We start from the raw sequence: 87,754 nt of genomic DNA, 5'->3' as shown, positions 1-87,754 counted from the left end.
CGCCCGTACCGGCGCTCACCGCCGTCGGCCCGCCCGGCGTCCCGACAGGAAGGTGACGCTGAGGACCGAGGCGCCCGGGGCCCGCCGGGCCGGCCCGATGCGCGCGGCCTCCGGCCACCGCCGCCGCCCCGGCAACAGCCCCAGGAGGAGCGGGCCGACGGCCGGGGCCAGGAGTTCGGCCCGCAACGCGACGGCGCGACCGGTGGACCGGATGTGCGGGAAGCCCTTCCGGACCGCCGGCACGACCGGGCGCCGGGCCGGGACCTCCGGACCGGTCCTGCGCCGCCCCCGTCACCGGCTGAGCGCCGCCCGCATCATCTTCTGGGCGACCGGGGCCGCCAGGCCGTTGCCGCTGACCTCCGAGCGCTCCGCGCCCGAGTCCTCCACGAGGACCGCGACCGCCACCTCCTTGCCGGTCGACGCGTCCTTCGCGTACGACGTGAACCAGGCGTACGGCGTCTCGCTGTTGTCGAGGCCGTGCTGCGCGGTGCCCGTCCTGCCGCCCACCTCGGCGCCGCCGATCCGCGCGTTCGTGCCCGTGCCGTCCTCGACGACCGTGACCATCGCGCTCCGCAGCTGCTCGGCGGTGGAGGACGAGACGATCCGCCCGCCCCCGTCGCCTCGCCGCGATCTTCGGCCTGTCGGAACTCACGGCCATCCGCTACGCGGAAGCCGCCCGAGCCCCCATGGCCGGACGCCTGGAAGACGCTCCACCGGCGCACGATGGCCTCCGACGGACCCCGAGGGACATCGGCGAAATCGGTCGGCCGCCGGCCTGACCTGCCACGGGCAAATGCCAAGGTAAGAGTACGTTTCACCTGCTTGTGACATGACGGGATGGCGCGGATCAGCGTCCCTTGCCCCATGGCAACCTTCACTCCAGCACCAGGACTTGGAACCGGAGGTACAGCGCGCGTGGCGGCGAAACCCAACCCCACCATCAGGAGACGCCGTCTTGGGGCCGAGCTCCGCCAGCTCCGCCTGGCGAGCGGGCTGAAGAGCAAAGAAGTGGCCGAGCGGCTCATGGTCTCGCAACCCAAGATCAGCCATCTGGAGAACGGCAACCGTGCCACCAGCCCCCGTGATGTGCGCGACCTGTGCGCCATCTACGGAGTCACGGACCAGCAGGTCATCGACTCGCTGATGGAGATGGCCAGGGAATCCGGCGAGCGGGGCTGGTGGCACCCGTACGGCGGCCACGCCGACAGCGCCTACATCGGCCTGGAGACGGACGCCGCCTCCCTCCACACCTACGCGCCGATGATGGTTCCCGAACTGCTGCAGACACCCGCATACGCCCAGGCGGTCATCGAGGAAACAATCCCCCTGCCTACCGCCGAACAGGCCGCAACGCGCCTCAAGGTGCGGCTACGTCGTCAGCACCGGATCTACGACCCGGCCCGTCCGCTGCACCTGCAGGTCGTCCTGGACGAATCGGCACTGCGCCGCGTCATCGGTAGCCCGGCCATCATGCGTGGACAACTGGAGCACCTGAACGCACTCAGCGCCGAGCCGCACATCACGATGCGGGTCCTTCCCTACACCGCAGGCGCCCACCCGGGCCTGCCAGGACAGTTCTCCATCCTGCAGTTCGCCGAAAACCCCCAGGTGGGAGTGGTGCACCTGGAACGGTTCGCCAACGGTCTCTACCTCGAGAAACCCTCCGACGTGCAGTACTACAGCGCGATGCATGACCACCTTCAGACCCGGGCTCTCGACCCGGCCGGCACCCGCGACTTCATCGCCGACGCCACCAAGACATACGCGGCGCTTCAGCCCTGAGTGCCCATGTGCCGGCGTACGGCCTCAAGCTCTGCAGCCGCGCCAGCCGAGACCGGCCTGAAGGTGCGAGTTCGCCACGGGGAGCCCTTCGGGATACCTGAACTCGCAGCGGACGCGCGGTGGCCTGTTCGGCTCCGTCCGTCACGGGCAGCGCCGAGGCGACGAGCAGCCAGCCGCCCCAGCAGCCGAGCACGCCCGAGCCGGTCCAGGCGAGCGCCGGCGGCGTGCGCAGGGGCAGGCTCCGGCCGCGGCGCAGGGCGAGGGCCAGTACGACGACGGTGGCGTCCATCAGGAGCGTGACGCTGTTGGCGGCCGCCATCAGGCCGGGGTGGTCGAGGAGCGTGCTGCCGTCGGGGATGCCGACGCTGCTGCCGGCGATCCAGGCGGCCTTGAGCGCCACGTAAGGGACGCAGGAGACGACGGCGGCGGTGCGCGCCGCCGTGCGCAGCCGGCCGGCGGGGGCGGGGCGAAGGCCCCGGGGCGTGGGGGCGGGCCTGGTCCGGGTCATGACACCCACGCTCCCGGGCCGGCCGCCGCCGCGCCTCCCGCCCGGCGGTGATCCGCCTCCCCCGTCCGGGGGAGAGGGCTACCGGGCGGGGAGGACGAGGACCAGCTCGTCGACCTCCGTCCCGCGGGCGCCGGCGAACCCCCGGTCGTGCCCGGTGACGGTGAACCCGCACTTCTCCAGCACCCGGAGCGACCCGGTGTTGTCCGCGGCGGCGCGGGCGAACAGCGGCCGCTCGGGGACGAGTTCGAGCAGGGCGCGCAGGGCGGCGGTGGCCACGCCCCGGCCCCAGTGGGCGCGGTCGATCCAGTACGTCACCTGGAGGTCGCCCGGCTCTCCGTACACGCAGACGCTGCCCGCGACTTCGCCGTCGGCGAGCACGGTCCGTACGACGTACTCGGCGATGTTGCGCTTCCAGTGCGCGTCGAACCGGGCCCGGTCCACGGGGTCCGCCGGACCGAAGGCCGCCATCCGCTTCGCCTCGGGGTCCTGGAACTGGGTGGAGAACAGGTCGAGGTCGGACGGTCCCACTTCGCGCAGCATGACCGGCATCAGAGCCTCCGGGTGGCGAGCGTGAGGCGGTCCCGGGCGTCGAACAGCGCGTCCTTGACCGTCTGTTCGTGCGCCGGGGTGAGCCGGGCGACGGGCACCGAGCAGCTGATGGCGTCGCGGGCGGGGGTCCGGTAGGGGATCGCGACACCGAAGCAGCGCAGGCCCAGCGTGTTCTCCTCGCGGTCCACCGCGTAGCCCTGCTCGCGGACGAGACGCAGCTCGTCGATGAGCTTCTCGCGGTCGGTGATGGTGTGCTCGGTCAGCGCCGGCAGGGTCTCCGGCAGCAGCTTGCGGACCTGTTCGTCGGTGTGCGTGGCGAGCAGCGCCTTGCCGAGGGACGTCGAGTGCGCGGGCAGCCGGCGCCCGACGCGGGTGAAGGGGCGCAGGTAGTGCTGGGACTGGCGGGTCGCGAGGTACACGACGTTCGTACCGTCGAGGCGGGCCAGGTGGATCGTCTCCGTCGTGTCGTCGGAGAGCCGGTCGAGGGTGGGGCGGGCGGAGGCCACGACCTCGTCGCCGTCGATGTACGACGTGCCGACGAGCAGGGCCCGCACGCCGATGCCGTACCGCGTGCCCGTCGCGTCCGTCTCCACCCAGCCGAGCTCGACGAGCGTGCGCAGCAGCATGTAGAGGCTGGACTTGGGATATCCCACGGCCTCCTGGACGGCGGCCAGCGAGTGCATGCCGGGGCGGCCGGCGAAATATTCGAGCAACTCCACGGTCCGCACCGCGGATTTGACCTGCGCACCACCCGTATCGGCAGTCGACATCGCGTATCGCCCCTCCTTGACCCCACAGAACGCCCGTTATTAGAGTCCCAGCATATTCAGAAACAGGAACCCTGTTCAGAATACCGAACAGCTGGAAGGACGCCACGGTGGCAGCAGCACCAGTCTGGAGTGTCGACCCCCGAACCGGGAACCCGCGCGAGCAGGTCGCGGTGGAGGCCACGGCGGAAGACGTCGACCGCGCGGTACGGGCCGCGCACGCCGCTCGCCCCGCCCTCGCCGACCGTGCGGTACGGGCCGCCCTGCTCCGTACCGCGGCCGGACTCCTCGACGAGGCGGAGCAGCAGGTCGTCGAGGCCGCCGACGCGGAGACCGCGCTCGGCCCGGTCCGGCTGACCGGCGAACTCGCCCGTACGACCGCCCAGCTCAGGGCGTTCGCGGACGTCGTCGACGAGGGCGCGTTCCTCGACATCAGGATCGACCACGAGGACGGCGCCAGGACGCCGCCCTGGCCCGACCTGCGCCGCTACAGGATCCCGCTGGGCGTCGTCGCCGTCTACGCCGCCAGCAACTTCCCGCTCGCCTTCTCGGTGCCCGGCGGCGACACCGCGAGCGCGCTCGCCGCGGGCTGCCCGGTCGTCGTCAAGGCACACCCCGGCCACCCCGCCACCTCCGAGCTCTGCGTGTCCGTGCTGCGCCGGGCGGCGGCTCGAATCGGCCTGCCGGAGGACGTGGTGATCCTGCTGCACGGCTTCGACGCGGGCGTCGAGCTGGTGAAGCACCCGCTGGTGGCGGCCGCGGGCTTCACCGGTTCGGTGCGCGGCGGACGGGCGCTCTTCGACGCCGCGGCGTCCCGCCCCGCCCCGATCCCCTTCCACGGCGAACTCGGCTCCCTCAACCCGGTCGTGGTCACGCCGGCGGCCGCCGAGGAGCGGGCCGAGCAGATCGGCGCCGGCCTCGCGGGCTCCCTGACGCTGGGCACGGGGCAGTTCTGCACCAAGCCCGGTTTCGTCCTGGCCCCGGCCGGCGAGGCCGGCGACCGGATGCTGAAGTCCCTGGTCGAGGCCGTCGGCGCCGCCGGTCCCGGCGTGATGCTCGACCACCGGATGCGGGACGCGTTCGTCTCCGGCGTACGGGAGCGGGCCGCGCTGGCGGACACCGAAGCCCCGGTGGCCCCGGGCGAGGGCGGCGAGCACGCGGTGAGCGCGGGGTTCCTGACCGTACCGGCGCGGCTGCTGGCCGCCGAAGGCGCGCACGACCTGCTCCTGGAGGAGTGCTTCGGACCGGTCACCGTCGTCGCGCGCTACGACGACCCCGCCGAGGTCACCGCCGTACTCTCCCGGCTGCCCGGCAACCTCACCGCCACCCTCCAGCTCTCCACGGAGGAACTCGCGGGTGACGGGGGCACCGGGGCGGGCCTGCTCGCGGAGCTGACCCCGCTCGCGGGCCGCGTGCTGGTCAACGGGTGGCCGACGGGGGTCGCGGTCGCCCCCGCCCAGCACCACGGCGGCCCGTACCCGGCGACGACGTCCACGTCCACGTCGGTGGGCGCGACGGCCGTGGAGCGCTGGCTGCGGCCGGTCACCTACCAGTCGACGCCGCAGGCGCTGCTCCCGCCGGAGCTGCGCGACGGCAACCCGCAGGGGCTGCCGCGGCGGGTGGACGGCCGGCTGGAGTAACCGGGGCTCCGCCCGTCGCCCGTCGCCCGTCGCCCGTCGCCCGTCGCCGGGCGGGTCGGAAGCTGTCCAGGAGCGGCAGTTCCAGCCCGTCCGGCGATGGAGGGCCGGGCCCCGGGGCAGACCCCCGCACCCGCCGGCGCCGGCCGCGGCCGGGTGGGCGTCGCCGACGTCCCCACCGCCAGCAGCCCCGAGCTGATCAGCGGCGACGGACCCGGGCCGGCCGCGAAGTCCCCGGCGGCCGGTGCGTCCCCGTACGCCGCGCCGGCCAGACCCAGCTCACCGAAATCCCGCTGCCGCCCGAACGCGGAGCCCCCTTCGCCCGCACGCGCGCCTGGGCGATGCGCCACCTCGACGAGCCGCTCACCGTCGCCGACCTCGCCCGCCACGCGGGAGTCTCCGTGCGCACCCTCTCGCGCCGCTTCCACGACGAGACCGGGGCCGGCCCTCTCCAGTGGCTGCTGCGTCGGCGCGTCGAGCGCGCCCGCGCACTGCTCGAAACCACCACGCTCCCCATGGACCAGGTGGCCCGAGCCCGCGGACTCGGTACGGCCCACTCGCTCCGCCTCCACCTGCTGCGCAGGACCGGCCTGCCGCCCGGCGCCTACCGGTCGGCCTCCAGCCGCCTGACCGCGACCGCCGCCCACTGAACTCCGCTCTCCCGCGGCCTCCCGCGGCCTCCTGCGAGGTAATGAGCGGTTCCGGCCGAGCCCCCTGCTCGTCGGACAGGTCACGCCGGCTCGTCACCGCCAGGGGTGGCCACGAGGTCTCCGGTGTTCAGGTTCTTCTCGGCCGGTGAACCCCCTGCCGGAAACCTCGTGCCGGAGACCTCGTGCCGGGGCGTGACCGATGAGCATCAGAGGGGGTTGAGGCGGGCCTTGAGCAGGCAGAACTCATTTCCTTCGGGGTCGGCCAGGACATGCCACTGCTCCTCCCCCGTCTGGCCGATGTCGGCCGGGCGCGCACCGAGCTCCAGCAGGCGTTCGAGCTCGGCGTCCTGATCGCGGTCGGTGGCGTTGACGTCGATGTGCAGCCGGGTTTTCCCCGGCTCCGGCTCGTCCCTGCGGCTGAGGATGATCGTCGGCTGCGGGCCGCCGAACCCTTCGCGCGGCCCGATCTCGAAGCAGTCGTCCCCTTCGCGATCGAGCACCACGAAGTCCAGGACCTCGCACCAGAACCGCGCCAGTACCTCGGGGTCGCGGCAATCGAGCACGAGTTCACTGATACGGCATGCCATGACGAAACCTGCTTTCAGCCCGGGAACCGCCGGAGGGGCCACACGCGAACCCCATGGGCTCACAGCAGCGTGAACAATTCCGTGACCGTACCGGGCGAGACGAGGGCGGGCGAATGATTTCAGGGCCGACCCTGTCCGGGCGGCCGGGCAACCGGGCAGCCGCGCAAGGCCGTTGCGCGGCCTGGAGGCCCTGGAGGGCGTTGCCCAGGCGCCGGAACAGGTGCGGGCGGACCGCCTCGCTGGTAGCGGGAGCAACGCATAAGCATTGCTTGGGGGTACTGGGCAAACATAGGTAATGGACGGGGAGTTGCTGAGGCAGCAGAGTGGAGGGCATGGAACCCCTTACTCTCACCGAAGCCGTAGGCGCCGAGTTCGCGCCGGAGACGACGTACCTCAACACCTCCACCTGCGGGCTGCTGCCCCGTCGCGGCGTCGAGGCCGTCAAGGCCGCGGCCGAGCTGAACGCGACCGGCAGCCCCGACGGCGGGAACAGCTTCGACGCCGTGACCGCCGCCCGCGCGTCCTTCGCGCGGCTCGTCGAGGTTCCCGGCGAGCGGGTCGCCCTCGGCAGTGCGGTGGCCGTCCATGTCGGGCTGATCGCGGCCTCGCTGCCCCCCGGTTCAGAAGTCCTGTGCGCCGAGGGGGATTTCGCCTCGGTGATCAATCCGTTCGTGGTCCGCGGGGACCTCAAGGTGCGGTACGTGCCGCTGGAGGCCCTGGCCGGATCGGTGCGCCCGGAAACCGCACTGGTGGCCTTCTCCGCGGTGCAGTCCGCCGACGGGCGCGTCGCCGACCTGGCCGCCGTACGGGCCGCCGCCGCCGCCCACGGCGCCCGTACGCTCGTCGACGCGACCCAGGCGGCGGGCTGGCTGCCCTTCGACGCGGGGAGCTTCGACTACACCGTCACCGGTGGTTACAAGTACCTGATGGCGCCGCGCGGCGCGTCGTTCCTCACCGTCACCGAGGAGGCGCAGGAATCCCTCACACCGTTCCACGCGGGATGGATCGCCGGCGAGGACATCTGGGACAGTACGTACGGCCCCGTCGCGGAGCTCGCCCGCAGCGCCCGCCGGTTCGACGAGCCGCCGCCCTTCCTGCCGTACGTCGGCGCCGAGCAGTCCCTCGCGCTCCTGGAGGAGATCGGCGTCGAGAACGTACGGGCCCACACCACCGCGCTCGCCGCCCGCTTCCGGGAAGGGCTCGTCTCCCTCGGCCACGAGCCCGTTCCCGCCGACTCCGTGGTCGTCGCCACCCCGGGGCTCGCCCACCGGCTCGACGCGCTGACGGAGGCGGACATCGTCGTCTCCGTGCGCGCGGGGAAGCTGCGCGCGTCCTTCCACCTCTACAACACCGCCGCCGATGTGGACCGGGCGCTGGACGTGCTCGCCGGCTGAGGCGCCGCCGGGGTGCTGTCCCGGAGTCCCGGAGTCCCGGAGTCCCGGAGTCCCGGAGTCCCGGAGTTCCGGAGTTCCGGAGCCCGGTGCTCGGACTCGGTGGCCCCGGGCGCGGTGCTCGGGCCCGGTGCTCGGACTCCGGGGGCCCGGGGTCCGGGGCGCGGGGGCTCGGGCCCGGTGGCCCGTTGCTCGGGGCCCGGCACTCAGGTCGGGCCCCGGAACTCAGGCCCCGGGCTCCGCTCCTCGATCACCGGGCGGGGCGGAGCCGTCAGGGGCACGGTCCGTCGCGCACGCCTGCGCCGCGGACTGCGCCTCCTCCCGCGCCTGCGGGCAGAGGTTGACCTCCACGCGGTCCAGCAGCCGCAGCAGTTCCTTGCGCTCGGGCTCGTCGAGTCCGGCCAGGGTGATCTCCTCCAGCCGCTGCCAGGCCTGCTCCACCTGCGCCTTCAGGCCGCAGCTCCGGCCGGTCGCCTCGACGAGGGCGGCCCGCCGGTCCGCGGGGTCGGGGCGGCGGCGCACATGGCCCGACTGCTCCAGGCGCTGGAGCGTCTTCGTCACCGTCGACGGGTCCAGGCCGACCGCCTTGATCAGCTCCGACTGGCGCACCGGCCCCGCATCCCACAGGTGCATCATCACGAACTCCTGGCCGGGGTAGAGGCCGAGATCGCGCAGGAGCCGGCCCGCGGCGATGCGGTGGAGCCGGGCGGTCCGGGAGATGGAGTGGCTGACCGGGCCGCCGCTCGCGGTGCTCGGAGGCTCGGGGCAGGCGGGTTCGGCGCTCATGGGAACTCCTTCTCGGAACTGTGGGGACAACTTTAGCTTGGTCGGCCAACTAATACGTTACAGTGGCTTCGGCCGGGTTTCATTGGTCGACCACATATCCATGTTTCTCCTTTGGGGGCTTCTGCCGTGACCACCGCATTCGACCCGTTCGACCTGTCGGGCACCCCGCTCGCCAACCGCATCGTGATGGCCCCGATGACCCGCAGCCGTGCCGCCGAGGGCGGCGTACCGACCGGGCTCACCGCCGAGTACTACACCCAGCGTGCCTCCGCCGGTCTGATCGTCACCGAAGGAGTCCAGCCCTCCGTCGTCGGCCAGGGCTACCCCTTCACCCCCGGCCTGCACAGCAAGGAGCAGACCGCGGGCTGGCGCGAGGTCACCGACGCCGTGCACGCCGCGGGCGGCCGGATCTACGCCCAGCTCATGCACGCGGGCCGCATCGGCCACCCCGTCCTCCTCCCCGACGGGCTGGTCCCGGTCGCCCCCTCCGCGGTGGCCGCCGCCGGGCAGCTCTACACCCCCGAGGGCATGAAGGACTTCGTCACCCCGCGCGAGCTGACCGGCGCCGAGGTGCTGGAGACCATCGCCGACTTCGTGAGCGCCGCCCGCAACGCCGTCGACGCCGGCTTCGACGGCGTCGAACTGCACGGTGCCAACGGCTACCTCATCCAGCAGTTCCTCGCGACCAACACCAACCTGCGCACCGACGAGTGGGGCGGTTCCGTCGAGAACCGCGTCCGCTTCGCCGTCGAGGTCACCAAGGCGGTCGCGGCGGCCGTCGGCGCCGACCGGACCGGCCTGCGGATCTCGCCCGCCAACCCGTACAACGACATCGCCGAGACCGACACCGACGCGGTGTACCCGGCGCTCGTCGAGGCCATAGCGCCGCTCGGCCTCGCCTACCTGCACGCCGTCGAGGTCTCCCCCGAGCAGCGTGGACTGCTGCTGGAACTGCGCGCGAAGTTCTCCGGCACCTTCGTCCTCAACCCGGCGACCGAGGGCCCCACGGACCACGGTTCGCTCGGACTCGTCGAGGAGGGCGTCGCCGACCTCGTCGCGTACGGAGCGCTCTTCCTCGCCAACCCGGACCTGCCGGCCCGGCTGAAGACCGGGGGACCGTACAACACCCCGGACCCGGCCACCTTCTTCGCCGGCGAGGCCAAGGGCTACACCGACTATCCGGCGCTGACGGTCTGAAGCGCCTGAAGCACCGACGTGCTTGAAGCGCCTGGGGCATGCGCGAGGCGGGCGGGACCGGTTCCACCGAACCGGTCCCGCCCGCCTGTCCGGGGGCTCGCGCCGCCCGGCCGCCGCCTACTTCACCGGCGTGAAGTCCCTCGCCCCGATGAACTCCGGCCGCGGCACGGGCGCCGCGAACGGTTCGACGGCCGTGTTCTCCACGCTGTTGAAGACGATGAAGACGTTGCTGCGCGCGTACGGCGTGATGTTGTCGCCCGAGCCGTGCATGCAGTTGCAGTCGAACCAGGTCGCCGAGCCGGCCCTGCCCGTGAAGAGCCTGATGCCGTGCCGGTCCGCCATGCGCGTCAGCGCGGCGTCCGACGGCGTGCCGGCGTCCTGCATCTGGAGCGACTTCTTGTAGTTGTCCTTGGGCGTCTCGCCCGCGCAGCCCAGGAACTCCTTGTGCGACCCCGGCATGATCATCAGACCGCCGTTGGTGTCGTAGTTCTCGGTCAGCGCGATCGAGACGGACACGGTCCGCATGTTCGGCAGACCGTCCTCGGCGTGCCAGGTCTCGAAGTCCGAGTGCCAGTAGAAGCCCGAGGCCCCGAAGCCCGGCTTGACGTTGATCCGCGACTGGTGGACGTACACGTCCGAGCCGAGGATCTGACGCGCCCTGCCGACCACCCGCGGGTCGCGCACCAGCTGTGCGAAGACCTCACTGATGCGGTGCACCTCGAAGACCGACCGTACGTCCTGGGACGTGGGCTCGATGATCGAGCGCTCGTCCGCCCGCACCTGCGGGTCGGCGACCAGCCGGTCCAGCTCGGCCCGGTAGAGCGACACCTCGTCCGGGGTGATGAGCTGGTCGACGGTGAGGAAGCCGTCCCGCTCGAAGCTCATGAGTTCGGCGGGCTCGACGGGACCCGGCGCGCCGGGCGCGGACCAGACGACCGGGTCCTGGCGGGGGGTGGTCACCTCGGCGGCGCCGCGCGTCGGGTAGAGGTCGGCGCGGGGGGTCTCGATGCGCGGGGTCAGTACGTCGGTCATGGTTCAGACCTCCTCGGTCAGCAGCGGGTAGACACCGTTCTCGTCGTGGTCCTCCCGTCCGGTGACGGGAGGGTTGAAGACGCACACGCAGCGGAAGTCGGTCTTGGGGCGCATGGTGTGGCGCTCGTGGCCGTCCAGCAGGTACATCGTGCCCGGCGTGATCCAGTGGGTCTCGCCGGTCTCGTCGTTGGTGAGTTCGGCCTCGCCCTCCGTGCACAGGACGGCCTCGATGTGGTTCGCGTACCACATCGACGTCTCCGTACCCGCGTACAGCACGGTCTCGTGGAGCGAGAAGCCGACCTTCTCCTTGGCGAGCACGATGCGCTTGCTCTCCCAGGTGCCGGAGGCGGCCTTCACATGGCGGTCGGTGCCTTCAATGTCCTTGAACGATCGGACGATCACGGTGAGTCGAGCCCTTCTGTGTTACTGCGATGAAACGGTGGGACGGTCGGGCGGCCTCGCCGTCAGGCGGTCTCGCGGACGGAACGGGCCAGGATGCGCAGCCCCTCGTCCAGTTCGTCGGGGGAGATGGTGAGCGCCGGCAGCAGCTTCACGACCTCGCTCTGGGGACCCGAGGTCTCCAGCAGCATGCCGAGCTCGAAGGCGCGGCGGCAGACCGCCGTGGCGCGCTCCTTGTCGGCGAACTCCAGGCCCCAGACCAGGCCCCGGCCCCGGAAGCCGACCCCGGCCCCGTCGTTCTCGTCGGCGATGGCCAGCAGCGCGCGCTCGACCTGCTCGCCGCGGGCGATGGTCTGCTTCTCCATCTGGCCGTCGGCCCAGTAGGCGTTGAGCGCGGCGGTGGCGGTGACGAACGCGGGGTTGTTGCCGCGGAAGGTGCCGTTGTGCTCGCCCGGCTCCCAGACGTCCAGCTCGGGCTTGAACAGGCACAGCGACATCGGCAGGCCGTACCCGCTGATGGACTTCGACAGGGTGACGATGTCCGGCGTGATGCCGGCCTCCTCGAAGGAGAAGAAACCGCCGGTGCGGCCGCAGCCCATCTGGATGTCGTCGACGATCAGCAGCATGTCCTGGCGGTGGCACAGGTCCTGGAGCGCGCGCAGCCACTCGGCGCGGGCGACGTTGATGCCGCCCTCGCCCTGCACCGTCTCGACGATCACCGCGGCGGGCTTGTTGAGGCCGGACCCCTGGTCCTCCAGCAGCCGCTCGAACCACAGGAAGTCCGGGACCGTGCCGTCGAAGTAGTTGTCGAACGGCATCGGCGTGCCGTGCACCAGCGGTATACCGGCGCCGGCCCGCTTGAACGCGTTGCCGGTGACGGCGAGCGAGCCCAGCGACATGCCGTGGAAGGCGTTGGTGAAGGACACGACCGACTCGCGGCCCTTGACCTTGCGGGCCAGCTTCAGCGCGGCCTCGACGGCGTTGGTGCCGGTCGGGCCCGGGAACATCACCTTGTACGGCAGGTCGCGCGGCCGCAGCACCACGTTCTGGAAGGTCTCCAGGAAGGCGCGTTTCGCGGACGTCGCCATGTCGAGGCCGTGGGTGATGCCGTCGCGCTCGATGTAGTCGATCAGCGCCCGTTTCAGTACCGGGTTGTTGTGACCGTAGTTGAGTGACCCGGCGCCCGCGAAGAAGTCGAGGTAGGTGTGGCCGTCCTCGTCGTGGAGGTGGCTGCCCTGCGCGCGGTCGAACACGGCCGGCCAGCCGCGGCAGTAGCTGCGTACCTCGGATTCCAGGGTCTCGAAGACGCTCAGGGCGGGAGGGGTGATGGTCACAGCGGTCTCCTGGGAAAAGAACTGGGGAAAGAAGGGGGAGGAAAGTCGGCAGGGGGCGGATCAGGCGGCGAGAGGGCCGATGCGGTACAGCACCTCGGGCAGGTGCGTCTCCTCGGGGAACAGCTCACCGTCGAAGAGCACTTCGCGCTCCAGGGGCGCACCGTGGCGCTCGGCGTACGAGGTGAACAGCCGGTTGGAGGCGGTGTTGTCCGGGGTCACGGTCGTCTCGATCACCTTCACCCCCTGGCGCGCGGTGACCTTCTCGGTCAGCGCCTCCAGGAGCGTGCCGGCCAGCCCGCGCCCGCGGTGGGCGTGGTCGACGGCGACCTGCCAGACGACGAGGGTCTCGGGGCGCTCGGGGCGGATGTAGCCCGTGATGAACGCGATCGGCTCGCCCCCGGGGCTGTCCCGGGCCACGACCGAAGTCGCCGCGAAGTCGCGGCACCACAGCAGATAGCTGTACGAGGAGTTGAGGTCCAGGACCTCGGAGTCGCGGGCGATGCGCCAGATCGCGGCTCCGTCCTCTGCTTGCGGAGCTTCGATCTGCAGGAATTCGCTTCGGGTCCGTGCAAGGTCTGCTTGTGCGGCGGTCATGCGGATGCAATTTACCCAGCGAATTCAAAAAATGCATCGCGGGAAGGGGTTGGGTGGAAGGAGAATCTGTGTTATCGCGCGGGCGCACACTTCGCGCGAGCAGACTGCAAATCTGGGGGATTTGGCGGTAAATTACCGCTCAAATCACCCATGATGTGGGGTCGGTCACACCCCCGAAACCGCCCAGATCTTTGCTTGAAACCTCCACGTTTGAGCTCGGGGCAAGCGGGCATAAGAAAACGGGAAGCTGCCCTGATAAAAGCAGCTTCCCGTTATCCGGAGTTCATTGAATTCAGAGAATTTATTCGCCGGGCCAGGTTTCCGCAACGGCCTTTCGGGCAGCTTCGAAGTCGACCTGCTTTCCCGATTCGCTCAGCGCCGCGCCCAGCGCGCCGAGCGACGACTGGACCACGCCCCGTGTGGCGTCGATGCCGTAGTGGTTGACCCGGATCATCTCCTTGGACAGCGACCCGCCGCCCGCGATCAACGGCAGCGACGGGTCGGCGGCCAGCGCCTTCGCGACCACCTCGGACGCGTCCACCCCGGCGGGAACGCGCAGCGTCGTGGCCACCGGCGCGGCGTCGCGCGCCGCGTGGACGTACGGCTCCAGGCCGCCGCCCAGCGCGATCGCACCCGCGCGCGTGGCCGAGGCCGCGGCCCGGTGCCTGGCCATCAGTACGTCGAGTCCTTCCGCCTCGATGCGCTCCACACACGCCTCCAGCGCCAGCATCTCCAGCTGCGCGGGCGCGTGCAGCAGCGCCTTGCGGCCGCCGTCGATCCACCGCTCCTTCCAGTCCAGGAGGGAGAGGTACGAACGGCGCGGGGCGGCCGGGTTGGCGGCCATCCGCTCCCAGGCGCGCTCGCTCACCGACACCGCGGAGACGCCGGCCGGGCCGCCCATCGCCTTCTGCGCGCCGATCACGCACAGGTCCACGCCCCACGCGTCGGGCAGCAGCGGCTCGGCGCCCACCGAGGCGACCGCGTCGAGCATGAAGAGGGCGCCGTGGGCCCGTACGGCCTCACCGATTTCGGCCACCGGGTTGGTGTTGCCGGTCGCCGCCTCCGCGTGCACCAGCGAGACGAAGTCGATCTCGGGGTGCTCGTCGAGGGCCTGCCCGATCTGCTCGGCGGTGACCGCCGTGTGGAACGGGACGGTCAGGTCGAAGACCGCCGCGCCGCAGTCGCGCAGCCAGTTCCCGAAGGTCTGCCCGTACGGCCCGGTCACCACGTTCAGCGCGGCCGAGCCGGGGCGGGCGCCGCCGCGGATGCAGCCTTCGAGGGGAAGCAGCGCCTCGCCCTGCATGATGACCACGTCCTGCTCGGTGGAGAGCAGCGAGGCGACCCGGCGTTCGATGGCCGCGAAGTGCGCGGCGGTCAGCGGGGCCAGGTCCAGAAGCGGATGTGTCACGGCGGAGCTCTCTTCGGATCAGTGTTCGGTCTCTCCGGGCCGAGCGTAGTCGCCCCCTCGTAGAGTGCTGCGCATGAGTGATCACACGGTGCTGCGGGTGAGGGGACGGGTGCTCGCGGGGCCCGACGACGTACGGGACGGGCTGTGGGCCGTGGACGGCAGGGTCACGTACGAACGGCCCGCCGGCGTACGCGACGCGCAGGTCGTCGAGGGGTGGGCGCTGCCCGGACTGGTCGACGCGCACTGCCACGTCGGGCTCGACCGGCACGGCCCGGTCGACGAGGCCACCAGCGAGAAGCAGGCGATCACCGACCGGGATGCGGGCACGCTGCTGATCCGCGACGCCGGGTCGCCGTCCGACACCCGCTGGATCGACGACCGCGCCGACCTCCCGAAGATCATCAGGGCGGGCCGGCACATCGCCCGTACCCGTCGCTACATCCGTAATTTCGCCCATGAGATCGAGCCCGGCGACCTCGTCGCGTACGTCGCGGGGGAGGCCCGGCGCAGCGACGGCTGGGTCAAGCTCGTCGGCGACTGGATCGACCGGGAGACCGGGGACCTGGGGGCGTGCTGGCCGCGCGGCGAGGTCGGGGCGGCCATCGCCGAGGCGCACCGGCTCGGGGCCCGGGTCACCGCGCACTGCTTCGCCGAGGACTCGCTGCGCGACCTCGTCGAGGCGGGCATCGACTGCATCGAGCACGCCACGGGCCTGACCGAGGACACCATTCCGCTCTTCGCCGAACGCGGGGTCGCGATCGTGCCGACCCTGGTCAACATCGCGACGTTCCCGATCCTCGCGTACGGCGGCGAGGCGAAGTTCCCGCGCTGGTCGGCGCACATGCGGCAGCTGTACGAGCGCCGGTACGACACGGTGCGCGCGGCGTACGACGCGGGCGTGCCCGTCTTCGTGGGCACGGACGCGGGCGGTTCGCTCGCCCACGGCCTGGTGGCGGACGAGGTCGCCGAACTCATGAAGGCGGGCATCCCGGCCCTGGACGCGCTGTCGGCGACGACATGGAGGGCGCGCGAATGGCTCGGGCGCCCGCTGCTGGAGGAGGGCGCCCCCGCCGACCTGGTGGTGTACGACGAGGACCCGCGCGCGGACGTGCGCGTACTGGCGGCGCCCCGGCGGATCGTCCTGAACGGGCGGATCGTCGGCTGACGGGAGCGGGCGGGTACGGAGGGGAACGGGCGGGTGCTGAGGGGCGCCGACGGGAACGTCCGTGCCCGGAGACCCGGCAGATTCGAATGCGAGATCGGAAACCCCCCTTTGGAGTGAACTGACTGCGGGTAGCTGACCGTTCACTCGAAGTGCGTAAGGATTCCCGTGTCTCAGCCGCCGGCGCCCGCGTGTCCCCGTGGAGTGCGCCGGGCGGCGCCGTGTCACTCGTGGGGGTTCCACCACCTTGAACAGCACCATCTTCAGCATGCCCGCACGCCGGTCCGCAGCCCGGTCCGAGCGCCGGTCCACGCGCCGGTCCGCAGCCACCGCGGCCGCCCTCGCGCTGGCTGCGGGCCCCGCCGCCCTGCTCGCCGCCGCTCCGGCGGCGCACGCCACCGAGGGCGACGGCGGGGGGAAGGCGAGCGCCGTCGTGCTCCGTACCGGACTCGACGTGTCCCTGCTCAACAAGAGCGTCAACGTGCCGCTCACGACCACCCTCAACGAGGTGAACGCCCCGGCGAGCGCGGAGAAGACCGCGCTGACGGTCCGGTTGGACGGCGTGGAACAGGGCAGGCCGGTCAGTGTGCTGCGCGCCGACGTGGCCACGGCGAAGGCGACGGCCGACGCGCACAAGGCCGAGGGCTACACCGACCTCGCACACGCCCAGGTGCATGTGCCGGGGCTGCCGCTGCTCTCGCTCATCGAGGTGGAGAAGGTCACGTCGAAGGCGCTGTGCGAGGCGGGCAGGCAGCCCGTGGCCGAGTCGAACGTGCTCGGTGCGGTGACCGTGCTCGGCAGGAAGGTCACGCTGTCGGCGGGCGGGCAGACGCGGGTCGACGTGCCCGCGGTGGGCGTGGTGACGCTCGACCTGTCGAAGACGCACACCACCTCGCGCACGGCCGCGGCCACGGCGCTCGAACTGAAGGTGTCGGTGAATCCGCTGAAGCTGAACGTCGCCGAGGTCGAGGGCACGGTGACGCTGGCGGGAGCGACGTGCGAGTCGCCGAAGCCGCCGAAGACACCGGTGGCGGTGGAGAGCCCGGCGGAGGAGAAGCCTGCGGAGGAGCCGAAGGAGGCTCCGGCCCCGGACGTGAAGCCCCAGACGGAGGCCGAGGCGAGCCTCGCCGAGACCGGCGGCAACTCCACGACACCGTACCTGGCGGGTGGTGCGGGCCTGCTGCTGGTGGCCGGCGCCGGAGCCCTGGCGGTGGCCCGCACCCGCCGCGCCCGTAACCGGGCCTGACGGCAGGGGCCGGCGAACCGGGCCTGACGGCAGGGGCGTTCACCCCTGACCCCGGATCCCCGGCCCCTGTTTCCCGGCCCCCGTCCGCGGGGCGTCGGATCCCGGGTAAACGAGGAAACGGGGAAAGGCCGGTCAGCGCGCGACCAGCGTCAGCGCCTGGTCCAGCGCCTGGAGGAAGCGGCCGGTCGTGACCCGGTCGCGCACCGCGAGCCGCAGCCACCGCGGCCCGAGCCCCGGGAAGGTGTCCCCCCGCCGCACCGCGAAGCCCAGCCCCCGCAGGCGCATTCGTACCTCGTCGGCCCGTTCCATCCGTACGAGGACGAAGGGGCCCTCGGCCGCCTCCACCACCCGCACCTCATCGAACTCCGCCAGTCCGGCCAGCAGGTGCGCCCGGTCGGCGGCCACCTGCCGCGCGGCGAGCGCCGCCTCCGCGAGCGCCGCCGGCGCCATGCACGCCTCCGCGGCGGTCAGCGCCGGCGTCGACACCGGCCACAGCGGCTGCGCCCGCTCCAGCGCCGCGACCGTCTCCGGGCCGGCCAGGACGTATCCGATGCGCAGTCCGGCGAGGCCCCACGTCTTGGTGAGGCTGCGCAGCACCACCAGACCGGGTACGTCCGTACGTCCGGCCAGCGCCTGCGGCTCGTCCGGCACCGCGTCCATGAACGCCTCGTCGACCACCAGCGTCCGCCCCGGGCGCGCGAGCCGGGCGACGGCCTCCGCCGGGTGGAGCACGGACGTGGGGTTGGTCGGGTTGCCGATCACCACCAGATCGGCGTCCTCGGGAACGGCCGCCGGATCCAGCCGGAAACCGTCCTCCTCGCGCAGCAGCACCCGCCCGACCTCGTGCCCCGCGTCCCGCAGCGCCGCCTCGGGCTCCGTGAACTGCGGGTGTACGACGACGGGCCGGCGCACCGCGAGCGCGCGCGCGAGCAGCACGAACGCCTCCGCGGAGCCCGCCGTCAGCAGTACCCGCTCCACCGGCAGCCCGTGCCGCCGCGCCACCGCCGCGCGCGCGGCCCGCCCGTCCGGGTAGGCCGCGAGCGTGTCCAGGGACGCGGCGACGCGGGCCTTGAGCCAGGCCGGGGGAGTGTCCGCCCGTACGTTGACCGCGAGGTCGGTCAGACCGCCCTCGCGGACCTCGGCGTCTCCGTGGTGGCGCAGATCGTGAGCGGTGTCAGTGGGCGTGCGCATGGTGGTGCCCGTGCCCGTGTCCATGTCCATGTCCGTGTCCATGTCCGTGCCCGTCGTCGTCGGGGTGGAAGTGCGGCTGCTGCGGCGCCCCCACCTTGTCCTCGAAGCCGGGCAGGGCGATGCGGTAGACGCAGGAGTCGCAGTTCATGCGCAGGTCGCCCTTGACGGCTTCCTGGTAACGCTCCATCACGAGGTCCATCAACTCCTCGGTGGGGCCGATCACATCGGCCGAACGCACCCCGGTCTCCGGGTGCGCGGCGGCCCAGTCCCGCGTCTGCCGCCGCACCCGGTCCGGCAGGATCCCGGTGAAGAGGAAGTACGGCAGGACCACGATGTGCCCGGCCCCCAGCTTCGTGCAGCGGTCGAGCCCGCTCGGCACGTCGGGCGCGGCGAGCGAGACGAACGCGGTTTCCACACCCGCATACCCACGTCCCTCCCAGAACAGTCGTGCCGCCTTGTGCACCTCGGCGTTGGCGTCCGGGTCGGTGGAGCCGCGCCCCACGAGCAGCACGGTCACCTCGGACCGGTCCAGGTCGCCGAGCACCTCGTCGACCCGCCGCTCCAGCACGGCCAGCAGACCCGGGTGCGGGCCGAGCGGACGGCCGTAGGTGTACGAGATCCCGGGGTGGCGCTCCTTCTCGCGGGTCAGCGCCGCCGGGATGTCGCCCTTGGCGTGACCGGCGGACACCAGCATCAGGGGAACGGCCGCGAAGCGCGTGACGCCCCGCTCGACCAGACCGGCGACGGCGTCGCCGAGCGGCGGCGGGGACAGCTCGATGAAGCCGCCCGCGACGGGCAGTTCGGGGTGGCGCCTGCCCAGTTCCCCGACGAAGTCGCGGAACGCTCCGGCTCCGGCGTCGTCGCGGGTGCCGTGGCCGGCGATGAGCAGTGCGGGCGCGGTGGTCACGCTTTCTCCTTGGTGAGGGGGGTGTAGAGCAGGGCGTTCAGCGCGGCCGCTGCGACCGCCGAACCGCCCTTCTCCGAAACATTGCTGACGGCCGGCAGCCCGCTCTCACGCAGCGCCGCCTTGGACTCGGCCGCCCCGACGAAGCCGACGGGCAGCCCGATGACGAGCGCGGGTTCGGCGTCCAGGAGCAGCAGTTCCTCCAGCGCGGTGGGCGCGCAGCCGATCACCCACAGGGCGCCGGGCCCGACCTGCTCGTACGCCAGCCTGATCGCGTGGGCGCTGCGGGTCAGTTCCGGTCCGGCCTGGGCTTCCCTCAGCCGGCACACGGTCTCGCGCCGGGTGATCCCCGCCGCGACCATCTCCACGTCCACGACGACCGGCGCACCTGCGTGCAGCGCGGCGTGCGCGGTTTCGAGCGCGCGCTCGTCGCAGACCAGATCGCCGGCGTACTCCAGATCCGCCGCGGAGTGGATGACCCGCTCCACGACGGCCCGCGTCAGCGGTGCGAAGTGCGACGTGTCGAGGCGGGAGCGCAGCCGCCGGAAGGACTCCTGCTCGATGGGGTGGACGATCCTGTCCGTGGCCTTCGCCGTGTTCGTCATGTCCGTGGTGTCTGTCGTGTCCGTCGTCATCACGAACCCTCCGTCTGCCAGCGGTAACCGCGCGGGGTCACCATGCGGCCCGCGATCTCGCGGGCGGCGGTGTTGCCGACGACCACGACGGTCATCATGTCGACGGTCGCCGGGTCGAGCGCGGCGAGCGTGGTGAGGCGGCTCGTGCCGTCCGGGCGCGAGGCGTTGCGTACGACACCGACGGGCGTCGTGGGCTCGCGGTGCTCCGCGAGGATCGACAGCGCCTTGGGGAGCTGCCAGTCACGGCCCCGGCTGCGGGGGTTGTAGAACGTCACGACGATGTCGGCCTCCGCCGCGGCCCGTACGCGCCGCTCGATGACCTCCCACGGCGTGTGCAGGTCGGAGAGGCTGATCGAGACGTGGTCGTGGCCGAGCGGGGCGCCCAGGATCGCGGCGGCGGCGAGCGCCGCCGTCACCCCCGGTACGCCGACGACGTCGATGTCGTCGCTCGCCTCGGCCAGCGCGGGCGACGCCATGGCGTACACGCCCGCGTCCCCCGACCCGATCAGCGCGACCGCGTGCCCGGCGCGGGCCTCGGCGACGGCGGTACGGGCCCGCTCCTCCTCGGCGCCCAGCCCCGACTCCAGGACGCGCGTGCCCGGCCGCAGCAGGTCGCGGATCTGGTCGACGTACTGGTCGAGCCCGACGAGCACCGAGGCCCGCCGGATCTCCTCACGGGCGCGCGGTGTCAGCAGATCGCGCGCGCCGGGCCCGAGCCCGACGACCGCGAGCCGCCCGCGCGGCCGCCTGCGCACGACGGCGCAGGTGGCCATCGCCGCCCGCCCCCCGGGAGCCGACTTCCGCTTCGGTACGAGGAGTTCGCCCCCGCCGGCGAGCGCCGCGGCCTCCGCCACGGACGGCGTCCCGACGGCGGCGAGCGGAGCCCCCGAGGGGTTCGGCACGTCGATACGGGCCAGCTCCCCGGCGGTGTACGTCTCCAGCGGCACTCCGAGCCGGGCCGCCGCCTCCACGATCCCGGCCTCGTCGGCCTTGGCGTCGACGGTCGCGAGCGCGGCGACGGACCGCACCGAGAGCCCGGCGTCCGCCAGCGCCTCCTCGATCAGTCCGGACACCTCGTCGGCGCGGGCGCCCCTGCTGGCCCCCACGCCGACCACCAGCGACGGCGGCCGCAGGACGACCTCCCGGTCCCCGATGCCGACGAGCCGGTCGGTGACGCGCAGCACGGCGGGCCCGGCCGGCACCCGCCCTTCCCCGGACCCGGCGGCGGCCGAGGCCGCCTCCGCGAGGACACCGGCCGCGACGGTCGCGGCCATGGCACCGGGCAGCCCTCCCACGGGCACGGCGGCGGCAGCGGCCGCCTCGGCCAGGCCGCCCCCCGCCCCGGCCCCGGCGCGCTCCGTGTCCCCGGCGGTCCGCCGCGCGTCGTCCGCGCCCGGCGCCCGGCCGCCCTCCACCGCCGCGTCCGTCCCCGGGACCGCCGCCGTGTCCGCCGGTGCCACATTCGCCGGCAGCGGCGGCAGCGGCCACACCGCGTCCGCCACCAGCGTGACCGGGTCGCCGTCCAGGACCGCGCGGGTCACGGCGGCCGTCGCGCCCTCGACGGGCCAGCCCAGCGTGTCCAGGCCCGGCACGTCCGTGGCGTCCGTCGCCGTCGTGATCACCGGGGCGCAGCCCAGCACCCCCGACACCGCGAGCGCCAGCTCGTTCGCGCCGCCGCCGTGGCCGCCCAGGAGCGACACCGCGTGGCGCTGCGCCTCGTCGACGCAGACGACGCCCGGGTCGGACGCCTTGCCCGCGAGGAGCGGGGCGACCAGCCGTACGACCGCGCCCGTGGCGAGGAAGCACACCAACTGCTCGCACTCCGCGAAGGCGCGTCCGACCGCCTCCCGCACCGGGCCGTCGTACACCCGCGTACGACCGGGCCAGGCCGCGGCCAGCCGGTCTCGGGCCACGGCGCCTGCCGCCGTGGCGGAGATGAGGCCGATCACTGAACTGCTCCTTCACTTGCCGGTTCCGCGGGGCGGTGGCCCCACAGCAGAAAGACAGGGTTGGCGGCCGCGAGCCGGGTCACGTCCCCGGGCAGCGGCGCGAGCCGCGACGACTGCAGCAGCACGCCCTCGGGCGCGAACCCGGCGGACGCCAGGGCCGCCCGTACCGCCGGCACCCGGTCCAGCGCCGCCAGCGCGACCACGACCGTGCGCCGCGCGCCGCGCGCGCACGCCGCGACGATGGCGGGCAGCTCGCCCCCGCCGCCCCCGACGAACACCGCGTCGGGTTCGGGCAGTCGGGACAGCACGGTCGGCGCGGATCCGTGGACGGCCTGTACGTCGACCCCGTGCGCGGCGGCGTTGGCCCGCACGCGCTCCACGCCGTCGCAGGTCTTCTCCACCGCGATCGCCGCCGCCCCCAGCCGCGCGCACTCCACGGCCATGGACCCCGACCCCGCCCCGATGTCCCACACCAGGTCGCCCGGGCGCGGACCGAGCCGGGCGAGCGCCAGCGCCCGTACCTCGAACTTCGTGATCATCGAGTCGCGGTGCTCGAACGCGGCCTCGGGCAGCGCCCACTGGGCGGGACCACTGCCCCGCCCGGCGACCGTCCGCTGCGCCGGCGCCAGCGCCCGCGACTCGTCCAGGCACACGACGACGCTGACCGCCGCCGGCCAGTCCCGCGCCGCCGCCTCGCCGGGGGAGAGGCGCTCGACGCTCTCGCCCCCGGCGGGATCGCCGAGCGCGGACGCGACGACGAGGGTGCGCGGAATACCGGTACGGGCCAGGGCGGCGCCCAGTTCGGCGGGCCCGGCGCCGGGCCCGGTCAGGACGGCCGTCTTCGGGTGCGCGCGGCACACGTTCACGGCGGTCCGCAGCGCCCGCCCGTGCGCGCTGACGACGACCGCGTCGTCCCACGGCAGCCCGAGCCGCGCGAACGCGACCGCGACGGAGGGCGCCCCCGGGCGTACGTCCAGCGCGTCCGCCCCGAACCGCTCCGCCAGCGCCCGTACGATCCCGAAGAACCCGGGATCCCCGGAGGCCAGCACCACGACCCCGGCATCCGTGCGGTCCGCCCGCTCGGCCAGATGCCCCGCGACCGCGTCCAGCGCGGGCGCGAGCGGCCCGAGCACCACCCGGGCCACGCCCTCGGGAATCCCGGCGGCGTCCAGGTGGCGCCGGCCCCCGACGACGAGCCCGGCGGCGTCCAGCGCCGTACGGGCGTCGGGGGCCAGGGGCGCGCCCGTCCCCGTACCGACAACAGTGATCATGACCCGGACTTCTCCGCTCTCACCTCTGCGGAGCCGCGCTCCGCGCGCAGCGCCGCCCGCGCGGTGCGGTCGGCCCGCCGGAAGCCGTGGAAGTGGCCGGGGTGGTAGAGGTGCGAGCGCGTACCGGAAGCGGAGAGCGCCGGGCCGACCAGGAAGAGCGTGTGCTTCCAGAGCTTGTGCTCCTTCACCGTTTCCTCCAGCGTCGCGACGGTGCACCGCAGCACCAACTCCTCGGGCCAGGTGACCTGGTACGCGATGACGACCGGCGTGTCCGTCGGGTAACCGCCCTCCAGCAGCTCCGCCGTCAGCTGCCCGGACCTGGCCGCCGACAGGAAGACCGCCATCGTCGTGCCGTGCCGCGCGAACTCCCGCACCTCCTCACCGGGCGGCATCGGCGTCTTGCCGCCGCCGAGCCTGGTCAGGATCACGGACTGCGCGACCTCGGGAATCGTCAGCTCGCGCTGCGCGATCGCGGCGACCGCCGAGAACGACGAGACGCCCGGCACGATCTCGACGTCCAGACCGAGTTCCGCACACCGGTCGACCTGCTCCTGCGTACCGCCCCACAGGGCGGGATCGCCGGAGTGCACACGGGCCACCTTCAGCCCGTCCCGCAGCGCCCGCTCGTACACCGCGACGACGTCCTCCAGGGACATCGCGGCGGAGTCGAGGATCTCGGCGCCCTCGCGCGCGTGCTCCAGGACCTCGGCCTGTACGAGGCTCGCCGCCCAGATCACGACGTCGGCGTCGGCGATGGCGCGCGCGGCACGGAAGGTCAGCAGGTCGGCGGCGCCGGGCCCGGCGCCGACGAAGGTCACCTTGCCGGTGGGGGCATCGGCCATGAGTGGGGGTCCTCTCGGGATTCACGGGATTCACGGGATCCACGAGTTCGGGGAACTCGGGAACTCGGGGAATTCAGGCAGTTCAGGGGTGAAGCGGGTGCGGTCACGGATGTGCGCGGCAGGGGGTCGATCGACTAGCAAGAGCACATGGCGGTCTTCGTCGCGCTCGGCGCGTTCCTCATGACGCTCTTCGGTGGCTGGGTGGCGCAGCGCGTCACCGACCGCCGCCACCTGGTGCTGGGCCTGGCGGGCGGGCTGATGCTCGGCGTCGTCGGCCTGGAGCTGCTGCCGGAGGCGCTGGAGGCCGCGGGGGACGAACGGTTCGGCGTACCGCAGGCACTCCTGCTGTTCGTCGGAGGCTTTCTGACAGCCCATGTGGTGGAGCGCCTGCTGGCCGTACGCCGGGCGGCGCACGGCGCGCACGAGGGGCGCGCACCCCAGGTCGGGCTGACGGCGGCGGCGGCGATGGTCGGTCACAGCCTGATGGACGGCATCGCGATCGGCGCGGCCTTCCAGGTCGGCGGCGGCATGGGCACGACCGTCGCGCTCGCCGTCGTCACCCATGACTTCGCGGACGGGTTCAACACGTACACGCTCACCAGCCTGTACGGGAACGCGCGCCGCAAGGCCGTGGCGATGCTGTTCGCGGACGCGCTGGCCCCGGTGGCGGGCGCGGCGTCCACTCTCCTCTTCACCCTTCCGGAGGAACTTCTCGGAAGCTATCTGGGCTTCTTCGGCGGCGCCCTGCTCTACCTCGCGGCCGCCGAGATCCTGCCCGAGGCCCACCACGACCACCCGGCGCGCTCCACGCTGCTGTGCACGGCAGCCGGTGTGGCCTTCATCTGGCTGGTGGTGGGCATCGCGCACTGAACCGCGCACCGGACTCACAACTTGCCCCCGCGACGGCCGTCGCGCCGCGCGGGCGCGATGAGCGTGGAGAGGTACGGCAGAGCCCCGTCCTCCCCCAGCTCGGCGGCGGGCCGGATCGATTCGCCGGGCAGCCCGAGCGCCGATCCCCACACCGCGTCCCCGGTACGTCCCGTCTCGCGCAGCGCGGTCGCCACCTCGCCCGCCAGCCGCCCGAACTTGTACGCCACGACCGTCCCGGGTCCCTCCAGGGCCTCCTTGAGCACAGCGGCCCCGGCGGTCACGGGAACGAGCGTCAGCGGCTCGGTCCCCTCCGTCAGCACGGCCCCGCTGCGGGCGGCCAGGTCCTGCATGGCGGTGATGCCCGGCACGGTCACCACGCCGGTCCCCGGCACCAGCTCCGCGATCGTCTGCGCGAGGTACGTGAACGTCGAGTAGACGTTGGGGTCACCGATCGTCGCGAACGCCACCGAGCCGTGCTCCCGCAGCAGTTCGGCGACCCGCGCCCCGGCCGCGTCCCAGGCGGCTTCGCGCCGTGCCCGGTCCTCGCGCTCGTTGAGAGCGAAGACGACCCGGACGACCTTCGCCGCGTCGACGTAGTGCAGCACGGTCGCCTCGGCCCGCCCGCGTTCGCCGCTGTCCATCACGGGAACGACCACGACCGCCGCGTCCCGCAGGGCGTTGACGCCCTTCACGGTCACCAGCTCGGGGTCGCCGGGCCCGACACCGACACCGGTCAGTTTCGTGCGCGTCCCACTCATCCCGCTCGCCCCGTCCATCCCGCTCGCCCCGCTCATTCCACCGGTCCCGCTCATCCCGCACACCTCTCGACGAATCTCCTGGCCATGCCCGGCTCGGCGGCCCAGTGGGTGTGCAGGTAACTCGCGTGCACACCCTGTTGTACGAACCCCTCGACCCGCCGCTCGGGCAGACGCATCCCCCAGGCGGGAGCCGGACCCGCCGCGGGCTCGATCACCGTCCGGTGGAACTCGTGTCCCCGCAGCCGGGTCCCGACGGCGGCCAGCGGGCTTTCGGAGACCGCGACCGCCTCGCGGTACCCCAGCGTCAGCCGTTCCGACATCCGCGCCTCTGCGTCGAGCACACCGCACATGGGCTGCCCGTCGAGAGACCGCGAGAGGTAGAGCAGCCCGGCGCACTCGGCGGCGACCGGCGCCCCGGACCACGCCAGCTCGGCGACTGCCGTGCGCAGCGGCTCATTACCGGACAGCTCGGGCGCGTACACCTCGGGAAACCCGCCGCCGACAACGAGACCGCGCGTCCCCTCGGGCAGCCGCTCGTCCCGGAGCGGATCGAACGGCACGACCTCGGCTCCGGCGGCGGAGAGCAGCTCGCCGTGCTCGGCGTACGAGAACGTGAACGCGGCCCCGGCCGCGACGGCGACCACCGGCCGCCCGCCCACTTTCCCCGCGACCTGCGCCGCGGCGCCCCCCGCGACCTGCGCCACCATGTCCCCCGCGCCCGCGACCTGCGCCACCGCGTCCCACGCGTCCACACCGAGCTCCGGCGCGCTGCGCGCCAGAGCCAGCAGGGCCTCCAGGTCGCAGCCCGCCCGCACCTGCTCCGCCAGCGCCGCCACCGCGTCGACCGCCTCGGCCCGCCGCTCGGCCACCGGCACCAGACCCAGGTGCCGCGAAGGCGTCCGCACCTGCCGTTCGCGCCGCAGCGCGCCCAGCACCGGCACCCCCGACTCGTCCAGCGCCTCCCGCAGCAACTCCTCGTGCCGCGCGGACCCCACCTTGTTCAGGATCACGCCCCCGATCCGCACCTGCGGATCCCAGGACGCGAACCCGTGCACCAGCGCCGCCACCGACCGCGACTGGGACGACGCGTCGACGACGAGCACCACCGGAGCCCGCAGCAGCTTCGCGATCTGCGCGGTGGACGCCAGCTCGCCGTGCCCGGAAGCCCCGTCGTACATCCCCATCACGCCCTCGACGACGGCGACGTCGCACCCGGCCGCACCGTGGGCGAAGAGCGGCGCGATCAGCTCCGTACCGCACAGGTACGCGTCGAGGTTGCGCCCCGGCCGGCCGGTGGCCAGCGCGTGGTACCCGGGATCGATGTAGTCGGGCCCGGCCTTGTGCGGCGACACGGCGAGCCCGGCCGCCGCGAAGGCGGCCATCAGCCCGGTGGCGACCGTGGTCTTCCCGCTCCCCGAGGACGGCGCGGCGACGACAAGACGTGCTACCACTCGATGCCCCGCTGCCCCTTCTGGCCCGCGTCCATCGGGTGCTTGACCTTGGACATGTCCGTCACCAGATCAGCGGCTTCGACGAGCTTGCCGGGGGCATTGCGACCGGTGATCACGACGTGCTGGGTCCCGGGCCGGTCCCGCAGCACCTCGACCACCTCGTCGGTGTCCACCCACCCCCAGTGCATCGGGTAGGCGAACTCGTCCAGCACGTACAGCTGGTACGTCTCTGCGGCCAGATCCCGCTTGACCTGCTCCCACCCCTCGCGCGCCGCCGCCTCGTTGTCGAGCTGCGCGTCGCGCTGGACCCAGGACCAGCCCTCGCCCATCTTGTGCCAGGCGACGGACCCGCCCTCGCCGCTCGCGCCCAGCACCTTCAGCGCGTTCTCCTCGCCGACCTTCCACTTCGCCGACTTGACGAACTGGAACACCCCGATCGGCCACCCCTGGTTCCACGCGCGCAGCGCGAGCCCGAAGGCGGCGGTCGACTTGCCCTTGCCCACCCCCGTGTGCACGACGACGAGCGGCCGGTTGCGCCGCTGACGCGTGGTGAGACCGTCGTCCGGTACGACGCTCGGCTGTCCCTGCGGCATCAGGCTGCCCTCCTGTTGTTCGTTCCCTGTACGTCCTTGACGAGCCCGGCGATGCTGTCGGCCCGCAGCTCGTCGAGCGTGACGGCCGTGCCGCCCAGATCCCGCGCCAGCTCACCGGCCAGCCCGAGCCGCACCGGCCCGGACTCGCAGTCGACGACCACCGAGGCGACGCCCTCCACCTCGTGCAGCCGGGCCGCGCGCGCCGCCAGAGCCAGCGGCTCGGGGCCGCCCGTCGCCCGCCCGTCGGTCACGACCACGAGCAGCGGACGCCGCGAGGGGTCCCGCAACCGCTCCACCCGCAGCACGTCATGCGCCTTCAGCAGCCCCGCGGACAGCGGCGTACGCCCACCGGTCGGCAGCGTCTCCAGCCGGACGGCGGCCGCGTCGACGGACGACGTGGGCGGAAGCACCAGCTCCGCGTCCTTCCCCCGGAACGTCACCATCCCGACCTTGTCCCGCCGCTGGTAGGCGTCGAGCAGCAGCGACAGCACGGCGCCCTTCACCGCGCCCATCCGCTGCCGGGCGGCCATCGACCCGGAGGCGTCCACGACGAAAAGAACGAGGTTCCCCTCGCGCCCCTCCCGCGTCGCCTGCCGCAGGTCGTCCCGCCGTACGACCAGCCCGCGCCCACTGCGTCCGCGCGCCCGCTGGTGCGGCGCGGCGGCCTGCACGGTCGCCGCCAAGTGCAGCTTGGTGAGCGTCCCCCGCGGCCGCCGGGCCCCGGTCGTACGACCGTGCTCGGTACGCGCACGGGACCGACGCCCCGCAGCCCCCTCGCCCAGCCCCGGCACGCTCAGCATCCTGGTACGGAACGGCTCCCCGGCCCGCGCGGCCGCCTGTTCGCCCCCGGCCCCCGCGGGGGCCCGTCGCCCCTCACCGGCCTCGGGCTCGGCTTCACCGGCCTCGGGCTCGGCTTCACCGGCCTCGGGCTCGGCCTCACCGGGCCGGTCCTGGTCCGGCGCCTCCGGGGAACCGTCGCCCTCACCCCGCGGCGGCTGCCCGCCCCCACCGGGCCCGTCCGGATCAGGGTCGGGATCGTCGTCGTCGGACCCGCTGTTCTGCTCCAGCGTGTCGTCGAGCTTGTCCTCGTCCAGCCCCGGCGCGTCGAACGGATTGCGCCGGCGCCGGTGCGGCAGGGCGAGCAGCGCGGCCTGCCGCACATCCTCGGCGAGTACGTCGCCGCGCCCCGCCCAGGCGGCCAGCGCGGTAGCGGTCCGGGCCATCACGATGTCGGCCCGCATCCCGTCGACCTCGAAGGCCGCACAGGTGGCGGCGATCTGCCGCAGGGCCCCGTCCCCGAGCCGTACGTGGGGCAGCAGCGCCCGCGCGGCCACGATCCGGGCCCGCAGCGCGGCCTCCTCGCCGGCCCACCGCGCGGCGAAGGCGGCGGGATCGTCGTCGTACGCGAGCCTGCGCCGTACGACCTCCACCCGCTGATCGGTCTCCCGGGACGCGGACACCTCCACGGTCAGCCCGAACCGGTCCAGCAACTGCGGCCGCAGCTCGCCCTCTTCGGGGTTCATGGTCCCGACCAGCAGGAACCGGGCGGCGTGCCGCACGGACACGCCTTCCCGCTCGACGTACGACGCGCCCATGGCGGCGGCGTCCAGCAGGAGGTCGACCAGGTGGTCGTGCAGCAGGTTCACTTCATCGACGTACAGGATGCCGCGGTGGGCGTCGGCCAGCAGACCCGGCTCGAACGCCTTCACGCCCTCGGCCAGCGCCCGCTCGATGTCGAGCGCGCCGACCAGCCGGTCCTCGGAGGCCCCGACCGGCAGCTCGACCGTCCGCGCGGGACGCGACATGCCCCCGGCCGCCTCGTGCGGCCCGTCGGGGCACGCCGGGTCCGGGGAGCCCGGGTCGCAGGAGAACCGGCACCCGGCGACCACGGCCACCTCCGGCATCAGCGCCGCCAGGGCGCGCACGGCGGTCGACTTGGCGGTGCCCTTCTCGCCCCGCACGAGCACACCGCCGACGGCGGGCGAGACGGCGTTCAGCAGCAGTCCGAGCCGCAGGTCGTCCTGGCCGACGATCGCGGTAAAGGGGTACGGCGTACTCACGAGGAAGCCTCCACTTCAAGCTGGTCCAGGACAACCGGAACGCACTTCGGCCCGCTCACGCGTCGCCCCCTTCCAGGTCGCCCTCGAGCTCCAGGTACGTGGCCCGCAGCTGCTCCAGCGTCCGGGCGTCCGGCTCCGCCCACAGCCCGCGCTCGGCCGCCTCCAGAAGCCGCTCCGTGATCCCGCGCAGGGCCCACGGGTTGGACTTCCGCATGAAGTCCCGGTTCTCCGGATCGAAGACGTACTCGGAGCTGAGTTTTTCGTACATCCAGTCGTCGACCACGCCCGCCGTCGCGTCGTACCCGAACAGGTAGTCCACCGTGGCGGCCATCTCGAAGGCGCCCTTGTAGCCGTGCCTGCGCATGGCCGCCATCCACCGGGGGTTGACCACCCGCGCCCGGAACACGCGATGCGTCTCCTCGCCCAGCGTCCGCGTCTTCACCTGGTCCGGCGTCGCGCTGTCACCCACGTACGCCTCGGGCGACTCACCCGTCAGGTGCCGCACCATGGCGACCATGCCGCCGTGGTACTGGAAGTAATCATCCGCATCGACAAGATCGTGTTCCCGGGTGTCCACGTTCTTCGCGGCCACGGCGATCCGCCGGAACGCCGTCTCCATGTCCCCGCGAGCGGCCTTCCCCTCCAGACCGCGCCCGTACGCGTATCCGCCCCACACCGCGTACACCTCGGCCAGATCCGCGTCCGAGCGCCAGTTGCGCGCGTCGATCAGCGGCAGCAGACCGGCGCCGTAGGCCCCGGGCTTGGAGCCGAAGATGCGGGCCGTCGCGCGCCGCCGGTCGCCGTGCTCGGCGGTGTCCTCGTCGGCGTGCGCGCGTACGAAGTTGCGGTCGGCGGGCTCGTCCAGCTCGGCGACGGCCCGTACCGCGTCGTCGATGAGCCCCACCACGTGCGGGAAAGCGTCGCGGAAGAACCCCGAGATCCGCACGGTCACGTCGATGCGCGGCCGCCCCAGCTCGTCGAGCGGCACGATCTCGAAGCCGGTCACCCGGCGCGACGCGTCGTCCCACACCGGCCGGCAACCCAGCAGCGCCAGGATCTCCGCGATGTCGTCGCCCTGGGTGCGCATGGCGGACGTACCCCAGACCGTGAGGCCCACCGACTTCGGGTAGTCGCCGGTGTCCGTCAGGTACCGCGCCACCAGCGAGTCGGCGAGCGCCTGCCCGACCTCCCACGACAGCCGCGACGGAATCGCCTTCGGGTCCACCGAGTAGAAGTTGCGCCCGGTCGGCAGGACGTTGACCAGACCGCGCGTCGGCGACCCGGACGGCCCGGCCGGCACGTAACCGCCGTCCAGCGCGTGCAGGATGTTGTCGATCTCGTCCGTCGTACGGGCCAGCCTCGGCACCACCTCGTCGCACGCGAACCGCAGCACGGCCACCGCGTCCGGCAGTTCGGCGCCCAGCACCTCCGTCACCAGGCCGGCCGCCTCAGCGGCGTCCCAGCGCCGCTCCTCCATGCCCTCGGCGAGCCGCCGGCACAGCTGCTCGAGGAGGTCGATCGCGTCCGCGCCCGTACGCGCCGGGCCGTCCACCAGCGAGGTCAGCCCGTCCGTCACCTTCACCGGCGCGCCCGGCTCGCCCAGCAGCTCCTTCTCGACCAGTCCGAAGTGCTCGGCCAGGCAGGCGCGCAGTCCCGGCAGGGCGTTGGCCTTGCCGCCCCACACCTGCGAGGCGCGCAGCACGGCCAGCACCAGGTTGACCCGCGCCTCGGCCTCCGGCCCGCCGCCCAGGATGTGCAGGCCGTCACGGATCTGCACGTCCTTGATCTCGCACAGGTAGCCGTCGATGTGCATGACGAACTCGTCGAAGTCGTCGTCGTCCGGCTGCGCGTCGAGATGCAGGTCGTGGTGGAGCTGGGCCGCCGTCACCAGCGTCCAGATCTGAGCCCGTACTGCGGGTGCCTTCGCCGGGTCGAGGTCGCTCACCAGCGCGTACTCGTCCAGCAGCTGCTCCAGCTTCGCCAGGTCCCCGTACGTGTCCGCACGCGCCATCGGCGGCACCAGGTGGTCCACGACCGTGGCGTGCCCGCGCCGCTTGGCCTGCGTGCCCTCACCGGGGTCGTTGACGATGAACGGGTAGACCAGCGGCAGTTCGCCCAGTACGGCGTCCGGCCCGCAGCCCGCCGACAGGCCGAGGCCCTTGCCCGGCAGCCACTCCATCGTCCCGTGCTTGCCCATGTGCACGATCGCGTCCGCGCCGAAGCTGTTCTCCAGCCAGCGGTACGCGGCCATGTAGTGGTGCGACGGCGGCATGTCCGGGTCGTGGTAGATCGCGATCGGGTTCTCGCCGAAGCCGCGCGGCGGCTGGATCATCACGACGACGTTGCCGAACTGGAGCGACGCCAGCACGATCTCGTCCCCGTCGACGTACAGCTGACCGGGCGCCTCGCCCCAGTGCTCCAGCATCCCGTCGCGCAGCTCGGGCTCGAGCTGGTCGAACCACGCCTGGTAGTCCGCGAGCGGCACGCGCGCGGGCGCCGCCGCCAGCTGCTCCTCGGTCAGCCACTCCACGTCGTGTCCACCGGCGTTGATGAGCCGGTGGATCAGCTCGTCGCCGTTGTCCGGGTGGCCCTCCACGCCGTAGCCCGCGTCGCGCAGGGCGTCGAGCACCCGGATCGCGGAGGCGGGCGTGTCGAGACCCACCGCGTTGCCGACGCGCGAGTGCTTCGTCGGGTACGCCGTGAAGACGAGCGCGAGGCGCTTGTCCTTGTTCGGCTTGTGGGCCAGCCGCGCGTGCCGCACGGCGATACCCGCGACGCGCTCGGCCCGCTCGGGATCGGCGACGTACACCGGTACGTCGCCCTCGCCCTGCTCCTTGAAGGAGAACGGCACGGTGATGAGCCGCCCGTCGAACTCGGGGATGGCCACCTGCATCGCCGCGTCCATCGGCGACAGCGCCGCGTCGGACGCCTCCCAGGCGGCGCGCGACGAGGTGAGGCACAGACCTTGCAGGACGGGCACGTCGAGGTCGGCGAGCGCGCCGATGTCCCACGCCTCGTCGTCACCGCCGGCCGAGGCGTCGCCGGCGCGGGTGCCGCCCGCCGCGAGGACCGTCGCGATCAGCGCGTCGGCCCGGCCGAGCTCCCGGTACAGCTCCGGGTCGGCGCCGCGCAGCGAACCGCAGTACACGGGAAGGGCGTTGGCGCCCTTCGCCTCGATCCGGTCGCACAGCACGTCGACGAAGGACGTGTTCCCGGACAGCTCGTGGGCGCGGTAGAAGAGCACGCCGACCGTCGGACGCCCCTCGTCGTACGTACGCGAGCCGTTGTCGTGGACACCCCACTCGGGCATCTTCTGCGGTTCGGCGAAGCCCACGCCCGTCAGCAGCACCGTGTCGGACAGGAACCTGGCCAGCTCGACGAGGTTCCCCGGCCCGCCCTCGACGAGGTAGCGCAGCGCCTCGGCGACCACACCGGCCGGTACGGACGACTCGGCCATCAGCTCCGCGTCGGGCACGGCCTCACCGCCCAGCAGGACGGTCGGTACCCCCGACGCCTTGAGCACGGCGAGCCCGTCCTCCCAGGCGCGCTTGCCGCCGAGCAGCCGTACGACGGCGACGGACGCACCCTCGATCAGTGCCGGCAGTTCGGCCGCCGCGTCGATACGGGTCGGGTTGCCGATGCGGTACGGGGCGCCGGAGGCGCGGGCCGCCAGCAGGTCGGTGTCGGCGGTGGACAGCAACAGCACGGTGTTCTCAATGCTCATGCGGGCGCTCCAGGTGCGATGAAGGGAAGTCCTGAGGGCGCGCCCGACTCGATGAGCCGCAGCAGCGCGTCCGTATCCGCGTGTTCTTCGATCAGGTCGCCGAGGCGGTCGAGCTGCTCCTCGCGCAGCGCCCCGAACGAGGTGTCCGGCGCCGGTACGAAGCGACGGCCCGCGGCGGCGGCCACCTCGCGCAGGAACGCGCGCCGGAACGCGTCGCTCTCCAGCGAGCCGTGCCAGTGGGTGCCCCAGACCGACCCCACCCGGCACCCGTCCAGAAACGAAGCGCCCCCCAGCACTTCGGCGACCCCGTGATGGATCTCGTACCCCTCGACGGGTTCGCCCAGCGCGCTGCCGACGGGCCGCGCCAGCGTCTTCCCGACGGCGAACCGCACGCGCACCGGCAGCAGCCCGAGCCCGTCCACGGTCCCGGCCCTCGACTCGACGTCGTCCTCGATGCGCTCGCCCAGCACCTGGAAGCCGCCGCAGATGCCCAGCACGGGGCGGCCCTCCGCCGCCCGCCGCGCCAGCGCGTCCGCCAGCCCGCGCTCGCGCAGCCACTCCAGTGCCCTCACGGTCCCGCGCGTCCCCGGCACGATGACGAGATCGGCGTCGACGAGCTCCTCGGCCCGGTCCACGAACCGCACCACGACCCCCGGTTCGGCGGCGAGCGCGTCGACATCCGTGAAGTTCGACATCAGCGGCACGGCGCACACGGCGACCCGCAGCACGTCCTCCCCGGCCGGCGGCGCGACCACGGACTCCCGTACGGCTCCCCGCAAGGAGACGCGCAGCCCGTCCTCCTCGTCGATCCCGAGTCCGTGCGCGAAGGGCAGCACACCGTACGTACGCCGCCCGGTCAGCCCTTCCAGCATGTCCAGCCCGGGTTCGAGCAGCGACACGTCCCCCCGGAACTTGTTGACCAGATAGCCCGCCACCAGCGCCTGGTCCTCCCGGCTCAGCAGCGCGGTCGTACCGAAGAAGGACGCGAAGACCCCGCCCCGGTCGATGTCGCCGACCACGACCACCGGGAACCGGGCCGCTCGCGCGATGCCCATGTTCACGATGTCGGTACGCCGCAGGTTGATCTCGGCCGGACTGCCCGCCCCCTCGCAGATCACGGCGTCATACGTGCCCCGCAACTCCCGCAGACAGTCCGTCACGGTCCCGAGCAGCGCTTCCTGCCTGCCGCCGTGCAGCGTTTTCCCGGGGGACACAGCGCCTGATTGCGGCTGCGCCGCGGGCCCGGATCCCCCGAAGAACCCGCGCGCGCTCATCTCGCCCACCGGCTTCCCCATCAGCACCACCTGGCTGCTGCGGTCACTGCCCGGCTTGAGCAGCACGGGGTTCATGAGCGCCGTCGGCTCCACCCGCGCGGCCTGCGCCTGCATGGCCTGGGCCCGCCCGATCTCCGCGCCCTCGCGCGTCACGAACGAGTTCAGCGACATGTTCTGCGCCTTGAACGGCGCGACCTTCACACCCTTGCGTACGAGCCACCGGCAGATCCCGGCCGTCACGACGCTCTTGCCGGCGTCGGAGGTGGTCCCCGCGACGAGCAGACCGCCCCCCAGTGAACCGCTCATGCGTCTCCCCTTCCTGTACGTGCGCCACCGCGCGCGCCGCGCCGCAGCGCCCCGAGCGCCAGCCGCCCCCCGACGGCCGCCGCGAGGGCGAGCGCCCCGACGCGGCGCGACAGCCGCGCCGCCCGTTCGATGTCCGGTACGCCGACGGGCCGGCCGGCGGCGTTGAGCACGGGCCGGTGCTCGACCCGGCCCGCGTACGAGAGCGTCCCGCCGAGCCGCACGCCGAGCGCACCGGCGAAGGCGGCCTCCACGGGGCCCGCGTTGGGGCTCGGGTGCTTGGCCGCGTCCGTACGCCAGGCCCGCACCGCACCGCGCGGATCGCCGTCCGCGCCGCCCGCCACGACCGCGAGGGCGGCCGTCAGCCGGGCGCCGGGCCAGCCGGCCACGTCGTCGAGGCGGGCCGAAGCCCAGCCGTAGCGCAGATATCTGGCCGATCTGTGTCCCACCATGGCGTCGAGCGTGTTGATCGCGCGGAAGGCCACGAGCCCCGGCACACCGCCCAGGGCGCCCCACACCAGCGCGCCCACGACCGCGTCCGAGGTGTTCTCGGCGACGGACTCGACGACGGCGCGGGCGATCTGCTGCGCGTCCAGTGCCTGCGGGTCGCGCCCGCACAGGTGGGGGAGGCGTTCGCGGGCGACCTCGACGTCCCCGGCCTCCAGGGCGCTGCCCACGGCGCGCGCCTCGCGGCCCAGCGACGTGCCTCCGACGACGGCCCAGGTGGCGGCGGCGGTCAGGGCGACAGCGGCGGCGGGGGAGCGGCGTACGGCACGGGAGGCGAGCGCGGCGGCGCCGGCGGCGCCTCCGGCGCACACCAGGGTGTGCACCGCGCCCCACCCGCGGTGGTCACGCCACAGCAGGGACTCGACGGCGCCCGCGGCCCGCCCGAACGCGGCGACCGGATGCCCGCGGCGAGGATCACCGAGGACGAGGTCGCCGATCAGGCCGGCGGTGGCGCCGTACGCGAAGATGCGATCGGCACGCATGGCTCAGCAGGCCGATGCGCCTCGAAGCGAACGCGTCGTACTCACAGGAATGACTGAACGGCAGCCGGGCATGGCGATATGTCCTCACTCAGGGTCCGCGCCCTGGTTCGACGTGACCGGCGGTGAGAGTTCCTGGCTCCCGGGGACTTCTTCGTCTTCCCCGGTCACAGTGGCGGGACCGCGCCGGATTCGCACCGGACTTCCTCTCGTGCCGCCGTATTCGGCTCCGGAAGTCCACCACGCTCCGCGAACGCCGTCAACTTGCCGTTGACCTGCGACGGGAGAGTGTGCCGAGACACACAGAGACCGCCCCGCCACCGGCTGTTGAGGGCCGGTGGCGGGGCGGTCTCCGTGGTGGTNACCGGCTGTTGAGGGCCGGTGGCGGGGCGGTCTCCGTGGTGGTCCGCCCCGACGGGGGACGGTGTGTCAGACGACGATCAGATAGATCCCGTACGTCACGGCCGCCGCGCACAGCGCGAAGCAGGCGTACGCGCCGGTGCGGGCCAGGACGGCGGATCCGCCGCCCTGCGCGGAGGCGCTCTGCTGCTTGGAGAGACCCACGATGCCGAGGGTGAACAGGCCCACCAGGGCGACGGTGGCCACGAGACTGACGCCGAATACGGAGCCGAGAGCTGCCCAGTCGATGTTCATGCTGTGTCCCTGTCCTTACACCGCGGCCGGGCTGGCCGGCTCGGCGGAGCTGCCGGCCGGGGCCGGGATGGTGGTCTTGAGTTCCTCGGCGGCGATGGCGGCGGCCGTGGGCGGCACGGTGACGGCCGCCATGGCGGTGGTCACGACGCCCGCGGGCTCGTCGTCGCCGGCGTCCACGTCGTTCACGTTGGTGTGGTCGACCACCTGACGGCGGGAGATGAACCAGATCGCGACGCAGGAGGCGACGAGGAAGACCGCGACCGCGGCGACGCCCCAGTCACCCTGCTTGGTGACGAACTCCGAGCCCGCGGCGACCAGGCCGGCGGCCGGCAGAGTCAGGCCCCAGGCCACGAACATCCGGGTGGCGGTCGACCAGCGGACGACGCCGCCCTTGCGGCCCAGGCCCGCGCCCATCACGGCGCCGGAGCAGGAGTGCGTCGTCGACAGGGAGAAGCCGAGGTTGGAGGAGGCGAGGATGACGCTGGCCGCGCTGGTCTGGGCGGCGAAGCCCTGCTGCGGCTGGAGGTCGGTGAGGCCCTTGCCCATGGTGCGGATGATGCGCCAGCCGCCGAGGTAGGTGCCCATCGCGATCGCGAGGCCGGCGGAGACGATGACCCACATCGGGGGGTTGGAGCCGGGGACGAGGACACCGCCGGCGACGAGCGCCAGCGTGATGATGCCCATGGTCTTCTGCGCGTCGTTCGTGCCGTGGGCCAGCGAGACCAGGCCCGCCGAGGTGATCTGTCCGGCGCGGTAGCCCTTCGAAGTGGCCTTCGGGTCGGCGTTGCGGCCGATGCGGTACGTCAGCCGGGAGGCGAGGTACGCGGAGAGGCCGGCCACGAGCGGGGCGGCGATCGCCGGGATCAGGACCTTGGTGACGACGGTGCCGCCGTTGACACCGCTGACGCCGACCGAGGCGATGGTGGCGCCGATCAGACCGCCCATGAGGGCGTGGGAGGAACTGGACGGCAGGCCGATCAGCCAGGTCATCAGGTTCCACAGGATGGCGCCGACCAGCGCCGCGAAGATCACTTCGGGCGTGATGCCCTCTTCGGTCACGATGCCGCTGGAGATCGTCTTGGCGACCTCCACGGACAGGAACGCGCCGACCAGGTTGAGCACGGCGGACATGGCCACCGCCGTCTTGGGCTTCAGGGCACCGGTCGAGATGGTGGTCGCCATCGCGTTCGCGGTGTCGTGGAAACCGTTCGTGAAATCGAACACTAGAGCTGTCACGATCACAATCGCGAGCAGCAAGGTGATGTGTTCCATTTACCCAGGCAATCGTTTGACGTCAGTGGCAAGTGGAACGTAGGCAACCTGAGTGAACGGAAGGTGAACTGGGTCGGGCGGTGTGGTGACCCGAAGCGGTTCGCCCGCGTTCCGTTCGGGCCGGGAACGGCTCCGAACCGGGCAATCCAGGGGCCTGTCGGCCCCTCACGAGCCCCGTGGGCCCGGCCGGAGACCCGTGGAAGAGATCCTGGTCACCCGGCAGGCTCCCGCCCCCGCCCGCCGGCCCTGCCGGCAGGGTCTCCGCACGGCTGAGCAGCGGCAGGACGCGCCGGACGCGCGGGACGCGATCGAGGGGGCGTGGGACGACCTGGTGGCCACGGCCCGCAGGACGGTGCGGGAAGGGCTGGTGGCCGGCACCTCCGGCAATGCCTCCGCACGGATCGCGGAGCTCGTCCTCGTCACCCCGAGCGGAGTCCCCTACGACCGGCTGCGGCCCGAGGACGCCGTCGCCGTCGCCCTCGGCGGGAAACAGGTCCTCGGCGCCCTCGTCCCGACCAGCGGACTCCCCATGCACCTCGCGGTCTCCCGGGCCACCTCCGCCGGAGCCGTGGTCCACACCCACGCCGTGCGCGCCACGGCCGTCTCCGCCCTCGTCGCCGAGCTGTCCCTCGTGCACTGCACGGCCGCGGCCCTCGGCGGCCCCGTCCGCGCCGCCCCGTACGCCACGTACGGCTCGCGGGAGCCGGCCGGGAACGTGCTCGAAGCCCTGCGCGACCGCTCCGGCTGCCTGCTGCGCAACGACGGCGCCGTGACCTACGGGGACACCCTCGACCAGGCCCACGACCGCACCGCGCAGCTGGAGCGGATGTGCGGGCTCCGGCTCACCGCGAGCTCGGTGCCGGGGCGCGAACCCTCCCTGCTCTCCGCCGGACAGCTGCGCGAAGCGCGGGAAAAGCTGAGCGGCTACGGCCGGCCCGGCTGGATCCGACACGCGGCCGTCCGGCCCCGCCCACTGGCCCCGGACCCCTCCTGTGCGGACACTGGAGCGGTGCGCCCGGCTACAGCGACGGCAGCGGCCGTCACCACCCTCCTCGGCGTCGGCGCGGCAGCGGTCGCGGTCGGCCGCTACGCCGGCGACGCCGCACTCAAGGCATCGTCCGGCAGGCCGCTGCCCCGCGACCCCCGGCTCACCGTGCACGCCACCGCGGCGGGACAGATCACCCTGACCCGCTGCCTGGCGTCGCTGCGCCCCGGCACGTACGGCATCGAGGGCCTCGGCGTCCACGCCGTCGTCGGCCCCGTCCTCGACGACGCGCCGCACACCGCGGACACCGTCGTACGCCGCCTGGAACGCGTCAGCCACGGCACGCTCGGCCCGGGCACCAGGGTGCGGCTCACCCCGCAGGTGTACGCCGGCGACCCGCGCACCGCACTCGGTCTCGACCACACCGACGTGGACATCCCCGGCGAACTCGGCGCGCTGCCCGCCTGGTTCCTGCCGGGCGCCCGCGACACCTGGGTGATCACCGTGCACGGCCTCGGCACCACCCGCGCCCACCCCATGAACATCCTGCCCTTCCTGCTGGGCCAGCAGCTTCCCGTCCTCGACCTCGCCTACCGGGGCGACGCCGGCGCCCCCAGACCGCCCGGCGGCCTCGGCCACCTCGGCGACTCCGAGTGGCGCGACGTGGACTCCGCGATCCGCTACGCCGTCCGGCGCGGCGCGGAGCACGTCATCCTGCACGGCTGGTCCACCGGCGCGGCCATGGCCGTGCACGCCGCGGTGCGCTCCCCGCTCCGCGACCGCGTCAGCGGCGTCGTACTCGACTCCCCGGTCCTCGACTGGGAGGCCACGGTGCGGGCCCTGGCCGCCTCCCGGCACACGCCGGGCGTGCTCCTCCCGCTCGCCGTCAGGGCCGTGCAGGGCAGCACGGGACTGCGCGGAGACCGCCTGCGCGAAGCGGCCGGCCCCGGGGGGCTGCGCGTGCCCACGCTGATCATCCACGGCCCGGACGACGCCGTGGCCCCGTGGCGCACCTCGCGGGAGCTCGCGCGGCTCCTCCCCGAGCTGGCGGTGCTCCACACCGTCCCGCACGCGCCCCACGCGGCCATGTGGAACGCCGATCCGGCCACCTACGAAGAGATCCTGCGCCGTTTCCTGACCCCTTTGATGTAGTCGACCGGCCCCGTGCGCGGCGGGCGGGGGAGAGCGGGGGGAGATGTTCCGGCCGGGCGACGCCCCCGGACAGGCCATGAGCAGACCCACGAACGGGCCCGCAAACGGGTCCACGAGCGGTGAGTTCGGTTCCGTTTGGGCTTTCGGGGCGTCAGCGGCGAGACTGCTCCCCGTGACGTCCCGTACACCGCGCGACTCCAGGCTCCGACTTGTCCGCCCGCGACCCCTCGCCGCTGCCCTCCCCCTGGCTTCCCAGGGCGGAACCCAGGCCGTGACGAACCGGCGTACCCGCCCGGCCCCGAGGCCCCCCGAGGGCACTCCGCCCCCCGCGGAACTGGCCCGTCAGGCCAGGGCCGTGCTCGCCGACGCCGTACGGGTCGCACGCTGGGCCTCCCCGTCGCCGCGCGGCGGAGAGTCCCACGTCGAGCCCGGCCGGGACGGCGCCCTCTCCGCCGCGGCCGCCCAACGGGCCGCGACGGACCTGGGCCTGACGCCGGCGCAGGTCCGCGCGGGCTGGGACAGGGCCAGACTCGCCGGACTGATCGAGCTGCACGGCGACCGCGCCCGCCCGGGCTGGCGGCTGCGCGCCTGGGACCGTGACGACGCGGCCGTCCTGCGCGGCTGGGTCGCGCTCTTCGACGCCTGGTCGATCGTCCACCCCGCCCCGGAGGGCATCACCGGCACGTCCGTCGCCGAGGTCGTGGAAGCGCTCCCCCAGGTGCTCTCCCTCCTCCAGCTCTCGGCCGGCCCCGTTCAGGTACCGGCGCTGCTCGACCTGCTCGAACAGCGCGTCGTCGAGCTCCGCGAAGAGCGCTGCGAGGTTCCCTACGACTCCCAGCCGCTGCCCGCCCCCGCCGCCCCGGACGCTCCGCTCTCCCTCCTCCTCGACTGGGCCCTGGAAGGCCAGGCCGCCGTCGGTGCCCTGACCCTGGGTCCCGGACTCGCCACCCTCACCGCGCTCGGCAACTGGGCGGTGTGGGTCAAGCTGGAGCAGATCTGCGTCGCGGCCCAGAGCCCCGCCGGGAACATCGAGCAGTCCGCCGAGGACATGCTGCGCGGCTGCGCCCGCCTGACCCCGGGCCCCGCCCGTGCCGAGTACCGCGCCTGGCTCGCCGCCCGCACCGTCTCCAGCGCCGTCACCGAGCTCCTCGAAGCCGCCCGCGGCGAGGACGCGCTGCTGCGCGGGCTCGCCTTCGACGCGCTGCGGGTGGTCGGCGCCCCGGCGGAGTCCGGCGTACGGGCCGCGGCCGACGACGGTTCGCTGCGCCCCTACGCCCTGCTGTGGCTGGCGGAGTACGAGGGCGCCGACCCCGAGGACGTCCACGAGATCCTCACCCGCGAGGAGTCCACCTGGCTCTGGGTGGACACCGCCGCGGCCGTCGCCGACCACGGCGACATCCAGCTGCTGGTGCGCCATCTCGACGCCGCCGTGCAGTCGACCGTGCCGGCCCTGCTCGACGAGGTCCGCGCCGTCGGCCACCCGCGGACCGTCCAGGTCCTGGTGGCCCTGGCCGCGGCCCACCCGGACCCGGCCCTCGCCAAGGCCATGCGCCGGGCGGCCTTCCAGGTGCACACGGGCGGGGTGTAGCGGATACGGCGGAACCGCCGGGGGCGCGCCCCCGGACCTCCGTCTCCCCGGCCGCCGGCGACGGGAGAGCGCGGAGGCCCGGGAAAGCCCGGGCCACGGGGGCGGAACCCGTGTCCGAAAAGTAGTTGCGCACGACCGTTAGACTGGGTCTATGGCAACTCTCCTTGTGCATTAGACGGCGTCGAAGAAATCCCTCCGCCCGTCCCTTCCGCCGTCCATACCGCCCTGGAGTTTTTCCCTTGATCACCGCTTCCGGCATCGAGCTGCGCGCCGGCGCCCGCCTGCTCATCGAGTCCGCTTCCTTCCGCATCGCCAAGGGCGACCGCATCGGCCTCGTCGGCCGCAACGGCGCGGGCAAGACCACCCTCACCAAGTGCCTCGCGGGTGAGGGCACCCCCGCCGGCGGCACCATCACCCGCTCCGGCGAGGTCGGCTACCTCCCGCAGGACCCCCGCACCGGCGACCTCGAGGTCCTCGCCCGCGACCGCATCCTGTCCGCCCGCGACCTCGACTCGGTCCTGCGCAAGATGCGCGAGAACGAGGAGCGGATGTCGAACGGACAGGGTGCCACCCGCGAGAAGGCGATGAAGAAGTACGAGCGCCTGGAGACGGAGTTCCTCACCAAGGGCGGGTACGCCGCCGAGGCCGAGGCCGCCACCATCGCCGCCGCGCTCGGCCTGCCCGACCGCGTGCTCGGCCAGCCCCTCCACACGCTCTCCGGCGGTCAGCGCCGCCGTGTCGAGCTGGCCCGCATCCTCTTCTCGGACGCCGACATCCTGCTCCTCGACGAGCCGACGAACCACCTCGACGCCGACTCGATCGCCTGGCTCCGGGACTACCTCAAGACGTACCGCGGCGGCTTCATCGTGATCTCCCACGATGTCGAGCTGGTCGAGACGGTCGTCAACAAGGTCTTCTACCTGGACGCGAACCGCTCGCAGATCGACGTCTACAACATGGGCTGGAAGCTGTACCAGCAGCAGCGCGAGGCCGACGAGAAGCGCCGCAAGCGCGAGCGCCAGAACGCCGAGAAGAAGGCATCCGCCCTCAACTCGCAGGCCGACAAGATGCGCGCCAAGGCCACCAAGACCGTCGCCGCGCAGAACATGGCCAAGCGCGCCGAGCGCCTGCTCTCCGGCCTCGAAGCGGTACGCGTCTCCGACAAGGTCGCCAAGCTGCGCTTCCCGGACCCCGCGCCCTGCGGCAAGACCCCGCTGATGGCGGAGGGCCTGTCCAAGTCGTACGGCTCGCTGGAGATCTTCACCGACGTCAACCTGGCCATCGACAAGGGCTCGCGGGTCGTCATCCTCGGCCTCAACGGCGCGGGCAAGACGACCCTGCTGCGCCTGCTCGGCGGCGCGGAGAAGCCCGACACCGGCGAGGTCATCCCCGGCCACGGCCTCAAGCTCGGCTACTACGCCCAGGAGCACGAGACCCTCGACCCGGAGCGCTCCGTCCTGGAGAACATGCGCTCGGCGGCCCCCGACCTCGACCTCGTCTCGGTCCGCAAGACGCTCGGCTCGTTCCTCTTCACCGGCGACGACGTCGACAAGCCGGCCGGAGTCCTCTCCGGCGGCGAGAAGACCCGTCTCGCGCTGGCCACCCTCGTCGTCTCGTCCGCCAACGTCCTGCTCCTCGACGAGCCGACGAACAACCTCGACCCGGCCAGCCGCGAGGAGATCCTCGGCGCCCTGCGCACCTACAAGGGCGCCGTCATCCTCGTCACCCACGACGAGGGCGCGGTCGACGCCCTGGAGCCGGAGCGGATCATCCTGCTGCCGGACGGCGTGGAGGACCTGTGGGGCCCCGACTACAAGGACCTCGTCGCCCTGGCCTGACCCTGCCCGGATCCCGCCCTGATCCACTCCGGCTGGATCATTCGGCTTACGGGTGATCCTTCATCTGGGTGAGCGGCTCTCGTACCGCGGCGTGTCATGCACCGGATCGCGGCCCGTCCCCCGTGGGGCGGGCCCTTTGCGTTCCACTGATCGTCTGCCCGCGCTGACCTGCCCGTTCCCTCCGTGCCCCGTCCGGCCCCAGGGCGGGCAGCTCTCGGATTTCTCCATTCCAGTTGTGGCGTGCGGTTCCTCCCCGGCAAACCTTGTTGTACGGACCTTGCCGAATGGGTGGCCAGGAAGCCGGGAAGGGGTGATCATGAGAGTTCAGAGCGCACTTCCTTGAGGAGGCACGGGTGGCCGAGACTCTGAAGAAGGGCAGCCGGGTAACCGGCGCCGCGCGCGACAAGCTCGCGGCAGACCTGAAGAAGAAGTACGACTCCGGTGCGAGCATCCGGGCGTTGGCCGAAGAGACCGGTCGCTCCTACGGATTCGTACACCGGATGCTCAGCGAGTCCGGAGTCACGCTGCGGGGACGCGGCGGGGCGACGCGAGGCAAGAAGGCCGCTTCGGCCTGACAGCCCCGGGCGGGCCCGGCTCATCGGTTCTTGGGCGGTGGCCACCCGGGCGATCGGAGGATCGCCCGGGTGGTTACTGTGCAGTCACTTACTGACCGCACGACTGCCACCCGAACCGGAGGCGCCACATGGCTTCGCTCGACTCTGTGCTCGACAAGGACGGCGTACGACTCACCGTCGAGGACGCCGTTGCCACGGTGACCCTGACCAATGCGGCCAAGCGCAACGCCCAGTCTCCCGCTCTGTGGCGGGCGTTGACGGAAGCCGGACGGTCTCTGCCCGGCAACGTGCGGGTCGTGGTGCTGCGCGGCGAGGGCAAGTCCTTCTCCGCCGGCCTGGACCGGCAGGCGTTCAGCCCCGAGGGGTTCGACGGTGAGCCCTCCTTCCTCGACCTGGCACGCGGTTCCGACGAAGACCTCGACGCGGTCATCGCCGAGTACCAGGAGGCGTTCACCTGGTGGCGGCGCAGCGACCTCGTCACCGTCGCCGCCGTGCAGGGGCATGCCATCGGCGCCGGCTTCCAGCTCGCCCTCGCCTGCGACCTGCGGGTCGTCGCCGAGGACGTGCAGTTCGCCATGCGCGAGACCAGCCTCGGCCTCGTCCCCGACCTCACCGGTACACACCCGCTGCACGGTCTCGTCGGCTATGCCCGCGCACTGGAGATCTGCGCCACCGGACGCTTCGTCCACGCGGCGGAGGCCGAGCGCATCGGCCTCGCCAACCTGGTGGTGCCCGCCGGTGAACTCGACGCCGCCGTACGGGACTTGGCGGGCGCACTGCTGGCCGCGCCGCGCGACGCCGTGATCGAGACCAAGGCACTTCTCCAGGGCGCGGCCTCGCGCACGTACGAGGAACAGCGCGTCGCGGAGCGCGCCGCGCAGGCCCGCAGGCTCCGCGACCTCGCGGGGATCGGCGACTGATCCACTCCACGCGGGCCGCCCGGTTCACTCCACGCGGGTCACCAGGACGGCCACCGTGGGGCGGCCGCCCCGGACCGCAGTGACCGCCTCGCGGACCGCCTTGCGCACGGCCAGGGCGACCGCGAGCGTCCGGCGGTCCGCCGCGGCCGCCAGCTCCACGCGTACGTGGCCGTCGGCGAGGTGGACCGGGGCGCCGAGGGTGTGGGTCAGGCGCACCACGCCGGGGACGGGCGCCGCCGCGGCGGCGGCGCCCGCCCGGCTCGCGGCCTCCTCCTCCGGGCGGGGCGGGCCGTCCCCGTGCGCCTCACCGCGTCCCTCGCGGTGCCCTGCGCCTCCGCCGCCTCCCTCGTCCTCCTCGTCGTCTCCCTCGTCCGGGGGAGCGGCCGCGACGGGTTCCCGGCCCGCCTCCACCAGGTCCGTCACCCGCAGATCCACCGCGGTGACCATGAGTCCCAGCCGGGCCGACGCCGCCTCCCGCAGCGCGATGCGCAGCCGCTCCGCCCGCTGCGGCAGCGGCTCGCCCCCGGCCGTGGCCGTGAAGTCCGCCTCGATGCGCAGCGGCCCGGGCGGCAATGCGCTCGGGGGCGGCGAGACGGCGGGCTCGGCCGCAGTGTCCGGGTCCGCGAGCCCGATCCGCAGCGCCCCCAGACCGACGCCGGCGATCCCCTCCGCCGCCCGCCGCAGAACCGGAGCGGCTGCCTTCTCCGCCAGCCACGCGCCGTCCGCCGCTTCACCCAGGGGCAGCAGTCTGCCCAGGCCGAGCCGCTGCCGTACTGCCCGTGTCCATCCGTCAGGTGCCATTGCCCCAGCCTGCCGCATCCCCGGCGCGAGATCGGGCAACCGGCCCTAATGTGGGCAACGGAGTCCAGTACCGCCCGGAAAGGGACGAACGGCCATGACTGACACCGTGCAGCCCAACCCGCCGGACAATCCCGGCAGGGACGTGTCCGGCGGCGAGGGGAAGAAGCCCTCGATGACCAAGCAGGGCGGCAGCGACCCGGCCGGCCGGGGCCGCACCACCGTCGCCGACGGTGTGGTCGAGAAGATCGCCGGGCTCGCGGCCCGCGACGTACTGGGCGTGCACGCCATGGGCAGTGGTCTCTCCCGCACGCTCGGGGCCGTCCGCGACCGGGTGCCCGGCGGAGCCAAGTCCGTCACCCGGGGCGTGAAGGCCGAGGTCGGCGAGGTGCAGGCGGCTCTCGACCTGGAGATCGTCGTCGAGTACGGCGTACCGATCGCCGATGTCGCCCGCGCTGTCCGTCAGAACGTCGTGTCGTCCGTGGAACGCATGACAGGGCTTGAAGTCGTAGAGGTCAATATCGCGGTCAGTGATGTGAAGCTGCCCGACGAGGCAGAGGACGAGCCGGAGTCACGTCTCCAGTAGAGGGAGCGCAGGATGAACATGGCGGTGGTCGGCCTTGCGGCCGGTATGGCGCTCGGATTCGCCGGATATTTCGGCGGTTTCGGAGCATTTTTGCTGGTGGCGGCGTTGGGCGCGATCGGCTTCGTAGTGGGCCGGTTCGCCGACGGCGATCTTGAACCGGGCGATGTCTTCCGCGTGCGCGAACGCGGCGACCGGCCGAGGTGACCCCCGCGATGGCCGCCGGTCAGGTCGAAGCCGCCGAACGTGGTGCGACCCGGATCGCCGACCGGGTCGTCGCGAAGATCGCCGCCCGGTCGGCGCGCGAGGCGCTCGGAGGGGTGCCCGAGGGCGGCAGGGCGCCGCACGCCACGGTGACGGTGCACCACGACACGGCGCGGGTGCGCGTCGTCCTCGAACTCGGCTATCCCTCCGACATCGGCGGCCTGTGCGGCGCGGTGCGGCGCCACGTCGCACAGGGCGTACGGGCCATGGCGGGAATGGAGGTGTCCGAGGTGGCGGTCCAGGTCGAGCGGCTGCACCCGGCACAGGTGCTCCACGGGGAACGGGGGAAGGTCCGATGAGCGAACCCGACAGCCGTACGCAGCCGCTCCCCGTCGTCGCACGGGAACAGGGCCCGTCCGGCCCGTCCGGTCCGTCCGACCCTCCCCGCCCGCCCGGTCCCGGCGGGTCCTCGGCCGCCGAGGCGCACGACCCGGTACCGACCCTGGAGCAGGGCGGCGGCGACGGGAAATCAGGACGCTTCTGGTCCGCCCGCCGGGTGCCGGCCGCGCTGGTCGCCCTGGTGCTGCTCGCCGGCACCGGTCTGCTGCTGTACGACATCGCGGCGGTACGGGCCGGCCACTCCGCGATGCGGTGGCGCCGCGAACTGGCGGACGGCCTCGCGACGCGGCCCCTGGACGACGTGTGGGTGCTGGTCGGCGCGGGCGCCCTGGCGGCGCTCGGCCTGTGGCTGCTGCTCCTCGCCGTCACGCCCGGGCTGCGCTCGATTCTGCCGATGCGGCGCACGTCCGCCCACGTACGGGCCGGACTCGACCGCCCCGCCGCCGCGACGGTGCTGCGGGACCGGGCCATGGAGGTGCCCGGCGTGCAGTCCGCGCGGGTACGGGTGAGGCGCTCCAAAGTGGGCGTGCGGGCGGTGTCCCACTTCCGTGAACTCGACGACGTACGGGCCGACCTGGACACCGCGGTCGCGGCCGGCATCCAGCAGCTCGGGCTCGACCGGCAGCCGCGCCTGTCCGTACGTGTCGGCCGTCCGGCCAGGAAGGGATGACGAGACGATGCCCCAGAAGGTCAACCGTGCCCTGCTCGGACTCGTGGGCCTGGTGCTGCTCGCCCTGGGCGGCGCGGTGCTCGCTGCCGGGCTCGGCGCGACCGTACCGTCGTGGTGGCCCTTCAGCGGGCCCGACGACGTGCTGCTGAGCGAGGCGGACCGTACGCGGTGGCGGGACGCGGGGTGGTGGTGGCCGGCCGTCATCGCGGTCCTCGTGGTGCTGGTCCTCCTCGCGCTGTGGTGGCTGCTCGCCCAGCTGCGCCGTGCCCGGCTCGCCGAAGTGCTGGTCGACACCGGTGACGGCGAGGGAGCGGTGGTGCGGGGGCGGGCGCTGGAGAACGCGCTGGCGGGCGAGGCGCAGACACTGGACGGCGTCGAACGGGCGCGCGTGACGCTGACGGGCCGGCGGCAGGCGCCCCGGGCACGGGTCGCGCTGCGCCTCCCGCCCCACGCGCAGCCCGCCGGGACGCTGGCGGGATTCACGCGTGGACCGCTGGCTCACGCACGCGCTTCGGCACGGCTGGACGCGCTGCCGGCGGAGGTCCGCATGCGCGAGGTCAAGCACCGGGCGCGGCGGGTGAGCTGACGTACGCCCTCGTCCGCCGGAGGGGCTCCCCGGGAGTTCCCCCGGCGGACGAGGACGCGATCACGTGAGCGCGAGGAGTCAGAAGCCGCGGCGGGTGCCGCCGTCGACCGGGAGCATGACACCCGTCAGGTACGACGCGGCCGGGGACAGCAGGAACGCGGCCACCTTGCCGAACTCGTCCGGCGTGCCGTAACGGCCCAGCGGGATGCGCGACTCGTTGGCCGCGCGGGCCGCGTCGCTGTCGCCGGACAGGGCGTCCAGCTCGCGCACCCGGTCCGTGTCGACCCGGGCCGGCAGCAGGCCCACCACACGGATGCCCCGCGGCCCCAGGTCGTCGGCGAGGGACTTCGCGAAGCCGGCCAGTCCCGGCCGCAGGCCGTTCGAGATGGTGAGGCCGGGGATCGGTTCGTGGACCGAGCCGGACAGGACGAAGCCGATGACACCGCCCTCGGAGAGCTCGGCCGCCGCCGCGCGGGCCAGCCGTACCGCTCCGAGGAAGACGGAGTCGAAGGCCGCCTGCCACTGCTCGTCCGTGTTGTCGGCGGCGGAGCCCGGCGGCGGGCCGCCGACGCTGATGAGAACGCCGTCGAAGCGTCCGAAGTGCGCACGGGCGGCCGCGATCAGACGCCCGGCCGCCGCGGGATCGGCGTTGTCCGCGGCGACCGCCACCGCGTTCGGGCCGAGCTCGGCGGCGGCGTCGGCGGCCGTCTTCGCGTCCCGGCCGCTCACGACGACCTTCGCGCCTTCCTCGGTCAACCGGCGCGCGGAGGCGAAGCCGAGCCCGCGGCTGGCTCCGGTGACGACGTACACCCGGTCCTTCAGTTCAAGATCCATGGGGTCATCCTGCCGTCTCGGCGTGGACGAGGGCGAGGGCGGACCCCACCAGTCCGATGTGGCTGAACGCCTGGGGGAAGTTTCCGAGCTGCCGTCCGGAGACCGGGTCGTACTCCTCGGCGAGCAGTCCCACGTCGTTGCGCAGCGCCAGCAGCCGCTCGAAGAGCTCCCGGGCCTCCTTCGTCCGGCCCGTCATCCGCAACGCGTCGACCAGCCAGAACGAGCAGGCCAGGAAGGTTCCTTCGTCGCCCGGCAGTCCGTCGACGCTGCGGCTGTCCGTGCTGTAGCGGCGGATGAAACCGCCGTGACCGAGTTCGGACTGCACCGCCTCGACCGTCCCGACGACCCGCGGATCGTCCGGCGGCAGGAATCCGGTCCGGGGGATGAGGAGCGTGGCGGCGTCCAGTTCGGTGGAGCCGTACCACTGCGTGAAGGTGTTGCGCCCGGGGTCGTACCCCTTCTCGCAGACCTCCCGGTGCACCTCGTCGCGCATCGCCCGCCACCGGTCCGCGTCGCCGGGCAGCGCCGGGTCCTCCTCCAGGGCGCGCACGGCGCGGTCGGCCGCGACCCACGCCATCAGCTTGGAGTGCACGAAGTGCCGGCGCGGCCCCCTGACCTCCCACAGGCCCTCGTCCGGCTCGCGCCAGTTGGACTCCAGGAAGCCGAGCAGGCTGAGCTGGAGGTTCCACGCCTGCGGCTTGGGGCGCAGGCCCGACGCCCTCGCCAGATGGAGGGAGTCGATGACCTCGCCGTACACGTCGAGCTGGAGCTGGTCGACGGCCGCGTTGCCGGTGCGGACGGGCTTGGACCCCTCGTACCCGCCCAGCCACGGCAGTTCCGTCTCGGGCAGCCGGCGCTCGCCGGCGAGCCCGTACATGATCTGCAGGTCGGCCGGGTCGCCCGCGACCGCCCGCAGCAGCCAGTCGCGCCAGGCCCCGGCCTCCTCGGTGTAGCCGGCGGCGACGAGCGCGCCGAGGGTGAGGGTGGAGTCGCGCAGCCAGCAATAGCGGTAGTCCCAGTTGCGTACGCCGCCGATCTCCTCCGGGAGCGAGGTGGTGGGGGCGGCGACGATGCCGCCGGTCGGGGCGTACGTGAGCGCCTTGAGGGTGATGAGGGAGCGCACCACGGCCTCGCGGTACGGGCCCTCGTACTTGCAGCGGGCGGCCCACTCCTCCCAGTCGTGGAGGCTGTGCTCCAGGCCCTCGTACGGGTCGATGAAGTCGGGCTGCGGCTCGTGCGACGGGTGCCACGTCATGACGAACGCGACCTTCTCGCCCTCGGCGACGGTGAACGACGAGTAGGTGGTGTACTGCTGGCCCCAGGTCTTCACCCGGTCGGTGGCGTCGCAGCGCAGCCAGACGGAGTCGGGCCCCGCGATGGCCACCCGGTGGCCGTTCGTGCGGCGCATCCACGGCACGACGTTGCCGTAGTCGAAGCGCAGCCGGAGCGTGGAGCGCATCGACACCGCGCCCGAGAGGCCCTCGACGATCCGTACGACGTCGGGGGCCTGGTCGCGCTGCGGCATGAAGTCGGTGACCTTGACCGTGCCGGAGCCGGTCTCCCAGACCGACTCCAGGATGAGGCTGTTCCCCCGGTAGGACCGGCGCGTGCAGGGACCCCCGCCGGACGGGGCGATGCGCCAGTGTCCGTTCTCCTCGTCACCGAGCAGCGCGGCGAAACAGGCGGCCGAGTCGAAGCGGGGCAGGCAGAGCCAGTCGATGGAACCGTCTCTGCCCACCAGTGCCGCGGTCTGCAGGTCCCCGATGAGCGCGTAGTCCTCGATGAGTTGGGTCACGCACACTCGTGTTCCCACGGGGGGACGGCATTAAGCCGTATCCGTTTGAACGGCGGACGCCGGTTCAGGCGTCGGCGGTGGCGGGCTCGGCCGGGGCCCCTCCGCCGGGCCCGCCTGCCCCGCCGGGCCCGTCCGCCCCGCCGGATTCGGCGCGGTCGCGCAGTTCGCGGCGTACGAGAACGACCCAGCCGACCGGCACCGCGGCGGCGAAGAGCCACCACTGCACGGCGTACGCCATGTGCGGACCGATGGAGCCGGCGTCGGGCTCGGGCACGAGCTGCGGCTTCGGACCGGCCGGGACGGGCCCGGTCTGCTCGATGTAACCGCCGAGGACGGGCCGCGAGAGCGTCTTCGCCTGCTGCGCGCTGTTGATCAGCATGACCTGGCGGGGCGGCAGGCCGCTCAGGTCCTTGATGCCGCTGCCCGCCGTCGTCTCGTCGGCCTTGAGGCGCCCGGTGACGGTGACCTCGCCCCCGGGGGCGGCCGGGATCTCGGGGAACGCCCGCTGGTCGGCGCCGAAGGGGACCCAGCCGCGGTTGACGAGGACGGCGCGGCCGTCGTCCATGACCAGCGGGGTGAGGACATGGAAGCCGACCTGGTCGTCGGCGTCGGTCCTGCGGCGTACGACGACTTCGTGCGCGGTGTCGTACGTACCGGTGGCGGTCACCCGGCGCCAGTAGTCGGCGCGCGGAACGGTGTGCCCGGGGGAGGTGAGGTCACCGACGGGCAGGGGTTCGGCCCTGAGGTTGCCGGAGATCAGCTCGTTCTGCGCGACCCGGTGCTCGTGCCGGTGCAGCTGCCAGAATCCCAGTTCCACCATGACGGGGATGAGAACGAGCATCAGGAGGGTGAGGATCACCCACTGCCGGGACAACAGGAAGCGGTACACGTCCTTGACGTTACCTGGCGCGCGGTGCTCCCCGGCCGGTGGGTCACCCGCCGGGGAGCACCGCGTGTGCGCCGTGGTGCCGGGCCGTGGCGTCAGACCTTGTCGACGATGCCCACCTTCCCCTCCGCGCGCGCACAGTGCGCGCTGCAGAACCAGCGGCCCTCGGCCTCCACGCCCTGGCCGATGATCTGGACCCGGCAGTGTTCGCAGATCGGTGCCATCCGGTGGATGGCGCAGGAGAAGCAGTCGAAGACGTGCACCGCGCCCTGCGCGTGCACCTCGAAGGACATGCCGTAGTCGTTTCCGCATACCTCGCAACGTGCCATGCGCCACAGGGTGGGACGCCGGGCGGCGGCTCGGCGAGCGGTCGGCGGGCGAGTCGCGTACCAATCACCCGTCTGCCGGGACCTGCTCGTGCCGCGGGACCTGCTCGTGCCGCGGGACCTACCCTTCGGCCGCGACCACGTCCCGCAGCAGCTGGGTGAAGGCGGCCTCGTCGACGACGGGGGTGCCGAACGCCTTGGCCTTGACCGTCTTGGACGTGGCCGCGTCGGGATCGTTGGTGACGAGCAGACTGGTGAGCCGGGACACGCTCGTCGCGATGTGCAGCCCCGCCTCCACGGCCCGGTCCTCCAGCAGCTCGCGGTCCACGGACGTGTCACCCGAGAACGCCACCCGCATGCCCTGCCGGAGCAGCTTGCCCGGCTCGTAGCGCCCGGGGTTCGGGTACGGGCAGGCCGGACGCTTGCGCGACGGGCGCCAGCTCGCGCCGCCCGCTCCCCGGTACGACGGCTGGTAGCCGGCCCGGGGGGCCGGGGGCGAGTCCGACCACTCGGTGAGCGGCCGGCATTCGAGCAGCGGCAGCCGTACCCCGTCCCGCGCCGCCGCGTGCAGGCTCGGGCGGAACGCCTCGGCGAGCACGCGCGCGTCGTCGAGGGCGTGGTGCGCCCGCTGCTGGACGACGCCGAAGTGCGCGGCCAGCGACTCCAGCTTGTGGTTGGGCAGGGGGAGCCGGAGCTCCTTGGAGAGCGCGATGGTGCACAGCCGCTGCCGGACGGGCGCGGTGCGCTCGGCGCGTGCGTACTCCCGGGCGATCATCGACCAGTCGAACATCGCGTTGTGCGCGACGAGCACCCGGCCGTCGAGCCGCTCGGACAGCTCGGCCGCGATGTCCGGGAACAGCGGGGCGTCCGCGAGCACATCGCTGGTCAGTCCGTGGATCCAGACGGGGCCCGGGTCGCGCTCGGGGTTGACCAGCGTGTACCAGTGGTCCTCGACGTCTCCCCGGTGGTCCAGCCGGTAGACGGCAGCGGAGATTATCCGGTCGTCGCGCGCGAGTCCGGTGGTCTCCACGTCGACGACTGCGTACCCCTTCGGGTAGGCGGTCGGCCACGGCGCTGCTGTCGAGTGGTCTTCGAGCATGGTCATTGAGGATACGGGCCTCCACTGACAGCCCCGGCCGCCCGGGTGCGCGGCCACCGGTGGGGGCGGGGCGGTCCGCGTCCGGTGACGGCGCGGGTGAGACCCTCCCCGGGTGACCGACCGGACGCATGACGAAGCCCACGGCGGGGGCCTCGGCTCCCGGCTGAACTGGCTGCGCGCCGGGGTGCTCGGGGCCGACGACGGCATCGTCTCCACCGCCGGCATCGTCGTCGGAGCGGCCGGCTCCGCCGGGCCGGGCGACCGTCCTGCTGGTCACCCGTGAGGGTCGGCGGCTCGAGTGCGGACCGGCACCGTATGCGGGACACCCCCAGCGGCAGAGGCGTGATTCCGTACTTCGCCTCCCGCTGACAAGCCGTCTCGCATACTTGTCGGTAACAACCTCTAGCCGGGCCCTCGGCGCCCCCTCTATCGTGCGGGCATGCCGAACCTGCCCGATGTCGTGCTGTGGTCGATACCGGCCTTCGTCCTGCTCACCGTCGTCGAAATCGTGAGCTACCGCCTGCGTCCCGACGAGGACGCCGCCGGTTACGAGACCAAGGACGCCGTCACCAGCGTCAGCATGGGGCTCGGCAGCATCGCGTTCGACTTCCTCTGGAAGATCCCGGTTGTCGCGATCTACATGGCGGTGTACGAGCTGACGCCCGCCCGCGTCCCCCTCCTGTGGTGGACGGTCCCGCTGATGCTGCTCGCCCAGGACTTCTTCTACTACTGGTCCCACCGCGGCCACCACGTCGTCCGCGTGCTGTGGGCCTGCCACGTCGTCCACCACTCCAGCCGCAAGTTCAACCTCACCACCGCCCTGCGCCAGCCCTGGACGAGCCTCACCGTCTGGCCGTTCTACCTGCCGCTGATCGCGTGCGGCGTGCACCCGGCCGCGCTCGCCTTCTGCTCGTCCGCGAACCTCGTCTACCAGTTCTGGGTGCACACCGAGCGGGTCGGCACGCTGCCGCGCCCCTTCGAGTACGTCCTGAACACGCCGTCCCACCACCGCGTCCACCACGCCTCCCAGGGCGGCTACCTGGACCGGAACTTCGGCGGCATCCTGATCGTCTGGGACCGGCTCTTCGGCTCTTTCGCGGCCGAGACCGAGCGTCCCGTGTACGGCCTGACCAACAACATCGAGACCTACAATCCGCTGCGCGTCGCGACCCATGAGTACGCCGCCATCGCCCGCGACGTACGGGCTGCGGCCACCTGGCGCGAGCGCGCGGGCCGGATCTTCCGCGGCCCCGGCTGGCAGCCGCGCCCGGCGGAGCCGGGAGTGACCGGGCAGGCACGGGAAACCACCGCGTGAGCGCCGGTGCGGACGCCGCCGGCGCCGGTTCCGACGCTGCCGACGCTGCCGACGGGGCGGCCCCGGGCCGGCGCGCGGCGTGGGCCCGGGGGCTGCTGGCCGCCTTCGCCGTCGCGGTCCTCGCCGACCTCGGCTCGCTCGCCGCCGGGGCCGACTCCGGCCACATGATCGCCAAGCCACTGCTGATGCCGCTGCTCGCGGCGTACGCGGCCGTGCGCGGCGCACCGCGCACGCTGGTCGTCGCGCTGCTCCTCGGCTGGGGCGGCGACGTGTTCCTGCTCGCCGGGGCCGACTGGGCCTTCATGGCCGGCATGGGCTGCTTCGCCGCCGGACACGTCTGCTATCTCGCGCTGTTCCGGCGCGGCCGTACGTCCAGGGCGCTCGGCGCCGGGTACGCCGCCGCCCTCGTCGCCACCGTCGCCCTGCTGTGGCCCGGCCTCCCCGCCGGACTGCGCGTCCCGGTCGCCGGATACAGCCTGCTGCTCACCCTCATGGCGCTTCGCGCGGGCGCGACCGGCCTGTGCGCCGGGCTCGGCGGTGCGCTCTTCCTGCTCTCCGACACCCTCATCGCCACCGGTGTCGCCGGATGGCCGCAGCTGCCCGCCCCCGGCTTCTGGGTCATGCTCACCTACGCGGCCGCGCAGTACCTGCTGGTCACAGGGGTGCTGGGGCGCCGGGAAACAGCATGACGCGGGCCGCCCGGTGCCGAAGAGGACCGGGCGGCCCGCGCACTCGTGCGGCGTTCCTTACTTCTCCGTCACGGCGTCCAGCGCGTCGGCGATGCCGGCGCCGTAGTAGCCGTTGTAGTTCTTGCCGCCCTCACACGTGGTGGCCTCGACCCAGTTGCCGGCCGAGTCGTAGACGTGGCTCGGGCAACCCGGGTTGTCGGCCTGCTTCTTGAGCAGGCGCTGGAGCTGCGCGGGGCTCGCCTTCGGGTGCGCGCTCTTGAGCAGCGCGGCGACGCCCGCGACGTGCGGGGTGGCCATCGAGGTGCCCTGCTTGTAGCCGTACCCGCCGCCCAGGACGGTCGACAGGACCCGGCCGTTGGCGTCCGGCGTGGCCGGGATCTGCCACTTGTCGCCGCCGGGAGCCGCGATGTCGGCGACGCCGTACCCGTAACTGGAGTAGTACGACTTGACGTTCTTGTCGCCCGTCGCGGTGACCGTCACCACACCGGGCAGCTGGGTCGGCACGTCCAGGCACTCGGACGGGTCGATGATCCGGTCACCGGGGGTGGTGTCGTTGGGGCTGGAGTCGTCGAGGATCTCGTCGGCCGACAGGTCGAAGTCCGAGTTGCCCGCCGCCGCGACGTTCAGGGCGCCCTTGCGCTCCGCGTACTTCGTGGCGCGCGTCAGGGAGTCCAGCAGGGCCTTCTGGTCCGGGTCGTCCTTGCAGTTGAACATCCACGGGTCGACGTAGTAGCTGTTGTTCGTCACGTCGATGTCGTGCTCGGCGGCCCAGACGAAGCCGCAGACGACCGCCTCGGTGAAGAAGAGGCTGGTGCCCGGCTCGCTGACCTTGATGCCCGCCAGCTTCACGCCCGGCGCGACACCGGCGATGCCGAGTCCGTTGCGCGGAGAGGCGATCGTACCGGCGACATGCGTGCCGTGGTCGCTGCCGTCGCTGTACGGACGCCAGGCGCCCTCCGAGGAATCCGCCACGCCGCCGACGCAGTTGGCCGACTGGGACTTGGAGAAGTTCGGCGCGAGGTCCGGGTGCGTGTCGTCGACACCGGTGTCGATCACGCCGACGGTGACCTTGCTGCTGCCGTCGTCGACCTTGGCGGCCTTGTCCGCGCCGATGGCACGGAGGTCCCACTGGTTGCTCTCCAGCGGCTCCTGACCGGGCGCCGCCGCCGCGGCGGCCTTCGACGCCTCGGCCGCGGACAGCCTCTGCGTGGTGCCTTCCTCGGTGATCCCGACCGGCGTGAGCGGGGCGGTACGGGTCGCGCCCGCCGAGGACACCCCCTTGGCCCTGCGTATCTGCTGGCCGAAGTCCGGGTTCTGCGAGTGGACGACGATGACGCCGATCTGGTCGTACGCCTTCACCACGGTGCCGCCGGCCCTGACTATCGCCCGCTTCACCGAAGCGCTCGTCCCGTGGCCGCCCTTGGTGTTGACCACGTACGACATCTTCGGCCCGGTGGCGGTCGCCGTCGCGGCGGATTCGTCCAGCGGGGCGGCCGAAGCGACCGCTCCGGGCAGGAAGCCGAGCGAAGCCGTGAGAGCCAGTCCGACGGGCAGAGCCAGTGCGCGCTGCCGTCTGGATCCCAGATGAGCCATGGGTTCTCCACATCATCCGTGAGAGCCGCCCCTCGCGCGGGTGCGCGGGGGCGGGTGCATGACGAGTGAAGCTAGCGCCGATCACACGTGCGGATCAATGCATTGGGAAAAGAAATGGCGGATGCCGAACCGGGACGTCGTGCGGTCCGTGCCGTTGACAGGGGGACGAGCACCACTTCCCCCACCAGCGAGGTCACATTGACCGTCCCAGCCGAACCCGCGTCGCGAGGAGAATCCGTGGCAACCGAAGCACCACCGCCCCAGGGCGGCACGGGCCAGATCCGAACAGGGCATACGACACAGGAGTTCGTCGAGGTGCAGCAGAGCGCGGAGTTCGGTGAACTGCGCCGTTCCCACCGCTCCTTCGCCTTCCCCCTGACCATCGCCTTCATCGCCTGGTACCTGCTGTACGTCCTGCTGTCCAACTACGCGGGCGGCCTCATGGGCACCAAGGTCCTCGGCAACATCAACGTGGCTCTCGTCCTGGGCCTGGCCCAGTTCGTCACCACCTTCCTCATCGCCTGGTTCTACTCGCGTCATGCAGCCACGCAGCTCGACCCGAAGTCCGAGGCGATCAAGTCCCGTATGGAGGGCGACGCATGAGCACCGCGCTGACCACGGCGGCCACGGTCCGGCTCGCCGCCGCCGGTGACGCCAGTGAGCACCGGCCGTTGATCATCACCCTCTTCGGTCTCTTCGTGGTCGCCACCCTTTTCATCACGGTATGGGCGGGCCGCCAGACCAAGAGCGCCTCCGACTTCTACGCGGGCGGCCGCCAGTTCACCGGTTTCCAGAACGGCCTCGCCATCTCCGGCGACTACATGTCCGCCGCTTCCTTCCTCGGCATCGCGGGCGCCATCGCCCTCTTCGGTTACGACGGCTTCCTCTACTCCATCGGCTTCCTGGTCGCCTGGCTGGTCGCGCTGCTCCTCGTCGCCGAGCCGCTGCGCAACTCCGGCCGCTACACGATGGGCGACGTCCTCGCGTACCGCATGCGCCAGCGCCCCGTGCGCACCGCCGCGGGCACCTCCACCATCGTGGTGTCGATCTTCTACCTGCTCGCGCAGATGGCGGGCGCGGGCGTACTGGTCTCGCTGCTCCTCGGCATCACCAGCGACGCCGGCAAGATCCTGATCGTCGCCCTCGTCGGCATCCTGATGATCGTGTACGTCACCATCGGCGGCATGAAGGGCACCACCTGGGTCCAGATGGTCAAGGCCGTCCTGCTGATCGCCGGCACCCTGCTGATCACTTTCCTGATCCTGCTGAAGTTCAACTTCAACCTCTCCGACCTGCTCGGCACGGCGGCCTCCAACAGCGGCAAGGGCTCGGCGTTCCTGGAGCCCGGCCTCAAGTACGGTGCCACCGGGACCTCCAAACTCGACTTCCTCTCGCTCGGCGTCGCCCTGGTCCTCGGCACCGCCGGCCTGCCGCACATCCTGATCCGCTTCTACACGGTCCCCACCGCCAAGGCCGCCCGCAAGTCGGTGAACTGGGCGATCGGCATCATCGGCGCCTTCTACCTGATGACCATCGTGCTCGGCTTCGGCGCCGCGGCCCTGCTCAAGCCCGGCGACATCATCGCCTCCAACAAGGCGGGCAACACGGCGGCCCCGCTGGCCGCCCTGGAGATCGGCGGCGGCGCCGGCTCGACCGGCGGCGCGATCCTGCTCGCCGTGATCTCGGCGGTCGCCTTCGCCACCATCCTCGCGGTGGTCGCGGGCCTCACCCTGGCGTCCTCGTCGTCGTTCGCGCACGACATCTACGCCAACGTCATCCGGCGCGGCAAGGCCACCGAGAAGGAAGAGGTGCGCGCCGCCCGCTGGGCGACCGTGGCCATCGGCGTCGTCTCCATCGCGCTGGGCGCGCTCGCCCGCGACCTGAACGTGGCCGGCCTGGTCGCCCTCGCCTTCGCGGTCGCGGCGTCCGCCAACCTGCCGACGATCCTCTACAGCCTGTTCTGGAAGAAGTTCACGACGCAGGGCGCCCTGTGGTCCATCTACGGCGGTCTGACCGCGTCCGTGGGCCTCGTGCTGTTCTCGCCGGTGGTCTCCGGGAAGCCCACCTCGATGTTCCCGGGCGTGGACTTCGCCTGGTTCCCGCTGGAGAACCCGGGACTGATCTCGATCCCGCTCGGCTTCCTGCTCGGCTGGGCCGGGTCCGTACTGTCCAAGGACGAGCCGGACAAGGGCAAGTACGCGGAGCTGGAGGTCAAGTCACTCACCGGCATCGGCGCGCACTGAGCGCACCGGCAGCCCTTTTCCCACAGCTGTGCCCCCGTGGCCGCGTCGTAGAGTCGTACGACGCGGCCACACCGCTCCTCGTGGTATCGGGCCCTCCGCGTTGTCAGAGGTGTCGCGTAGGCTCGACAGCGTTCGAGACAGACGAATTCCGGATCGGGGAGGGGGTCGAGGATGCTTATCGACACTTATGGCCGTGTTGCCACTGACCTGCGTGTTTCGCTCACCGACCGCTGCAATTTGCGCTGTACGTACTGCATGCCCGAAGAGGGTCTGCAGTGGCTGGCCAAGCCGGACCTGCTCACGGACGACGAGATCGTGCGGCTGATCGGCATCGCCGTGACCGGCCTCGGTGTGACCGAGGTGCGTTTCACCGGCGGAGAGCCACTGTTGCGCCCGGGGCTGGTCGGCATAGTCGAGCGCTGCGCCGCACTCGCGCCGCGCCCCAAGATGTCCCTCACCACCAACGGCATCGGCCTCAAGCGCACCGCCACCGCCCTCAAGGCGGCCGGCCTGGACCGGGTCAACGTCTCACTCGACACCCTGCGCCCCGACGTCTTCAAGACCCTCACCCGCCGCGACCGCCACCACGACGTCATCGACGGCATGGCGGCCGCCCGCGACGCGGGCCTGACCCCGGTCAAGGTCAACGCCGTACTGATGCCCGGGCTCAACGACGACGAGGCCCCCGACCTGCTCGCCTGGGCCGTCGAGAACGACTACGAGATGCGCTTCATCGAGCAGATGCCGCTCGACGCCCAGCACGGCTGGAAGCGCGACGGCATGATCACCGCCGGTGACATCCTGGAGTCCCTGCGTACGCGCTTCACGCTCACCGCGGAGGGCGAGGACGAGCGGGGTTCGGCTCCGGCCGAGCGCTGGACCGTCGACGGCGGTCCCCACCGCGTCGGCGTCATCGCCTCCGTCACGCGCCCGTTCTGCCGGGCCTGCGACCGGACCAGGCTCACCGCCGACGGCCAGGTGCGCACGTGCCTGTTCGCCCGCGAGGAGTCGGACCTGCGCGGCGCCCTGCGCTCCGGCGCCCCGGACGAGGAGATAGCCCGGCTCTGGAAGCTGGCGATGTGGGGCAAGAAGGCCGGCTCCGGCCTCGACGACCCGTCCTTCCTGCAGCCCGACCGGCCGATGTCGGCCATCGGGGGCTGAAGCGTTCATCAGTCGCCTTCGGTGACGGGGCTCTCCCACTCCTCCAGCGTCACGACGTCCTTCAGGAAGCCGCGTACGCCGAGGAACTGCGAGAGGTGCTCGCGGTGTTCCTCGCACGCGAGCCACGTCTTGCGGCGCTCCGGTGTGTGCAGCTTCGGGTTGTTCCAGGCGAGCACCCATACGGCGGCGGAGCGGCAGCCCTTGGCGGAGCAGACGGTGGCGCCGTCGTCTGCCGAACCGGGGAAAAGAAGGGAATCAGGGGAGTTCACGCACTCAACCCTAGGTCAAGAAAACGACGCCGAGCAGCCACGGGGGGAGCTGCCCGGCGTCGGTCCGTCGCTCCGACGGGGGATGCGGAGCGCCTACGAAGTATGTCACGCGACCCAGGGTGCGGTGCACCGGAACTTCATGATTGATCTGAGCTTTTATTGAGCTTTGAGATCCGCCCGGGATCACCTCCGGTCGTGCTGCTCCTGCCCGCGGGCCTGGTCCGCCGCTTCCGGTGCGGGTTCCGCGCCGGTCGGCCCGGGCTGTGCGCCGGCCGGTTCGGGAGGGGCCTCCAGGGCCGGCCGTACGGGCGTCGGGAGGTGGACCGAGGGCAGGGACGAGGCGTTCTCCCGGCCCCCGTTGGCGATGACCACGGCGATGTACGGGAGGAGGAGACCCAGGGCCAGGGCCACGACCGCGACGTGCCGCTCCACGTTCCACAAGGTGGCGGCCAGGATCACCGAGACGGTCCGTACCAGCATCGAGATGACGTAACGACGCTGCCGGCCGCGCACGTCGTCGGTCAGCCCCTGCCGGGCACCGGTGATCCGGAAGACCTCGGCGCTGCTGTGCTTCCGCATCACGTTCCACCACCCGGTTCCGCACCGGTCGCTCCCTGACCGGACCCCTTCCACGGTACGCCGGTGCTCCGCCGCCTTCGAGAGCGGGGCGTGCCGGGCCCGGACGCGCGGCCACCGGCGGGCCACGTATGGACGTGTCCGACATGCGCCGTACGGGCGGTTGTCCGAAACTGGGCGGACATGCGCACACCGCGCCGCACGAGGAGGCGACATGAGTTGGTTGTGGGCGATCATCGTGGGTCTGGTCCTGGGTCTGCTCGCCAAAGCGATCATCCCGGGCAAGCAGCAGATCCCGCTGTGGTTGACGGTAATTTTCGGAATCCTCGGCAGCATCGTCGGCAACGCTGTCGCGGCGGGGATCGGCGTCGAGGACACCAAGGGGGTCGACTGGATCCGGCACCTGCTCCAGCTGATCGGCGCCGTGGTGATCGTCGGACTCGGCGACATGCTCTGGGCATCGATGAAGGGCAAGAAACAGCGGACCTGAGCACGGCGCGCGGACGCGTGCCCGCGCGCACGGAGAAGCGGCCGGAAGCGTGGAACCACGCTTCCTCCCGCTTCCCGCCGCGCAAGTGACTCAGCCGGCCGCGACCTCGATCGCCGCCAGGTTCTTCTTGCCGCGCCGCAGCACGAGCCAGCGGCCGTGCAGCAGGTCCTCGGCCGCCGGTACGGCGTCCTCGTCGGTGACCTTGACGTTGTTCACGTAGGCCCCGCCCTCCTTGACCGTGCGGCGGGCCGCCGACTTGCTCGGCGCCAGTCCCACCTCCACGAACAGGTCCACGACGGATCCGAGCCCCGCGACCTCGGCGTGCGGCAGCTCGGACAGGGACGCGCCCAGCGTCGCCTCGTCCAGCCCGGTGAGCTCGCCCTGGCCGAACAGCGCCTTCGACGCCGCGATGACCGCCGCGCACTGCTCCTCGCCGTGCACCAGCGTCGTCAGCTCCTCGGCCAGCGCACGCTGGGCGGCACGGGCCTGCGGACGCTCCTCGGTGAGCTCCTCCAGCTCCTCCAGCTCCTCGCGGCTCCTGAAGCTGAGGATGCGCAGGTACGGCGAGACGTCCCGGTCGTCCACGTTCAGCCAGAACTGGTAGAAGGCGTACGGCGTCGTCATCTCCGGGTCGAGCCAGACGGCCCCGCTCTCGGACTTGCCGAACTTCGTCCCGTCCGCCTTGACCATCAGCGGCGTCGCCAGCGCGTGCACCTCGGCGCCCGGTTCCAGGCGGTGGATCAGGTCGAGACCCGCCGTGAGGTTGCCCCACTGGTCGCTGCCGCCCTGCTGGAGCGTGCAGCCGTGGCGCCGGTAGAGCTCCAGGAAGTCCATGCCCTGGAGCAGCTGGTAGCTGAACTCCGTGTAGCTGATCCCCTGGTCGGACTCCAGCCGCCGCGCCACCGAGTCCTTGGCGAGCATCTTGCTCACCCGGAAGTGCTTGCCGATGTCCCGCAGGAACTCGATCGCGGACATCCCCGCGGTCCAGTCCAGGTTGTTGACCATGGTGGCCGCGTTCGGGCCCTCGAAGGACAGGAAGGGCTCGATCTGGGCGCGCAGCCGCGTCACCCAGTTCGCGACCGTCTGCGGGTCGTTCAGCGTGCGCTCGGCGGTCGGCCGCGGGTCACCGATCTGGCCGGTGGCCCCGCCCACCAGGGCGATCGGCCGGTGCCCGGCCTGCTGGAGCCTGCGGACGGTGAGGACCTGCACGAGGTGCCCCACGTGCAGGCTCGCCGCCGTCGGGTCGAAGCCGCAATAGAAGGTGACCGGACCGTCCGCGAGCGCCTTGCGCAGTGCGTCCTCGTCAGTGGACTGGGCGAACAGCCCGCGCCACTTCAGGTCGTCGACGATGTCCGTCACGGTCTTGTCTCTCCTCGGATGTGCTTCGACTGGTTTCGACGCTTCGTCGGTGTCGGTGCGGATTGTTTCCGGCCAGTGTATGGGCGTCATACGCCCTGGCTGACCGAACTCATGTTGAAGTCCGGGACGCGCAGCGCCGGCATCGCGGCCCGGGTGAACCAGTCGCCCCACTCGCGCGGCAGCGTCTTCTCGCTGCGCCCGGCCTCGGCGGCCCGCGACAGCAGGCCCACCGGCGACTCGTTGAACCGGAAGTTGTTCACCTCGCCGGTCACCTCGCCGTTCTCGACGAGATAGACGCCGTCCCGGGTCAGCCCGGTCAGCAGCAGCGTCGCCGGGTCGACCTCGCGGATGTACCAGAGGCAGGTGAGCAGCAGGCCGCGCTCGGTGTCCGCGACCATCTCCTCCAGCGACCGCCCGCCCCCGCCGTCCAGGATCAGGTTGCCGATCGCCGGGGCCACCGGCAGCCCGGTCAGCCCCGCGCTGTGCCGGGTGGTGACCAGGTGCTCCAGCCGCCCGTCCCGCATCCAGTCCGTGGCGGTCAGCGGCAGCCCGTTGTCGAAGACCGACGAGTCGTCCCCGGAGGTGTGCGCGACGACGAAGGGCGCCGACTCCAGGCCCGGCGCGTTCGGGTCGCTGCGCAGGGTCAGGGGCAGCTCGGACAGCGTCTCGCCCACCCTGGTCCCCCCGCCCGGCCTGCTGAACACCGTGCGGCCCTCCGCGGCGTCCCTGGCCGCCGCCGACCACAGCTGGTAGATCAGCAGGTCGGCGACGGCGGTCGGCGGCAGCAGCGTCTCGTACCGCCCGGCCGGGAGGTCGATCCGGCGCTCGGCCCAGCCGAGGCGCTTGGCCAGCTCGGCGTCTACGTCGGCCGGGTCCACGTCCTTGAAGTCCCGCGTGGAGTACCCGGCCCAGGCCGAACGGGTACGGTCCGGCGACTTGGCGTTGATCTCCAGCGTGCCGTTGGGCTGGTCGTGGCGCAGGCGCAGACCCGTCGACGTACCGAGGTAGGTGGAGGTCATCTCGTGGTTCGCGAAGCCGTACAGCTCGCGGCCGCCGGCCCGGGCGCGGGCGAAGGCCTCGCCGAGCGCGGGCGCGAAGTCGGTGAAGACACCGGACGAGGTCTCGGCGGGCGCGTCCGTGAAGTCGGGGGAGGCGGGCACCCCGGAGACCAGCGGCTGGGCGTCCTCGGCGGGCCCGGCGGCGCGCGCGGCGGCCTCGGCGGCCCGTACCAGCGGCTCCAGCTCGTCGGCGGTGACGGCCGACCGCGACACCACACCGGCCGCCGTCCCCCGCGCCCCGTCGACGGTCGCGATCACGGTGAGGGTGCGCCCGCGGGTGACACCGTTCGTGGTGAGCGCGTTGCCCGCCCAGCGCAGATTGGCGGAGGAGCTCTCGTCGGCGACGACCACGCAGCCGTCGGCCGTGGACAGTTCCAGAGCCCGCTCGACGGTCTCGTACGGCTTGACTGTGCGGCTCATCGGCCGGCCTCCTGCGTGGTGTTCAAGATGGTGACGCCGCGGAACAGGGCCGAGGGGCAGCCGTGCGAGACGGCCGCGACCTGGCCCGGCTGGGCCTTGCCGCAGTTGAAGGCACCGCCGAGCACATACGTCTGCGGGCCGCCGACCTTCTCCATCGAGCCCCAGAAGTCGGTGGTCGTCGCCTGGTACGCCACATCGCGCAGCTGGCCCGCCAGCCGGCCGTTCTCGATCCGGAAGAAGCGCTGTCCGGTGAACTGGAAGTTGTAGCGCTGCATGTCGATCGACCAGGACCGGTCGCCGACGACGTAGATGCCACGCTCGACGCCCCCGATCAGATCCTCGGTCGAAAGGCCCCCCGGGTCCGGCCGGAGCGACACGTTCGGCATGCGCTGCACCGGCACGTGGGCGGGGGAGTCGGCGTAGGCGCAGCCGTTCGACCGCCCCAGGCCCGTCAGCTTCGCGATGCGCCGGTCCAGCTGGTAGCCGGTGAGCGTCCCGTCCTTGATCAGGTCCCAGGACTGCGCCTCGACGCCCTCGTCGTCGTACCCGACGGTCGCCAGCCCGTGCTCGGCGGTCCTGTCACCCGTCACGTTCATGACCGGCGACCCGTACGCCAGCTTCCCGAGCTGGTCGAAGGTGGCGAAGGAGGTCCCGGCGTACGCCGCCTCGTAGCCCAGCGCCCGGTCCAGCTCGGTCGCGTGCCCGATCGACTCGTGGATGGTCAGCCACAGGTTCGAGGGGTCCACCACCAGGTCGTACGTGCCCGCCTCGACGCTCGGCGCGCGCATTTTCCCGGCGAGCAGCGACGGGATCTGCGCCAGCTCGGCGTCCCAGTCCCAGCCGGTCCCCAGCAGGTACTCCCAACCGCGCCCGACCGGCGGCGCGATCGTCCGCATCGAGTCGAACTCGCCGGTCGTCGCGTCCACCGCGACCGCGGTCAGCTGCGGGTGCAGCCGCACCCGCTGCTGCGTGGTGACGGTGCCCGCCGTGTCCGCGTAGAACTTGTTCTCCTGCACGGTCAGCAGCGAGGCGTCCACGTGCGCGACGCCGTCGGCCGCCAGCAGCCGGGCGCTCCAGTCCGCGAGCAGCCCCGCCTTCTCCTCGTCGGCCACGTCGAACGGATTGATCTCGTACGCCGAGACCCACGTCCGGTCCGCGTGGACCGGCTCGTCCGCCAGCTCCACCCGCTCGTCGGACCCGGCCGCCCTGATCACCTTCGCCGACAGCTTCGCCATCGCCACGGCCTGGCCCGCGACCCGCGCGGCGGCGTCCATGCTCAGGTCCACCCCGGACGCGAACCCCCAGCTGCCGCCGTGCACCACCCGCACCGCGTACCCGAGGTCCGTGGTGTCGGAGGAGCCCGACGGCCTGGCGTCGCGCAGCCGCCAGGACGCGCTGCGCACCCGCTCGAAGCGGAAATCGGCATGGTCGGCGCCCAGCGCGCGGGCGCGCGCGAGCGCCGCGTCGGCGAGCGCGCGCAGCGGCAGCGCCGTGAACGCTTCGTCGATGGAATGAGGCACAGAGACTCCTGTCGTCGGGACCGGTCCGCAAATCATGTCGCGCCCCGCCACCTGTTGCCCACCGCTTTCTGTAGGGACCCGACAGTGACTTCTCCGTGGTGCTGTCAGGCCCCGATTCCCCGTACGCGGTCCGGTACCGATAGTTTCGGTCGGTACCAGACCGCTATCGAAAGGGTGATCCGTTGAGCCGCTCGGTTCTCGTCACCGGAGGAAACCGGGGCATCGGCCTCGCCATCGCCCGCGCTTTCGCCGAAGCCGGCGACAAGGTCGCGTTCACGTACCGTTCCGGCGAACCGCCGGCCGCCCTCGCCGAACTCGGCTGCCTCGCCGTCAGGTGCGACATCACCGACACCGAGCAGGTGGAGCAGGCCTACAAGGAAATCGAGGAGAAGCACGGTCCCGTGGAGGTGCTGGTGGCCAACGCCGGCGTCACCAGGGACCAGCTCCTCATGCGGATGTCCGAGGAGGACTTCACGTCCGTACTCGACACCAACCTCACCGGCACCTTCCGGGTCGTCAAGCGCGCCAACCGCGGCATGCTGCGCGCCAAGAAGGGGAGGGTCGTGCTGATCTCCTCGGTCGTCGGGCTCCTCGGGTCGGCGGGGCAGGCGAACTACGCCGCCTCCAAGGCCGGTCTGGTCGGATTCGCGCGTTCCCTCGCCCGTGAGCTGGGCTCGCGCAACATCACCTTCAACGTCGTCGCGCCCGGGTTTGTCGACACCGACATGACCCAGGCGCTCAGCGACGAGCAGCGCCAGGGCATCGTCGCCCAGGTGCCGCTCGGCCGCTACGCGCAGCCGGAGGAGATCGCCGACACGGTGAGCTTCCTCGCCTCCGACGCCGCGTCGTACATCACTGGAGCCGTCATCCCGGTTGACGGCGGATTGGGCATGGGTCACTGATCACATGAGTGGAATCCTCGACGGCAAGCGCATCCTCGTCACGGGTGTGCTGATGGAGTCCTCCATCGCCTTCCACACCGCCAAGGTGGCCCAGGAACAGGGTGCCGAAGTCATCCTGACCGCCTTCCCCCGTCCCACGCTGACCGAGCGCATCGCGAAGAAGCTGCCGAAGCCGGCCAAGGTCATCGAGCTGGACGTGACCAACACCGAGCACCTCGACCGGCTCGAGGGCCTGGTCCGCGCGGAGCTCGGTGGTCTCGACGGCGTCGTGCACTCCATCGGCTTCGCCCCGCAGGACGCGCTCGGCGGCAACTTCCTCAACACGCCCTTCGAGTCCGTCGCCACCGCGATGCACGTCTCGGCGTTCTCGCTGAAGTCGCTCACCATGGCCTGCCGCCCCCTGATGGGCAGCGGCAGCTCGGTCGTCGGCCTCACCTTCGACGCCCAGTTCGCCTGGCCGCAGTACGACTGGATGGGCCCGGCCAAGGCCGCGCTGGAGGCCACCTCCCGCTACCTCGCCCGCGACCTGGGCCCGGAGAGCATCCGCTGCAACCTCATCTCCGCCGGACCGCTCGCCTCCATGGCCGCCAAGTCCATCCCCGGCTTCTCGGAGCTGGCGGGCGTCTGGGACGACCGCTCCCCGCTGAAGTGGGACATGACCGACCCGGAGCCGGCCGGCCGCGGAGTCGTCGCGCTGCTCTCCGACTGGTTCCCGATGACGACGGGCGAGATCATCCACGTCGACGGCGGCCTGCACGCGATCGGCGCGTAACCGCAGTCAGCTCTCACGAAGCCGCGCGACCGTCCAGCAGGCGGCGCGCGGCTTCCGTGCGCTCCGGGTCGATCCGGATGCGTACGCCGTCGAAGTCCGGCCCCCCGGTCGCGTCGGGCGCCATCCGGGACGTCGTGCCGTCCGCCGTCGAGGACGGGTCGAGGGGGCTGCCGGGCAGGCCGTCGGCCATGAACACGTCCCGTCCGGTCCGCCCCGGGACCGGCACGAGTCCGCCTCGAGTCGAAAAGACCGGCGACTCCCCGCAGACTGAGGAAACCGGGACGTACCCGGCGCTCTGTGGGGAGGAGGTGGCTCATGTGCGCCCGTCGAACCGTCGAGCGGCAGCCGGCGTGCTGTCCTTGGTCGCCCTGGCCGGACTGGCCGCCCCCGCCCTCGCCGAGCGCGCGGCGGACCCCGGGCAGGAGACCGTGCCCGCGCCCTCCGGTTCCACCTGCTGGACGACCGTCGAGGGCTCCCGTGTCGTGGCGCACTGCCACAACCCGTATCCCGAGACCGACCTGGTGCGCCTGCACACCGAGTGCGAACGCTGGTGGGACCTCGACGCGGACGGCGCCCCCGTCGAGGTGGGCCCCGCGCAGACGGTGCGGCTGACCGACCGCTGCTGGAAGGAAGTCCGCGCGGCCTGGGTCAGCCACCACCGGATGTAGCGCCCTCCCGCACTCTCCCGCAGCCGCCCAGCCGCCTGCCGCACCGCCCCCTACCGGACCGCCCCCTACCGGACCGGCCGCCCTACCGCACCCGGTCCCCGAGGCACTTGAAGGAGTACCCCGCCGCCTCGGTGGCCGCCGTCTGGGCGTCCCGCGCGCGGATCGCCTCGATCAGCCGCCCGTGGTCCATGTGGTCCTCGGGGCGCAGCTCCTGCCCCACGTCGTCGCGCAGCCAGTCGCGCAGCAGGTCACCGAGGTCGGCGTAGAGCCCGATGAGTACGTCGTTGTGCGAGGCGGCGACCACGGCCAGATGCAGCGTCGCGTCCGCGCGGACGAAGAGCTCCGCGTCGCCCGAGGCCCACGCCTCCTCGCGCCGCGCGAGCACCGCGTCCAGCTGCCGCACGTCCCGTTCGGTCCGCCGCTCGGCGGCCAGCCGGGCCGCCGAGGACTCCAGGGTCGAGCGCAGCTCCGCGATGTGGCGGGGGTCGGCGTCCGCGAACCGGCGGTGCATGACGCCGGCCAGCTCGCTGGTGGCGATGACGTACGTACCGGAGCCCTGCCGGATGTCCAGCAGGCCGTTGTGCGCGAGCGCGCGCACCGCCTCGCGGACGGTGTTGCGGGCCACTCCCAGCTGTTCGACCAGCTCGGGCTCGGTCGGGATGCGCGAGCCCACGGGCCACTCGCCCGAGGTGATCTGGTTGCGCAGCTCGGTGATCACCTGGTCGGCGAGGGCCGAACGCCGGGGAGAGGTCAACGCCATGGTGCTCCTCGTTCGCGCGGGATCCGGGGACGGGTTCGGAGAAGTGGACAACCAATCATCCCATGATTCTATGATGGTGCCATGCCCGACGACGAGACCAGGACCCTGAGCCCCGCCGCCCCCACTGTTCCCCCCGCTTCCACCGCACCGGCCGATCCCGCGGAGGGCCCCGTTTCCGTACCGTCCGCACCGAGAGAACAGCGGAAGCGGCCGGTCTGGGTGACCCGGACCGTGGTCCTCGGGCTCGTCCTCGCCGCGCTCAACCTCCGCCCGGCCATCACCAGCCTCGGCCCGCTGCTCGAAGAGGTCCGCGCCGGACTCGGCATGAGCGGCAGCGTCGCGGGCCTCCTGACCTCCGTGCCGCCGCTGTGCTTCGCGGTCTTCGGCCTCACCGCCCCGCGGCTCGCCCGCAGGTTCGGCCCCGGCGCGATCGTCTGCGCGGGCATGGCCGCCATCGCGGCCGGCCTGCTGATCCGCCCCTACCTGGGCTCCACCGCCGGATTCCTCGCGGCCAGCGCACTCGCCCTCATGGGTATCGCGCTGAGCAACATCCTGATGCCGGTCATCGTCAAGCGCTGGTTCCCCGACCGCGTCGGCCAGATGACCGGGCTGTACTCGATGGCCCTCGCGCTCGGCACCGCGCTCGCCGCGGCCGCCACCGTTCCCCTGACCCAGGGGCTGGGCGACAGCTGGCAGACCGGCCTCGCGGTGTGGGGCTCCCTGGCCGCCGTCGCCGTACTGCCCTGGCTCCTCCTCACGCGCCACCCCAGCACCCGCGCGCCCGAGGAACACAAGGATCACGCAGCAGCCCAGGAGCACGGCAGCGCCCCCGCCCCCACCCCGAGCATCACCCGCAGCCGTACGGCCTGGGCGCTCGCCTGCTTCTTCGGCCTCCAGGCCACCGCCGCGTACATCACCATGGGCTGGATGCCGCAGATCTTCCGCGACGCGGGAGTCTCCGCGGGCACGGCCGGTGTGCTGCTCGCCGTCACCATGGCGATGGGCATCCCGCTCGCGTTCGTCATCCCCCGCGTCGCCTCCCGCATGCGCACCCAGGGCCCGATCGTGGCCGTCCTCGGCCTCTGCGGTCTCCTCGGTTACGCCGGCCTCTACCTCGCCCCCGCCTCCGGAGCCTGGGCGTGGGCCCTGCTGCTCGGCGTCTCCAACTGCGCCTTCCCGCTGGCCCTGACCATGATCGGCATGCGGGCGAAGAGCGGCGCGGGCGTCGTCCGCCTCTCCGCCTTCGCCCAGAGCACCGGCTACCTGATCTCGATCCCCGGACCGCTGCTGGTCGGCGTGCTCTACCAGCACAGTGGCAGCTGGGGCCTGCCGATCGCCCTGATGGCGGGTCTGATGGTGCCGCAGATCGTGGTCGGCGCGCTGGCCGGCCGCAACCGCACCATCGAGGAAGAGCTCCGCTGACCCGGCCGGATCCGGACGCGCGAAGGGTGCGAGACTGGCCGTATGCCTGTACTCGACCCCCACCCCCAGAACGGCCAGAAGAAGCTGCTCCTCGTGCTCGGCGCGATGCTCGGCATCACGGTGATCATCGCGATCATCGCGACCCTGGCCTCGCCGTGAGCCCCGGTGCCGGGCCCGACGGTGGGGCTGTCCCCACCGTCCCCTAGGGGGCCAGGTTCAGGGTGAAGTGGGTGGATCACCGGATGGGCCCGCGCGCCCGCACTCCGTAGGTTCGACGTACATCAGTCGGACAACACGACGGAGGCGGCCATGGCGGCCCGCGCACACATCCGGACCCACCCCCCGGCCTCCCGCGTCGACGTCCGCCTCCCCTGGTGGGCCCTCGTCCTCCCCGCCCTCGCCTTCGCCGTCCTGCTCCTCCTCATCGCCGGGCCCGGCCAGGCACACGCGGCGACCGGCGATCCGGCGGTCGCGCACCTCGTGGAGCGCATCCAGCAGACCCTGTCCCACTAGCCGCCCGCACCCCGTTCACCCGTGCTGGGGGAGCCTTCAACACTCTGCGCCCCGTGGCACGATCCATGCGAAGCTGGGATGCATGAGCGTCGATACACCCCGCAGGATCGTCCTACTCCGGCACGCGAAGGCCGACTGGCCGGATGTGTCCGACCATGATCGGCCGCTCGCCGACCGGGGCCGCATGGACGCCCCGGTCGCCGGACACCGGCTGGCGGACACGGGCATCACCTTCGACCTGGCTCTGTGCTCGACCGCGACCAGGTGCCGTGAGACCTGGAAGCTGGCCGTACAGGAAATGCCGAGGCGCCCCAGGACCGTCTACGAGGAGGGGCTGTACGAGGCCACCCTCGGCGACATCCTCGCGCTCCTGAACGAGACCCCGGACGAGGTGAACGACCTCCTCGTCGTCGGACACAACCCCGGTATGCACGCGGCCGCCGACGCCCTCGCGGGCTCCGGCGAGGGCGACGCCCTGGCCCGCATGAGCAGGAGTGGTTTCCCGACCGCGTCGTTCGCGATCATCGGCTTCACCGGCTCCTGGAAGACGGTGGAGCACGACGTGGGCGAGCTCCTGGACTACTGGGCCCCGCACGACTGACCGCGACCCCCTTCGAGCGGTACCGAGCGGTACGGGCAGAGGCCCCGGCGCGGACCAGTCCGCACCGGGGCCTTCACGTCACCGCCCGCTCACCCGCTCACTCCGCGAGGCCGTCGGCGGCCTCGACCTCTTCCCGCGTGATACCGAGCAGATACAGCACGGTGTCCAGGAAGGGCACGTTCACGGCGGCGTCGGCGGCCTTGCGCACGACGGGCTTGGCGTTGAAGGCGACACCGAGACCCGCCGCGTTCAGCATGTCGAGGTCGTTGGCGCCGTCGCCGACCGCCACGGTCTGCGCGAGCGGTACGCCCGCCTCGGCGGCGAAGCGGCGCAGCAGCCGGGCCTTGCCCGCGCGGTCCACGACCTCGCCGACGACGCGGCCGGTGAGCTTTCCGTCCACGATCTCCAGCGTGTTGGCGGACGCGAAGTCCAGCCCGAGCCGCTCCTTCAGGTCATCGGTGACCTGGGTGAACCCGCCCGACACCACGCCCACTTGGTAACCGAGCCGCTTGAGCGTACGGATCAGGGTGCGGGCGCCCGGCGTGAGCCGCACTTCCTGCCGCACCTTGTCCACGACCTCGGCGTCGAGCCCGGCGAGCAGCGCGACGCGCGCGTGCAGCGACTGCTCGAAGTCCAGCTCGCCGCGCATCGCCCGCTCGGTCACCTCGGCGACCTTGTCCTCGCAGCCCGCGTGCGCCGCGAACAGCTCGATGACCTCGTCCTGGATGAGCGTGGAGTCCACGTCCATCACGACGAGGCGCTGGGCGCGCCGGTGCAGCCCGGCCGACACCACGGCCACATCGATCCCGAGCTCCGCGGCCTCCAGCGCGAGTGCGGTGCGCAGGGGCTCGGTCTCCGTACCGGAGACGGCGAACTCCACCGCGGTGACCGGATACTTGGCCAGCCGGAAGATCCGGTCGATGTTGCCGCCGGTCCCGGTGATCGTGGCCGCTATGGCGGCGGTCGACTCCGCGGTCAGGGGGTGCCCGAGCACGGTGACGTGGGAACGCCCGCTGCCGCGCGGACGGTTGTCGCCCGTACCCGAGATGATCTCGGCCTGGAGCTTGAGGGAGCCGGCCCAGCTGTGCACGGTGGCACGCAGTTCGCCGGCGGTGCTCACGGTCGGCTCGGTGACGAGGGCGCACAGGACGATACGGCCACGGGTGACGACCTGCTCGATGTCGACGACGTCGACGGAGTAGGCGGCCAGCGTGTCGAAGAGCCCGGCGGTGATCCCGGGGCGGTCCTTCCCGAAGATCTTGACGAGGAGGGTGGGGGCAGCGTCAGTGGACTGGCTGGGCTGAGATGCGCTCATGATGTCTCTACCGTATCGGGCCCTCTCCCGGCCCTCATCTCCTGTCCCGAGGGCCGGACACGCGAGGGAAGGCCCCGGCCCCGGAGCCCCGGGCCGGTCTCGCTCCGAGTGGCGTGATGTCGACGGTCGGCACCGCCTCCGCCCCCTCGGGGCCGGACGCCGGGACCTCGCCGGACGGGCCGACCGGACCACCCGCCCCGAGGACCGTCACCGCCGCTCGCACGCATCAGGGCTCCGATCTGTGCCGGAACGTCCCGGGCTGTCGGCATCACCCATGGTCCGTGCGGACTCATGGGTGTTTCTCCCTCTACGGGGCTATTTCTCCCGGGGCGACGGGCGGTCCGTACGCGGACTTCGCAAGCCCGGCTTCCTCATCGGGGACCGGGCCTGAAATAGTTCCTCACGATGTTCAGCATCCCTAGACTCCCTGCGACGGGGGGAACTCGGGGGACGACTAGTGGGGCGCGGAGTGCCGGAACTCGTACTGGAATTGAATGGAAGGTCCTGGACGCTCGATCCGTCCAGGTCGTACACCCTCGGACGTGATCCGCAGGGCGATGTGGTGGTCGACGACGCCAGGGTCTCGTGGCGGCATGCCACCGTCAGCTGGGGCGGCCGTAGTTGGGTCATCGAGGACCACGGAAGCACCAACGGCACGTACGTGCAGGGCCAGCGCATCCACCAGATGGAGATCGGCCCCGGCTCGGCGGTCCACCTGGGCAATGCCACCGACGGCCCGCGGCTGAGCCTCTCCGGCGCGGGCGTGCCCGGCGGGCAGGGCGCGATGGCCCACCAGCAGGCCCCGCACCAGCAGGCCCCGCACCAGCAGGCCCCGCACCAGCAGGGCGCTCCCGGCTGGGCGGCCCAGGCGCCGCCTCAGCAGCCCCAGCAGGCGTGGCAGCAGGCACCCCACCAGGCCCAGGGACCCCATCAGGCTCAGGTGCCCCATCAGGCTCAGGTGCCCCATCAGGCGCAGATGCCCCATCAGGCGCAGGTGCCGCACCAGCAGGGCGGCCCGGCCGGTGGTGCCGCGGGGGCTCCGCCGGTGTACGGCGACCGCAGCCCGACGACGTTCCACCAGGTGTCCATGGGCCGCGTGATGCGGATCGGCCGTGCGCTGGAGAACGAGCTGGTCGTCTCCGACCTCCAGGTGTCCCGCCTGCACGCCGAGTTCACCGCGACGCCCGACGGCCGGTTCCAGATCAGCGACCTCGGCAGCCACAACGGCACGTACGTCAACGGTCAGCCGATCCCCAAGTCCGGCACCGCGCTGCTCGGCCCCAGCGACATCGTGGGCGTCGGTCACTCGACGTTCCGCCTGGTCGGCGACCGCCTCGAAGAGTTCGTGGACACCGGCGAGGTCTCCTTCTCGGCCCGCCACCTCACCGTCACCGTCGACGGCGGCAAGCAGATCCTCAAGGACGTCTCCTTCGGCGTACCGGAGAAGTCGCTCATCGCGGTCATCGGCCCCTCGGGCTCCGGCAAGTCCACCCTGCTCAAGGCGCTCACCGGCTACCGGCCCGCCAACCAGGGCGACGTCCTCTACGACAACCGCAACCTGTACAAGCAGTTCGCCGAGCTCCGCCAGCGCATCGGTCTGGTCCCGCAGGACGACATCCTGCACAAGGAGCTGACCGTCAAGAAGGCCCTCAAGTACGCCGCCAAGCTCCGCTTCCCGGCCGACACCACCGAGGCCGAGCGCCAGCAGCGCATCGACGAGGTCCTCGGCGAGCTCAAGCTGGACATCCACAAGGAGAAGAAGGTCACCTCCCTCTCCGGTGGCCAGCGCAAGCGTGTCTCCGTGGCCCTGGAGCTGCTGACCAAGCCGTCGCTGATCTTCCTCGACGAGCCGACCTCCGGCCTCGACCCGGGCATGGACCGCGACGTCATGCAGCTGCTGCGCGGCCTCGCCGACGACGGCCGTACGGTCCTGGTCGTCACGCACTCCGTCGCCGAGCTCGCGATCTGCGACAAGCTCCTGGTCATGGCGCCCGGCGGGTCCGTCGCCTACTTCGGCCCGCCCGAGGAGGCCCTGAACTTCTTCGGCTACACCACCTGGGCCGACGTCTTCTCCGCCTTCGAGAACTACCGCGACTACGACTGGGCGGGCCGCTGGCGCGGCTCCCAGCACTACCAGATGTACGCCGCGGACATCGACGCCGTCGCCGCACAGCCCGTACACATGCCGTCCCCGCAGCAGATGCGTCCGCCCAAGCCGCAGAGCTGGGGCTCACAGCTGTGGACCCTGATCCGCCGCTACGTGTCGGTGATCGTCTCCGACAAGGGCTTCATCGGCCTCATGCTGATCCTCCCGGCGGTGCTGGGCATCGTCAGCACCGTGATCCCGGCGGACAGCGGTCTGGGCTTCGGCCCGGAGAGGAACAGGCTGATCAACAAGGACGCCGGCATGATCCTGCTGATCCTCGCGGTCGGCGCCTGCTTCTCCGGCGCCGCCAACTCCGTCCGTGAGCTCATCAAGGAACGGGTCATCTACGAGCGGGAAAGGGCCACCGGCCTCTCCCGTTCGGCGTACCTCATGTCCAAGGTCATCGTCCTCGGCGCGATCACCGCCCTGCAGGGCGTGATCCTCGCGGCGATCGGCTTCGGCGCCCGCGCGAAGCTGCCGGCCGAGGGTGTCCTCTTCGAGGAGTACCCGGTCGTCGAGATGACCCTGGTCATCAGCGCGTTCGGATTCACCTCGATGATGTTCGGCCTGGTCATCTCCGCCCTGGTGAAGACCGCCGAGAAGACCATGCCGCTGCTGGTCATGTTCGCGATCGTCCAGCTCGTCTTCACCGGTGTCCTCTTCCAGCTCCACGACAGCCCCGGCATCGAGCAGGTCGCCTGGCTGATGCCGTCGCGCTGGGCCGTCGCCGCCCTGGGTACCACGGCGCAGCTCAACGTCGTCGCGCCCTGGGACCCGGACAACCTCGACGCCCTGTGGAACCACACCGCCGGCCAGTGGACGGCCGACATGGGCGTACTGCTCGGCATCGGCCTCCTCTGCGGCTTCGTGGTGGTGCGCCTGCTGCGCCGCCACGAGCCCGAGGTCATGCGCAAGTAACGGGCGCGCCGGTACCGCGGTACGGCGCGCGACGAACGCCGGAAGGGCGGCACCTCACAAGGTGCCGCCCTTCCCGCATGTCCCGCTCGTGTCAGTCGGTCTCAGTCAGTCTCAGTAGGCGCTGTCGACGTTGTCGATGGAGCCGTACCGGTCGGCCGCGTAGTTGGCGGCGGCGGTGATGTTGGCGACCGGGTGGTACTGGTCGTGCGGCGTACCGGGGATGTGGTACGCGTCGAAGGTCGGCTTGATGACCTGGAGCAGGCCCTTCGACGGGATGCCGTTCTGGGCGTTGATGTCCCAGTTGTTGATCGCGCGCGGGTCGCCGGAGGACTCGCGGATGATGTTGCGGTGCAGGCCCTCGTACGTACCGGGGATGCCGTGCTTCTTCATGATGGCCAGCGACTCGCGGATCCAGCCGTCCAGGTTGTTGGCGTAGACCGGCTTGCGCGCGGCGGCGCGGCTCGCGGCCGCCTGCTCGTCGGCGCGCTTCTTCGCCGCGGCCTTCGCTTCGGCCGCGGCCTTCACCTTGGCCTGAGCCGCGGCCTTGGCGTCGGCCTTGGCCTTGGCGGCCGCCGCCACCTTCGCGTCGGCCTTCGCCCTCGCGTCGGCCACGGCCTTGGCCATCCGGTCGGCGCCGACCTGCTGCTGCGTGATGCTCGTGTGCACCGTCTTGGCCTGGGCGCTGCCGGCGGCCGCCGACCATGCCACCGGGGCGGCGGCGACGGTCTGCGTGTCGGCCTCGGCGGATGCGTTGCCCGGGACGAGTGAGAACGTGAGGGCGGCGGCGCCGAGAGTGGCGACACCGGCGATCGAGAACTTGTGGTTCTTGTTCAGACGACCATGACCAAGAGCGCGGAAAGCGGACATGCAGACGTACCTCTTCGAGTAGCGGAAGCCGCGGAGTCGGTGCGACGGCAGCCATTGTTAGCGTCCGCAAAATCCTGTGGCAAAGGTGTGACGTACGATCCCCGGTAGTGGACCGGGACCCTCGCACACCTGCCTGGTGCTGGGCGATACCCAGCCCAAATGCCCCTTAGTCATCCACTAGGGCCCTTCGTAAGTGACGTGGATCCTATGCGCGGGCTCACACGGAGCCTCCGGCGATCTCACCAATAGTTGCTCGTGCGATGCCCAGCGTGAGGGCTCTCCTCCGGGTGGTCGAGGGGTACGTCGCCGACTCGTGCCAGAGGGAGAGATGCCTCGGCGCCTCGGCGTGACCGCGGTCCGGCGCGGCCCGCCCCGCGATCGCCTCCGGCATCAGCAGATGCGGCGCCTGCGGCTCGTGCAGCCCGGTCGGCTCCCGGAATACGTGGTGCGCGACCTCCGTACCCCACGACACCAGCAGCCGGACATCGTCACGCCCCGAGCCGCGCTCCTCCGCGGGCACGCGCGCCGACGGCTCCTCCGGTACGCGCAGTCCGCCGAGCACGGCCGGCACCCTTGCCGCTCCCTTCACCGCTGCACCTCCCGTCCCAGGAGCGCCGACGCCGTGCACCGGCCGCTCGCGGGCCGCTCGTCGAGCGGCCGCAGGAAGGCCGGGACCGCAGCGCCGGGTTCCGGCCGCCCCGCGTCGTCGTCCGGTACGGCCGCCGCGTACAGGCCGGTCCGCATGTCACCCGGATCGACCGCCCACACCCGCAGCCCCGCCTCCCGCCTCCTCCTGCGCCGCTGCCGCCGACAGCTGGTCGAGCGCCGCCTTCGAAGCCCCGCACCCACCCCAGGTCCCGTACGCCTCCACCGCTGCGTCCGCACCCACCGAGACCACCGCCCCCCGCCTCCCGCAGCAGTGGCAACGCTTCCCGCACGCGCCCGGGCGCCACCACCACACTCGTCCCCAGCACTGCCCGCAGCGCCTCCAGCCGCACGAGCGGCTCCGCACCCAGTGCGCTCGCGTTGTTCACCGGCAGATCCAGCCCGCCGAGCCCGCGCGGCGGCCACCAGCTCCGCCCGGTGCACGGCGTCGGTGACGTCCCCGGCCACGGCCACCACCCGCGTCCCGTACGGGCGCGCCTCCCGCGCCGCGTCCTCCAGTACGGCCCCGGTCCTGGCGTCCAGCACCAGGTCCCAGCCCCGCTCCGCGAGCCCCGTCCCCAGCGCCCGCCCCCGTCCCTGCGAGGCCCCCGTGGTGAGCGCAACCGGCATGGCAGGCATCCCCTTCGCCGTACCTTCGCCGCATCGGCGCGCCCTCACCGTGGGAATCCGTCCCCACCCGGCGCCTCCTGCGCCGGCCCCACCGCACCAGGGCACTTCGGCCTACGCCCTGCGCCCCGGTCCCGGGCCGCCCCGAGTCCGATACGACCGCCGCACCCCACCGGTACGGTGATCACATGAACCACCCCCGGGCTCACCGTCCCGTTCGGGCAGGGGAGACGCCTTCCCCGCGCTCCGGCCTCACCGCCGTGAGCACCGCACTGCTCGCGATGAGCCGGCACCTGGAAGTGCGCGACGTCCTCAAGACGATCGTCGCCTCCGCCCGTGAGCTCCTGGACGCGGAATACGCCGCGCTGGGGGTCCCCGACGACCACGGCGGCTTCGCCCAGTTCGTGGTCGACGGCGTCAGTGAGGAGCAGTGGAAGGCCATCGGCCCGCTGCCCCGCCAGCACGGCATCCTCGCCGCGATGCTGCACGGCGCCGCCACCGAGCGCCTCGCCGACGTGCGCAAGGACCCCCGCTTCGAGGGCTGGCCCTCCGCGCACCCCGACATGTCCGACTTCCTGGGCCTGCCCATCCGCGACGGCGACGAGGTCATCGGCGCGCTCTTCCTCGCCAACAAGCGCTGCCCCAAGCCCGACGGCGCCTGCGGTTTCACCGAGGACGACGAGGAACTGCTCGGCATGCTCGCCCAGCACGCCGCGATCGCCCTGACCAACGCCCGCCTCTACGAGCGCAGCCGCGAGCTGACCATCGCCGAGGAACGCTCCCGCCTGGCCCACGAGCTGCACGACGCCGTGAGCCAGAAGCTCTTCTCCCTGCGCCTGACCGCCCAGGCCGCCGCCGCCCTCGTCGACCGCGACCCGGCCCGCGCCAAGGGCGAACTCCAGCAGGTGGCCGCGCTCGCCGCCGAGGCGGTCGACGAACTGCGCGCCGCGGTCGTCGAGCTCCGCCCCGCGGCCCTCGACGAGGACGGCCTGATCGCCACCCTGCGCACCCAGATCCAGGTCATGGACCGCGCCCACACGGCCCGGGTGACCTTCACCAGCTCCGGCGTACGGGCCCTGCCCGCGGCCCAGGAGGAAGCCCTCCTGCGCGTCGCCCAGGAGGCCCTGCACAACGCGCTGCGCCACTCGGGCGCGGTCCACGTCGACGTCGTACTGGAGAAGAACGGCCAGGGCGCCCGCCTGCGGATCACGGACGACGGCAGCGGCTTCGACCCCAAGAGCGTACGCAGAGCGGGCCGTCACCTCGGCCTGGTCTCGATGCGTGACCGCGCCGGCGGCGCGGGCGGCAGGCTCACTGTGGAATCGGCGCCCGGCAAGGGCACCACGATCGAGATGGAGGTCCCCGGTGGCTGAGGCCGCACGACCGTCAAAGACCGGAATCCGCGTCCTGCTGGTCGACGACCACCAGGTGGTACGCCGTGGCCTGCGCACGTTCCTGGAGATCCAGGAGGACATCGAGGTCGTCGGGGAGGCCGCGGACGGCGCCGACGGCGTGGCCCGGGCCGAGGAACTCCGCCCCGACGTCGTCCTCATGGACATCAAGATGCCCGGAACCGACGGCATCGACGCCCTGCGCAAGCTCCGCGAACTCGCCAACCCCGCCAAGGTCCTGATCGTCACCAGCTTCACCGAACAGCGCACCGTCGTACCCGCCCTGCGCGCCGGGGCCTCGGGCTACGTCTACAAGGACGTGGACCCGGACGCCCTGGCCGGCGCGATCCGCTCCGTACACGCCGGCCATGTCCTCCTCCAGCCCGAGGTCGCGGGCGCCCTGCTCTCCCAGGAGGACGGGAACAACGGCACGGGCCGGGGGAGCACGCTCACCGAACGGGAGCGGGAAGTGCTCACCCTGATCGCGGACGGCCGCTCCAACCGGGAGATCGCCCGCGCGCTGGTCCTCTCCGAGAAGACCGTCAAGACCCACGTGTCGAACATCCTGATGAAACTGGACCTCTCCGACCGGACCCAGGCGGCGCTGTGGGCCGTCCGACATGGGATTACGGGTTAAGCGGACGATCTGCGCCCCGGCCCGAGATTCATACTGTCGGGTGTATGTCGCCCGAATGGCGCATCCCGAGGGGCCTCCGGGCGTTTTTCATGACGTGCTGCGGCGGCTGGCCGCAGCGACGTCTAGGAGGATCCTGAAGTGAAGAACCTGAAGAAGGCCGCTGCCGTCACCATGGTCGCGGGCGGCCTCCTCGCCGCCGGCACCGGCGTCGCCTCCGCCTCCGACGGCGGCGCGCACGCCCAGGGCAAGGCCGTCCAGTCCCCGGGCGTCGGCTCCGGCAACCTGGTCCAGGTCCCGGTTCACGTCCCGGTGAACGTTGTCGGCAACACCGTCAACGTCATCGGCGTCCTCAACCCGGCCTTCGGGAACGACGGCATCAACCGCTGACCGGTCCCGTTCGGGCGGTGACCACCGGCCCCCAGGCGCACAGCGCGCCTGGGGGCCGGTCGCGTGTTCCGCCCCCGGCTCCCACCCTTCTCGACGCACCCCTCGCACCCCTCGGCGCCTGGCGGGCTCCGGGGTGCTGCGCCGGAGTCCGTCCGGCGGGGCGGGACCCAGGGTGCTCTCGTCAGCGCTCCTCGCGGCGCTCGCGTTCCTCCACCCACGCGTTGTACGCCGCCACCTGCGCCCGCCGCGCCACCCGCTCCACCGGCCGCAGCGCCTCCCCCCGCGCCGCCATCTCGGACGCACTCACCGCGCCCCCGTGCCCGTTCTCGTACGCCACCGAGACGAGCAGCCCGACCCGCTGCGCGAGTTCCAGCACCCGTACCGCCCGCGGCGGGTACCCGGGGGCCAGCACCTCACCACCGCCACCCTCCACCCGCGCCCGGTACGCGTCGATCGCCGCCTCGGCCACCGGGCCCGACCCCGCCACATCGAGCCGCGAGAGCACCGCCGTCGCGTCCCGCAGCGCCTCCGCCAGCTCCCGCTCCGCCTCCCCGAGCGAGGGCACATCAGCAGGTGGCGCCTCCCGTACGGGCAGGCAGTGCCACACCACCTCGACGTGCACGTCCCCGGCCGGCCCCGCCTCGTACACCTCCGGCACCAGCCCCAGCGCCGCCCCCGAGCAGACCACCGCCTCCTCCGCGTCCAGCGCCCGCGCGTTGAACTCCGGCGGCCCACTGAGCCCCAGCGGATGCCCGGGCGCGGGCAGCGCCACCCGGAACCCCGTCACGCCCAGCGCGCGCAACCGCCCCAGGGCCAGCGTGAGACCGACCGGCCCCGCCTCCCCGGGCACACCTTCCACCCGGTGCACCGCGTCCTCCCCGACAATGGCGAGCGCCACGTGATCCGGCGAAACAAGTCCGGCCAAAAGGGCGTTTCCCCATGCGGCCAGTCGTCCTGAGCGAGGTTCGGAAAGCATGGACCCAGCCTAGGGAATGGGACCTAGGGGCCGGACCGCCCGACCGGTGGCGTAGGTTTTCCCTGGGAGCTGTGCCCACAGGCACACCCAACATTCTCGAGACTGCATGGGGAGACAACGCGCTCATGAGCGATGTACTGGAGCTGGTGGACGTATCCGTGGTCCGCGACGGACGCGCTCTGGTGGAAGACGTCTCCTGGTCGGTCAAGGAAGGCGAGCGCTGGGTCATCCTCGGCCCGAACGGCGCCGGCAAGACCACCCTGCTGAACGTCGCCTCCAGCTACCTCTTCCCGTCCACCGGCACCACCAAGGTCCTCGGCGAGACGCTCGGCAGCCCCGGCACCGACGTCTTCGAGCTCCGCCCCCGCATCGGCATGGCCGGCATCGCGCTGGCCGACAAGCTGCCCAGGCGCCAGACTGTCCTCCAGACGGTGCTCACCGCGGCGTACGGCATGACCGCCACCTGGCACGAGAACTACGACGAAGTCGACGAGCAGCGTGCCCGCGCCTTCCTCGACCGCCTCGGTATGACCGACTACCTGGACCGGAAGTTCGGCACGCTCTCCGAGGGCGAGCGCAAGCGCACCATGATCGCCCGCGCGATGATGACCGACCCCGAGCTGCTGCTCCTCGACGAGCCCGCTGCCGGTCTCGACCTCGGCGGACGCGAAGACCTCGTCCGCCGCCTCGGCCGCCTCGCCCGCGACCCGTACGCCCCCTCGATGATCATGGTGACGCACCATGTCGAGGAGATCGCCCCCGGCTTCACCCACGTCCTGATGATCCGTCAGGGCAAGGTCCTCGCCGCGGGCCCCGTGGAGACCGAACTGACCTCCCGCAACCTCTCCCTCTGCTTCGGCCTGCCGCTCGTCGTCGAGCGCAGGTCCGACCGCTGGACGGCCCAGGGCCTGCCGCTCGGCTGACCCGCCCACGCCCGGGCCGCGTTCCGCCCGCGGCCCGCTCGCGCCCTGTCCGCGAAGACTCCCCGCGCCTACCATGACCACGTGGACATCGACGCATGGGTGTGGTGGCTGATCGGCGCCGTCGGGCTGGGAATCCCGCTCGTGGTGACGGCGATGCCCGAATTCGGAATGCTGTCGGCGGGCGCGGTCGCCGGCGCCGTGACCGCGAGCCTGGGCGGCGGTGTGGTCGCGCAGGTACTGGTCTTCGTCGCCGTCTCGGTCGCGCTCATCGCGGTGGTACGCCCGATAGCGGCCCGGCACCGCTCCGAACGCCCCCAACACGCCACCGGAATCGACGCCCTGAGGGGACGTCAGGCGGTCGTGCTCGAACGGGTCGACGGGAGCGGCGGCCGGATCAAACTGGCGGGCGAGGTCTGGTCGGCCCGGTCCTACGACGCCGACCAGACCTTCGAACCGGGCCGGCAGGTCGACGTCATCGAGATCGACGGAGCAACGGCAGTGGTCATGTGAGCCGAACACCCCGCACACCGGCTCGTGTTCTGGGAAGATTGATCATCAGATCGTCCGCACACGACCTGGCCGGTCTCCCGAGAAGCACGATACGAAGGGCACGGGAAACGCGATGTCATCCGTCATCATCGTCCTGATCATTCTGGTGGTGCTGGTCTTCATCGCCCTGATCAAGACGATCCAGGTCATCCCACAGGCCAGCGCCGCCATCGTGGAGCGCTTCGGCCGCTACACCCGCACCCTCAACGCGGGACTGAACATCGTCGTCCCGTTCATCGACTCGATCCGCAACCGGATCGACCTCCGCGAACAGGTCGTGCCCTTCCCGCCCCAGCCGGTGATCACCCAGGACAACCTGGTGGTCAACATCGACACCGTCATCTACTACCAGGTCACCGACGCCCGCGCCGCGACGTACGAAGTCGCCAGCTACATCCAGGCGATCGAGCAGCTCACCGTCACCACGCTGCGCAACATCATCGGCGGCATGGACCTGGAGCGGACCCTGACCTCCCGAGAGGAGATCAACGCGGCGCTGCGCGGCGTCCTCGACGAGGCCACCGGCAAGTGGGGCATCCGCGTCAACCGCGTCGAGCTCAAGGCGATCGAGCCCCCCACCTCCATCCAGGACTCGATGGAGAAGCAGATGCGCGCCGACCGCGACAAGCGCGCCGCGATCCTCACCGCCGAGGGCATCAGGCAGTCCGCGATCCTCACCGCCGAGGGCGAGAAGCAGTCCGCGATCCTGCGCGCGGAGGGCGAGGCCAAGGCGTCCGCGCTGCGCGCGGAGGGCGAGGCCCAAGCCATCCGTACGGTCTTCGAGTCGATCCACGCGGGCGACCCGGACCAGAAGCTCCTCTCGTACCAGTACCTCCAGATGCTCCCGAAGATCGCCGAGGGCGATGCCAACAAGCTCTGGATCGTGCCCAGCGAGATCGGCGACGCGCTCAAGGGCCTCAGCGGCGCCTTCGGCAACTTCAGCGGTGGCGCCCCGGGCTTCAACACGGGCCAGGAGCGCCGCCAGGACCCCCCCGTCGACTGACGCGCACCCATCTCGTGCATGATCGTTGCTCGGCACACCGATCATGCACGAGAGGCACACCGTGACCATCTGGGAGATGTTCGCCGTCTTCGCCGCGGGCGTGGGCGCCGGGACCATCAACACCATGGTCGGTTCCGGGACCCTCATCACCTTCCCGGTCCTCCTCGCCACCGGCCTGCCGCCGGTGACCGCCACCGTCTCCAACGCCCTCGGCCTGATCCCCGGCTCGATCAGCGGTGCCATCGGCTACCGCAAGGAACTCACCGGCCAGCGCCGCCGCATCCTGCGCATGGGCGCGGCCACCGCCGCCGGAGCCCTCTGCGGAGCCGTACTGCTCCTCGCACTGCCGGCGGACGCCTTCGAGACGATCGTGCCGGTCCTGGTCGGCCTCGCCCTGGTCCTGGTGGTCCTCCAGCCCCGTATCACCCGGGCCGTCCAGCGCCGCCGCGAGCGCAACGGCTCCGACGCCGCCCCCGACCCCGACGGCGGCCCGCTCCTCATCACGGGCCTTCTGCTCGCCAGCGTGTACGGCGGCTACTTCACCGCGGCGCAGGGAATCATCTACGTCGCCCTCATGGGCATGCTGCTCAACGACACCCTGCAACGCCTGAACGCCACCAAGAACGTCCTCGCCGCGATCGTCAACAGCGTCGCCGCGGTCTTCTTCCTCTTCGCCGCGGAGTTCGACTGGACCGCCGTCGCGCTCATCGCCGCCGGCTCCACGCTCGGCGGCCAGCTCGGCGCCAAGATCGGCCGCCGCCTGCCACCGACCGCCCTGCGCGCTCTGATCGTGGCCGTGGGCACCGTCGCGATCGTCCAGCTGGTACTGCGCTGACATACAGAAGCCCGCCTCCTGACGAAGGCGGGCTCACCCCTCCGGGCGCCTACGCGGACTGCGCCAGTTCTCCCCGGTGCCTCGGCTCCGTCCGGGCGGGGGAGACCCCGCCCGGCAGGGCGAACCACTCGTTCGCCCCCAGCGACAGCAGCATCGCGTCGGCGGGCGAAGGCACGAACGGCCGCCGCAGCAACGGCATGCCCGCCTCCTCCGGCGTACGGTCCGCCTTGCGGTGATTGTCCTCCGCGCAGGACGCCACCGTATTCAGCCAGCCGTCCCCGCCGCCCTGGGCTTTCGGTATCACATGATCGACGGTGGTAGCCCGCCGCCCGCAGTACGCGCACCGGTGCTGGTCCCGTATGAGCACACCGCGCCTCGACCACGGTGCCTGTCTTCGGAAGGGCACCCGGACGTACCGGCAGAGCCTGATCACCTGCGGCACCGGAAGCTCCACGGCGGCCGCGCGCATCAGCAGTCCGGGGCGGGCCTGTTCGACAACGGCCTTGTCCTGCAGGACGAGCACCACCGCCCGGTTCAGCGTCACCGTAGACAGCGGCTCGAAGCTCGCGTTCAGTACCAGCGTGTCCCGCATCCCGCCCACCCTCCCTGCGCCGGCCCGCCTCGTGGCGGGCTTGGATCAACTCTGACCGGGCACACCGAGATGGACAACGCAATAAAAAGATGCCCGTCCCTGATCTCTTCCAAGACCGGGGACGGGCAAACAGAAAGTGAACGGTCAACTCGCCGCGGGGGCCTCGTATTCGGCGACCAGCTGCGCACGCCCGAGCGTGTGGAACCGCAGATTGAACCCCACAGCGGCGGGAGAGGTGTCGGCGTCGGGCCCGAGCTCCTCCGTGTCCACCGCGTACACGGTGAACACGTAGCGGTGCCGCTCACCGGCCGGCGGGGCGGCCCCGCCGAAGTCCTTCGTCCCGTAGTCGTTACGGGCCTGCACCGAGCCCTCCGGCAATCCCTCGAACTTCTCGCTGCCCGCCCCGGCCGGCAGCTCCGTGACCGACGCAGGAATGTCGAACACGGTCCAGTGCCAGAACCCACTGCCGGTCGGGGCGTCGGGATCGAAGCACGTCACGGCGAAGCTCTTCGTCCCGGCGGGAAATCCTTCCCACCGCAAATGCGGCGACGTGTTGCCGGCCGCGTACACCTGGGCGTCCTTCAGCACCGCCCCGTCCGCGACGTCCTCACTCACCACCGTGAACGAGGGCACCGGCGGATGGAAGTCATGGGGAAGCGGCGGCCTCTTCGCCTCGGACACGTCTGAACCTCCGATGTGGACTGTGCGGCTACCTGACAGCTCCCGAGCCTAGAGCCAGTTGCGCTGACCGCCGACCTGGGCAAGCCACTGATTGAGGTAAGCCACCCAGTCGGTTCCCTGGAAGTCGTTCAGCCCGACCTTGAAGGCCCGGTAGGAGTCGCTGCTCTCACTGAAGAGCCCCGGCTTCTTGTCCATCTCCAGGACGACATCCATCTCGCGGTCGTCCGCGACGAAGGTCAGCTCGACCTGGTTGAGCCCGCGGTACTGCTGCGGCGGCTGGAACTCGATCTCCTGGTAGAAGGGCAGCCGCTGACGCGTCCCCCGGATGTGGCCACGCTCCATGTCCGCGCTCCTGAAGCGGAAGCCCAGCTGTACGAAGGCGTCGAGAATCGCCTGCTGCGCCGGCAGGGGGTGCACATTGATCGGGTCCAGGTCGCCCGAGTCCACGGCCCGCGCGATCTCCAGCTCGGTCGTGACGCCGATGTTCATGCCGTGCAGCTGCTGACCGGCGATGCTGGTGATCGGGGTCTCCCAGGGAATCTCCAGGCTGAACGGCACCACGTGCACCGCGCCCGCCTTCACCTCGAAGGCACCACCGAGCCGCTGCTTCGTGAACTCGATGTCCTGCTTGACCTCCTGGTCACCGCCCTCGACCTCGACGCGCGCCTGCAGCCCGACGGAGAGCCCCTCGATCTGCTGATCGACCGAGCCGCCCTGAATGCGCACCTCGCCCTGCACCACACCACCAGGCACGACGTTCGCCTCGGTCAGCACCGTCTCCACCGACGCGCCACCGGCACCCAGACTCGCGAGCAACTTCTTGAAGCCCATGTCCTACTCCCCAGATTCTTTAGGTTCTGACCACTACGAACGCGGAAGCCCTGCACCCGGTTCCGCGCCCCCACCCTGGCAAAGCACACGCCGTGTGACCATCTGCCCGAACAGATGGCTTCCAGTACGCTCGGAGGGCATGATCAAGGATCCCGACCGTACGCCGCTCAGCAGGACGTTCTTCGACCGCCCCGTACTGGAGGTCGCCCCCGACCTCCTGGGACGCACTCTCGTGCGACTGACCGACGACGGCCCGATCGAACTCCGCATCACCGAGGTCGAGGCATACGACGGCCAGGGAGACCCCGGATCGCACGCCTACCGCGGAAAGACCCCGCGCAACGCATCCATGTTCGGCCCGCCCGGCCACGCGTACGTCTACTTCATCTACGGCATGTGGTTCAGCCTGAACCTGGTCTGCGGCCAGGAGGGCAAAGCGAGCGGTGTCCTCCTGCGCGGAGGAGAGGTGACGAGCGGCCACGAGTTCGTGCGCAAGCGACGACTCTCGGCCCGGAACGACAACGAACTGGCCAAAGGCCCGGCACGCCTCGCCACGGGACTCGCCATCGACCGCACCCTGGACGGCACCGACCTCTGCGCCGGCCCCGAGTCCCCTCTCTCCGTACTGCACGGCACGCCCGCCCCCACTGACCTGGTGAAGAACGGCCCACGTACCGGCGTGGGCGGCGAGGGCGCCGACCATCCCTGGCGTTTCTGGATCAGCGGCGACCCCACGGTGAGTCCTTTCAGGGCTCACAAGCCACGCCACCGACGAACTTGACGCGGACTCGACGGACACCTAACGTAGTCCGAGCCGCTTGAGACGGGCACTGCTGTCGGTACGGGCTTTCAGCCCCACCCAGAGCGCCCCGAAGCGGCCAACCCACTACCTACGATTTCCCTGACGGGTTCGTTTTCGGCATGCCCGAATTCCGTCCCGCCGTCTCGATTATGAGCCGCAAGGGAAATCCGCTAAAGTAGTGACCACGCCGAAAGGGAAACGCGGAAGCGGGGAACTGGAAGGCGACCGGGGAAGTCGGACACGAAAGTGTCTGATAGAGTCGGGAACACGAAATACGGAAACGAAAGCCCGGAG

86 protein-coding genes, 5 pseudogenes and 1 riboswitch are annotated in these 87,754 nt (G+C 72.1%); of the genes and pseudogenes, 42 read left to right on the top strand and 49 right to left on the bottom strand.

What is annotated here, in order from left to right; genetic code table 11:
- Positions 1-15 precede the first annotated feature (15 nt).
- Complete coding sequence (locus ABD374_RS03275) at positions 16-243, bottom strand: hypothetical protein (protein ID WP_344490263.1); 228 nt, start codon at positions 241-243, stop codon at positions 16-18.
- A gap of 48 nt (positions 244-291) precedes the next feature.
- A pseudogene (locus tag ABD374_RS03270) lies at positions 292-606 on the bottom strand (penicillin-binding transpeptidase domain-containing protein); the annotation flags it as partial.
- Between the two features lie 309 nt (positions 607-915).
- Here ABD374_RS03270 and ABD374_RS03265 point away from each other — a divergent pair.
- Positions 916-1,782 (top strand): helix-turn-helix domain-containing protein, encoded by an 867-nt coding sequence (locus tag ABD374_RS03265; protein ID WP_344490260.1) that lies wholly within the window; start codon positions 916-918, stop codon positions 1,780-1,782.
- On the opposite strand, the gene ABD374_RS03260 is transcribed toward ABD374_RS03265, so the two are convergent.
- From ABD374_RS03260 to ABD374_RS03250, 3 genes are all read right to left on the bottom strand, one after another.
- Complete coding sequence (locus ABD374_RS03260; protein WP_344490257.1) at positions 1,739-2,290, bottom strand: hypothetical protein; 552 nt, start codon at positions 2,288-2,290, stop codon at positions 1,739-1,741. The two genes, ABD374_RS03265 and ABD374_RS03260, sit on opposite strands and share 44 nt — an antisense overlap.
- 78 nt (positions 2,291-2,368) lie before the next feature.
- Positions 2,369-2,839: a GNAT family N-acetyltransferase gene (locus ABD374_RS03255; RefSeq protein ID WP_344490254.1), complete on the bottom strand. Its 471-nt coding sequence runs from the start codon at positions 2,837-2,839 to the stop codon at positions 2,369-2,371.
- A complete protein-coding gene (locus tag ABD374_RS03250; RefSeq protein WP_093801439.1) occupies positions 2,839-3,609 on the bottom strand; it encodes an IclR family transcriptional regulator in 771 nt (256 codons plus the stop codon). Before ABD374_RS03250 ends, ABD374_RS03255 begins: the two co-directional genes overlap by 1 nt.
- 107 nt (positions 3,610-3,716) lie before the next feature.
- On the opposite strand from ABD374_RS03250, the gene ABD374_RS03245 reads away from it, so the two are divergent.
- Positions 3,717-5,246: an aldehyde dehydrogenase (NADP(+)) gene (locus ABD374_RS03245; protein ID WP_344490250.1), complete on the top strand. Its 1,530-nt coding sequence runs from the start codon at positions 3,717-3,719 to the stop codon at positions 5,244-5,246.
- Between the two features lie 248 nt (positions 5,247-5,494).
- Positions 5,495-5,893, top strand: a pseudogene (locus ABD374_RS03240) (helix-turn-helix domain-containing protein); the annotation flags it as partial.
- A gap of 206 nt (positions 5,894-6,099) precedes the next feature.
- On the opposite strand, the gene ABD374_RS03235 reads toward ABD374_RS03240, so the two are convergent.
- Positions 6,100-6,480 (bottom strand): VOC family protein, encoded by a 381-nt coding sequence (locus ABD374_RS03235; protein WP_344490247.1) that lies wholly within the window; start codon positions 6,478-6,480, stop codon positions 6,100-6,102.
- 332 nt (positions 6,481-6,812) lie between these two features.
- On the opposite strand from ABD374_RS03235, the gene ABD374_RS03230 reads away from it, so the two are divergent.
- The gene (locus ABD374_RS03230) at positions 6,813-7,874 is read left to right on the top strand and encodes an aminotransferase class V-fold PLP-dependent enzyme (RefSeq protein ID WP_344490244.1); all 1,062 of its coding nucleotides are present in this window, start codon (positions 6,813-6,815) and stop codon (positions 7,872-7,874) included.
- 222 nt (positions 7,875-8,096) lie between these two features.
- Here the strand turns inward: ABD374_RS03230 and ABD374_RS03225 are convergent, their stop codons facing one another.
- Positions 8,097-8,657, bottom strand: coding sequence for a MarR family winged helix-turn-helix transcriptional regulator (locus ABD374_RS03225; RefSeq protein WP_344490241.1), 561 nt, complete (start codon positions 8,655-8,657; stop codon positions 8,097-8,099).
- A gap of 126 nt (positions 8,658-8,783) precedes the next feature.
- Here ABD374_RS03225 and ABD374_RS03220 point away from each other — a divergent pair, with 126 nt between their 5' ends.
- Positions 8,784-9,854, top strand: a complete 1,071-nt coding sequence (locus ABD374_RS03220) for an alkene reductase (protein WP_344490238.1) — start codon at positions 8,784-8,786, stop codon at positions 9,852-9,854.
- A 117-nt stretch (positions 9,855-9,971) separates the two neighbouring features.
- Here ABD374_RS03220 and thpD read toward each other — a convergent pair whose 3' ends face one another.
- The 5 genes from thpD to ABD374_RS03195 all read right to left on the bottom strand — a co-directional run bounded on the left by thpD (position 9,972) and on the right by ABD374_RS03195 (position 14,621).
- Complete coding sequence (thpD, locus tag ABD374_RS03215) at positions 9,972-10,886, bottom strand: ectoine hydroxylase (RefSeq protein WP_344490235.1); 915 nt, start codon at positions 10,884-10,886, stop codon at positions 9,972-9,974.
- A 3-nt stretch (positions 10,887-10,889) separates the two neighbouring features.
- Positions 10,890-11,288, bottom strand: a complete 399-nt coding sequence (locus ABD374_RS03210) for an ectoine synthase (protein ID WP_069929355.1) — start codon at positions 11,286-11,288, stop codon at positions 10,890-10,892.
- Positions 11,289-11,350: 62 nt separating this feature from the next.
- Complete coding sequence (gene ectB, locus ABD374_RS03205; protein ID WP_344490232.1) at positions 11,351-12,619, bottom strand: diaminobutyrate--2-oxoglutarate transaminase; 1,269 nt, start codon at positions 12,617-12,619, stop codon at positions 11,351-11,353.
- Positions 12,620-12,679: 60 nt separating this feature from the next.
- Positions 12,680-13,213 carry a diaminobutyrate acetyltransferase gene (gene ectA / locus ABD374_RS03200; protein ID WP_344490229.1) on the bottom strand — a complete coding sequence of 178 codons (534 nt, stop codon included), beginning with the start codon at positions 13,211-13,213 and terminating at the stop codon, positions 12,680-12,682.
- Positions 13,214-13,514: 301 nt separating this feature from the next.
- Positions 13,515-14,621: a pyridoxal-phosphate-dependent aminotransferase family protein gene (locus ABD374_RS03195; protein ID WP_344490226.1), complete on the bottom strand. Its 1,107-nt coding sequence runs from the start codon at positions 14,619-14,621 to the stop codon at positions 13,515-13,517.
- A gap of 73 nt (positions 14,622-14,694) precedes the next feature.
- Here ABD374_RS03195 and ABD374_RS03190 point away from each other — a divergent pair, with 73 nt between their 5' ends.
- Both ABD374_RS03190 and ABD374_RS03185 read left to right on the top strand, forming a co-directional pair.
- Positions 14,695-15,786 (top strand): amidohydrolase family protein, encoded by a 1,092-nt coding sequence (locus tag ABD374_RS03190; protein ID WP_344490223.1) that lies wholly within the window; start codon positions 14,695-14,697, stop codon positions 15,784-15,786.
- Between the two features lie 244 nt (positions 15,787-16,030).
- A complete protein-coding gene (locus ABD374_RS03185) occupies positions 16,031-17,029 on the top strand; it encodes an SCO1860 family LAETG-anchored protein (RefSeq protein WP_425577118.1) in 999 nt (332 codons plus the stop codon).
- 132 nt (positions 17,030-17,161) lie between these two features.
- Here the strand turns inward: ABD374_RS03185 and cobC are convergent, their stop codons facing one another.
- Genes cobC through cobM form a run of 6 tightly spaced genes read right to left on the bottom strand, consistent with a single transcriptional unit; the run spans position 17,162 to position 23,821 of the window.
- Positions 17,162-18,250, bottom strand: a complete 1,089-nt coding sequence (gene cobC, locus ABD374_RS03180; RefSeq protein WP_344490217.1) for an Rv2231c family histidinol phosphate aminotransferase CobC — start codon at positions 18,248-18,250, stop codon at positions 17,162-17,164.
- Complete coding sequence (locus ABD374_RS03175; protein WP_344490214.1) at positions 18,204-19,127, bottom strand: sirohydrochlorin chelatase; 924 nt, start codon at positions 19,125-19,127, stop codon at positions 18,204-18,206. Before ABD374_RS03175 ends, cobC begins: the two co-directional genes overlap by 47 nt.
- A complete protein-coding gene (locus tag ABD374_RS03170; RefSeq protein ID WP_344490211.1) occupies positions 19,124-19,759 on the bottom strand; it encodes a precorrin-8X methylmutase in 636 nt (211 codons plus the stop codon). The genes ABD374_RS03175 and ABD374_RS03170 overlap by 4 nt, the downstream gene beginning before the upstream one ends.
- Positions 19,759-21,708, bottom strand: coding sequence for a precorrin-3B C(17)-methyltransferase (gene cobJ, locus ABD374_RS03165; RefSeq protein WP_344490208.1), 1,950 nt, complete (start codon positions 21,706-21,708; stop codon positions 19,759-19,761). Before cobJ ends, ABD374_RS03170 begins: the two co-directional genes overlap by 1 nt.
- Entirely contained in the window at positions 21,705-22,979 is a 1,275-nt protein-coding gene (gene cbiE / locus ABD374_RS03160) for a precorrin-6y C5,15-methyltransferase (decarboxylating) subunit CbiE (RefSeq protein ID WP_344490205.1), read from the bottom strand. The genes cobJ and cbiE overlap by 4 nt, the downstream gene beginning before the upstream one ends.
- A complete protein-coding gene (gene cobM / locus ABD374_RS03155) occupies positions 22,976-23,821 on the bottom strand; it encodes a precorrin-4 C(11)-methyltransferase (protein WP_344490202.1) in 846 nt (281 codons plus the stop codon). The genes cbiE and cobM overlap by 4 nt, the downstream gene beginning before the upstream one ends.
- Before the next feature lie 147 nt (positions 23,822-23,968).
- Here cobM and ABD374_RS03150 point away from each other — a divergent pair, with 147 nt between their 5' ends.
- Entirely contained in the window at positions 23,969-24,691 is a 723-nt protein-coding gene (locus tag ABD374_RS03150; RefSeq protein WP_344490199.1) for a ZIP family metal transporter, read from the top strand.
- A 14-nt stretch (positions 24,692-24,705) separates the two neighbouring features.
- Here the strand turns inward: ABD374_RS03150 and cobI are convergent, their stop codons facing one another.
- From cobI to ABD374_RS03105, 9 genes are all read right to left on the bottom strand, one after another.
- A complete protein-coding gene (gene cobI / locus ABD374_RS03145; RefSeq protein ID WP_344490278.1) occupies positions 24,706-25,449 on the bottom strand; it encodes a precorrin-2 C(20)-methyltransferase in 744 nt (247 codons plus the stop codon).
- A gap of 50 nt (positions 25,450-25,499) precedes the next feature.
- Positions 25,500-26,900: a cobyrinic acid a,c-diamide synthase CobB gene (locus ABD374_RS03140; protein ID WP_344490196.1), complete on the bottom strand. Its 1,401-nt coding sequence runs from the start codon at positions 26,898-26,900 to the stop codon at positions 25,500-25,502.
- On the bottom strand, positions 26,894-27,493 hold the full coding sequence (cobO, locus tag ABD374_RS03135) for a cob(I)yrinic acid a,c-diamide adenosyltransferase (protein ID WP_344490193.1): 600 nt from the start codon (positions 27,491-27,493) through the stop codon (positions 26,894-26,896). The genes ABD374_RS03140 and cobO overlap by 7 nt, the downstream gene beginning before the upstream one ends.
- On the bottom strand, positions 27,493-29,553 hold the full coding sequence (locus tag ABD374_RS03130) for a putative cobaltochelatase (protein ID WP_344490190.1): 2,061 nt from the start codon (positions 29,551-29,553) through the stop codon (positions 27,493-27,495). Before ABD374_RS03130 ends, cobO begins: the two co-directional genes overlap by 1 nt.
- A gap of 55 nt (positions 29,554-29,608) precedes the next feature.
- Positions 29,609-33,277, bottom strand: a complete 3,669-nt coding sequence (gene cobN / locus ABD374_RS03125) for a cobaltochelatase subunit CobN (protein ID WP_344490187.1) — start codon at positions 33,275-33,277, stop codon at positions 29,609-29,611.
- Positions 33,274-34,845, bottom strand: coding sequence for a cobyric acid synthase (locus tag ABD374_RS03120; protein ID WP_344490275.1), 1,572 nt, complete (start codon positions 34,843-34,845; stop codon positions 33,274-33,276). Before ABD374_RS03120 ends, cobN begins: the two co-directional genes overlap by 4 nt.
- A gap of 8 nt (positions 34,846-34,853) precedes the next feature.
- Positions 34,854-35,843: a cobalamin biosynthesis protein gene (locus tag ABD374_RS03115; RefSeq protein WP_344490184.1), complete on the bottom strand. Its 990-nt coding sequence runs from the start codon at positions 35,841-35,843 to the stop codon at positions 34,854-34,856.
- Positions 35,844-35,948: 105 nt separating this feature from the next.
- A riboswitch (cobalamin riboswitch) is annotated at positions 35,949-36,089 on the bottom strand.
- Positions 36,090-36,269: 180 nt separating this feature from the next.
- Positions 36,270-36,494, bottom strand: coding sequence for a hypothetical protein (locus ABD374_RS03110; RefSeq protein ID WP_344490181.1), 225 nt, complete (start codon positions 36,492-36,494; stop codon positions 36,270-36,272).
- Positions 36,495-36,509: 15 nt separating this feature from the next.
- Positions 36,510-37,766: an inorganic phosphate transporter gene (locus tag ABD374_RS03105; protein WP_344490178.1), complete on the bottom strand. Its 1,257-nt coding sequence runs from the start codon at positions 37,764-37,766 to the stop codon at positions 36,510-36,512.
- A gap of 82 nt (positions 37,767-37,848) precedes the next feature.
- Between ABD374_RS03105 and ABD374_RS03100 the strand changes: the two are divergent.
- From ABD374_RS03100 to ABD374_RS03075, 6 genes and pseudogenes are all read left to right on the top strand, one after another.
- Positions 37,849-38,592 (top strand): annotated as a pseudogene (locus tag ABD374_RS03100) (class II aldolase/adducin family protein); the annotation flags it as partial.
- A gap of 183 nt (positions 38,593-38,775) precedes the next feature.
- The gene (locus tag ABD374_RS03095) at positions 38,776-39,903 is read left to right on the top strand and encodes an alpha/beta hydrolase family protein (RefSeq protein WP_344490272.1); all 1,128 of its coding nucleotides are present in this window, start codon (positions 38,776-38,778) and stop codon (positions 39,901-39,903) included.
- 271 nt (positions 39,904-40,174) lie between these two features.
- The gene (locus ABD374_RS03090) at positions 40,175-41,491 is read left to right on the top strand and encodes a hypothetical protein (RefSeq protein ID WP_344490175.1); all 1,317 of its coding nucleotides are present in this window, start codon (positions 40,175-40,177) and stop codon (positions 41,489-41,491) included.
- A gap of 239 nt (positions 41,492-41,730) precedes the next feature.
- Positions 41,731-43,329 (top strand): ABC-F family ATP-binding cassette domain-containing protein, encoded by a 1,599-nt coding sequence (locus ABD374_RS03085; RefSeq protein ID WP_344490172.1) that lies wholly within the window; start codon positions 41,731-41,733, stop codon positions 43,327-43,329.
- A 353-nt stretch (positions 43,330-43,682) separates the two neighbouring features.
- A complete protein-coding gene (locus ABD374_RS03080; protein WP_006123601.1) occupies positions 43,683-43,904 on the top strand; it encodes a helix-turn-helix domain-containing protein in 222 nt (73 codons plus the stop codon).
- Positions 43,905-44,032: 128 nt separating this feature from the next.
- Positions 44,033-44,824 (top strand): enoyl-CoA hydratase/isomerase family protein, encoded by a 792-nt coding sequence (locus ABD374_RS03075; RefSeq protein ID WP_344490168.1) that lies wholly within the window; start codon positions 44,033-44,035, stop codon positions 44,822-44,824.
- A 24-nt stretch (positions 44,825-44,848) separates the two neighbouring features.
- On the opposite strand, the gene ABD374_RS03070 is transcribed toward ABD374_RS03075, so the two are convergent.
- Positions 44,849-45,625, bottom strand: coding sequence for a nucleopolyhedrovirus P10 family protein (locus ABD374_RS03070; RefSeq protein ID WP_344490165.1), 777 nt, complete (start codon positions 45,623-45,625; stop codon positions 44,849-44,851).
- 94 nt (positions 45,626-45,719) lie between these two features.
- Here ABD374_RS03070 and ABD374_RS03065 point away from each other — a divergent pair, with 94 nt between their 5' ends.
- From ABD374_RS03065 to amaP, 5 genes are read left to right on the top strand one after another with little or no spacing between them, the layout of a single operon-like run.
- Positions 45,720-46,208: an Asp23/Gls24 family envelope stress response protein gene (locus ABD374_RS03065; RefSeq protein WP_344490162.1), complete on the top strand. Its 489-nt coding sequence runs from the start codon at positions 45,720-45,722 to the stop codon at positions 46,206-46,208.
- Positions 46,209-46,220: 12 nt separating this feature from the next.
- Complete coding sequence (locus ABD374_RS03060) at positions 46,221-46,412, top strand: hypothetical protein (protein ID WP_344490159.1); 192 nt, start codon at positions 46,221-46,223, stop codon at positions 46,410-46,412.
- Positions 46,413-46,420: 8 nt separating this feature from the next.
- A complete protein-coding gene (locus ABD374_RS03055) occupies positions 46,421-46,768 on the top strand; it encodes an Asp23/Gls24 family envelope stress response protein (RefSeq protein ID WP_344490155.1) in 348 nt (115 codons plus the stop codon).
- A complete protein-coding gene (locus ABD374_RS03050; RefSeq protein WP_344490152.1) occupies positions 46,765-47,478 on the top strand; it encodes a DUF6286 domain-containing protein in 714 nt (237 codons plus the stop codon). Before ABD374_RS03055 ends, ABD374_RS03050 begins: the two co-directional genes overlap by 4 nt.
- A 7-nt stretch (positions 47,479-47,485) precedes the next feature.
- Positions 47,486-48,064, top strand: a complete 579-nt coding sequence (gene amaP / locus ABD374_RS03045; RefSeq protein ID WP_344490150.1) for an alkaline shock response membrane anchor protein AmaP — start codon at positions 47,486-47,488, stop codon at positions 48,062-48,064.
- 78 nt (positions 48,065-48,142) lie between these two features.
- Here amaP and ABD374_RS03040 read toward each other — a convergent pair whose 3' ends face one another.
- The 5 genes from ABD374_RS03040 to ABD374_RS03020 all read right to left on the bottom strand — a co-directional run bounded on the left by ABD374_RS03040 (position 48,143) and on the right by ABD374_RS03020 (position 53,010).
- On the bottom strand, positions 48,143-48,898 hold the full coding sequence (locus ABD374_RS03040) for an SDR family oxidoreductase (protein WP_344490147.1): 756 nt from the start codon (positions 48,896-48,898) through the stop codon (positions 48,143-48,145).
- A gap of 4 nt (positions 48,899-48,902) precedes the next feature.
- Complete coding sequence (locus ABD374_RS03035; protein ID WP_344490145.1) at positions 48,903-50,693, bottom strand: glycoside hydrolase family 15 protein; 1,791 nt, start codon at positions 50,691-50,693, stop codon at positions 48,903-48,905.
- 64 nt (positions 50,694-50,757) lie between these two features.
- Positions 50,758-51,582 carry an SURF1 family cytochrome oxidase biogenesis protein gene (locus ABD374_RS03030; RefSeq protein ID WP_344490141.1) on the bottom strand — a complete coding sequence of 275 codons (825 nt, stop codon included), beginning with the start codon at positions 51,580-51,582 and terminating at the stop codon, positions 50,758-50,760.
- 92 nt (positions 51,583-51,674) lie between these two features.
- A complete protein-coding gene (locus tag ABD374_RS03025) occupies positions 51,675-51,908 on the bottom strand; it encodes a hypothetical protein (RefSeq protein ID WP_093801476.1) in 234 nt (77 codons plus the stop codon).
- Between the two features lie 118 nt (positions 51,909-52,026).
- Positions 52,027-53,010, bottom strand: coding sequence for a DEDDh family exonuclease (locus tag ABD374_RS03020; protein ID WP_344490135.1), 984 nt, complete (start codon positions 53,008-53,010; stop codon positions 52,027-52,029).
- A 106-nt stretch (positions 53,011-53,116) separates the two neighbouring features.
- Here ABD374_RS03020 and ABD374_RS03015 point away from each other — a divergent pair.
- The 3 genes and pseudogenes from ABD374_RS03015 to ABD374_RS03005 form a co-directional block, all read left to right on the top strand.
- Positions 53,117-53,251 (top strand): annotated as a pseudogene (locus ABD374_RS03015) (VIT1/CCC1 transporter family protein); the annotation flags it as partial.
- A 192-nt stretch (positions 53,252-53,443) separates the two neighbouring features.
- Positions 53,444-54,319, top strand: coding sequence for a sterol desaturase family protein (locus ABD374_RS03010; protein ID WP_344490132.1), 876 nt, complete (start codon positions 53,444-53,446; stop codon positions 54,317-54,319).
- Between the two features lie 92 nt (positions 54,320-54,411).
- Positions 54,412-55,008 (top strand): lysoplasmalogenase, encoded by a 597-nt coding sequence (locus ABD374_RS03005; protein WP_344490269.1) that lies wholly within the window; start codon positions 54,412-54,414, stop codon positions 55,006-55,008.
- A gap of 57 nt (positions 55,009-55,065) precedes the next feature.
- On the opposite strand, the gene ABD374_RS03000 is transcribed toward ABD374_RS03005, so the two are convergent.
- Entirely contained in the window at positions 55,066-56,601 is a 1,536-nt protein-coding gene (locus tag ABD374_RS03000; RefSeq protein ID WP_344490129.1) for a S8 family peptidase, read from the bottom strand.
- Positions 56,602-56,838: 237 nt separating this feature from the next.
- On the opposite strand from ABD374_RS03000, the gene ABD374_RS02995 reads away from it, so the two are divergent.
- From ABD374_RS02995 to moaA, 3 genes are all read left to right on the top strand, one after another.
- Entirely contained in the window at positions 56,839-57,204 is a 366-nt protein-coding gene (locus ABD374_RS02995) for a DUF485 domain-containing protein (protein ID WP_344490126.1), read from the top strand.
- On the top strand, positions 57,201-58,844 hold the full coding sequence (locus ABD374_RS02990) for a solute symporter family protein (protein WP_344490123.1): 1,644 nt from the start codon (positions 57,201-57,203) through the stop codon (positions 58,842-58,844). Before ABD374_RS02995 ends, ABD374_RS02990 begins: the two co-directional genes overlap by 4 nt.
- A 171-nt stretch (positions 58,845-59,015) precedes the next feature.
- Positions 59,016-60,005 (top strand): GTP 3',8-cyclase MoaA, encoded by a 990-nt coding sequence (gene moaA / locus ABD374_RS02985; RefSeq protein ID WP_344490120.1) that lies wholly within the window; start codon positions 59,016-59,018, stop codon positions 60,003-60,005.
- An 8-nt stretch (positions 60,006-60,013) separates the two neighbouring features.
- Here moaA and ABD374_RS02980 read toward each other — a convergent pair whose 3' ends face one another.
- Both ABD374_RS02980 and ABD374_RS02975 read right to left on the bottom strand, forming a co-directional pair.
- On the bottom strand, positions 60,014-60,274 hold the full coding sequence (locus ABD374_RS02980; RefSeq protein ID WP_344490117.1) for a hypothetical protein: 261 nt from the start codon (positions 60,272-60,274) through the stop codon (positions 60,014-60,016).
- 183 nt (positions 60,275-60,457) lie between these two features.
- Positions 60,458-60,853: a DUF3099 domain-containing protein gene (locus ABD374_RS02975; RefSeq protein WP_344490114.1), complete on the bottom strand. Its 396-nt coding sequence runs from the start codon at positions 60,851-60,853 to the stop codon at positions 60,458-60,460.
- A 211-nt stretch (positions 60,854-61,064) separates the two neighbouring features.
- Here ABD374_RS02975 and ABD374_RS02970 point away from each other — a divergent pair, with 211 nt between their 5' ends.
- Complete coding sequence (locus ABD374_RS02970) at positions 61,065-61,340, top strand: GlsB/YeaQ/YmgE family stress response membrane protein (RefSeq protein ID WP_344490111.1); 276 nt, start codon at positions 61,065-61,067, stop codon at positions 61,338-61,340.
- A gap of 90 nt (positions 61,341-61,430) precedes the next feature.
- Here the strand turns inward: ABD374_RS02970 and tyrS are convergent, their stop codons facing one another.
- From tyrS to ABD374_RS02955, 3 genes are all read right to left on the bottom strand, one after another.
- Complete coding sequence (gene tyrS, locus ABD374_RS02965) at positions 61,431-62,699, bottom strand: tyrosine--tRNA ligase (RefSeq protein WP_344490108.1); 1,269 nt, start codon at positions 62,697-62,699, stop codon at positions 61,431-61,433.
- 86 nt (positions 62,700-62,785) lie between these two features.
- On the bottom strand, positions 62,786-64,177 hold the full coding sequence (locus tag ABD374_RS02960) for a metallopeptidase TldD-related protein (RefSeq protein ID WP_344490105.1): 1,392 nt from the start codon (positions 64,175-64,177) through the stop codon (positions 62,786-62,788).
- A complete protein-coding gene (locus tag ABD374_RS02955) occupies positions 64,174-65,733 on the bottom strand; it encodes a TldD/PmbA family protein (protein ID WP_425577117.1) in 1,560 nt (519 codons plus the stop codon). The genes ABD374_RS02960 and ABD374_RS02955 overlap by 4 nt, the downstream gene beginning before the upstream one ends.
- Before the next feature lie 146 nt (positions 65,734-65,879).
- Between ABD374_RS02955 and fabG the strand changes: the two genes are divergently transcribed.
- A complete protein-coding gene (gene fabG / locus ABD374_RS02950) occupies positions 65,880-66,599 on the top strand; it encodes a 3-oxoacyl-[acyl-carrier-protein] reductase (protein WP_344490100.1) in 720 nt (239 codons plus the stop codon).
- A gap of 4 nt (positions 66,600-66,603) precedes the next feature.
- The gene (fabI, locus tag ABD374_RS02945; RefSeq protein ID WP_344490097.1) at positions 66,604-67,371 is read left to right on the top strand and encodes an enoyl-ACP reductase FabI; all 768 of its coding nucleotides are present in this window, start codon (positions 66,604-66,606) and stop codon (positions 67,369-67,371) included.
- A 13-nt stretch (positions 67,372-67,384) separates the two neighbouring features.
- Here the strand turns inward: fabI and ABD374_RS02940 are convergent, their stop codons facing one another.
- Positions 67,385-67,561, bottom strand: a complete 177-nt coding sequence (locus ABD374_RS02940; RefSeq protein WP_344490094.1) for a hypothetical protein — start codon at positions 67,559-67,561, stop codon at positions 67,385-67,387.
- 127 nt (positions 67,562-67,688) lie between these two features.
- On the opposite strand from ABD374_RS02940, the gene ABD374_RS02935 reads away from it, so the two are divergent.
- On the top strand, positions 67,689-68,039 hold the full coding sequence (locus ABD374_RS02935) for a hypothetical protein (protein ID WP_344490091.1): 351 nt from the start codon (positions 67,689-67,691) through the stop codon (positions 68,037-68,039).
- A gap of 82 nt (positions 68,040-68,121) precedes the next feature.
- Here the strand turns inward: ABD374_RS02935 and ABD374_RS02930 are convergent, their stop codons facing one another.
- Entirely contained in the window at positions 68,122-68,799 is a 678-nt protein-coding gene (locus ABD374_RS02930; RefSeq protein WP_344490088.1) for a FadR/GntR family transcriptional regulator, read from the bottom strand.
- Positions 68,800-68,880: 81 nt separating this feature from the next.
- On the opposite strand from ABD374_RS02930, the gene ABD374_RS02925 reads away from it, so the two are divergent.
- The 4 genes from ABD374_RS02925 (at position 68,881) to ABD374_RS02910 (ending at position 71,335) form a co-directional block, all read left to right on the top strand.
- Positions 68,881-70,221, top strand: coding sequence for a CynX/NimT family MFS transporter (locus ABD374_RS02925; RefSeq protein WP_344490085.1), 1,341 nt, complete (start codon positions 68,881-68,883; stop codon positions 70,219-70,221).
- A 42-nt stretch (positions 70,222-70,263) separates the two neighbouring features.
- Positions 70,264-70,380: an SGM_5486 family transporter-associated protein gene (locus tag ABD374_RS02920; RefSeq protein ID WP_344490082.1), complete on the top strand. Its 117-nt coding sequence runs from the start codon at positions 70,264-70,266 to the stop codon at positions 70,378-70,380.
- A gap of 150 nt (positions 70,381-70,530) precedes the next feature.
- Positions 70,531-70,734: a hypothetical protein gene (locus ABD374_RS02915; protein ID WP_344490079.1), complete on the top strand. Its 204-nt coding sequence runs from the start codon at positions 70,531-70,533 to the stop codon at positions 70,732-70,734.
- A gap of 82 nt (positions 70,735-70,816) precedes the next feature.
- Positions 70,817-71,335, top strand: a complete 519-nt coding sequence (locus ABD374_RS02910) for a SixA phosphatase family protein (protein ID WP_344490076.1) — start codon at positions 70,817-70,819, stop codon at positions 71,333-71,335.
- A 97-nt stretch (positions 71,336-71,432) separates the two neighbouring features.
- On the opposite strand, the gene serB is transcribed toward ABD374_RS02910, so the two are convergent.
- Positions 71,433-72,650: a phosphoserine phosphatase SerB gene (serB, locus tag ABD374_RS02905; protein ID WP_344490073.1), complete on the bottom strand. Its 1,218-nt coding sequence runs from the start codon at positions 72,648-72,650 to the stop codon at positions 71,433-71,435.
- 469 nt (positions 72,651-73,119) lie between these two features.
- Between serB and ABD374_RS02900 the strand changes: the two genes are divergently transcribed.
- Positions 73,120-75,714, top strand: coding sequence for an FHA domain-containing protein (locus tag ABD374_RS02900; RefSeq protein ID WP_344490070.1), 2,595 nt, complete (start codon positions 73,120-73,122; stop codon positions 75,712-75,714).
- Positions 75,715-75,825: 111 nt separating this feature from the next.
- Here the strand turns inward: ABD374_RS02900 and ABD374_RS02895 are convergent, their stop codons facing one another.
- From ABD374_RS02895 to ABD374_RS02885, 3 genes and pseudogenes are all read right to left on the bottom strand, one after another.
- Positions 75,826-76,581 (bottom strand): transglycosylase SLT domain-containing protein, encoded by a 756-nt coding sequence (locus ABD374_RS02895; RefSeq protein ID WP_344490067.1) that lies wholly within the window; start codon positions 76,579-76,581, stop codon positions 75,826-75,828.
- A 217-nt stretch (positions 76,582-76,798) separates the two neighbouring features.
- Positions 76,799-77,152 carry a hypothetical protein gene (locus ABD374_RS34525; RefSeq protein WP_425577116.1) on the bottom strand — a complete coding sequence of 118 codons (354 nt, stop codon included), beginning with the start codon at positions 77,150-77,152 and terminating at the stop codon, positions 76,799-76,801.
- Between the two features lie 14 nt (positions 77,153-77,166).
- Positions 77,167-77,856: pseudogene (locus ABD374_RS02885) on the bottom strand (SDR family NAD(P)-dependent oxidoreductase).
- A gap of 185 nt (positions 77,857-78,041) precedes the next feature.
- On the opposite strand from ABD374_RS02885, the gene ABD374_RS02880 reads away from it, so the two are divergent.
- From ABD374_RS02880 to ABD374_RS02870, 3 genes are all read left to right on the top strand, one after another.
- Positions 78,042-79,226 (top strand): GAF domain-containing sensor histidine kinase, encoded by a 1,185-nt coding sequence (locus ABD374_RS02880; protein WP_344490064.1) that lies wholly within the window; start codon positions 78,042-78,044, stop codon positions 79,224-79,226.
- Complete coding sequence (locus ABD374_RS02875) at positions 79,219-79,881, top strand: response regulator (protein WP_344490061.1); 663 nt, start codon at positions 79,219-79,221, stop codon at positions 79,879-79,881. Before ABD374_RS02880 ends, ABD374_RS02875 begins: the two co-directional genes overlap by 8 nt.
- A 138-nt stretch (positions 79,882-80,019) precedes the next feature.
- Positions 80,020-80,268 carry a chaplin family protein gene (locus ABD374_RS02870; RefSeq protein ID WP_344490058.1) on the top strand — a complete coding sequence of 83 codons (249 nt, stop codon included), beginning with the start codon at positions 80,020-80,022 and terminating at the stop codon, positions 80,266-80,268.
- 181 nt (positions 80,269-80,449) lie between these two features.
- Here the strand turns inward: ABD374_RS02870 and ABD374_RS02865 are convergent, their stop codons facing one another.
- Positions 80,450-81,244 carry a hypothetical protein gene (locus ABD374_RS02865; protein ID WP_344490055.1) on the bottom strand — a complete coding sequence of 265 codons (795 nt, stop codon included), beginning with the start codon at positions 81,242-81,244 and terminating at the stop codon, positions 80,450-80,452.
- Between the two features lie 125 nt (positions 81,245-81,369).
- Here ABD374_RS02865 and ABD374_RS02860 point away from each other — a divergent pair, with 125 nt between their 5' ends.
- The 4 genes from ABD374_RS02860 to ABD374_RS02845 all read left to right on the top strand — a co-directional run bounded on the left by ABD374_RS02860 (position 81,370) and on the right by ABD374_RS02845 (position 84,554).
- Positions 81,370-82,167: an ABC transporter ATP-binding protein gene (locus ABD374_RS02860; RefSeq protein ID WP_344490052.1), complete on the top strand. Its 798-nt coding sequence runs from the start codon at positions 81,370-81,372 to the stop codon at positions 82,165-82,167.
- A gap of 81 nt (positions 82,168-82,248) precedes the next feature.
- Positions 82,249-82,677 carry an NfeD family protein gene (locus ABD374_RS02855; RefSeq protein ID WP_344490049.1) on the top strand — a complete coding sequence of 143 codons (429 nt, stop codon included), beginning with the start codon at positions 82,249-82,251 and terminating at the stop codon, positions 82,675-82,677.
- A 112-nt stretch (positions 82,678-82,789) separates the two neighbouring features.
- Complete coding sequence (locus ABD374_RS02850; RefSeq protein ID WP_344490046.1) at positions 82,790-83,719, top strand: SPFH domain-containing protein; 930 nt, start codon at positions 82,790-82,792, stop codon at positions 83,717-83,719.
- Positions 83,720-83,780: 61 nt separating this feature from the next.
- Complete coding sequence (locus ABD374_RS02845; RefSeq protein ID WP_344490266.1) at positions 83,781-84,554, top strand: sulfite exporter TauE/SafE family protein; 774 nt, start codon at positions 83,781-83,783, stop codon at positions 84,552-84,554.
- Positions 84,555-84,603: 49 nt separating this feature from the next.
- Here ABD374_RS02845 and ABD374_RS02840 read toward each other — a convergent pair whose 3' ends face one another.
- The 3 genes from ABD374_RS02840 to ABD374_RS02830 all read right to left on the bottom strand — a co-directional run bounded on the left by ABD374_RS02840 (position 84,604) and on the right by ABD374_RS02830 (position 86,658).
- Positions 84,604-85,146: an HNH endonuclease gene (locus ABD374_RS02840; protein WP_344490043.1), complete on the bottom strand. Its 543-nt coding sequence runs from the start codon at positions 85,144-85,146 to the stop codon at positions 84,604-84,606.
- Positions 85,147-85,290: 144 nt separating this feature from the next.
- Positions 85,291-85,827, bottom strand: a complete 537-nt coding sequence (locus tag ABD374_RS02835; RefSeq protein WP_344490040.1) for a YbhB/YbcL family Raf kinase inhibitor-like protein — start codon at positions 85,825-85,827, stop codon at positions 85,291-85,293.
- 48 nt (positions 85,828-85,875) lie between these two features.
- Positions 85,876-86,658 (bottom strand): sporulation protein, encoded by a 783-nt coding sequence (locus ABD374_RS02830; protein WP_344490037.1) that lies wholly within the window; start codon positions 86,656-86,658, stop codon positions 85,876-85,878.
- A 139-nt stretch (positions 86,659-86,797) separates the two neighbouring features.
- On the opposite strand from ABD374_RS02830, the gene ABD374_RS02825 reads away from it, so the two are divergent.
- Positions 86,798-87,439 carry a DNA-3-methyladenine glycosylase gene (locus tag ABD374_RS02825; RefSeq protein ID WP_344490034.1) on the top strand — a complete coding sequence of 214 codons (642 nt, stop codon included), beginning with the start codon at positions 86,798-86,800 and terminating at the stop codon, positions 87,437-87,439.
- The last annotated feature ends 315 nt before the right edge of the window (positions 87,440-87,754 follow it).

It is taken from the genome of Streptomyces enissocaesilis (genome assembly GCF_039533765.1).
In the GTDB taxonomy this organism is placed as follows: Bacteria; Actinomycetota; Actinomycetes; order Streptomycetales; family Streptomycetaceae; genus Streptomyces; species Streptomyces enissocaesilis.
Note: the sequence above shows the minus strand (reverse complement) of the source record. Positions and strands in the feature narration are given on the sequence as shown.

What these genes read in the sequence shown, in the direction of transcription:
- amaP (WP_344490150.1), top strand. Translation starts at nt 47,486, where the DNA reads ATGCCCCAGAAGGTCAACCGTGCCCTGCTCGGACTCGTGGGCCTGGTG.
- moaA (WP_344490120.1), top strand. Translation starts at nt 59,016, where the DNA reads ATGCTTATCGACACTTATGGCCGTGTTGCCACTGACCTGCGTGTTTCG.
- ABD374_RS03255 (WP_344490254.1), bottom strand. Translation starts at nt 2,839, where the DNA reads ATGCCGGTCATGCTGCGCGAAGTGGGACCGTCCGACCTCGACCTGTTC.
- serB (WP_344490073.1), bottom strand. Translation starts at nt 72,650, where the DNA reads ATGAGCGCATCTCAGCCCAGCCAGTCCACTGACGCTGCCCCCACCCTC.
- cobO (WP_344490193.1), bottom strand. Translation starts at nt 27,493, where the DNA reads ATGCCGCAGGGACAGCCGAGCGTCGTACCGGACGACGGTCTCACCACG.
- ABD374_RS02840 (WP_344490043.1), bottom strand. Translation starts at nt 85,146, where the DNA reads ATGCGGGACACGCTGGTACTGAACGCGAGCTTCGAGCCGCTGTCTACG.
- ABD374_RS03230 (WP_344490244.1), top strand. Translation starts at nt 6,813, where the DNA reads ATGGAACCCCTTACTCTCACCGAAGCCGTAGGCGCCGAGTTCGCGCCG.
- ABD374_RS02960 (WP_344490105.1), bottom strand. Translation starts at nt 64,177, where the DNA reads ATGAGCCGCACAGTCAAGCCGTACGAGACCGTCGAGCGGGCTCTGGAA.
- ABD374_RS02925 (WP_344490085.1), top strand. Translation starts at nt 68,881, where the DNA reads ATGCCCGACGACGAGACCAGGACCCTGAGCCCCGCCGCCCCCACTGTT.
- cobC (WP_344490217.1), bottom strand. Translation starts at nt 18,250, where the DNA reads ATGGACATGGACACGGGCACGGGCACCACCATGCGCACGCCCACTGAC.
- ABD374_RS03020 (WP_344490135.1), bottom strand. Translation starts at nt 53,010, where the DNA reads ATGACCATGCTCGAAGACCACTCGACAGCAGCGCCGTGGCCGACCGCC.
- ABD374_RS03040 (WP_344490147.1), bottom strand. Translation starts at nt 48,898, where the DNA reads ATGGATCTTGAACTGAAGGACCGGGTGTACGTCGTCACCGGAGCCAGC.
- ABD374_RS03010 (WP_344490132.1), top strand. Translation starts at nt 53,444, where the DNA reads ATGCCGAACCTGCCCGATGTCGTGCTGTGGTCGATACCGGCCTTCGTC.
- ABD374_RS03235 (WP_344490247.1), bottom strand. Translation starts at nt 6,480, where the DNA reads ATGGCATGCCGTATCAGTGAACTCGTGCTCGATTGCCGCGACCCCGAG.
- ABD374_RS03075 (WP_344490168.1), top strand. Translation starts at nt 44,033, where the DNA reads ATGGCTTCGCTCGACTCTGTGCTCGACAAGGACGGCGTACGACTCACC.
- ABD374_RS02970 (WP_344490111.1), top strand. Translation starts at nt 61,065, where the DNA reads ATGAGTTGGTTGTGGGCGATCATCGTGGGTCTGGTCCTGGGTCTGCTC.
- ABD374_RS02850 (WP_344490046.1), top strand. Translation starts at nt 82,790, where the DNA reads ATGTCATCCGTCATCATCGTCCTGATCATTCTGGTGGTGCTGGTCTTC.
- ABD374_RS02830 (WP_344490037.1), bottom strand. Translation starts at nt 86,658, where the DNA reads ATGGGCTTCAAGAAGTTGCTCGCGAGTCTGGGTGCCGGTGGCGCGTCG.
- cobI (WP_344490278.1), bottom strand. Translation starts at nt 25,449, where the DNA reads ATGAGTGGGACGCGCACGAAACTGACCGGTGTCGGTGTCGGGCCCGGC.
- ABD374_RS02990 (WP_344490123.1), top strand. Translation starts at nt 57,201, where the DNA reads ATGAGCACCGCGCTGACCACGGCGGCCACGGTCCGGCTCGCCGCCGCC.
- ABD374_RS03250 (WP_093801439.1), bottom strand. Translation starts at nt 3,609, where the DNA reads ATGTCGACTGCCGATACGGGTGGTGCGCAGGTCAAATCCGCGGTGCGG.
- fabI (WP_344490097.1), top strand. Translation starts at nt 66,604, where the DNA reads ATGAGTGGAATCCTCGACGGCAAGCGCATCCTCGTCACGGGTGTGCTG.
- ABD374_RS02975 (WP_344490114.1), bottom strand. Translation starts at nt 60,853, where the DNA reads ATGCGGAAGCACAGCAGCGCCGAGGTCTTCCGGATCACCGGTGCCCGG.
- thpD (WP_344490235.1), bottom strand. Translation starts at nt 10,886, where the DNA reads ATGACCGACGTACTGACCCCGCGCATCGAGACCCCCCGCGCCGACCTC.
- ABD374_RS02865 (WP_344490055.1), bottom strand. Translation starts at nt 81,244, where the DNA reads ATGCTTTCCGAACCTCGCTCAGGACGACTGGCCGCATGGGGAAACGCC.
- ABD374_RS02940 (WP_344490094.1), bottom strand. Translation starts at nt 67,561, where the DNA reads ATGGCCGACGGCCTGCCCGGCAGCCCCCTCGACCCGTCCTCGACGGCG.
- ABD374_RS02895 (WP_344490067.1), bottom strand. Translation starts at nt 76,581, where the DNA reads ATGTCCGCTTTCCGCGCTCTTGGTCATGGTCGTCTGAACAAGAACCAC.
- ABD374_RS02915 (WP_344490079.1), top strand. Translation starts at nt 70,531, where the DNA reads ATGGCGGCCCGCGCACACATCCGGACCCACCCCCCGGCCTCCCGCGTC.
- ABD374_RS02910 (WP_344490076.1), top strand. Translation starts at nt 70,817, where the DNA reads ATGAGCGTCGATACACCCCGCAGGATCGTCCTACTCCGGCACGCGAAG.
- ABD374_RS03170 (WP_344490211.1), bottom strand. Translation starts at nt 19,759, where the DNA reads ATGACGACGGACACGACAGACACCACGGACATGACGAACACGGCGAAG.
- ABD374_RS02880 (WP_344490064.1), top strand. Translation starts at nt 78,042, where the DNA reads ATGAACCACCCCCGGGCTCACCGTCCCGTTCGGGCAGGGGAGACGCCT.
- cobN (WP_344490187.1), bottom strand. Translation starts at nt 33,277, where the DNA reads ATGAGCATTGAGAACACCGTGCTGTTGCTGTCCACCGCCGACACCGAC.
- ABD374_RS02955 (WP_425577117.1), bottom strand. Translation starts at nt 65,733, where the DNA reads ATGATTTGCGGACCGGTCCCGACGACAGGAGTCTCTGTGCCTCATTCC.
- ABD374_RS03260 (WP_344490257.1), bottom strand. Translation starts at nt 2,290, where the DNA reads ATGACCCGGACCAGGCCCGCCCCCACGCCCCGGGGCCTTCGCCCCGCC.
- ABD374_RS03060 (WP_344490159.1), top strand. Translation starts at nt 46,221, where the DNA reads ATGAACATGGCGGTGGTCGGCCTTGCGGCCGGTATGGCGCTCGGATTC.
- ABD374_RS02825 (WP_344490034.1), top strand. Translation starts at nt 86,798, where the DNA reads ATGATCAAGGATCCCGACCGTACGCCGCTCAGCAGGACGTTCTTCGAC.
- cbiE (WP_344490205.1), bottom strand. Translation starts at nt 22,979, where the DNA reads ATGATCACTGTTGTCGGTACGGGGACGGGCGCGCCCCTGGCCCCCGAC.
- ABD374_RS03000 (WP_344490129.1), bottom strand. Translation starts at nt 56,601, where the DNA reads ATGGCTCATCTGGGATCCAGACGGCAGCGCGCACTGGCTCTGCCCGTC.
- ABD374_RS03225 (WP_344490241.1), bottom strand. Translation starts at nt 8,657, where the DNA reads ATGAGCGCCGAACCCGCCTGCCCCGAGCCTCCGAGCACCGCGAGCGGC.
- cobM (WP_344490202.1), bottom strand. Translation starts at nt 23,821, where the DNA reads ATGGCCGATGCCCCCACCGGCAAGGTGACCTTCGTCGGCGCCGGGCCC.
- ABD374_RS02920 (WP_344490082.1), top strand. Translation starts at nt 70,264, where the DNA reads ATGCCTGTACTCGACCCCCACCCCCAGAACGGCCAGAAGAAGCTGCTC.
- ABD374_RS03190 (WP_344490223.1), top strand. Translation starts at nt 14,695, where the DNA reads ATGAGTGATCACACGGTGCTGCGGGTGAGGGGACGGGTGCTCGCGGGG.
- ABD374_RS03070 (WP_344490165.1), bottom strand. Translation starts at nt 45,625, where the DNA reads ATGGCACCTGACGGATGGACACGGGCAGTACGGCAGCGGCTCGGCCTG.
- ABD374_RS02930 (WP_344490088.1), bottom strand. Translation starts at nt 68,799, where the DNA reads ATGGCGTTGACCTCTCCCCGGCGTTCGGCCCTCGCCGACCAGGTGATC.
- ABD374_RS03025 (WP_093801476.1), bottom strand. Translation starts at nt 51,908, where the DNA reads ATGGCACGTTGCGAGGTATGCGGAAACGACTACGGCATGTCCTTCGAG.
- ABD374_RS03055 (WP_344490155.1), top strand. Translation starts at nt 46,421, where the DNA reads ATGGCCGCCGGTCAGGTCGAAGCCGCCGAACGTGGTGCGACCCGGATC.
- ectA (WP_344490229.1), bottom strand. Translation starts at nt 13,213, where the DNA reads ATGACCGCCGCACAAGCAGACCTTGCACGGACCCGAAGCGAATTCCTG.
- ABD374_RS03110 (WP_344490181.1), bottom strand. Translation starts at nt 36,494, where the DNA reads ATGAACATCGACTGGGCAGCTCTCGGCTCCGTATTCGGCGTCAGTCTC.
- ABD374_RS03115 (WP_344490184.1), bottom strand. Translation starts at nt 35,843, where the DNA reads ATGCGTGCCGATCGCATCTTCGCGTACGGCGCCACCGCCGGCCTGATC.
- ABD374_RS03065 (WP_344490162.1), top strand. Translation starts at nt 45,720, where the DNA reads ATGACTGACACCGTGCAGCCCAACCCGCCGGACAATCCCGGCAGGGAC.
- ABD374_RS03105 (WP_344490178.1), bottom strand. Translation starts at nt 37,766, where the DNA reads ATGGAACACATCACCTTGCTGCTCGCGATTGTGATCGTGACAGCTCTA.
- ABD374_RS03150 (WP_344490199.1), top strand. Translation starts at nt 23,969, where the DNA reads ATGGCGGTCTTCGTCGCGCTCGGCGCGTTCCTCATGACGCTCTTCGGT.
- ABD374_RS02860 (WP_344490052.1), top strand. Translation starts at nt 81,370, where the DNA reads ATGAGCGATGTACTGGAGCTGGTGGACGTATCCGTGGTCCGCGACGGA.
- ABD374_RS03050 (WP_344490152.1), top strand. Translation starts at nt 46,765, where the DNA reads ATGAGCGAACCCGACAGCCGTACGCAGCCGCTCCCCGTCGTCGCACGG.